The 115,343-nt window shown below is 31.6% G+C and carries 102 protein-coding genes and 2 pseudogenes (1 of these 104 running past the window's edge); 62 read left to right on the forward strand and 42 right to left on the reverse strand.

Annotated features, from left to right (window positions below; genetic code table 11):
* From IW20_RS20605 to IW20_RS20660, 12 genes are all read right to left on the reverse strand, one after another.
* Positions 1-597, reverse strand: a 597-nt coding sequence (locus IW20_RS20605; RefSeq protein ID WP_035626965.1) for a collagen-like triple helix repeat-containing protein, incomplete at its 3' end; no start/stop codon positions are given.
* Positions 598-1,228: 631 nt separating this feature from the next.
* Positions 1,229-2,221 (reverse strand): helix-turn-helix domain-containing protein, encoded by a 993-nt coding sequence (locus IW20_RS20610; RefSeq protein WP_035626968.1) that lies wholly within the window; start codon positions 2,219-2,221, stop codon positions 1,229-1,231.
* Between the two features lie 501 nt (positions 2,222-2,722).
* Positions 2,723-3,718: a helix-turn-helix domain-containing protein gene (locus IW20_RS20615; RefSeq protein WP_035626971.1), complete on the reverse strand. Its 996-nt coding sequence runs from the start codon at positions 3,716-3,718 to the stop codon at positions 2,723-2,725.
* The gene (locus IW20_RS20620; RefSeq protein ID WP_035626974.1) at positions 3,718-4,701 is read right to left on the reverse strand and encodes a helix-turn-helix transcriptional regulator; all 984 of its coding nucleotides are present in this window, start codon (positions 4,699-4,701) and stop codon (positions 3,718-3,720) included. The genes IW20_RS20615 and IW20_RS20620 overlap by 1 nt, the downstream gene beginning before the upstream one ends.
* Positions 4,702-4,930: 229 nt before the next feature.
* Complete coding sequence (locus IW20_RS20625; protein ID WP_035626976.1) at positions 4,931-5,815, reverse strand: EamA family transporter; 885 nt, start codon at positions 5,813-5,815, stop codon at positions 4,931-4,933.
* A gap of 11 nt (positions 5,816-5,826) precedes the next feature.
* A complete protein-coding gene (gene dapB / locus IW20_RS20630; protein WP_035626978.1) occupies positions 5,827-6,627 on the reverse strand; it encodes a 4-hydroxy-tetrahydrodipicolinate reductase in 801 nt (266 codons plus the stop codon).
* Positions 6,624-7,118 carry a MarR family winged helix-turn-helix transcriptional regulator gene (locus tag IW20_RS20635; protein WP_051886063.1) on the reverse strand — a complete coding sequence of 165 codons (495 nt, stop codon included), beginning with the start codon at positions 7,116-7,118 and terminating at the stop codon, positions 6,624-6,626. The genes dapB and IW20_RS20635 overlap by 4 nt, the downstream gene beginning before the upstream one ends.
* A gap of 553 nt (positions 7,119-7,671) precedes the next feature.
* Positions 7,672-8,814 (reverse strand): hypothetical protein, encoded by a 1,143-nt coding sequence (locus IW20_RS20640; protein ID WP_123869510.1) that lies wholly within the window; start codon positions 8,812-8,814, stop codon positions 7,672-7,674.
* A 222-nt stretch (positions 8,815-9,036) separates the two neighbouring features.
* The gene (locus IW20_RS20645; RefSeq protein WP_035626981.1) at positions 9,037-10,473 is read right to left on the reverse strand and encodes an FGGY-family carbohydrate kinase; all 1,437 of its coding nucleotides are present in this window, start codon (positions 10,471-10,473) and stop codon (positions 9,037-9,039) included.
* An 11-nt stretch (positions 10,474-10,484) separates the two neighbouring features.
* Complete coding sequence (locus IW20_RS20650; RefSeq protein ID WP_035626983.1) at positions 10,485-11,261, reverse strand: SDR family oxidoreductase; 777 nt, start codon at positions 11,259-11,261, stop codon at positions 10,485-10,487.
* A gap of 26 nt (positions 11,262-11,287) precedes the next feature.
* Positions 11,288-12,550 (reverse strand): MFS transporter, encoded by a 1,263-nt coding sequence (locus tag IW20_RS20655; RefSeq protein ID WP_035626986.1) that lies wholly within the window; start codon positions 12,548-12,550, stop codon positions 11,288-11,290.
* A 23-nt stretch (positions 12,551-12,573) separates the two neighbouring features.
* Positions 12,574-14,049, reverse strand: coding sequence for an FAD-binding oxidoreductase (locus IW20_RS20660; RefSeq protein ID WP_081912536.1), 1,476 nt, complete (start codon positions 14,047-14,049; stop codon positions 12,574-12,576).
* A 448-nt stretch (positions 14,050-14,497) separates the two neighbouring features.
* On the opposite strand from IW20_RS20660, the gene IW20_RS20665 reads away from it, so the two are divergent.
* A complete protein-coding gene (locus tag IW20_RS20665) occupies positions 14,498-15,238 on the forward strand; it encodes a MurR/RpiR family transcriptional regulator (RefSeq protein ID WP_035626991.1) in 741 nt (246 codons plus the stop codon).
* A 97-nt stretch (positions 15,239-15,335) separates the two neighbouring features.
* Here the strand turns inward: IW20_RS20665 and IW20_RS20670 are convergent, their stop codons facing one another.
* On the reverse strand, positions 15,336-16,451 hold the full coding sequence (locus IW20_RS20670) for a nuclear transport factor 2 family protein (RefSeq protein ID WP_051886066.1): 1,116 nt from the start codon (positions 16,449-16,451) through the stop codon (positions 15,336-15,338).
* 241 nt (positions 16,452-16,692) lie between these two features.
* On the reverse strand, positions 16,693-17,241 hold the full coding sequence (aroQ, locus tag IW20_RS20675) for a gamma subclass chorismate mutase AroQ (protein WP_035626996.1): 549 nt from the start codon (positions 17,239-17,241) through the stop codon (positions 16,693-16,695).
* A gap of 207 nt (positions 17,242-17,448) precedes the next feature.
* Here aroQ and IW20_RS20680 point away from each other — a divergent pair, with 207 nt between their 5' ends.
* On the forward strand, positions 17,449-18,519 hold the full coding sequence (locus tag IW20_RS20680; protein WP_035627200.1) for a hypothetical protein: 1,071 nt from the start codon (positions 17,449-17,451) through the stop codon (positions 18,517-18,519).
* Positions 18,520-18,761: 242 nt separating this feature from the next.
* Here the strand turns inward: IW20_RS20680 and IW20_RS20685 are convergent, their stop codons facing one another.
* The 4 genes from IW20_RS20685 to IW20_RS26425 all read right to left on the reverse strand — a co-directional run bounded on the left by IW20_RS20685 (position 18,762) and on the right by IW20_RS26425 (position 22,843).
* Positions 18,762-20,420, reverse strand: a complete 1,659-nt coding sequence (locus IW20_RS20685) for a hypothetical protein (RefSeq protein WP_035626998.1) — start codon at positions 20,418-20,420, stop codon at positions 18,762-18,764.
* A gap of 79 nt (positions 20,421-20,499) precedes the next feature.
* Complete coding sequence (locus IW20_RS20690; RefSeq protein ID WP_035627000.1) at positions 20,500-21,495, reverse strand: hypothetical protein; 996 nt, start codon at positions 21,493-21,495, stop codon at positions 20,500-20,502.
* Positions 21,496-21,656: 161 nt separating this feature from the next.
* Entirely contained in the window at positions 21,657-22,628 is a 972-nt protein-coding gene (gene gwsG / locus IW20_RS25600; RefSeq protein WP_051886070.1) for a grasp-with-spasm system ATP-grasp peptide maturase, read from the reverse strand.
* 71 nt (positions 22,629-22,699) lie between these two features.
* Positions 22,700-22,843 (reverse strand): hypothetical protein, encoded by a 144-nt coding sequence (locus IW20_RS26425; RefSeq protein WP_165571466.1) that lies wholly within the window; start codon positions 22,841-22,843, stop codon positions 22,700-22,702.
* 1,026 nt (positions 22,844-23,869) lie between these two features.
* Here IW20_RS26425 and IW20_RS20710 point away from each other — a divergent pair.
* From IW20_RS20710 to IW20_RS20725, 4 genes are all read left to right on the forward strand, one after another.
* Positions 23,870-24,976: an efflux RND transporter periplasmic adaptor subunit gene (locus IW20_RS20710; protein WP_035627007.1), complete on the forward strand. Its 1,107-nt coding sequence runs from the start codon at positions 23,870-23,872 to the stop codon at positions 24,974-24,976.
* Positions 24,977-25,009: 33 nt separating this feature from the next.
* Complete coding sequence (locus IW20_RS20715) at positions 25,010-28,123, forward strand: efflux RND transporter permease subunit (protein WP_035627010.1); 3,114 nt, start codon at positions 25,010-25,012, stop codon at positions 28,121-28,123.
* A gap of 9 nt (positions 28,124-28,132) precedes the next feature.
* Positions 28,133-29,641 carry a TolC family protein gene (locus IW20_RS20720; protein WP_081912533.1) on the forward strand — a complete coding sequence of 503 codons (1,509 nt, stop codon included), beginning with the start codon at positions 28,133-28,135 and terminating at the stop codon, positions 29,639-29,641.
* 162 nt (positions 29,642-29,803) lie between these two features.
* Positions 29,804-30,589 carry a hypothetical protein gene (locus IW20_RS20725; RefSeq protein ID WP_035627012.1) on the forward strand — a complete coding sequence of 262 codons (786 nt, stop codon included), beginning with the start codon at positions 29,804-29,806 and terminating at the stop codon, positions 30,587-30,589.
* A gap of 29 nt (positions 30,590-30,618) precedes the next feature.
* Here IW20_RS20725 and IW20_RS20730 read toward each other — a convergent pair whose 3' ends face one another.
* The 3 genes from IW20_RS20730 to IW20_RS20735 form a co-directional block, all read right to left on the reverse strand.
* Positions 30,619-31,281 (reverse strand): GNAT family N-acetyltransferase, encoded by a 663-nt coding sequence (locus IW20_RS20730; RefSeq protein WP_240478522.1) that lies wholly within the window; start codon positions 31,279-31,281, stop codon positions 30,619-30,621.
* A 2-nt stretch (positions 31,282-31,283) separates the two neighbouring features.
* The gene (locus IW20_RS26430) at positions 31,284-31,445 is read right to left on the reverse strand and encodes a hypothetical protein (protein ID WP_165571467.1); all 162 of its coding nucleotides are present in this window, start codon (positions 31,443-31,445) and stop codon (positions 31,284-31,286) included.
* A 155-nt stretch (positions 31,446-31,600) separates the two neighbouring features.
* Positions 31,601-33,577 (reverse strand): alpha-ketoacid dehydrogenase subunit alpha/beta, encoded by a 1,977-nt coding sequence (locus tag IW20_RS20735; RefSeq protein WP_035627014.1) that lies wholly within the window; start codon positions 33,575-33,577, stop codon positions 31,601-31,603.
* Positions 33,578-33,750: 173 nt separating this feature from the next.
* Here IW20_RS20735 and IW20_RS20740 point away from each other — a divergent pair, with 173 nt between their 5' ends.
* The 12 genes from IW20_RS20740 to IW20_RS20795 all read left to right on the forward strand — a co-directional run bounded on the left by IW20_RS20740 (position 33,751) and on the right by IW20_RS20795 (position 45,689).
* Positions 33,751-34,701, forward strand: a complete 951-nt coding sequence (locus tag IW20_RS20740) for an isopenicillin N synthase family dioxygenase (RefSeq protein ID WP_035627017.1) — start codon at positions 33,751-33,753, stop codon at positions 34,699-34,701.
* Between the two features lie 75 nt (positions 34,702-34,776).
* Positions 34,777-35,106 (forward strand): translation initiation factor, encoded by a 330-nt coding sequence (locus tag IW20_RS20745; protein ID WP_035627020.1) that lies wholly within the window; start codon positions 34,777-34,779, stop codon positions 35,104-35,106.
* A gap of 343 nt (positions 35,107-35,449) precedes the next feature.
* Positions 35,450-36,319 (forward strand): nucleoside phosphorylase, encoded by an 870-nt coding sequence (locus IW20_RS20750; RefSeq protein ID WP_035627021.1) that lies wholly within the window; start codon positions 35,450-35,452, stop codon positions 36,317-36,319.
* Position 36,320: 1 nt separating this feature from the next.
* Positions 36,321-36,761: a DinB family protein gene (locus IW20_RS20755; protein WP_035627023.1), complete on the forward strand. Its 441-nt coding sequence runs from the start codon at positions 36,321-36,323 to the stop codon at positions 36,759-36,761.
* Position 36,762: 1 nt separating this feature from the next.
* The gene (locus IW20_RS20760) at positions 36,763-37,146 is read left to right on the forward strand and encodes a VOC family protein (protein ID WP_035627025.1); all 384 of its coding nucleotides are present in this window, start codon (positions 36,763-36,765) and stop codon (positions 37,144-37,146) included.
* A gap of 27 nt (positions 37,147-37,173) precedes the next feature.
* Complete coding sequence (locus tag IW20_RS20765; protein ID WP_035627028.1) at positions 37,174-38,025, forward strand: substrate-binding domain-containing protein; 852 nt, start codon at positions 37,174-37,176, stop codon at positions 38,023-38,025.
* A gap of 19 nt (positions 38,026-38,044) precedes the next feature.
* The gene (locus IW20_RS20770) at positions 38,045-38,977 is read left to right on the forward strand and encodes a hypothetical protein (RefSeq protein WP_035627031.1); all 933 of its coding nucleotides are present in this window, start codon (positions 38,045-38,047) and stop codon (positions 38,975-38,977) included.
* A gap of 314 nt (positions 38,978-39,291) precedes the next feature.
* Positions 39,292-39,855 (forward strand): Crp/Fnr family transcriptional regulator, encoded by a 564-nt coding sequence (locus tag IW20_RS20775; RefSeq protein WP_051886072.1) that lies wholly within the window; start codon positions 39,292-39,294, stop codon positions 39,853-39,855.
* A 65-nt stretch (positions 39,856-39,920) separates the two neighbouring features.
* Entirely contained in the window at positions 39,921-40,694 is a 774-nt protein-coding gene (lpxA, locus tag IW20_RS20780; RefSeq protein ID WP_035627033.1) for an acyl-ACP--UDP-N-acetylglucosamine O-acyltransferase, read from the forward strand.
* Positions 40,695-40,869: 175 nt separating this feature from the next.
* On the forward strand, positions 40,870-42,837 hold the full coding sequence (locus IW20_RS20785; RefSeq protein WP_081912534.1) for a thiamine pyrophosphate-binding protein: 1,968 nt from the start codon (positions 40,870-40,872) through the stop codon (positions 42,835-42,837).
* Between the two features lie 40 nt (positions 42,838-42,877).
* On the forward strand, positions 42,878-44,524 hold the full coding sequence (locus IW20_RS20790) for a flavin monoamine oxidase family protein (RefSeq protein ID WP_035627035.1): 1,647 nt from the start codon (positions 42,878-42,880) through the stop codon (positions 44,522-44,524).
* A 799-nt stretch (positions 44,525-45,323) separates the two neighbouring features.
* A complete protein-coding gene (locus IW20_RS20795) occupies positions 45,324-45,689 on the forward strand; it encodes a hypothetical protein (protein WP_035627037.1) in 366 nt (121 codons plus the stop codon).
* 100 nt (positions 45,690-45,789) lie between these two features.
* On the opposite strand, the gene IW20_RS20800 is transcribed toward IW20_RS20795, so the two are convergent.
* Positions 45,790-46,467 (reverse strand): Crp/Fnr family transcriptional regulator, encoded by a 678-nt coding sequence (locus IW20_RS20800; RefSeq protein ID WP_035627039.1) that lies wholly within the window; start codon positions 46,465-46,467, stop codon positions 45,790-45,792.
* 267 nt (positions 46,468-46,734) lie between these two features.
* On the opposite strand from IW20_RS20800, the gene abc-f reads away from it, so the two are divergent.
* The 12 genes from abc-f (at position 46,735) to IW20_RS20860 (ending at position 57,789) form a co-directional block, all read left to right on the forward strand.
* Positions 46,735-48,321, forward strand: a complete 1,587-nt coding sequence (abc-f, locus tag IW20_RS20805; protein WP_035627041.1) for a ribosomal protection-like ABC-F family protein — start codon at positions 46,735-46,737, stop codon at positions 48,319-48,321.
* 128 nt (positions 48,322-48,449) lie between these two features.
* Positions 48,450-48,785 (forward strand): PadR family transcriptional regulator, encoded by a 336-nt coding sequence (locus IW20_RS20810; protein ID WP_035627043.1) that lies wholly within the window; start codon positions 48,450-48,452, stop codon positions 48,783-48,785.
* Positions 48,782-49,378 (forward strand): HAAS signaling domain-containing protein, encoded by a 597-nt coding sequence (locus tag IW20_RS20815; RefSeq protein WP_035627045.1) that lies wholly within the window; start codon positions 48,782-48,784, stop codon positions 49,376-49,378. The genes IW20_RS20810 and IW20_RS20815 overlap by 4 nt, the downstream gene beginning before the upstream one ends.
* Before the next feature lie 5 nt (positions 49,379-49,383).
* Positions 49,384-50,703: a serine hydrolase domain-containing protein gene (locus tag IW20_RS20820; RefSeq protein ID WP_035627048.1), complete on the forward strand. Its 1,320-nt coding sequence runs from the start codon at positions 49,384-49,386 to the stop codon at positions 50,701-50,703.
* 272 nt (positions 50,704-50,975) lie between these two features.
* On the forward strand, positions 50,976-51,779 hold the full coding sequence (locus tag IW20_RS20825) for a DUF2314 domain-containing protein (RefSeq protein WP_035627051.1): 804 nt from the start codon (positions 50,976-50,978) through the stop codon (positions 51,777-51,779).
* A 100-nt stretch (positions 51,780-51,879) separates the two neighbouring features.
* Positions 51,880-52,530: a hypothetical protein gene (locus IW20_RS20830; RefSeq protein WP_089052175.1), complete on the forward strand. Its 651-nt coding sequence runs from the start codon at positions 51,880-51,882 to the stop codon at positions 52,528-52,530.
* Positions 52,531-52,586: 56 nt separating this feature from the next.
* Positions 52,587-53,150, forward strand: coding sequence for a Crp/Fnr family transcriptional regulator (locus IW20_RS20835; RefSeq protein ID WP_035627056.1), 564 nt, complete (start codon positions 52,587-52,589; stop codon positions 53,148-53,150).
* 73 nt (positions 53,151-53,223) lie between these two features.
* A complete protein-coding gene (locus IW20_RS20840; protein WP_035627059.1) occupies positions 53,224-53,550 on the forward strand; it encodes a DMT family transporter in 327 nt (108 codons plus the stop codon).
* A 386-nt stretch (positions 53,551-53,936) separates the two neighbouring features.
* Complete coding sequence (locus IW20_RS20845; protein WP_035627063.1) at positions 53,937-54,737, forward strand: hypothetical protein; 801 nt, start codon at positions 53,937-53,939, stop codon at positions 54,735-54,737.
* Between the two features lie 30 nt (positions 54,738-54,767).
* Complete coding sequence (locus IW20_RS20850) at positions 54,768-55,496, forward strand: NADase-type glycan-binding domain-containing protein (RefSeq protein ID WP_035627066.1); 729 nt, start codon at positions 54,768-54,770, stop codon at positions 55,494-55,496.
* 10 nt (positions 55,497-55,506) lie between these two features.
* Complete coding sequence (locus tag IW20_RS20855; protein ID WP_035627069.1) at positions 55,507-56,457, forward strand: hypothetical protein; 951 nt, start codon at positions 55,507-55,509, stop codon at positions 56,455-56,457.
* A 219-nt stretch (positions 56,458-56,676) separates the two neighbouring features.
* Entirely contained in the window at positions 56,677-57,789 is a 1,113-nt protein-coding gene (locus IW20_RS20860; protein WP_035627072.1) for a serine hydrolase domain-containing protein, read from the forward strand.
* 26 nt (positions 57,790-57,815) lie between these two features.
* Here IW20_RS20860 and IW20_RS20865 read toward each other — a convergent pair.
* A pseudogene (locus tag IW20_RS20865) lies at positions 57,816-58,379 on the reverse strand (DUF6642 family protein).
* A gap of 629 nt (positions 58,380-59,008) precedes the next feature.
* A complete protein-coding gene (locus IW20_RS20870) occupies positions 59,009-59,395 on the reverse strand; it encodes a hypothetical protein (protein WP_123869508.1) in 387 nt (128 codons plus the stop codon).
* A 173-nt stretch (positions 59,396-59,568) separates the two neighbouring features.
* Between IW20_RS20870 and IW20_RS20875 the strand changes: the two genes are divergently transcribed.
* Positions 59,569-60,417: a tetratricopeptide repeat protein gene (locus IW20_RS20875; RefSeq protein ID WP_035627076.1), complete on the forward strand. Its 849-nt coding sequence runs from the start codon at positions 59,569-59,571 to the stop codon at positions 60,415-60,417.
* A gap of 124 nt (positions 60,418-60,541) precedes the next feature.
* Here the strand turns inward: IW20_RS20875 and IW20_RS20880 are convergent, their stop codons facing one another.
* The 10 genes and pseudogenes from IW20_RS20880 to IW20_RS20930 form a co-directional block, all read right to left on the reverse strand.
* Positions 60,542-61,036, reverse strand: a complete 495-nt coding sequence (locus IW20_RS20880) for an SEL1-like repeat protein (RefSeq protein ID WP_035627078.1) — start codon at positions 61,034-61,036, stop codon at positions 60,542-60,544.
* Between the two features lie 457 nt (positions 61,037-61,493).
* Positions 61,494-61,958 carry a hypothetical protein gene (locus tag IW20_RS20890; RefSeq protein WP_123869506.1) on the reverse strand — a complete coding sequence of 155 codons (465 nt, stop codon included), beginning with the start codon at positions 61,956-61,958 and terminating at the stop codon, positions 61,494-61,496.
* A gap of 128 nt (positions 61,959-62,086) precedes the next feature.
* Complete coding sequence (locus IW20_RS20895) at positions 62,087-62,593, reverse strand: hypothetical protein (RefSeq protein ID WP_035627085.1); 507 nt, start codon at positions 62,591-62,593, stop codon at positions 62,087-62,089.
* Positions 62,594-62,991: 398 nt separating this feature from the next.
* Positions 62,992-63,486 (reverse strand): hypothetical protein, encoded by a 495-nt coding sequence (locus tag IW20_RS20900; RefSeq protein ID WP_035627087.1) that lies wholly within the window; start codon positions 63,484-63,486, stop codon positions 62,992-62,994.
* On the reverse strand, positions 63,470-64,015 hold the full coding sequence (locus IW20_RS20905; RefSeq protein ID WP_123869504.1) for a hypothetical protein: 546 nt from the start codon (positions 64,013-64,015) through the stop codon (positions 63,470-63,472). The genes IW20_RS20900 and IW20_RS20905 overlap by 17 nt, the downstream gene beginning before the upstream one ends.
* Before the next feature lie 648 nt (positions 64,016-64,663).
* A pseudogene (locus IW20_RS26985) lies at positions 64,664-64,936 on the reverse strand (RHS repeat-associated core domain-containing protein); the annotation flags it as partial.
* Entirely contained in the window at positions 64,935-65,483 is a 549-nt protein-coding gene (locus tag IW20_RS20915) for a hypothetical protein (RefSeq protein WP_051886075.1), read from the reverse strand. The gene IW20_RS20915 and the pseudogene IW20_RS26985, both read right to left, overlap by 2 nt.
* 19 nt (positions 65,484-65,502) lie before the next feature.
* Positions 65,503-68,922 (reverse strand): DUF6443 domain-containing protein, encoded by a 3,420-nt coding sequence (locus IW20_RS20920; protein WP_165571468.1) that lies wholly within the window; start codon positions 68,920-68,922, stop codon positions 65,503-65,505.
* Between the two features lie 16 nt (positions 68,923-68,938).
* Positions 68,939-73,036, reverse strand: a complete 4,098-nt coding sequence (locus IW20_RS20925; RefSeq protein WP_123869502.1) for a DUF5977 domain-containing protein — start codon at positions 73,034-73,036, stop codon at positions 68,939-68,941.
* A gap of 13 nt (positions 73,037-73,049) precedes the next feature.
* Positions 73,050-74,711 carry a T9SS type A sorting domain-containing protein gene (locus tag IW20_RS20930; RefSeq protein ID WP_035627099.1) on the reverse strand — a complete coding sequence of 554 codons (1,662 nt, stop codon included), beginning with the start codon at positions 74,709-74,711 and terminating at the stop codon, positions 73,050-73,052.
* A gap of 428 nt (positions 74,712-75,139) precedes the next feature.
* Between IW20_RS20930 and IW20_RS20935 the strand changes: the two genes are divergently transcribed.
* From IW20_RS20935 to IW20_RS20955, 5 genes are all read left to right on the forward strand, one after another.
* Entirely contained in the window at positions 75,140-75,463 is a 324-nt protein-coding gene (locus tag IW20_RS20935) for an ArsR/SmtB family transcription factor (protein WP_035627102.1), read from the forward strand.
* 1 nt (position 75,464) lies between these two features.
* Complete coding sequence (locus IW20_RS20940; protein ID WP_035627104.1) at positions 75,465-75,932, forward strand: SRPBCC family protein; 468 nt, start codon at positions 75,465-75,467, stop codon at positions 75,930-75,932.
* Positions 75,933-75,938: 6 nt separating this feature from the next.
* Positions 75,939-76,316 carry a DoxX family protein gene (locus tag IW20_RS20945; protein WP_035627107.1) on the forward strand — a complete coding sequence of 126 codons (378 nt, stop codon included), beginning with the start codon at positions 75,939-75,941 and terminating at the stop codon, positions 76,314-76,316.
* A 19-nt stretch (positions 76,317-76,335) separates the two neighbouring features.
* On the forward strand, positions 76,336-76,893 hold the full coding sequence (locus IW20_RS20950) for a DUF4256 domain-containing protein (RefSeq protein ID WP_035627110.1): 558 nt from the start codon (positions 76,336-76,338) through the stop codon (positions 76,891-76,893).
* Between the two features lie 342 nt (positions 76,894-77,235).
* Positions 77,236-77,814: a YdeI/OmpD-associated family protein gene (locus IW20_RS20955; RefSeq protein ID WP_205625922.1), complete on the forward strand. Its 579-nt coding sequence runs from the start codon at positions 77,236-77,238 to the stop codon at positions 77,812-77,814.
* Positions 77,815-78,042: 228 nt separating this feature from the next.
* Here IW20_RS20955 and IW20_RS20960 read toward each other — a convergent pair whose 3' ends face one another.
* The 4 genes from IW20_RS20960 to IW20_RS20975 form a co-directional block, all read right to left on the reverse strand.
* Positions 78,043-79,437, reverse strand: coding sequence for a serine hydrolase domain-containing protein (locus IW20_RS20960; RefSeq protein WP_051886079.1), 1,395 nt, complete (start codon positions 79,435-79,437; stop codon positions 78,043-78,045).
* A 370-nt stretch (positions 79,438-79,807) separates the two neighbouring features.
* A complete protein-coding gene (locus tag IW20_RS20965; RefSeq protein ID WP_035627119.1) occupies positions 79,808-82,219 on the reverse strand; it encodes an ABC transporter permease in 2,412 nt (803 codons plus the stop codon).
* A 1-nt stretch (position 82,220) separates the two neighbouring features.
* Positions 82,221-84,644, reverse strand: a complete 2,424-nt coding sequence (locus IW20_RS20970; protein WP_035627121.1) for an ABC transporter permease — start codon at positions 84,642-84,644, stop codon at positions 82,221-82,223.
* 3 nt (positions 84,645-84,647) lie between these two features.
* A complete protein-coding gene (locus IW20_RS20975; RefSeq protein WP_035627124.1) occupies positions 84,648-85,361 on the reverse strand; it encodes an ABC transporter ATP-binding protein in 714 nt (237 codons plus the stop codon).
* Between the two features lie 279 nt (positions 85,362-85,640).
* Here IW20_RS20975 and IW20_RS20980 point away from each other — a divergent pair, with 279 nt between their 5' ends.
* The 22 genes from IW20_RS20980 to IW20_RS21090 all read left to right on the forward strand — a co-directional run bounded on the left by IW20_RS20980 (position 85,641) and on the right by IW20_RS21090 (position 107,287).
* Entirely contained in the window at positions 85,641-86,987 is a 1,347-nt protein-coding gene (locus IW20_RS20980) for a sigma-54-dependent transcriptional regulator (protein WP_035627127.1), read from the forward strand.
* 251 nt (positions 86,988-87,238) lie between these two features.
* On the forward strand, positions 87,239-88,573 hold the full coding sequence (locus IW20_RS20985; RefSeq protein WP_035627129.1) for a sensor histidine kinase: 1,335 nt from the start codon (positions 87,239-87,241) through the stop codon (positions 88,571-88,573).
* 622 nt (positions 88,574-89,195) lie between these two features.
* The gene (locus IW20_RS20990) at positions 89,196-89,636 is read left to right on the forward strand and encodes a MarR family winged helix-turn-helix transcriptional regulator (protein WP_051886081.1); all 441 of its coding nucleotides are present in this window, start codon (positions 89,196-89,198) and stop codon (positions 89,634-89,636) included.
* 2 nt (positions 89,637-89,638) lie between these two features.
* On the forward strand, positions 89,639-90,970 hold the full coding sequence (locus IW20_RS25605) for a S41 family peptidase (protein WP_051886082.1): 1,332 nt from the start codon (positions 89,639-89,641) through the stop codon (positions 90,968-90,970).
* A 182-nt stretch (positions 90,971-91,152) separates the two neighbouring features.
* Complete coding sequence (locus IW20_RS21000; RefSeq protein WP_035627137.1) at positions 91,153-91,797, forward strand: tetratricopeptide repeat protein; 645 nt, start codon at positions 91,153-91,155, stop codon at positions 91,795-91,797.
* Positions 91,798-91,826: 29 nt separating this feature from the next.
* On the forward strand, positions 91,827-92,276 hold the full coding sequence (locus IW20_RS21005; RefSeq protein ID WP_035627140.1) for a GNAT family N-acetyltransferase: 450 nt from the start codon (positions 91,827-91,829) through the stop codon (positions 92,274-92,276).
* Between the two features lie 38 nt (positions 92,277-92,314).
* Entirely contained in the window at positions 92,315-92,926 is a 612-nt protein-coding gene (locus IW20_RS21010; RefSeq protein ID WP_035627142.1) for a hypothetical protein, read from the forward strand.
* Complete coding sequence (locus IW20_RS21015; RefSeq protein WP_035627145.1) at positions 92,927-93,460, forward strand: hypothetical protein; 534 nt, start codon at positions 92,927-92,929, stop codon at positions 93,458-93,460.
* Between the two features lie 34 nt (positions 93,461-93,494).
* On the forward strand, positions 93,495-94,334 hold the full coding sequence (locus IW20_RS21020) for a helix-turn-helix domain-containing protein (RefSeq protein WP_035627147.1): 840 nt from the start codon (positions 93,495-93,497) through the stop codon (positions 94,332-94,334).
* 92 nt (positions 94,335-94,426) lie between these two features.
* Positions 94,427-94,984 carry a YbhB/YbcL family Raf kinase inhibitor-like protein gene (locus IW20_RS21025; protein ID WP_035627149.1) on the forward strand — a complete coding sequence of 186 codons (558 nt, stop codon included), beginning with the start codon at positions 94,427-94,429 and terminating at the stop codon, positions 94,982-94,984.
* Positions 94,985-95,307: 323 nt separating this feature from the next.
* Positions 95,308-95,814 carry a hypothetical protein gene (locus tag IW20_RS21030; protein ID WP_035627150.1) on the forward strand — a complete coding sequence of 169 codons (507 nt, stop codon included), beginning with the start codon at positions 95,308-95,310 and terminating at the stop codon, positions 95,812-95,814.
* A gap of 119 nt (positions 95,815-95,933) precedes the next feature.
* Positions 95,934-96,668, forward strand: a complete 735-nt coding sequence (locus tag IW20_RS21035; RefSeq protein ID WP_035627151.1) for a DUF1266 domain-containing protein — start codon at positions 95,934-95,936, stop codon at positions 96,666-96,668.
* Positions 96,669-97,011: 343 nt separating this feature from the next.
* Positions 97,012-98,088, forward strand: coding sequence for a calcium:proton antiporter (locus IW20_RS21040; RefSeq protein ID WP_035627155.1), 1,077 nt, complete (start codon positions 97,012-97,014; stop codon positions 98,086-98,088).
* Positions 98,089-98,363: 275 nt separating this feature from the next.
* Positions 98,364-99,734, forward strand: coding sequence for a hypothetical protein (locus IW20_RS21045; RefSeq protein ID WP_035627157.1), 1,371 nt, complete (start codon positions 98,364-98,366; stop codon positions 99,732-99,734).
* 22 nt (positions 99,735-99,756) lie between these two features.
* On the forward strand, positions 99,757-100,185 hold the full coding sequence (locus tag IW20_RS21050) for a hypothetical protein (protein ID WP_123869500.1): 429 nt from the start codon (positions 99,757-99,759) through the stop codon (positions 100,183-100,185).
* Between the two features lie 269 nt (positions 100,186-100,454).
* Complete coding sequence (locus IW20_RS21055) at positions 100,455-101,609, forward strand: serine hydrolase domain-containing protein (RefSeq protein ID WP_035627162.1); 1,155 nt, start codon at positions 100,455-100,457, stop codon at positions 101,607-101,609.
* A 42-nt stretch (positions 101,610-101,651) separates the two neighbouring features.
* A complete protein-coding gene (locus tag IW20_RS26435; protein ID WP_035627164.1) occupies positions 101,652-101,942 on the forward strand; it encodes a tetratricopeptide repeat protein in 291 nt (96 codons plus the stop codon).
* A gap of 56 nt (positions 101,943-101,998) precedes the next feature.
* On the forward strand, positions 101,999-103,495 hold the full coding sequence (locus IW20_RS21065) for a S41 family peptidase (RefSeq protein ID WP_035627167.1): 1,497 nt from the start codon (positions 101,999-102,001) through the stop codon (positions 103,493-103,495).
* A gap of 79 nt (positions 103,496-103,574) precedes the next feature.
* A complete protein-coding gene (locus IW20_RS21070) occupies positions 103,575-104,060 on the forward strand; it encodes a glycine-rich domain-containing protein (RefSeq protein ID WP_051886083.1) in 486 nt (161 codons plus the stop codon).
* The gene (locus IW20_RS21075) at positions 104,061-104,810 is read left to right on the forward strand and encodes a hypothetical protein (protein ID WP_035627169.1); all 750 of its coding nucleotides are present in this window, start codon (positions 104,061-104,063) and stop codon (positions 104,808-104,810) included.
* 22 nt (positions 104,811-104,832) lie between these two features.
* On the forward strand, positions 104,833-105,408 hold the full coding sequence (locus IW20_RS21080) for a hypothetical protein (RefSeq protein WP_035627225.1): 576 nt from the start codon (positions 104,833-104,835) through the stop codon (positions 105,406-105,408).
* Between the two features lie 421 nt (positions 105,409-105,829).
* The gene (locus tag IW20_RS21090; RefSeq protein WP_035627227.1) at positions 105,830-107,287 is read left to right on the forward strand and encodes an FAD-dependent oxidoreductase; all 1,458 of its coding nucleotides are present in this window, start codon (positions 105,830-105,832) and stop codon (positions 107,285-107,287) included.
* Positions 107,288-107,312: 25 nt separating this feature from the next.
* Here the strand turns inward: IW20_RS21090 and IW20_RS21095 are convergent, their stop codons facing one another.
* Positions 107,313-107,765 carry a hypothetical protein gene (locus tag IW20_RS21095; RefSeq protein ID WP_035627174.1) on the reverse strand — a complete coding sequence of 151 codons (453 nt, stop codon included), beginning with the start codon at positions 107,763-107,765 and terminating at the stop codon, positions 107,313-107,315.
* Between the two features lie 192 nt (positions 107,766-107,957).
* Between IW20_RS21095 and IW20_RS21100 the strand changes: the two genes are divergently transcribed.
* The 4 genes from IW20_RS21100 to IW20_RS21115 all read left to right on the forward strand — a co-directional run bounded on the left by IW20_RS21100 (position 107,958) and on the right by IW20_RS21115 (position 110,995).
* Entirely contained in the window at positions 107,958-109,190 is a 1,233-nt protein-coding gene (locus IW20_RS21100; RefSeq protein ID WP_035627177.1) for a serine hydrolase domain-containing protein, read from the forward strand.
* A gap of 69 nt (positions 109,191-109,259) precedes the next feature.
* Positions 109,260-109,604 carry a hypothetical protein gene (locus tag IW20_RS21105; protein ID WP_035627179.1) on the forward strand — a complete coding sequence of 115 codons (345 nt, stop codon included), beginning with the start codon at positions 109,260-109,262 and terminating at the stop codon, positions 109,602-109,604.
* Positions 109,605-109,815: 211 nt separating this feature from the next.
* On the forward strand, positions 109,816-110,394 hold the full coding sequence (locus IW20_RS21110) for a hypothetical protein (RefSeq protein WP_035627181.1): 579 nt from the start codon (positions 109,816-109,818) through the stop codon (positions 110,392-110,394).
* Positions 110,395-110,557: 163 nt separating this feature from the next.
* Positions 110,558-110,995 carry a hypothetical protein gene (locus IW20_RS21115; protein ID WP_035627183.1) on the forward strand — a complete coding sequence of 146 codons (438 nt, stop codon included), beginning with the start codon at positions 110,558-110,560 and terminating at the stop codon, positions 110,993-110,995.
* A gap of 90 nt (positions 110,996-111,085) precedes the next feature.
* Here the strand turns inward: IW20_RS21115 and IW20_RS21120 are convergent, their stop codons facing one another.
* The 3 genes from IW20_RS21120 to IW20_RS21130 all read right to left on the reverse strand — a co-directional run.
* On the reverse strand, positions 111,086-111,835 hold the full coding sequence (locus IW20_RS21120) for a hypothetical protein (RefSeq protein ID WP_035627189.1): 750 nt from the start codon (positions 111,833-111,835) through the stop codon (positions 111,086-111,088).
* Positions 111,836-112,054: 219 nt separating this feature from the next.
* Positions 112,055-112,918 (reverse strand): hypothetical protein, encoded by an 864-nt coding sequence (locus IW20_RS21125; protein WP_123869543.1) that lies wholly within the window; start codon positions 112,916-112,918, stop codon positions 112,055-112,057.
* A gap of 77 nt (positions 112,919-112,995) precedes the next feature.
* Positions 112,996-115,343: the 3' portion of a hypothetical protein gene (locus IW20_RS21130; protein WP_035627191.1), read on the reverse strand. Its footprint extends 523 nt past the window's final position; the window shows 2,348 of its 2,871 coding nt (coding positions 524-2,871); its start codon lies off the right edge, out of view; it ends in the stop codon at positions 112,996-112,998.

Below are 115,343 nucleotides of genomic sequence, written 5' to 3' on the forward strand. Positions count from 1 at the left end.
ACCTTGTGGTCCAACAGCTCCGTCAACTCCATCTTTTCCGTTTGCTCCGTCAGCACCAGGTAATCCTGGAGCACCTCTTAAACCTGTTAGAATAATTTCATGTAGTTTCTCATCTTCATCTTTATAGGTCAAAACTTTTGTTACTGAATTGTAATTTAAAGAGGTTAATGTTTCATGTGTTTTTACATTTCCCGCTATATCTATAGTAGTTGTTTTGCCATCTTCGTTTGAATATGTATAAGTGCCATTTCCATTGTTTATCAATGTTGTGATCGTTTCTTTAAAATTATCTATTTCATCTTTGCTAACAATTCTTACCCATTTTACACCATTCCAGTAGTAAAAACCTGGGGTAACATCATTAATCGTTTGTGTATTATAAACCAACAAACTTACAGCCGCTGTACCTAATACAGGTGCTTGTAATCCCGTTTGTGTCAGTTTAATACGAGGTACTAACATACCTTTATTTGTAGCAGTAACATCCAACTGAGAGGATTGCTCTGGGTTTAAGGTTCCGATTCCAACCTGACTATATGATGCTGTCGAGAACAGCAATAAACCGGCAAGTCCTAAAAAAGTTTCCTTTAGTTTCATAGCGTTAATTATTAAATTAGTAAAATGAATATTTAGTAAATTTTCAAAATCAATACATACCAGAATATTTTCTATCTTCTCTGTAATTCGCAACAGAAAAAAAATTCATGATCTATTTCGTTTTGGTATTTGATATGAATTATTTACAAGGCAAAGGAACATATTAGGACAGCCTAAAAACGTCAAATAAATACCACTTTAAGGTACAATTGGAGATTATCGTAACTATTCACTAATAAATAGAGGGTTTTTCATTCATTTTATAAGAATAATTCATAGTTTTGATTCTTTCAAAAAAGAATAACTGACTGAAAATATGTAGATAAGAAGTTGATAGAACAAAAATTATATCACACAATTTTTGCTTAAAATATAAAAGCCTAACACCTGAATTTGATCAGATTTCAAGAAAATCACATCCGATCGATAGCGAATAGTTGCTAAATTAAATTGTCTATACAGGAACGCAGATTAAACGGATTTGTCACTATTGTTTTTAAAATCCGTTTTAATCTGCGTTTTACTTTTGTAAATCTGTATCATCCGCGTTCCTTTCGCAAAGAATTAGATAGATATTTGGCTATTATTTATTTTTAAAAAAACATTTAAAGAACCTTTATTGTAACTAATTTTAATAATTACATCTAATAAAATCCACAGATGGCTTCTTCCCATATTCTTTAAAATACAAGGAATTAAACTTAGTTACCTTAGCATAACTCAACTCATAAGCTATATCCGAGATTTTATTAAAATTTTCGCTTTTAAGCAGTTTATTTGCCAAGATCATTTTTTCTCTTACAAAGAATTGATTTGGTGTAGTTACATACATTTTTTTAAATAAAGATTTAAATTTTGTAACCGACATACCAGCTATTTCTGCCAAGTGTACAACTCCAGGAAATACTCCTACTAGATTATTTAGCAAATACTCTTTGGCTTGGTTTAATGCTTTAGCTTCATTTTTAGATATATGATGCAGCATCGGGGTAAGATTCGAATATCTATTAATAAATTTAGCCAACAATCTTAAGCTTACTCCTTTTAAGTAAATCTCAAATGCAGGATCCAAAAATGATTTATTCTTTATGGCGTGCATAATTACCTTACTATTACTATCTATATGGTCATAAAAAAAGAGTGTGTTTTTATCACTTTTTATTTTACGTTTATTCACACCGTCTAATTCAGATTCAACAATAGATGAGCTTATTAATTCCTTGCTAACCAGTAAGCGCATGGCATAAACACGCTCTCCAATAACAGGCTGAAAAACATTTTCTATAGCATTATCAAAAACTCCTAATCCTAAATTGGCTTTATAACCTATTTTGTGTTTAATACCATCTATATGTATTAGGTTCATTTCATCACTAAAATCGTAATGTATTATAAACAGACCATTCTCAGATTTAAGACGTTTTAAAAAAATACCTCTATTAAATTTTATATCCAAAAGAACAACAGAAAGCCCTTTCGTTACTGTTGTAAAAAAAAATCCTCCATCGGCTACTTCTTTTGGGGCAATCAATAATTTTTCATCTATTAATTCAGTTCCAAATTCTTCTGCAAGTCCACGCAACCATTTCGGTGACAAGGAATAAGAGTGCTTAATTTCAATCATAATGCTAATTTTTTAATCACGTTCTTTTTGAAATATTTTCAAGAAAATATTCCACTCATTTAGGTTTATTATTTAAAAAGAATAGAAGTAAGATTTAAAGGGGTACTTTTTTAGGCATAGAATCTTTTCAATAAAAATTCCATCGTATAATTGAAGATAAATTCTCAGCAAGGTATTTTTAAACCTTGTTCTTAATAAATAATTAGAAGGCAAATAGACAAATTCTTTTAGCCTAAATACGTCATATAAACAGCACTATAAGGTATTTTTAAAGGATCAATACCTCTAAAAAAAAGGAGAATAATACCCTAGATTAAAATCATTTATTACAGAAATAATGATTCAATCAAAACGAAGTCAATTTTTAATAAATAAGGAGAATACAAGTAAAAGCACGGTTTGAAGAAACCCTGAAAGTAAGAGAAGGTAAAAATTTCTATATACTTAAATTAGTATATATAATGTGTAGGAAGATATCGTAAACTAAGCGTGTTTACGATTTTAAAATTCAGATTTAATAAAATCATCTGCTGGCTTTTTCCCGAATTGCTGATAATATGCCGAAGAAAACTTGCTTACTTTGGTGTAGTTTAATTTACGGGCAACATCAGATATGTCAACAAAATTTTCACTTTTAAGAAGCTCATTGGCCAAAATCATTTTTTGTCTTATAAAGAAATGATTTGGTGTCGTAACAAACATTTTTCTAAATAAAGATTTATATTTCGTAACCGACATTCCTGCCATTTCTGCCAACATATCGACCCCAGGAAAACCTATAAATAAATTGTCCAATAAATATTCTTTAGTCTCGTTTAGAGCGTTAACTTCTTTATCTGGTATATGGTGCAGCAACTGCGCAAGATTTGAGTATCTATTAATAAATTTTGCCAACAACCTAAGGCTTACACCTTGCAGATAAATTTGAAATGCAGGATCCAGAAAGGATTTATTCTTTATAGCATGCATGATAAGCTTGCTATTACTATCAATATGGTCGTAAAAGTAAAGCGTATTTTCGTCACTTTTTATTTTACGTTTATGAGCATCTTTTGCTTTTTGCTTAGCAATCGAAGTGCTTAATAATTTTTTGCTAACCAATAAGCGCATTGCAAATACACGCTCACCTACAACAGGTTCAAAAATATTTTCGATAGCATTATCAACAACACCTAATCCTAAATTAGCTTTATATCCTATTTTGTGTTTAGTACCATCTACATGAATCAGGTTTATTTCATCACTAAAATCGTAATGAATAATATATAAATCATTATCAGATGGAAGTCTTCTTATACGAATGGGATCATTAAACGTTAAATCTAAAAGTACAACCGAAAGCCCTGCTGAAACAGGAGTAAAAAAAAATCCCCCATCAGCCAGCTCAGGCATAAGAACCAGTTTATCATCTACAACTTCTGCGCCATTACCAAGTTGTTCTATACTATCATATAGCCATTCAGAGGTTAAAGAATATTTATGTCTAACCTCAATCATTATTCGAGTTGTTTAACATAATCTTTTGGAGTCATGCCAAAGAATTCTCTAAATCTTGCAGCAAAATAAGAGCTATTCGTAAAACTCAAACTATCAGAAACCTGAGCAATAGTCAGTTGTCTTTCCTGCAAAAGACGTTTAGCCTTTATGAGTTTATTGGTCAAAAAGAAAGCATTAGGAGTCATTCCAGTAACTTTTCGGAATAGTTTTTTATATTTAGATTCCGACATATTTGCCTGTTGAGACAAAAACTCGATACTAGGAAATAACTGATTCAGATTATCTATCAAGTACGATTGCGATTTTATAATATATCTTAAATCCTCCTCATTAATCTTATCAATTACAAGCTCCTCATAAGTCATTTTCTCAATATACTCCGCTAGTAAATTCTGAACAGTTCCTCTTAAGTAAAGGTCAAAAGCAGTTCCTCCTACTTCCTGTGCGCGCAAATTCATCAAAAGATTATAGCTATCATTACTCATCCTGGTAAACTTAACTATAGTATTTAAGTTTGGATCAAAAATTTCTTCAGCATGTTCTTTAAGAGAAGGATTATCCTGAAAATATTCTTTTATCAGCTCTTTTTTTATAAAAATACAAAGAGCAAAAGCTTTGCTTCCCGCTTTAACAATATAGTCCGAATATAAAGTGCTATCCAGTATTGCTAAATTCCAGTTCCATCTTCCGATAGGATTTTCAGCATCATCAGATAATAAAAGAGCTTCACCTTCAGTAAGGTTATAATAAAAACCTATAAAATCATCCGTTTTATTCTCTTGCCTTAAATGAATTTCTGAGTTATATACAACATCTACATATAAAACAGAAATGCCAATGCCAAAATTTAAAAAATATCGATTTCCGGTATGAATATGATCCGGAACTAAAATAAAATTGCCATCTACCTTACCCTCTAGTTCTGAGGCAAATGGTTCAACCCAATCCAATTCTACTCCGTAATGATGTGTGATTTTTTTCATCTATAATTGAAATATTTGGGGATAATACATTAACAAAAATAATATTTTTTTATCCACATTTATTATTTCAAATAAAGATTTAATCAGTCAAACTCCTAAAAAAATGATTTTATAAAATCTAATGCATTGACAAAAGACTACTTGTACTTTTTTAGGAGCTATTTCCAGCCATCCACTATATCTTTTCTTGCTTAAAGAAAGCAAGAAAAGGATGCCGTTTCTGTCTGGGCTAGGAATTATCCTGAGCAGGAAGTTTTTCTTTTTTAAGATTCATAGCAATAATCGCAGCAATCATAATTAAAATCCCGATAATCTGAACAAAAGTTATGTTTTCTCCCAACACCAAATTGGCAGTTAAAACAGCTACAGGCAGTTCAACAGTCATCAAAAGACCACTTGTAGTAACTCCTACTTTAGGAATCCCAACAGCAAACAAAGCCGGAGGCAATATCGTTCCGAAAACAGAAAGAAAAAGTCCCCATTTTAATAAATGAAAATCCAAATGATTAGAGAAAACAATGGGCTGAAAATTTACAATTAAAATACAAAGAGCCGAACCAGTCATAATCCATGCGCTCCTATTTTGCCAGTTTCCTTCCTTTCCAGTCTTGCTATTCAGTATAATATAAATAGAGTAAATAAGCGAGGCCAATAGTACAAAACCTACACCTTTTAGCGATAAAGAAGTACCCTCATTAAAATTTACCCCACTAGCCAGAATCGTCCCAAAAATTACAACACCTGTTACAATTAATTCCATTTTAAGCGGTTTCTTACCATACAAAAGCCATTCGAGCAAAATACCAATCCATGTAAATTGCATAAGTAACACAATAGCAATAGATGCAGGAATAAACTTTACCGACAAATAATAAAGAAAGGTTGTAATACCAATTGCTGCTCCAGTAATTAAAAGCCACCCAATTTCCTTAGGCTTTCGGCGTTCCTTATTCGTAAAAAAAACAATAGACCACAACACAATTGCCCCCAATAACGCCTGAATAAAAGAAATTTCGGGAGTTGTATACCCCTGCTTATATGCAAGTTTTACAAACGAAGAAAGAATACCAAAACTTGCGGCACCTACAAGTACCATCAAAACATATCTAAACATTATTTTATCACTTAAAATTCCATAACTGAATCTAAACCTCTTTTTAATCCCTTAAAGGATCCTACTTTTTTTATGGCAAGTATTGCTCCCTTAACATACGGTTCTGCACTAGAACCCGAGTCATGTCTAATAACCAATTTTTCGTCTTTAAGACCAAAAATGGTTTCTATAGCAATTACGTGTCCCGGTAAACGCACAGAATGTACAGGTACACCGTCTATACGAGCACCACGAGTAGCTTTCTCGCCAATTATTTTATCATCAGGTACGTGTATTTTTGGTTGCTGAACCTGAGATAATCTGTGTGCCAGCTCACGAGCAGTACCACTTGGACTATCAACTTTATCTTCATGAGCATAATCAATAATTTCGAAGTCAGGAATAAATTTTGCCGCCATTTCAGAAAATTTCTGTAATAACACAACAGTCAATGCAAAATTTCCAACAGCAAGAACAGAAGCATTATTCTCATTAGCTTCCGCTTCAATCTCAGCATAATCTTCAGCCGTTAAACCCGAAGTTCCTACAACAACATTTCTCCCCTTCTTTAATGTAGCAAGGATATTTTTTTTGCCCACTTCAGGTTTTGTATAATCAACAAGTACATCAAAATCTACTTTAGCAAGTGCTTCATTTATATCATCAAAAACAGGAATACTATTTCCTCCCAAATTCAAAATTTCAGCTAGATTTCCACCATTGTATTTTCTAGACAACGCACCTACTAATTCTATTTCCTGGCAATTAGATATGCCTTTACTTAGTTCAGAGCCAGCCCATCCTGTTGCCCCAGCAATAAATACTTTTATCATTTTTCAATTTTTTTTAAGTTATTTAAAGTTCTCTCTTTGTAGCTTTTCTTTCCAATTTTTTCCTCAATCAGTTCCAGATTTTTCAAGAAAAGTTCATTTCCTTCTAGTAATTCGTTCATGGTAAGAATACAAGCTTCCCAACATTTCTCTAATTGTGGCAAGGCTAACTTTGCTTTATCAGTAAGATAAAGCAGTTGTTTCCGCGAATCGTTAGTATCAGTTTTCGTTTCTATATACTCCTTTGCTTTCATGTTTCTTATAATCTTTACAATTGCAGGATGTGACATTTGCAAACGTTCTGATATTTCGGTTACTGTGAGTTCCTCATGTTTTTTTAAAAGCAAAAAAATAAGATGCCAGTTTGGCTCAATATCTACACCTACAGCTTTATAAAAGTCTTTAGTGCTATAAAGTATATTATCCGTAAGTCGTTTCAATCGGCTGGTAAGTCCCACCAATTGCAATTCTATCAAAAAATCGTTCTGTATCATAAATTACGTAACTAGTTACGCAAATGTACAAAAAAAAATACGTAACTAGTTACGTTGTTTGAAAAAAGAGAAATATTTAAATAAAGTAACGCCCGTCCCAAAAGTAATTTCTAAAACAGGCTTTTTGTTTTTTTTGAAAACATGATAGGTAATTGCTCCAGCGGAGCATCATGTTTATAGCAAATTTAAAGAGGTTTGGGTCAAAGCTACAGCGTAGCGATATATTGTTTTTCTTCACATTACTATATATGCCACCCCGATGGGGTTTTGTAAAATGGTTTGATAATTTTCTATAAATATATCGTCCCTCTGGGACTTACAATATTATAAACTCGAAAGACTCATTACTATTATTAGAATTTTTAGAAAACATGATTGGTAATTGCTCCAGCGGAGCATCATGTTTATAGCAAATTTAAATAGATTTGAGTTAAAGCTACAGCGTAGCGATATATTGTTTTTTTTTCAGATTGTTTGTATAAACAAAAAGGCTGTCTGAAAGTATTTTTCAGACAACCTCTTTTTATGATTAAAAGAATATTTAATTCCGGATTTAGAAATAGTACCCTATGTTGCATTGCAAACGGGCATGCCATTTATTATCAAATTCATTATATAAACTAGCTTGGCTACCACCTAAAAACGGATGATTATACCCCGCAACATATTCTACGTAAGTATATATCGAATCTATTACTTTTATCATTGCCCCGTTTGTAAGCATATGTGTTGCATTCAGATTAAACTTTTTATCTAAATATCCGTATTCACTATAAAATGCTATTTCATTTAAAGACTTACCTTTAAACGGAATGCTGTATTTAGCAGATAAAGTATAAACATCTGCTTTAGAAACCACTTGATAGGTATAATTAAAAGATCCCATGTCTACAAATTCCGAATTTCCTCCCTTAGGGTTAAACGCATATCTATAAACTTGCGCTTTTATTCCTAAGTTTTTATAATCCAAATTGTAGTGGAATGCAAAAGCATTTCGGTTCCCCATTTTGTTTTCTACAAAATTATATAGTTGCCCAAATTGTCCTGAAGCGCCTATTTTATGAGAGAAATCATTTGTTTTAATCTTGTATAAAAGTTGTCCCGAAAGCTGATTAATCTCTTTATTATCTCCCAACACACTTGCAGACCATTGATTATCTCTTAACTCTGGATCGTTTGTAAAGGATTCCATCGCATTCTTCATAAAAGCAACCTGCCAATCCCAAGTACTTCCTTTATGATGGTACTTTGCTCCCATACTATATTTCCCTTCAAACCCAATGCCATATCCTATTCCTAAAAACCAGCTATACGAGTTATAGTCTAAGTTACCAAAAGGATCTTGTATTAAACCTACCTGAATATCATCTCCGTTATCAAAGTCATATCCTATCCAGCCTTCTTTGGGCATTGTACCTCCAGATACTGCTGGCATGAATCTCATATCGGCAAATACTTTAAACTTTTTGTACGAACCGCTTACAACAAGACCAAACAAGTCGAAGCCAAACTCCCCTCCCTCTTTTCTTCTGGCTTCATTATAAAACTCATCCTTATAATGCACCCTAAAAGCACCGTTTATAGTTAGTTTTGGTTTGTCTGGATTTACAACAAGAGTGTCTGCTTTGACATCGATATCTGCTGCTTGAGAATAAATAAAATTACTTATAGAAAGCGTAAGTAAAATTAGAAGCAATTTAAAATGAGTATAGCGCATAATTTTTATATTAATTAAATTATAAAACCCAGACTAATTCAAGCCACAATCAAGCGCATACAAAGAGAGAGCATGATAGGTACAATTGTACTTCATGCCTTTTTTTTATTGCAAAAGTGATTGCTTACTTGAGGAAAAAAATAGCTTCCTAATCTGGTAATAGAAAGCTATTTTTAAATAATGAAAAGAAAACCGAATGATTTATTCTACTTCTAAACTTTGAATTTCTTTTAATGTATTCTCTAACAACTGTGGTAATTTGTGATAAACTTTATCATTGATCCGCTTATACTTTTTATGATTTTCCAAATCAGGAAGGAACTCATCTTTTTCTTTTACCATATTTTTTACTGCAGTTTCAAAATCAGGATAACAGCCTATTGCTACTGCTGTACAAATTGCAGCTCCCAAAGCAGCTGAACCACTCATTTCGTTTCGGACAACGGGAGTTCCGCTTATATCAGCAAAAATCTGCATGAACAAATCACTATTTGCGCCACCTCCAGATATGATAATTTTCTCAGGATTATGACCCAGTGTTTCATTCATTAATTGATAATGATTGTTCAATGTCAATGCAATTCCTTCCAGAATAGCACGGTAAATGTGTCCGCGCCCTTGATGACCGTTAAAACCAATCATTACTCCTTTTCTATACGCCTGATATGCTGGTGCCAACCAATCGGGAACAATCATCAAACCATCTGATCCAACAGAAACCTTTAAAGCTTCTTCTTCTAAAATTTGTTCCGGTGAAACGCCTTTTTCTTTTGCTTTGATGTTCAGTTCTTCACCAATTAAATCTCTAAACCAAGAAATCAACCACATTCCTCTTCTTACTCCGCCACTTTCGAATAAATAGCAATTTGGTATACAAGATAAGTTGGTGAAATAATTGTCATGAGCAGGTCTGTTTTCGGTACCTACAACCATAGATGTAATGTAAGTTCCCAATGAAAACAATCCTCTGGATGAATCTATCAATCCTGCCCCTAAAGCTTCTACCGCTTTATCATTTGCTGTAGCAACTACTGGCAATCCTTCTGGTAAACCAGTTAACTGAGCTGCTTCTTTGGTTACTCTTCCTAAAACAGTTCCCGGCATTTGCAGCTTCAATAATTTCTCATTTGGAATTTTAAAACTATCCAAAACTGCTTTATCCTCAGACCAATTCCAGGTTTCCATATCTACAGGAAATTGCCATTGAAAAGCATTTGCTGCCGTATCCTTCAATTCTCCTGTAAGACGATGCGTGATATATCCTGTTGTAGGACATGTGTATGCAATTTCTTCTGAATCCTGAAAAGTTTCATACGCTCTTACATCCATCCAGCTCATCACGGGAGCAGCCAGATTTCCGTCTTTTTTCATGAAAACCCTGCAACAACGAATGGTACAAAGTCCAACTCCTTTTATAAGGCTTACATCGTCTCTAAAGTTTTTCATTAACCTGATCAGCGCTATTTGTATGCTGTCCCATAAATCATCATCAGGATGTTCTACATATCCTGTTTTTCTGAACAGCATAGGCTTAAGAGGCTCAATTTCAGAATGTATAATCTCCCCTTTTGAGTTGATGATATACACTTTGGTACTTTGAGACCCATTATCGATTGAAATAAAATATTGTTCGTTCATAACAATTCGTTTTATCTCGTTAAGAATCCGCCATCAACGGCTAAGATATGTCCGTTTACAAAGTGAGAAGCCTGACTTGCCAAGAATACCGTGGTTCCCATTAAATCAGCAACATCTCCCCAACGTCCTTCTGGAGTATGATCTACAATCCATTTGTTACGTTCTGGATTATCTATAGATGCCTGAGCTACTTTAGTTTTAAAATAACCTGGAGCAATTCCGTTAACCTGTACATTATATTGTGCTAATTCGTCGCAATAAGCTTTGGTTAAACCTGCTAATCCGTGTTTGGTAGCTGCGTATGCAGGAGACCATTGTCCGCCTAAGAAAGAAAATAACGAACAAATATTAATGATTTTTCCGCTTTTTTGAGGAATGAAAAACTTGGTAACTTCTGCCGACATTTCAAAAGCAGCCGTTAAATTGATACTTACCATTGGATCCCATTCTTTTCTTCCAAAATTAAGCACATCAGCAATTAAGCAAATTCCTGCGCAGTTTACCAGGATATCTACTGATCCTAATTTTTCTACACATTCTTCTACGATTTTTTTTGGTATTCCGTCTTTCGTAATATCTGCTGACATGTACACCGCTTTACCGCCTTCATTCTCTATCAATCGATTGAAATCAGCATCATCCGGCATAATACTTGGCATAAATACATTAGCTCCAGCTTTTGCTAAAGCTAAAGAAAAAGCCTGTCCTAATCCTGTATTTCCTCCTGTTACAATTGCGTTTTTCCCTTTAAGAGAAAAATAGCCCATATTAAAATCTGTAATTTCCATTTTATATATTTTTTTATTGTTATAATTTATTTTTTTTGAGTTTGTTGTTTAAATATGGTAACAAAACAAATTGCTGCTATTCCCAAAACTGCGCTTATTATAAAGTAAGCATTGTATCCTCCTTCATCTCCAAATTTGTTAAAAACTATCGTACTGAAATACGGTATAAAAATGTCTGGTAAGTATCCTAAAAGAGAAATAAACCCTACCGCTGTACCCATTATTTTGTTATCTATCCTGCTGTCTCCCAGTAATGACCAATAGGTACCACGAATAGCATAAACAAATGTTCCTCCTAGTATTATTAAAATATAATACACATTAAAACTTGTTGTTTCTGAAGGAAGAAAAGCAATCGCAAATAAAGTAAGAGCTGCTCCGCATAAAGCGGTGACTAATGTTAGACTTTTTCCGAATTTATCGGCTAAAAAACCGCCTAAGATTCCGCCTATAGGTCTCATCCATAACACAATTACCATAATAGTATTTACTGTAACGGGAGTGATTTTTAGATTTTTTTCCATAAAACCACCATAATAATACACTACCCAGGTTACTGAATACGAACAAAAGATTATGGCTCCCATCAAATAAACAAACTTGTTTTTGATAACGGAATTGACATCTTTAAAATCAAAACCTTTCTCCTCTTCTTGCACGTCTTTTACAACTGTTAATTCATTTTTATCTGATTTAACTACTTCTTTTTCTACAAACAAGGCAATAAGAATCCCCACAACAAGTAACACAGACGAATACATATAAATAACATATTGTAGTGCTTCGGTTTTATTTTCCAGCGTTTCTCCTTTTTCTAAAACATGAGAAAAAATAAGCAACGCTACACTTGCTAATATTGCTTCTATAACACCTCTTCCTCCGTCAAGAAACCCAAAGAAACGCCCTTCCTCTTCGGGAGTAGACAGTAACTTAACCAACTTCATGTGTGCTCCCCAAAATGTAAATACGGAGAATACTCCCCACAAACAGAATATGCCTATGATCGAACCGTAGTCCGGAATCTGAGCAAACCAAAATCCGCCGAGCGCTGTACCTAACAATGAAAAAACAAGTAGGTATTTAGCCGAAAATTTATCACTTAATATACCACTTGGGAAATATCCTAATATGAATATAAAGCCCAAGACGGTATAAATTATATTAAGATCATCTAAACCAATTTTAAAAACTGCTAAAATGGTTTCCTGATAATTTGTCCTTAAATAAATCAGTGGATAAATTGCTCCGGCAGCCAGCACTATGAGGATAAACTGAATATATCTTTTCATACCCTTAGTTTTTTAAATGGCTATTATTTTTGATATTTTTCACCCTCAACCTGAGGAAAAATGGTTCCGAAATTCATGATTCCGTTAGGATCAAAAACTTCTTTTAATTTCTCAAGCATATAGTAAGCGCTTCCGTGCTCTTCTTTTGTCCATTCGTTTCTATACTTACCAATTCCGTGGTGGTGACACATAGATCCGCCAAGTTTTAAGGTTTCTTCTACGATAATAGTCTGAATTGGGTGGTGATAGAGACGCATTTCATCCTCTGGCTCGCAATTGATATTGTAATTGTATACAAAATACATATTGGTTCCGTTTATATAACTGTGAGATGAATGCCCGCCTAACATGGTAATATCTTTACTTCTAGGAAACTCATTTCTAATTCTTTCGATTACGTTATAATATATTTGTGTAACGTTTTCCCAATCTGCAGATATTTCTGTTGTAAAACCGTCATGAGAATTACGAGTAACCATATCTTTGATTTCTTCTTCTATTCTTTCCTGAGTCCAGTTAAGATGATTGAACCAATTTGCAATCAATGAAGGAGCTACTTTTTCTGTAACACCATCTTTAAACATTTCTACAGCATCTTCGATTCCTACACCTGTAGCAGCTACCATATTTTCATTTCCTTCTGCCATAAAAATCAAAATACATTGCCCTTTATGGAATAGACTGAAATGCTGCGCAGCATCTTCCTCAGAATATACTCTTGCTACAGAAGGTCTGTAACCATTTGCCATTACTTCTCTTAAAATTTTAACTCCTGTATCGACATCTTTAAGTAAATACCCAAAAAAGCGGTTGTTTTGAGGGAAATATCGATATAGTTTTACGGTAACTTCTGTGATGTAACACAAAGCTCCTTCGTTACCAATAGCAATATGTCTGATATCTGGCCCTCCTGCTCTTCTTGGTACATTTTTTATACGAGAAATATGTCCATCAGGAAAAACACATTCTAATCCTACAACCATATCCTCTATACCTCCGTATAAAGTAGAGAATTGTCCGATACTACGTGTAGATACTAAACCTCCCATTTGGGCAACTGGTTTAGATTGAGGCGAATGTCCTGTTGTTAGATTATGTTTTCTAACTTCATCTTCTAATTGTTGCAAAACAACTCCTGATTGTGCCGTTACCTGAAGATTGTAAGGATCAATTTTTATAATTTTATTTAAATTTTTTCCGTCAACAATTAAAGTTTGTTCTTTCCAGTTTTCTAAACCTCCCTCAGTTGCCGTTCTACCACTTCTAGGTATAACATTAATGCCGTAAGCATTACAATATCTCAGGATTTCAGAAACTTGCTCTGCTGAATCTGGATAAACTATAGCAATCGGGGCTGGAACATCCAAGACCTTTTTTGCCTTAGCATATTTTTTATATCGGTCTGCCGATGCTTCATATAAATCATCAGGATTAATGTTTATCTGATCTTGTTTTAGCATCTTAACTAAATCATTTAAAATCGTTTTATTTTCTTTCATAATATTTAAACTTTCGTGATTAAAATCCGCCTTCATTTTTATTTCTAATTTGTATTATTTAAATTTTTACAGCACAAATGATTTGTAATAAATTACTTATAACATAACAAACGTAAGAAATATATTTCAATACAAACAATTATTTTCCTTAAATTTTAATTTAACACATAAAAATGGAAAATAATACAAGTTAACACAGATGATTTAATGGTTGTAATGCTAAACAATCAAGAAAAAAGCAACTTATACGTGCTTAACCCTGTTGTATGGAGGCATTATAGTTATTAAAACAAAATATAAGTACATTTTTTAATGGAAAATAAAAATTGTTTTATATAGGAAATACACGTTATTTGCAGAATAAACTTTCAAATAAATAGACAAAAAGATAGAAATTGAGCCTATTTAAAAGGAAATGTAATACTTTTACTAAAAATTATCAAGGCAAATGTATATTGTAAATAAAGATCTACTTAACTCTCTGGAGAAGAATATTTATTCTATTTTAATAAAAGAAATAAAAGCAAACAATACATTATCTATTACTGATGCTGCCTCTATTTGTACTTGTTCCCCATCTAAAATTTCAAAATTTGTGCAGAAGTTGGGATTTAAAAACTACAAGGAATATTTAGGTTTTATAAGTGGTAATGCATTTACTGTAATCCCTGACGAAAGCGAACGTCTAAATAAATTCTTAGATAATTTTAATCCTGAGATTGTGGATCATTTTGTTAAATATCTCCAGAAATTCGAGAAAATTATTTTATTTGGTTATGGTCCTTCTTTTATAGTTGGTCAGTATTTTGAATACAAACTAAGGAACTTATTAGACATCCCGATATGGGCGGTTGCTCACGAAACATCCATAACCGACATGTTGAGTAATAATAGCTTGGTTATTATTTTTTCGGTTACTGGAAAATTCAAATCTTTTAAAGAGTTGTATGAAAATATTGTTTCAAGAAACGGCAAAGTAGCTTTTATATTAGAAGAAGGAAGTACTGAATTTTTAGAGACATACGACTACACAATCACTCTGAGTAATTATTTGCAAAAGCAAGATTTATTGCCTCACGAAAAAACAAGAACAACTCTTTTTGCGTTTATCGAAGCTGTAATTAAGCAGTTGGAAACATCATCTTCTGAAAATGTTGTTAAGCCAAGAAAAAATATTAAACTCTCATAAAACAAAAAAGCCTCCAAAATCAAATGACTTTAGAGGCTTCTAAATTTTAAACCTAGTATTTTAGGTCAAAAACTGGTGTAACTGCTGACAATTTATCCTAATTATTATTCTCAATCAATTCAATGATTTTTAAAGCAACTCCTTTTGATGATTGAAAATTTTGTCCGGTAACAATTCGACCGTCTTGTTCAACGTAAGATTCATTTCTCTTAGAAAATTCAAAAGTCCCTCCTCTTTCTTCAATCGTCTTCTGGATTAAGAATGGAAAATATTTAAAATATTCACCATCTTTTTTTTCAAAAGAATCAGGATATCCACTTACTTTTTTTCCTTCGACTAAGAATTTTCCATTTTTAGTTTTCAAGTTAACAATTCCTGCCGTTCCATGACATACCGACGAAATAATGCCGTTATTCTCTTCGTACACTTGCATGGCAATACGCTGAATATCTAAATTTTCTGGTACTTCATACATTGCGCTTCCACCTCCAATATAATGAACTGCTTTATAGATTTTATAATCAATTTCTTTAGGACTCACAGTATTTTTTATGGCATACATAAAGTCTTGATTATATAAATATTGCTTTTGCAAACTGTCAGAAGTATTGATATAAGCCAAAGGAATTTCGCCGCCCTTAGGACTTACAAAATCAACGGTATAACCTGAATTTACAAAAGTATCATAAGCATTTACGATTTCGGCAAAGCTATTTCCTGTAGAAATTGTAGATTTCCCGTAATAATGCGCATTAGAAACAATAAATAATATTCTTTTTCCGGATTTATTACTTGCTTTGCTACTTGCTGCTTTGCTAATTATTTTCCATTCGCCCTGGATTTTTTTGAGCAAGAACATATCCATAAATTCTTGTTTTCTTTCTGGAATGAGAATTTCAGCTTTTGCAATAGCAATATCATTATAAGATTCTATAGAGATGATTCTTCCTAAACGCCCATTAAATTCCCCTTTATTCCCTTTTTGAAACCAGCTGACATATTCTGAAGCAGGAACTATCCATAATGGCTTTTCTTTGTGGCTTAGGTAAAGGTTAGCTTCAGGGTAAAAAGCTTTACTAATACTGTCAGGCATATTATAAGATGTGCCTTCAATATAGTTTTGAATACAATTCTCTATTAGAGATTGTTCGGATTGTGAAAAAGATAAATGTGGTAATAGTACAAATAAGATTGCGAAAAAGATTCTTCTCATAAACATTGGTCTTTAATGATTTAAATATTAATCAAAACTATGTTGATTGAATTTTAAATCACTCCAAGTTTATAATAATGGAGTACTAATTTATATATTAGGAGTAAAAAATTACCCTTTTTGGTAACTTGAAAGCGTAGTACCTATGATTTTTTAAATGAACTATAATTTGATTTTCAATATTCATTTATTGGAAAAATAGACTTTTTGAAATTGTTCCTGTTTAGCTTAATTATAGCTGTTATTTGGCTAAAGAATAATTTTCTATTGGTTTTATTGCGGTTTCTACAACCTCATCATTAAAGTCTGAATTTATTATTTTTCGAGCATTCCTTTTCAATCTTTTTAATAATCGAACGTTGCCTGAATTTGGTTGTAACTTTTTAAGTTCTAGGAGTAATAAAGGGGTTAAACTATCTAATACTGGCCGAACTTGAGTTTTTAAATCAACAGTAGGTTTAAATGGTTCACGATTCTCTGCCTTCCATTTTCCATGTAGTTGTCTTTGTATCATCTTTCCTGCTACGAACTGTGCCTGAAAAAAATCTAGCGCTAAATTTTCATCAATCCCCATTTTCTTAGCTTTATTTTTTACACTATCCAAAATGATTTTCTCACGAACTGGGTCATCAATTGGAGATTTTGTATTCCATTTACTTTTTGCAACCAGAACAGCAACCTCAAGTCTTTTGTTCATTAATCGTAATAAAGTATCATTTTCATGCTTATTTGTAAAAGAAACACAGAATAAAAATATTGCTATCAGTATGGAGTTAAAGATTACTTTCATTATATATTTTCTATTTTGATTTTAAACGATAAATATTTCTCTCTTTTGGTACAACCCTTCTCACGATAAGAATATAAAACAAACTTATACAAAAAAAACGTTTAGATAGTTTCTAAACGGTCATTTTTCTTATCTTCCGTTTTGAATGAAAAACACTTAAAACCAGAAAAAAAATTAAAAAAGCGACTAACTTACAAGAGAAAACTAATGGAATCTATTGAGCTAAAAGAAAAAGAATTTAATGTTTTTACCTGTTCTAATTGTGGAGGCGAACTTAAATACAAACCTGGCACTACAACTTTAGTCTGCGACCACTGCAATACTAAAAATGAAATTCCTCAAGAAAAAACTATAATTGAGGAACTCGATTTTAATGATTATCTAGAAAAATCAGAATCAGAAAGTCTTGGATTAGAAAAAATGATTCAATGTAAAAGTTGCGGAGCTACATCTTCTGTCAATGAGAGCATAAAATCTTTTCATTGTCCTTATTGCAGTACTCCTCTGGTTGAGGAAGATATTAGAGAAGAACGAGTTATAAAACCTAGTTATTTACTGCCTTTTAATTTAGATACACCAAAAGTTTACAACTTACTTTCGAGTTGGGTAGATGGTCTTTGGTGGGCTCCAAATAATTTAAAAAAGGCGGCACTATCTCCAATAGGATTACGAGGTATTTATGTTCCTTATTGGACTTTTGATGTTAATACTCACACTATGTATACGGGAGAAAGAGGAGAAAATTATAAAGTTACAACTGGTAGTGGTGATAATGAAAGAACTCAAATTAAAACCCGTTGGTATGATACTGCAGGCAATGTTTCCATATTTTTTGATGATATCATGGTTCCAGCATCAGGAAGTATTGATCCAAGTTCATTGGCACAATTGGGTCCTTGGGATGTTAATGCTTTGGTGAAAATTAACGACCAATATTTGAGTGGTTTTGTAACTGAAAAATATAAGTTTAAATTAAAAGAAAGTTTCCAATCTATAAAAGGTCTCATTGATAACAACATTACAAAAAAAATATATAATGACATTGGTGGTGATGGTCAGCGTATAAACTCTGTTAATACACAATATAGCAATATACATTTTAAACATATTTTGCTACCCGTTTATGTTAGCTCTTATCATTATGATGGCAAAATTTACCATTTTTATGTAAATGGAAGGAATGGTAAAATGATAGGTAAAAGACCATATAGCACAACAAAAATTGCACTAGCTATTATTATTGTACTCTTAATTTTAATTATTGCAGCATTACTCTAAAATTTTAGGAGATTTGTCAAAAAAAACATGAAATAACAATTTTAAACATTTGCATATTTTTTGTCAATAAATGGCAGGTAATGATTATACTCCTTTTCTAATTTGAGGGCAAAATTAGTTTGGTTTTTAGAAAATACCTGTTTTTCATTGTTATGGCGTGATATAGCATAAAAAAACCAGAATTGATTTAGGAAATCAATTCTGGTTTTTTATTGTAATTTTCGAGGAAATACTCGTGATAGCTATTTAACTTCTATGTTATCAAATTCAAATCTATCATTATTCACTGTTTTTACTGTAATGTAGTACTTTCCAGTAGGTAAATTAATTTCAATTTTATTTCCATTCGGAATAATTAGGGTTGATTCTATTGGAATTAATAAATCTGCATTTTTAGTTTTGTTATATTCTTCTAATAGAAAAGTCTCAACAAGCACTTCTTCATTTTTAAAAGTATCAAGCTTTTTATCTTTTAAAATTACCTTCTTAAAAACTGCATTTGGATAAACCGATTTTAGGTTTGCTTCAAGATTATTGATTAAAAAATAATCGGCACTTGATTTCATTAAAGTATCATTTACAAATATAGATTTAGGAAGCAAAACTAATTTTTCTTTTGTGTTACTTATAACTGTTTCTTGGTTAATTGTTATCGGATCAATGTTTGAATATTCTTTTAAATAACTTGCCATAACACGGCTTTCCCCCTCTTCTTCTAAGTGGCCATGACCTACATAAATGAATATTTTTTCCTTTGGATTTTTCTCCAATATTTTCATGATATTCTTGGCTTGCCCTATTTCTCTGGGAACATTTCGATCTTGATTTTCATGTCCTAAAAGATTAAATCCCATTGCATTTGCTTCTCTTACAAAGTGACCAAAATAAGGATCTTTAATATAGAATCCGTTTTTAGAATTAGGAATCAAAGCTGTATTATTACCTTCGTTTGGCACAAATGTTTCCATAGAAATAGTTGTGAATCCTTTTTGTTTTAAAATATCTAATAACTCCATAGCAAATAATCGATGCTTAGGATAAAAATGATCTTCATTAAGTATGATAATCTGATTATCATTGGCTAAAGCTGCAATTGTAGTAAAAACATCATCATTAATTTTTACTTCTTTTTTTGATAACGAATTTAAAACTGTAGCATTAAAATCGTCTTTTTGATTTTCATGATCTTTAATGAGTAAATCATATTCTTTATTATTACTAATAAAAGAGTTAATGGTAAAATACAATGGCTCTTTGAGCATTATTTTTTTGGGATCTTTTATAGGAGCTTCTTTTATTTTTTCTCTTCCTTGCAAGAAATTCTTATGAGGCTCAACAGTATAATAATTATACAATTTCATAAAAGACAGTTTATCCAAATTGGTATCATCAAGATTAATTGCTTTTACGCTTTCTGATGTTCTTTTCAAGTTATTAGTATTGTTCAAAATTTGTGTAATGCAAATAATTTTTTTTGCTCCTTTTTGTTTTTCAAAAATGGTAATTCCATTGATGCTATCATTTTTTACAATTTTTTCATGAGTAATTGTATCAATTGGGTTTTCAACTTTTTCAAAGAAGTATAATGTTTCTAAATTCTGATCTGTTTTTAAACTAAGAATTAAATTATCTGCTGAAACATCTTTAAAGTTCTTAATTCTCTTTTTTAAATCGTTTTTCTTTACTTTCGAAAGATCTTCATACGTTGCATTTCCTAAGATATCTATCGAAACATCGAGTGAATCGTTGTAAAACAAATCTCCGTAGTTTCTTTCTCCAACTATATAATTATGTTTAATAACATCTTGATTAATTGTTTTACATCCAAACAGTAATAAGAAACAAGCTGCTGCAAAATAATATTTTATAAATTTAATTTGAATCGTTCTTTTTTTAAGCATAATTATTAAAAGGTGAAATGTATTAAAGCGCATGGTTTTAACTACTTGTATTGGATAAAATGACTAAACTACTTTACTCCTAGCTACCAAGCCATTTATTTGTATATGGATTGTAATTGCAGCTTTGAGAATAGGCATAATATTTATTTTCAGTCGTTTTTACAGGAATACTACCATCTGGGCAGATATATCGGAACTCGCAATCTTGGCAAACCTTTATTTTATCCTTATTAATCTCCCAAAAATCTGTTATTTCAGGATTAAGAACAATTTCATTTAGATCATCAATAGCAACATTGCCAAAAATTAATTCATCACTAATATATCTCTTTATATTTCCTAAAGAATCAATATATATTGTTCTATTGTAGGCTAAACTATATTTCAGTGCTTCATTGAAGTTAAAAAGATTCAATAAAAAATTATCTTGATTGTTAATTTTCATAGATAAAGTTTCTTCCAATGCTTTTGTCTCATAAATAAACTTGCTTTTTTGAACATCATTTTTTTTGACTTCGTAAAAAATAACTTCAGCAATTCTGGCAAATTTCTTTTGCAGTTTAATTAACTCCTTTTCGAACCCAACATCATGTTTAATATACAAAACGACGGAATAGATTCGGGATTTATTGATGTATTTAAGTATTTCTGTCAATTTTGGTAAATCAAAATCATTACAGATTAATTTTAGATTCGACACACCCAAATTATCAATTTGATTTTTTAAGAAATCCTGTAAAATTGTTGTAGATAAACTAGAATCTAAAGTTATTGTATCAAGGTTATAAGGACGCTCAAAACTACTACTTATTGCAGGATATCGTTTTATATCATTACTTACAATAACTAATTCATTGGAAAGGAAAAAACGAATATATTTTTTTAAAACATTCTTATCGTTCTCAAAATCTTTAAATAAGGAGTATATTTCTTTACCAGAATATTCATTTATTAAATCAATAACTTGATTAGGTATTGGATAATAATTTTTCCTTTGAACATCAATTATTAGCCCTCTATTAATACCTTTTACTGAAAAACAATTAGAAAACAGTTTGAATTTTTTATTTATCATTTGAATTTTTTAAATATACGGGCTTATCAAATTCGTTACAAATAATTTTGGAAGTTTGGTAAAACTTCGATTCAACATATTTATAATAAGTTTTGTAATTCATGGTTAGAATAAGAGATTCCTTAGCAGATTCGGCAATTACGGGCAAACTTATTTTTTGCTTATTCTTCATTATTGAGTAAAATTAAATTTTCGGCAACTATTTTATGAATGGGAAAATTACAAGGATATGCAGTCATCCCGAATTGTCCCGAAGGGTTAACCTCTAAAAAATAATAGTCTCCATTTTTCTGTGATTTAATTAAATCGATTGATCCTGTATTAAGTTCTAGATTTTTCATAAGCATATCAATTTTATTTTCGATAGACTCAGGAAGCTGATACGGAATAAATCTATTAGGATTCTCCCAATCGTAAGCACGAAAATCTATTTGAGTTTGTGGATTACTTTGCGAAAATATTGCCATTGAATAGCATTTTCCCATAATATAAAAAACTCTTAGTTCTATCTCTTTTTCTATATACTCCTGAAACAATGACGGACTAAAACTTTTATTTAAATTCTTTACCGTTTCAATCTTTTTTGTGCTTAACGCAACAGAACCTGTTGGTAGTTTAATATGAGTAGCTTCGGCAATAGGTTTTGTTATTATGAAGTTATTATTCTCTTTTAAAAATAATTTGAGGCTATCCCTTTCGGTTGTTATTATTGTCTTCGGAATACTTAGTCCAACCATTTTAGCTTCATTTAGAATCTCTAATTTAGACTTCCATAAACTTCTTTTAAAAAGCCATTTTTTATCCTCTAAAAGATGCAAAATTAGTTCTCGTAAAGCCTTAAATTCGTTATATAAAAAGTCTGTCAAGTCTCTTATAGCTCCTAACTTTTTTTCATAATCATGCAAAAAACCAAATTTTCGACACCATACTACTGAGATGTCTTTTAAATATACTTTTTGTATTGAATTTTCAAAATAAGAATCTTCGATAAAATTGATATTATATGAAAAAAATGATTTTCCCTGCATTAATTCTTCATCATCAATCCTGATAAGAGGAGTCTTAAAAAAATTCAGCCATTCGATGACATTGTCTGTATCTCTATCGCCAGGTTTGCTTAATATTAAAATCATAATTTATATTATAAAAATATATTTAGGCATAATTTATATGCCTAAATACATAAATTGAAATAAGAATGCTATTAAGTATTAGGATCCATTCCGTCAAAATCATTTAGCTCTTGACCTTTAACTTGACAAAATGTGTAAGCCTGCCCTTTTGGACCTCCTCCAACTACATTTTTTACTTCTACTTTTTCGCATTCGAAATCTTCTAATCTTTTCATAATTTTATGGTTTTATAATTAATTGTAAGCAAATATCTACGCTTTTTGATATTATTTTAAGTAATATATTATCATAAAATTATATTATATTACTCAAAAATTTCCTACACAAACTTGAATTTATAGTTTTGGTTTGGCAGACATAAAGAATATTCTTTGACAATGAAATCCTTATTATTAGTTCCTTTTATTTCTACCCAAAAACCATAAATCCCTATAAATAGTAAACTCAAAGTTTCACTATCGGGAAATAAGACTACAAAATATTTCTTATTATCTAAAGTAAAGGAATTCTAAAAATGCTATGAATTAGTTAATTAACTATTGATAACTTTTTGAATATGTTTTTTTAAAGAAAATTTAATAAACATTAAGTTCGCAAAGTATTATATTTGGCGGCTTATCACTTATAAGTTTATTTATTTAGATACTAAAAAGAAAAGTATCTGCCTGTTTACCTATGAAAAATATTAAGTTTATATCTGTTATTTTTTTATTCTTGCTTTCCCTTTCAGGTAGCACGGAATTCTATAAATACTCTTCTGAACTAAGTAATTTTAATGCACAAGAGCATATTTTAGACACTGTATCTTCTACACTATCAATGTCTAATGATCTTGACGTACATTTTATAATCAAAAAGATTAAAAATCGCGTTGCAAATTCTGAATCAAGTGCTTTAGCAAAAAATTACTACACCCAATTAGTCCACTTTAAGGTTTTAAAGGACAATGTCATATATAGTATTCTTAGTATATATGAAAATCAAAGCCATACTCACCTACACCTCTATCAACTTTTCTAGATTTTACATTTAGTGTATTTCTATTTCAACTATTCTTTTGTAATAATGTCTTTCATTATTATATAAGAGTTTATTGCGTATAAAATAGTTCTCTAAGAACGGTATTCCTCATTACAGGAATATACGATACACTTCCATTTTCAATATTTATCTTATTCACAACTCCCTGTAAATCATTATTTGGGAGGCAATATATTTATATAATACCTTAAAAATTAATCATGATTACTAGTAAAAAACAATTCCTATTGTACGGTTTATCGTTACTATTCTTAACCTCTTGCGGAGATAAAGAAAAAAAAGACTCTACCAATATAAAAACACTACCAGTTTACAAGATAACATTAAGAGACACTGTGGTTTCTAACCGATTTGTTGCAGATGTTCACGCCAAAAACAATGTCGAAATACACGTGCGTATACCAGGATTATTAGATAAAGTATATGTTAGCGAAGGACAAAAAGTAAAAAAAGGGCAAATCCTTTTTAAAATTAGCGATGCCGAATTACAAATACAACTTATAAAGGCAGATGCTGTTTACAAAAGCATGTTGGCAGATTTAAGGATGGCAAATGTGGAGCTGGAGCAAGCACAAACACTTTTTAATAAAAAGGTAATTGCAAATCAAGAATTAGAGTTATCTAAGGCAAAACATGATGCGGCTACAGCCAAAGTTGCTCATGCTGTTGCAGAAAAAAGATCTATCAATCAGCAAATAAGTTTTACCACATTAAGAGCTCCATTTGACGGGACAATAGATCGTATTCCGTTTAAGGAAGGTAGTCTTGTAGAAAATGGTTCGCTCCTAACAACACTTTCACAGTTAGATGATGTATATGCTTATTTCTCTATTCCTGAAAACATTTATTTCCAGATGATGGCAGACAAAAGCCTTAATACAAAAGGAGATATAAAACTTGTTTTACCAAACGGAATGGTATATGACCAACAAGGTGAACTTAAAACTGCCGATGGAGAAATCGACAGACAAACTGGTTCTATCCAATACAAAGCAAAATTTAATAATCCGCAAGGTTTTATAAAGCATGGAACATCAGGAAAATTGATTATCTCTGAGCCAAGAACCGATGTTATGCTAATTCCTCAAAAAGCAGTTTTCTCTATTCAGGATAAACAATTTGTGTTTGTTGTAAACAAAGATGGTATTGTAAAAATGACCAATATCACCATTGCAAGCACTCTTGATGATGTATATATCTTAAATAAAGGATTGAAAAAGAATGATCTTATCGTACAAGAAGGAACTCAATCACTAAGAGACGGAGATAAAATCAATGTTAAACAAACACAAAGCGCAAGCTTGTAATCAATCCCATACTTACAATTAAAAAGATATAAAATGATAGAGATGTTTATCAAAAGAAAAATATTATCATTAATCATTTCGGTTATGATAGTTTTACTCGGAATATTGGCATTATTCCAGCTACCAATAACACAATTTCCAGATATCGTTCCGCCATCGGTAACGGTAACTGCTAAATATACAGGTGCAAATGCCGAAGTTTCTGCCAATGCCGTAGCGCTACCTTTAGAACGAGCCATAAATGGTGTTCCGGGAATGACATATATGTCTACAGTTACATCAAACGATGGTTTAACACTGATTCAGGTATTTTTTGAAGTAGGAACAGATCCCGATCTGGCTGCGGTAAACGTACAAAACAGGGTTACTACAATACTAGATGAACTTCCCGAAGAGGTTATACGAGCCGGTGTAACTACCGAAAAGGAAGTCAATAGTATGCTGATGTACTTAAACGTTACTAGTACAGATAAGATTCAGGACGAACAGTTTATCTTCAACTTTACGGATATAAATATTCTGCAGGAATTAAAACGTATTGATGGTGTCGGACGTGCAGAAATTATGGGTCAGAAAGAATATTCGATGCGAGTATGGCTTGATCCACAAAAGATGCTATCCTATAATATTTCGGCAAACGAAGTTATAAATTCATTACAAAAGCAAAACATATCTGCAGCACCAGGAAAAGTTGGTGAAGGATCAGGACAATTGGATAGTCATGTGCAATATGTTATAAAATACGGAGGGAAATTCTATGAGCCTAAACAGTATGAAGAAATTCCGTTAAGAGCTAATTCTGATGGTACTATCTTAAAACTAAAAGATATCTCAAAAATAGAATTGGGATCGATGAGTTACGGAATGGTCTCTAAAACTGACGGAAAACCTTCGGCTTCGATTATGCTTAAGCAAAGACCGGGTTCTAATGCATCTGAGGTAATTGCCAGCGTAAAAGCAAAAATGGCAGAACTAAAAGGAAGTTCTTTTCCTCCGGGAATGAATTATAATATTGCTTACGATGTATCTCGTTTTCTTGATGCATCTATAGATGAAGTTTTGGTTACTCTTGTAGAAGCTTTCCTTCTTGTAGCCTTTGTAGTTTTTATATTCCTACAAGATTGGCGTTCTACACTTATACCAGTATTAGCAGTACCTGTAGCCCTAATTGGGTCATTTACTTTTATGTCGATGATGGGTTTCTCTATAAACCTTCTTACCCTTTTTGCACTAGTATTATCAATAGGAATTGTCGTCGATAATGCCATTGTCGTCGTCGAAGCCGTGCACGTTAAAATTACGGAGGAACACATGGATCCATTGCCTGCCACCATAAGCGCGATGAAAGAAATCACGGGAGCTATTATTGCGATTACTATTGTAATGGCTGCAGTATTTATACCAGTAGCATTCCTTAGTGGTCCAGTTGGAGTTTTCTATAGGCAATTCTCGCTTACAATGGCAATTAGTATTGTAATTTCGGGAGTAAATGCACTTACACTTACTCCTGCTCTATGTGCTATAATGCTTAGAGCGCATGATCCTAACAAAGAGAAAACATCATTGTTAGACCGTTTCTTTTATAGATTCAATAAATGGTTTGATAAAATCACTTCAAAATATATTAACGTACTTTCTAAACTTGCAGATCGTAGCACAATTACGATAGGACTTTTGGTTTTATTTTGCATCCTTACATGGGGAACATCAGCTCTTTTACCTTCAGGATTTATACCTTCGGAGGATCAGGGAATGGTATATGTGAGTGTAACTACACCACAAGGAGCAACTGTAGAACGTACAGATAAAGTACTAGATGAAGTAACCCGTATTGCAAAAGGAATAGAAGGTGTAGATAACGTAACCACACTTGCGGGTTATAGTATCGTTACCGAAATTGCTGGTGCATCTTACGGTATGGGAATGATTAACCTAAAAGATTGGAGTAATCGAGACATATCTGTAAACGACTTTATTGCAAAATTAACGGAAAAAACTAAAGGCATTTCGGATGCACAAATCGAAGTTTTTGCACCGCCTACAGTTCCAGGATTTGGTAATACAAGTGGTTTTGAAATGCGTTTACTTGATAAATCTGGAGGACCAATTAGTAATACCGATGAAGTTACTAAAAACTTCATCAAGGAATTAAACGCATCGCCCGAAATACAAAATTCATTTACGAGTTTTGATGCTACTTTCCCTCAATACATGATTCATATAGATTATGATCTTGCAGCGAAAAAAGGAATTTCGGTAGATAATGCCATGTCTACTTTACAAACCATGTTAGGTTCATTTTATGCAACAAACTTTATTCGTTTTTCTCAAATGTATAAAGTAATGGTACAAGCAAGTCCACAATTCCGAAAAAATCCTGAAAGCATACTCGATATGTATCTTAAGAATGACGCGGGCGAAATGGTCCCGTTTTCTACATTCATAAAATTAGAGCGTGTTTATGGTCCAGAAGTACTTACACGATATAATATGTATATGTCGGCGATGATTAACGGAGAACCTGCTCCAGGTTTTAGCTCTGGAGAAGCCATTGCAGCTGTAGAGAAAATTGCAGCCGAAAAACTTCCGGGTAAGTTTGAACTGGAATGGTCTGGAATGACGCGAGAAGAAATTCTTTCAGGAAACCAAACGATATACATTTTTGCCCTGTGTTTATTGTTTGTTTACTTATTACTTGCGGCACAATATGAGAGCTTACTACTACCCTTCCCAGTACTATTATCGCTTCCTGTAGGTGTTTTTGGTTCTTATCTAGCACTTCTTGCAGTGGGATTAGATAATAATATTTATGCCCAAGTAGCCTTGGTAATGCTTATAGGACTACTGGCCAAAAATGCCATCCTGATTGTAGAGTTTGCAATGGCTCAGAACAAAGTAGGACAAGGCATAACCGAAGCCGCTATAGAAGGGGCCAGACTACGTTTTAGACCAATCTTAATGACTTCATTTGCCTTTATTGCTGGGCTTATCCCTTTATGTATTGCTTCTGGAGCAGGTGCAATTGGTAACCGTTCTATTGGTACTGCGGCAGCTGGAGGAATGTTTATCGGGACAGTTTTTGGTCTTTTAATCATTCCAGGTCTTTACATATTATTCGCAAAGCTTGAAAAAGGTTTGAAAAAATAAATTTAAATAATGAAAAATTCACTTAATAAATTCTATAAAAATACAACTCCTTCGATAAATTTCGGAGAGAGAAAAGCAATGTATGCTTTACCAATTGTATTTACTATGCTATTATTTGCTTGTTCTGCCCCTAAAGTGGCAGAACAGCAAAAAGCTAAAACATTACCAGAGAACTTTGATGTTAATCGAAAAAAAACAACTGACAGCCTACAAGCTTTTATTCCTGTAAAAACAGAAACGTATTTTAAAGATCCAGAATTAGAAAAAATATTAGATATCGTTATTGCTCAAAATCCAGATTATCTGGCTATGCAAGAAAGAATTCTGATAGCAAATTCTCATCTAAAAGTTGCTAAACTAGCTTTACTCCCATCATTTGATTTAGGAGCTGATATTTCGGGTACACGTTATGGTAAATACACAATGGATGGCGTAGGAAACTTTGATACTAATTTTTCTCAGAATATATCCGAAAAACAAAGAATCAATACAGATCTTACTCCTAATTTGTTTTTAGGCGGAAGAGTATCTTGGGAAGCCGATATATGGGGAAAATTAAGTAATCGAAAAAAGGCTGCACGTCAGCGATTTTTTGCTTCACAAGAAGGAATGAGGTTATTGCAAACAAAACTTTTAAGTGATGTTGCTGAGTTATATTATAAACTGATAGCGCTAGACAAACAAGCTATTATTTATAACAAAAACCTTAAAACACAACAACGTGCACTTGATATTGTTTCTGCGCAAAGATCTGTTGGTAAAGCAACTGAATTAGCTGTACAGCAATTTAATGCTCAAAACAATAATATTTTGGCTGAAGCCGAAGAATTAAACCTTAGTATCGATCAAACCGAAAAGGCCTTATTGACCCTGTTGGGAGAATATGGCGGTAAGATTACCAGAAGTACTGAGTTTTTATCAGGACATCTTGAAGTATTGAATCAAAAAATAAGTGTTGATTCAATCATACACAACCGACCAGATGTATCACAAGCCTATTTTGAATTATTGGCATCCAAAGCCGATGCTAAATCTGCTCGTGCTGCATTCTTTCCGACAGTAAACTTGGGCGGATATGCAGGATTTAACTCATTCTCATTCTCCACATTTTTTGATAGTGGCTCGTTTGCCTGGCAATTACTTGGAGGAATTACTGCTCCTGTATTTAATAAAGGTCAAATTAAGCATGAATATTTTACAGCCAATAAAAGACAGCAAATTAGTTTTCTAGAATATCAAAAATCTATAACTGTAGCCTACAATGAGTTGAGTGCATTATTATATCGTACAAAAGCTTATGAAGATGTTCTAACCCATAAATCAAAAGAAATTGAACATCTAGAAATTGCAGTAAATGTTTCGAATGATTTGTATTTGAGCGGATATGCTAATTATCTTGAAATTATCAGTGCACAAAAAAACAGACTTCAGGCAGAACTTGATTTTGTGGATATGCAATTAAAGAATGTAAATTCTCAAATACTATTGTATAAAGCTTTAGGAGGAGGAATAAATTAATTCAATTGATTTATAAGTAAGCTTAATCATAATGAACCCGATCTTGTATCGGGTTTATTTTTTTAGACAAGTCCTAACTTATCTCTTTTTTATTATTTTTGATTGATTTAAAAAAACATCAAAAAGCCATTAAGGCTGGGAATATTCTCTAAAAATCTGAAAATGAAACAGAAATATATACTTTTTATTTTTTTAACGGCGCTTTTAATTTCTTGTAAGGATACTGTAAAACAAGAAAATAACGCTATAAAACCTGACAGTATAAAACAAGAAGAAAAAAATACACCATCAGTAACTACAGATTCATCAACTGCTGTTTATTTTATAAAAACCAAAATGATACCCGCTACGGATGAACTTAAAAAACGCATCACGGAAAAAATTGAAAGCGTGGAAAGTGTTGATTTTACAGGTGATAAAATTCCTGATTATATCTGTAAAACTGCGGTAGATTCGTTAGGAATTGGAAATGAATACTGGATTTCATCTGAATATAAAACCATAAAAAAAGCAAAACATTATACAGATGGTTTTAATTATCGTTGGTTTATAAATTTAGATGATGATCCTGAACCTGAAATATTTGAAACGAACGGTGACGAGGATGGTGCAGATTACACTATTAGGGATCAGGATTTAATAGCAGGAAAAGACAAAATATTGCTTTATATCAATCCGTTTATCATTGAAAATCAGAAAAAGTATTGGGGTTATTCTTGGGATGTAAAAAATATAATTGCCCGAAAAAACGGAACCAATATTGAACTGTTTTGCTCTTTAAACCATAAAGTAATCAGGGATGGGAATGAAGAAAATGACCCAAAATCTCAGAAAATAATGCCCGTAATCTTTTTTACAGGACATCACACACAAGAAAGCGGAAATCATTTTATAAAAAAGGAACAATGGTTGTCACTGAAAGAAATCATTAAACAAACCAAAAGATAAAACCCTGTAAAATAACATTTAATACCTGATTATATAATTTTGGATTTATTGTGTTTCGGATCGTAAAGCATTGCCGTACACAAACAGTTTTTCCTGTCTTTACTCATTAATATTGGGCAATTAACGCAGGATTTACAGCTTTCCCAAAACAAATCATCAGTAGTTAATTCAGAATATGTGACGGGCTCAAAACCGAGTTCATGATTCATTTTCATTACCGTCAGTCCTGTGGTTAGACTAAATACGCTTGCGTCAGGATATTTTTGGCGACTCAGCCACAAGATTTTTCTTTTAATTCTTTTAGCAAGACCAGTATGTCTGAATTGTGGTGCTACTATTAATCCCGAATTAGAAACAAATTTACCATTATCCCAAGCAGAGATAAAAGAGAAACCAGCCCATGTTCCGTCGGATGCAAAAGCAATAATAGCCTCTCCCTTTTTCATTTTTTCCTCAAGCGATTCTGGAGATCGCCCAGAGATTCCTGTTCCTCGCGCTATGGCAGATGATAAGGTCGTTTCGCAAATTTCTTTTATCCAAAAAGCATGATTGGCATTTGCGACTTCAATTGTAAAATCTAGTAATTCCTCAGTTGGTTCAATACATAATAATAAAGCAGTTTTATCTGGAAAAGGATCAGACAATAAAAAAGGTATGTCTGAAAAACTTATGGTACGTTGTCGGGTTTTCATATTTACTTTAGTGTATTTGATTTTATTAATAATCCTAATACAAAACGAAATATCCAAATTACATACCAATGTAGATTTATGGTTGTTGCATAAATGTTATATGCTGTTAATGCTTGGTTTACGCCAATAATATAATATTTGTCGACTAATTCTTTACCTATCATAATGATAAGATTGTATCATTATGATATTGCTATAAACAAAAAATGATGAGATTATAAGTCTCATCATTTTTATATAATTTTCTGCAAGAAAACCTCTGAACCTTTGCCCCTTAGTTACTTAGTCCCTCAGAACCTTAGAAACTCAGAACCTCCTCCTAATAAGCTAACAAATCTAAAAGTTCTTTCTCAAATCGGCCTTTCGGCAAATATTGATCTTCTAGTGCTTTTGTAAACGGAATAGGGGAATCTAAACTCGCCACACGTTTTACAGGAGCATCTAGATAACGGAAACAATTTTCCATGATTAATGCTGAGATATCACTTGCAACACCACCAAAAAGAGAATCTTCCTGATAAATTATTACACGTCCAGTTTTCTTAACCGATTCAAAAATTGCTTCAGTATCCAAAGGTTGTAACGTTCTTAAATCTAATAAATCAGCTGAAATTTCAGGATTTTTAGCCAGCGTTTCTAAAGCCCAATGTACAGGAGCTCCAAAAGCTATAATAGTAACGGCTGTACCTTCTTTTAATAAAGCAGCTTTTCCTAACGGAATAGTATAATAATCTGTTGGAACATCTTGGTAAACACTTCTATATAATTGTTTGTGCTCAAAGAACAAAACAGGATTCGGATCATTAATAGATTCATTTAATAAACCTTTGGCATCATAAGGGAAAGCTGGGTAAACAACTTTTAAACCAGGAGTTTTTGTAAACCAAGCTTCATTGGTTTGCGAATGAAAAGGTCCTGCTTGAGTTCCGCCACCACAAGGCATACGAACCACAACATCGGCTTTTTCTAACCAACGGTAATGTGATTTTGCTAATAAATTTACAATTGGGTTAAATCCTGTAGAGACAAAATCGGCAAATTGCATTTCGACAATCGCTTTATACCCATTTATAGAAAGTCCCATTGCGGCAGAAACCACAGCGCTTTCGCAAATTGGCGTATTCCGAACGCGATCTTTTCCGAATAAATCTACAAACCCATCCGTAATTTTAAATGCACCACCATATTCGGCAATGTCTTGTCCCATAATAACCGAATTAGGATGTAATTGCATCGATTGCCTTAAACCCGAAGAAATAGCATCAATAAAACGCATACTTTGTTCTGCCGGATCTGGCGTAATATCTTTATAACTATATGGAGCATAAACATCATTCAATTCTTCTTCATAAGAAGCCTCGATTTCAAACTCAACATTAGCAATAACTAAACTTTCTTCGATATCAGTTTTAATATCCGAATGTAATTTCTCATCGTATTCAGGCGTTAACACCCCTGTTTCAGTCAAATAAGTTTTATAATTATTTACAGGATCTTTTATAGCCCACATATCCATTAAGTCTTGCGGAACATATTTAGTACCACTCGCCTCTTCATGACCACGCATTCTAAATGTTTTAAATTCCAATAAAACAGGACGTGGATTCTCAATCATCGAAAGTTTTAATTCTGATAAAAGATTATAAACCTCCAAAATATTATTTCCATCTACAACATGGCTTTCTATACCATAACCAACACCTTTATCGGCAAGATTTTCACAACGATATTGTTCATTTGTAGGAGTCGAAAGTCCGTAACCATTATTCTCTATAATAAACATTACGGGTAATTCCCAGACTGCAGCAATATTTAGAGCTTCGTGGAAATCTCCTTCGCTTGTTGCACCTTCACCAGTAAAAACAGCGGTTACCTTATTATTCTTTTTTAATTTATTAGCTAGAGCGATTCCGTCGGCAACACCTAATTGTGGTCCTAAATGCGAAATCATTCCAATAATCTTATATTGTTGTGTCCCGAAGTGGAAACTTCTATCTCTACCTTTAGTAAAACCATTGGCTTTTCCTTGCCATTGCGAAAAAAGACGATATAACGGAATATCTCTTCCTGTAAAAACACCTAAATTACGGTGCATTGGCAAAATGTATTCATCAGAATCTAAAGCGGCAGTAACTCCTACCGAAATTGCTTCTTGTCCTATTCCTGAAAACCATTTGGAAACTTTCCCTTGGCGGATTAAGATGAGCATCTTCTCCTCTATCAATCGTGGTTTTAAAATTCTCTTGTATAAATCTAATAGTTGGTCGTTGGTCAGTTTTTTTCTGTCAAAAATCATTTTCTGGTTTATTATTTAGTCAATGGATGTTGTAAAAATATAACAATTAAGCTATATTTTGTTATATAATTATTAATTATTAGCATTTGTTGAAATAAAAATAACAAATTAGTTTTACATTTGCTCAAGATATGGTTTTTAAACCAAACAAGTTATCAATAAATATGTAAAGTATGCAAAACATTCCTAGTGTAGACTTACGTGATTTCCTTTCGGACAACCCGGAACGTAAACAAAAATTTGTAAATGAAATCGGAAATGCATTTGAAAACATTGGCTTCGTAGCCCTAAAAGGTCATTTTTTAGATGATCAGTTAGTTGACGAACTTTATGGCGAAATTAGAAAATTTTTCGCATTGCCAATAGAATCTAAACATAATTATGAAATTCCAGGTATTGGAGGTCAGAGAGGTTATGTTTCTTTTGGTACAGAACACGCCAAAGGAAGAAAAGAGGGTGACTTGAAAGAATTCTGGCATTTTGGTCAGTATGTGAGTGAAGACTCAAAATACGCCTCAGAATATCCAGAAAATGTTGAAGTAACAGAATTGCCTAAATTTAATGCAGTTGGTAAAGAAGCTTACCAGATGCTAGAAAAAACAGGAGTTTATGTTTTAAGAGCTTTAGCATTACACTTAGGATTAGATGAATTTTACTTTGACAAATATGCCAAAGACGGAAATTCTATCCTACGTCCTATTCACTACCCACCAATTACATCAGAACCTAAAGATGCAATTCGTGCTGCTGCTCACGGTGATATTAACCTTATTACCTTATTAATGGGAGCGCAAGGAAAAGGATTACAAGTTCAGAATCATGACGGAGAATGGATTGATGCCATTGCCGAAGATGATCAACTAGTAATTAATGTTGGAGACATGCTTTCACGTCATACCAACAACAGACTAAAATCGACTATTCACCAAGTAGTTAATCCACCAAGAGAATTATGGGGAACATCTCGTTACTCAGTTCCATTTTTTATGCACCCAGTTAGCGATATGCGTTTGGATTGTTTAGAGAATTGTATTGATGCCGAGAATCCTAAAAAATTCGAGGATATTACAGCTGGAGAATATTTATACGAACGTTTGGTAGATTTGGGTTTAATCAAAAAATAATCTTTAAATTTACCTAATAATAAAAAGACATTGAGTTTATACTTAATGTCTTTTTAATTTTAAAATAAATTACAAATGGACTTACAAGACCAACTAAAAAATCTTTTCCCAGATCACGAAGTATCTCCCGACGAAATTGTGGTTCCAGAAGATCATATTCTTTTTATCCAAAAAGAACCTATGATTTGCAAATACGAAAAACGAAAAGGGAAAGCTACAACCATAATCGAAGGTTACGAAGGAACCGATGAAGATTTTAAAATCCTAGCCAAAGAGATTAAAACCAAATTAAGCGTTGGTGGAACTTTTAAAGACGATTCTATTATTATACAAGGTGATTACCGGGATAAAATAATGGAAATACTAAAAGCAAAAGGATTTAAAGTAAAACGTGTAGGCGGCTAGTATTTAGTAGCAGTAATCAGTTTCCGTTTTCAGTTACATAACTTTGAGCGTAAAATTTTTCTTTGCGAACCTTGCGTTTACCAAGATCTAGTATGAAACCTTTGCGCCCTTTGCGATTAAATCATAAAAAAACAAAGAAAAAGACGCACTGCGGTGCGCCTCTACAGAGAACCCAAAAATAAAAAAAGACATCCAGTTATGCGCTTCTACAAAAAACCTTAGGACCTCAGAACCTTTGTCTCTCAGAACCTTAAAAAAAAAATAGACGTACAGCTATGCGCTTCTATTAAAAACCTTAGAACCTCAGAACCTTTGCCTCTTTGAACCTTAAAAAAAATAAACAATGATACAATCATCAGAATTAATACTAAACCCAGACGGAAGCGTTTACCATTTAAATCTTCGCCCAGAACATATTGCAAATGACATTATTTTTGTGGGTGATCAAAATCGTGTAGAGAAAATCACGCAGTTTTTTGACAGCATCGAATTTTCTACACAAAAAAGAGAATTTAAAACTCAAACCGGAGTTTATAAAGGAAAAAGAATTACAGTAATGTCTACAGGTATTGGTCCAGACAATATTGATATTGTGGTAAACGAATTAGATGCTTTAGTAAATATTGATTTAGAAACTCGTAAACCAAAAGAAAACCTAACTTCATTAAACATTATCAGAATTGGAACTTCGGGTTCATTACAAGCAGATATTCCAGTAGATAGCTTTGTAATGTCAACTTTTGGGTTAGGACTTGACAATATGCTACGTTCTTATTTAATCGACGAAGTATCGAATGTTGCTATGGAAGAAGCTTTTATAAACCATACCAATTGGGACATCCGTAAAGGAAAACCGTATGTAATTGCTTGTTCAGAGAAACTAGAAAAACTTATCGAGAGCGACAAAATACATAAAGGAATCACTGCAACAGCAGGAGGATTTTATGGCCCACAAGGACGTGTTTTACGTTTAAACATTCAGGATGAAGAATTAAATGCTAAAATGGATAATTTTACTTTTAATGAAAGCCGAATTACAAACTTAGAAATGGAAACTGCTGCTATTTACGGACTTTCGGCACTATTAGGACATAATGCTTTATCACTAAATGCAATTATTGCCAATCGTGCTTCGGGAACTTTTAGCGAAGATCCATACAAAGCAGTAGATGAATTAATTAAATATACTTTAAACAAATTAACGGCTAATTAATATGCAAAATGCAATCTACAAGTTTGAAAAATTACTCCATGAAAATTCAGAATATTTAAAATCTTTAGACAAAGAAACTTTAGAGAATAAACCTCCTGAAAAATGGTCGAAAAAAGAAATTTTAGGACATCTTGTAGATTCATCTATACATAATTTAGTTCGTTTTACAGAGATAAACTATCTGCCAAAGCCGTATCATCACAGACCATACAACCAGACAGATTTGGTTACCATTAACCAATATCAAACTATGGATATAGAAGAGTTAATACAGCTTTGGTACTCGATAAATAAGCAAATTATTAGACTGTTTAAATCTGTTGATGAAAAAGCATTAGATTATGAAATCCTATTAAGTGATGGGTCTATCATTAATCTGGATTTCTTAATGAAAGATTATGTTGAGCATTTAGAACATCATATCAATCAAATAAAAAATTAGCATGACATTAAGAGTAGCGCGCCATACGAATGATTTAGGAAAACTAGTAAATTTCTATATCAATGTTTTGGGATTTGAAAGACTAGGAGGTTTTGAAAATCATAATAATTATGATGGAGCATTTATTGGGAAACCTGATTTAGGCTGGCATTTTGAATTTACAAAGTCGAATGATAAAGCCAATCATACTTCAGATGAAGACGATGCTATAGTGCTATATCCTGAAACAATTTTAGAATATAATAGATTAGTAATTAATATTTTAAATAATGACATATCATTTATAACGGCAAAAAACCCATATTGGAATTTGGAAGAAAACGGAAAAATGTTTCTTGATCCAGATGGTTTCCGTATTATTATTTCACCATTAAAAGCAAAATAAATTTTCTAAAATCTAAGAAGTCTAAAAATGAAAACTATAAAAATAGCAGGCGTTCCCGAACATTTTAATTTACCATGGCATTTATGCATTGAAAATGGAGAATTCGAAAACGACGGAATCGATTTACAATGGACAGATGTTCCCGAAGGAACAGGTAAAATGTGCCAGATGCTTCGAGATGGAGAAACGGACATTGCTGTAATATTAACCGAAGGAATCGTAAAAGATATCGCTGCAGGAAACCCAAGCAAGATTGTGCAAGTATATGTACAATCACCATTAATTTGGGGAATACACGTTGCGGCAAAATCCGATTATAAAACCATCGCAGATTTAGAAAACAAAAAAGTAGCCATTTCCCGCCTCGGGTCAGGTTCACAATTAATGGCTTATGTAAATGCCAACAATCAAGGTTGGAAAACAGATAATCTACAATTCGAAATCGTAAATACTATCGATGGCGCAGTCGAAGCACTAACAAATAAAACTGCCGATTACTTTATGTGGGAGCGTTTTATGACAAAACCATTGGTCGATAAAGGTATTTTCAGACGCATAACCGACTGTCCTACTCCATGGCCATCATTTGTAATTGCAGTACGCGACGAAGTATTAAAAAATAATCCAGAGGCAATTGCTTCAATTCTAGAAGTTATAAACGCCACAACCGAAGACTTCAAGTCTATTCCTAGTATCGACAGAACATTGGCAGAATTATTTGAGCAAAAAGTCGAAGATATTCAAGAATGGTTAAAACTGACACAATGGTCGCAAAAACCATTAAATGAAAAAACATTTAATAAAATTCAAAATCAATTATTTGAACTGAGTATTATTGATAAAAAAGGTACTTTTGTAGAAACGGTAAAAGTTCTTTAAAAATTGCTTTTTGGGCATTATGATAAAAAATAGAAAAATTGACTTAACAAAACTTAAAAGTAGCCTTCAGGTAAAATCACCTTGGAACGAGGTTATTATTTTGCTATTGAGTTTTTTAATCACAATTCCTACTTTTATCATATTGCACCAAAACTTAATCGACCTCAACTGGCCTTTTAATTTCGATAGAGTTTTACTTTTTATATTTGTACTCGTTGGGCTCTATTTTCTCCTAATGCAATTAAAAACGATCATCATTATTTGTATCGTTTTATACCTCATCATCTTGTTTTACGGAACTGCTTTGGGCAATTATGGCTTTAGCGAAGTAGCCGAAGATTACAATTCGATAATCTACACCATGTCCGACAATCCTTATCCTCAGGATATTATTGTTGCCAAACTGCTTCCGTTTCCTAATAAATCCAAGATTATTAACGCCATAGAATACCAAAATCCCAAAGTGAGGAATTTTGCTATAATGGCAACATCCAAGCATTTTAAAAACATCAAAGGATATTCAGATTACAGAACCATAATACAATGTTTTGCTGTTTTTAAAGAAATAAATAGCCGCTGGAATTATGTAAATGATCCCAAAGAAGGCGATTATATTGCTACAGCAAGCGAATCCCTAATGTATTTTTCGGGCGATTGCGACGACCATTCTATCCTAATGGCAGCAGCCGTACGCTCCATTGGCGGAACCCCAAGACTTATACATACCAAAGGACATATTTACCCAGAAATATTAATTGGGTCAATGATAGACCTCGAAAAAGTAAATTACCTCGTTAAAAACGTCCTTTTTGTAAACGAAAGTTACAAGAAAACCCTGCATTATCATATCGATGAGCGCGGACAAGTATGGCTAAATCTAGACTACACCGCAAAATATCCCGGAGGACCATTCATGTCCGAGGAAATTCTAGGAGAACTTACCCTAAAATAAAATTCTATAAATCGTTTTCTCGCAAAGACGCAAAAGCGCAAAGATTTTAGACGTAAACTTGGCGGCTTGGCGACTTGGCGTGAGATTTATTCGGTACAGTATTACAGTTATTTTCTTAACTTAAAAACATTCGACTTCGGGAGAAGAATAAGGAGCTATTTCCAGCTATCCACTCTATCTTTTCTTTGTTAAAGAAACAAAGAAAAGGATGCCGTTTCTATCTGGGCTAGAGATTTTATGAAGGTATCTGTTTAAATAGTATTTTAGTATGCTAGAAATTACCCTGAACTTAATTTCTAAAATTTCATAAAAAAATGACAGAACTAATTGCATTTATAAATACGCTACAAGAATTAGATTTTGAAACTGAAGAAGCCATAAAAAAATACTTTACTAAAGAAACTTATAAAAAAAATGAGTTAATTATCGAAGAAGGTAAAATCTGTTCAAAAATCTGTTACATAAAATCAGGATTAGTACGTAGATTCTATCTTGATGATGGCGAAGAAATAACCAAATGGATTTATAGCAACAATCAATTCATTACCTCATTAAGCAGCTTTTTTGAACAAAAACCATCATTCGAAATCTTTCAAGCCTGTGAAGAAACTATACTTTACTCATTATCTTATACCGATGAGCAACTTTTATTAGAGTACCCATTATTTGCAAAATTTCATATAAAACTATTAAGACAATATCTTTCTAAACTAAATGAGTTCCATCATTCATATAAACTAATGAGTGCTCAGGAAAAATATATGTATTTACTGCATTCATTTCCTTCCATTATAAAAAAAGCAAAATTAAAACATATAGCTTCCCTTATCGATGTAAGTCCAGAAACATTAAGCCGAATAAGAGCTTCAATTAATTGATATTACATCAATAAAAACCATTTTGATTTTTTCAACATTTGTGATTCATTAAAACAAACACAAAAGTGAAAGATACAATAATTGGAAAATGTGCTATTATTGGAAAAAATGTGCATATTGGAAATTTTAATACCATCGAGAATGATGTCATTATTGGCGATAATACTTGGATTGGTAATAATGTAAATATTCTTGCTGGTACAAGAATTGGCGAAAATTGTCAAATCCATTCAGGTGCAGTGTTGGCAGGAATACCGCAAGATTTAAAATATAATGGCGAATATACAACACTCGAAATCGGTAATAATAATATTATAAGGGAATTTGTAACCATAAATAAAGGCACAGCATCCAAGCAAAAAACTATAATTGGAGATAATAATCTATTAATGTCCAATGCGCATATTGGGCATGATTGTATAATTAAAAATAATTGCATTATAGGATTTAGTGTAGGAATGGCAGGAGAAGTAATTGTAGACAATTGGGCTAATATTAGTGGATTAACAGCAATACATCAATTTTCAGTTATTGGCGAACATAGTATGATTAGTGGCATGAGTCGCATTGTAAAAGATATTCCTCCATACATAATGGCAGCTCGAGAACCACTCAGTTATGTGAGCATAAATACTGTAGGCTTAAAAAGAAGAGGATTTGAAACTGAAAAACTAAATGAACTCAAAGAAATATATCGCGTTATTTTTCAAGAAAAGAAAAATACAACCCTTGCTTTAGAATTAATCGAAAACCACTTTAAACAAACTACAGAACGCGATAAAATCATAAATTTTATAAAGCAATCAACAAGAGGAATCATAAAAGGTAATACTCAATAAAATTTTAAAATATAGCATTGCATAAATCATAAAACGCAATTTCACACTTTACAACACTTATTCTCCCATCCCAAAAATTCGAATAACTAACTACAAAACACGTATTTATACTCAATTTTCTCTAAAACCTTGTTTCTATCTTTGATTTAGTAACCTACACAAAAATCAAAAAGAAATGAAAAAAGATGCTATTGCCCCACCTACTCGATGGACCAGAGACTATTTATTTGATATTCTCAAAGATTTAGGAATCCATTACATATTTGGCGTTCCCGGTACCAACGAAATCCCATTAATAGACGGAACTTCTTACCCAGAAAATGGAGTAAAGTATATAGAATGCCTACACGAAAACATTGCTATAGGAGCTGCAATGGGTTCTGCCCGAATGACAGGAAAACCAGGAGTGCTTATTGTACACGTAACACCCGGAATTGCACACAGTATAGGTAATCTTTTTAATGCACATCGTTCGCAAATGCCATTAGTAGTGCTTTGTTGTCAGCAACAAAACGAATTGGTTACTCAAGAACCATTACTAGCATCAAACTTAGTAGACCTAGCCAAACAATACACAAAATGGTCACATGAAGTGCGCACTCCCGAAGAAATGCCGCTAGTACTACAAAGAGCCTTTAAAGAAGCGATGGCGCCACCAAACGGTCCTATATTTATATCTATACCATGGGAATTTACAATGGTAGCCATCGAAGAAAATAAAAAAATAAAAGGAGTTACCCGCATTTCTCCTCACTTTATAGGCGATGATGATGCTATTAAAGAAACAGCTGCTTTATTGGCAACAGCCAAAAATCCGCTTATAGTAGCTGGCGATGCAGTAGGATATGCTGATGCCTGGCAAGAAATTCAAGACCTAGCCGAATTAATTGGTGCGCCAGTAGTTCTTCAATCCTTTAGTAGTGTAGCAAACTTCCCAAACAATGATTATCACTGGCAAGGAGAAATACCAGGAAACCAAGCCGGAGTACAAGAAGTTTTTAAAGACCATGATGTAGCCTTTTTAATAGGTTTTGGAGCGCAGGCACAAGTTGCAGTATTCAAATACTCCGATGGACCACTTATACCCGAAAATGTAAAACTAGCCTATCTTACCAACAACACTTGGGATATCGCTAAGAACTTTTATGGAGAAACAGCCATTTTTGGAGATATTAAAGCCACATTACCCATCTTAAACAAATACATTACACCACAAAGACCAAAAGAAGCCGATGAAAGAAATAAAAAACTAGAAACTTTAAATCTTGTTCGTGCCCAAAAATGGGATCTATATCATGAAAAAGCTATGGGAGAACCAGATATCTGGGCAGTTGTTATAGCCAAAGCATTAAAAGAAGCCATAGAAGACCGCAACTTAACAGATAATTTTGTTTATGTACACGAAGCTGTATCCGATGGAGCACCGTTTCAGTATTATCTCCCTTTTGGCACCAACGGAGCAAAACCTATTAGTTACTATTGTGTAGCAGGAGGATCGCTTGGATGGTCAATGCCAGCATCATTAGGGATAAAACTAGAAGACAAAACATCCCAAGGAATTGGTACCAAACTAGTCATTAATGCTGTGGGTGATGGATCGTCATTGTTTTACCCACAAACATGGTGGACAGCAGCACACGAAAAACTACCAATCCTATATATCATTACCAACAATCACGAATACCATACCCTACAATTAGGATTACAACAAGTTGTTGCTGCTTATGGTAAAGCTCCCGGATACGGATGGAATCCAAAAACATTAGATCCTGACTATTTGCGATTAGAGAGACCAAAAATGGATTTTGTAAATCTGGCAAAAGCCTTTGGTGGAGAACATGGCGAAGTTGTACTTACTCCCGCAACAGTAAAAGAAGCTGTTGAAAGAGGAATAAACCATGTTTTAAACAACAATACCTCTTACATACTAGATATGCGTATTGCATCGGACACACCACCAATGCAAATAAAAACTAAAGATGCAACCTTCTTGGTCGATAAACGATATGCGTTGCAACCAACACTAAATATTTTTCAGGAAGATGCATTAAGAGGAAGTTCATTTAGTCTAAAAGCAGCTTCTAGTAGCAATGAACTTTTAGATAACGAAAGTACAATACTCAATTTACCATCACTTTTTTAAAGAAATAATCGTTGCAAAAGCAACATAAATACATAACAAAATGGAAGACAAAAAAATTGATATCGCCATCGTTGGTGGAGGTGTTTCGGGCGTATACAGCGCTTGGAAACTTAAAGCAAAATATCCAAACAAAAAGATAGTACTTTTTGAAGGAAGTGATCACATCGGAGGACGTTTACTATCTGTAATCCCACCAGGAATTCCAAACATGGTAGCCGAGTTAGGCGGAATGCGAATTCTTGAAAACACTCAAAAATTAATTGTAAAATTAATAGCCGATTTAAACCAATTATTACCCAAAGATGAACAAATCGAATTATATGATTTCCCAGTAGATCAGCCTCAAAATATAGCTTATTTGCGCGGAGAACACCTACGTTTATTCGATTTTACAAATGATCCAGACAAAGTTCCTTATAAATTATCTTTTTTAGAAAAAGCTAATACATCGGGTACAATAATCGTAAATGCAATCGAGCAATTAGTTCCGGGAATAACAAATACTGATTTATCTGAGCAAGACCGTTTAAAAATGTGTCAGAAAGCTACGTTTGAAGGAACTCCGCTATACAAATTAGGATTCTGGAACCTACTCTATCGTGTAATAAGCGGAGAAGCATACCAGTTTAGTATAGATTCTGGAGGTTACAACTCAACATTAGTAAACTGGAATGCTGCAGATGCAATCCCATGGTACCTTTCAGATTTTGGTATAAAACCTGTGTATAAAGGGTTTAAAAATGGGTTTCAGCAAGTTCCAATTTCGTTAGCAAACTTCTTTGAAGAAGCTGGAGGCATAATAAAACTAAACGCCAAACTAGAAGGATTTGAGTCTAAAAATAATTTATTTGAGCTTAATATAGATGGTCAAATTATCGAGGCAACACAGTTAATACTGGCAATGCCGCGTCGCTCACTAGATTTATTAACTAATACTTCGCCTAAACTGCAAGAGATACAATCACTTATTGGCAGTGTAACACCAAGACCATTATTTAAAGTTTTTACAACTTATTCTAGTCCATGGTGGAGAAATGCTGGATATACTGATGCTACAGAAGGATACATTCCGTTGCAATCAGGAAGAACCGTTACCGACTTACCAATAAGACAAACCTACTATTGGCCAAAGAATGACGGACAACCTTCGCAAAGCGGAGAATCAATGCTATTGGCAAGTTATGATGATGGCTCAAATATCGGGTTCTGGGACGGACTTAGACCTCAGCGTAAAAAAGCATGGAAAAAAGGCATCTCTCATGCGGAGCTTTTAGATGATCCTTTTATTGGGGAATATTCAGAAACAGAATCACTTTTAAGCACTGCTTTAAATCAAACTTGGCATCAATACAAAGCCCCTCGCAAGATGGTGGAAGAATTAAGCCGCCAGTTAAAACAAATTCACGATGTCGATTATACACCAGCTGTTAAGAATGCATCATTCCGTGATTGGGGAGAAGACCCGTTTGGAGGAGGTTGGAATAGCTGGAACATTGGAGTAAAAAGCTGGGAAGTAAAAGAAAAAATTGTTCACCCGATAGATAATTGTTCATTATACATTTGTGGCGAAGCTTACTCAGACGGACAAGGATGGGTAGAAGGAGCTTTGCAAACCGCAGATATAATGCTTACAAAATTCATTGCTATTGAAAGTCAAGCTTCAGTAAAACAAGAAGCTACACTTTAAAATAAACACCCTTTTGCCCCCCCTTTTACCCAAAAAAAGCTCGATTCAATTGAATTGGGCTTTTTTTTATTAAGGTTCTAAGGTTCTGAGGTACTAAGGAGCAAAGGCACAAAGGTTCTGAAAAGCTTTGCGAACTTTGCGGTTAATTTTATCCCAACACAACCACAATGCAACCACAAACTTGTCACCCTGACGTAGGAAGGGTCTTCGTTAGTAACTCGCCAATTTAAGGTTCTGAGGTACTATGGTTAAAAAATAGGCTTGTATGACACACAGAGTGAATATCCTATATAAAAATAGAGTAAACGCTCCATATTTTACTTAGATAAATACCTCAGAGCGCTTGTTTCTCTTTCAATCTGTTATAAACATAGCCAACGGTTTCAACCGTTGGAACGCATGCATTATGACAATCCGTACCGCACGGTTGAAACCGTGGGCTATGTCTGGGTCTTTATACCTTCTTCTTACCGTCGAGTTACTAGTGGAGACCCTTCCTACGTCAGGGTGACAAGATTGAGGATATTGTGGTAAAATTAACCGCAAAGAACACAAGGTTTTACGCAAAGTTCATAAATCTTTATTTTTTTACCTTAGTCCCTCAGAGCCATTTGAACCTTTGTGCCTTAGTACCTCAGAGCCTTTGTTCCTTTGAACCTTAGCATCTGAGAACCTTTACTGCTCAAAACAAGTAACTCCTTAACAAACAGACATTTTAACCTAAAAAAACTTTTTTAACTATTTGATTGAATATAATTTTTTTGTAACTTTTCCTGTTTAACTTTTAATCAAAAAAACCATGAAAAAATCTACCTTAATTACCTTTGCGTTTGCCTTATTATCAATATTAATGATTTCATGCCATAAGGGAAGAAATACATTAGTTAATTCCTGGAAAGTTACCAATGTAGAGGTCAAAAAACCACTTACAGATTCTATCAAAAATGTAATACTAGCCAAAGGAAATCTTACGTTTACAAAAGATGGAAAAGTAACTGGGTATTTGGATTCAGAATTAAATGGAACGTTTGCTTTATACAAAGCTGGGAAAAGTTTAGTCATTAAAGACGAAGTAGGTACGCCCTATCCTTTTGCAAGTATTATAGAAAAAGATAAATTAATATTAGATGGTGAAGAAATGAAACTTACATTAGATAAAAAATAAACCTAGAATTTATCTAATATTTCTAAACTACAAAGCATAATCTTTAAGCTCCTTATTCATTTTAAGGAGCTTTTTTATTTAATATCAGTTATGAAAGTAACTATAATTTGGTGATGTCCTGAATGAAAATTTCTTTTCGATTATAAACAAGAATCTGGTTTGTTTCTAATTCATTAATCAATTGTGTAGCAGTTTGCCTTGAAGTACAAATAATCTGAGCAATATCATTTTGGGTTAAATAATTCTCTATTCTAACCGAATTTCCCAACTTAACACCTTCCTTTTCTGCCCATTCTTTTAAAAACTGGATCATTCTGGTTCTGGCATCTTTAGAAATCAAATTAGAATAACTATTTTTGATACTTTTCATCTTTAGTCCAACAAATTTAGTGTAAGACAGCGCCAATGCAGGGTTTCGCAATAATAAGTTTTCAAAATCCGACATCAAAAAACTACATATTACAACATCATCCGAGAGTACTTTGGCATATTCATTTATCTGTTCATCGGCTTCAAGAGTTAATTCTCCAAATAAATCACCTTTCTGGATAATGTCTTTTATATTTTCATTCCCATCTTCATCTACAGAAACAATTTTGATATTCCCTTTTTTCAATAAAAAAATACGAGGCACATCAGAAGAAGAAAAATAAATAATTTCTCCTTTGTTTGCTTTCTTAAAACCGGTGATAATACATAATTCTTTTATTTGTCCAAGGCTCAATGTCTTAAACAATTTGTGATCACGCAAATACCAATACTTTAATTCCTCGTACATAACATAAAATCTATTGTCGTAAATATAACTAATTTTTATACTTTTTGTAGCCGAGATATTGAATTATATGGCTTTGTTGTCTTTTTTTAGGGTTTTAAAATCATCACTAAAACCACATTGTATACCCTATTTAACAAAAAAATGTATCTTTGTAAGCTCAAAACAAAAAGCAACACTAGTATGTGAAAAATAATTTCTTTCGGACAATCAAGAAGGTAGACTACAAATCGAGTCTGCTTAATTCATTCATCTCAAAAGAAAGAAATTATGCTTATTCTACAAAATATTTCATATACACATCCCAACAAGGAATTGTTATTTGACACTATTAGCTTTACTGTCAATACTAACGAAAAAATCGCCTTAATAGGCAACAATGGCATAGGAAAATCGACTTTGCTTAAAATCATTGCAGGCAAATTACATCCCTCAAACGGACAGGTAAGATGCAGCTCTGAACCTTATTATATACCACAACTATTTGGTCAGTATAATCATCTTACAATTGCACAAGCGTTACAAATAGAGGATAAACTAAATGCTTTAAAAGAAATTCTGGAAGGAAACGTATCCGAGAATAATCTTAACGTGCTAAATGACGATTGGACTATCGAGGAACGTTGCAACAATGCCTTAAAATACTGGCGATTAACTGACTTAGATTTATCTCAAAAAATAGAATCTTTAAGCGGCGGACAAAAAACAAAGGTTTTCCTTGCAGGTATTTCTATTCATCAGCCCGAATTAGTCCTGTTAGACGAGCCCAGTAATCATCTTGATGTAGCTGCCAGACAATTATTATATGATTTTATAGCCTCTACATCGAGCGCTTTAATTGTAGTAAGTCACGACAGAAAATTGCTAAATCTTTTAAACACAGTTTTCGAGCTAAACAAACAAGGCATTAATGTTTATGGTGGTAATTATGATTTTTATGCTGAGCAAAAACAAATAGAACAAAATGCATTAAATCAGGATTTACATAATAAAGAAAAAGCCTTACGAAAAGCCAAAGAGAAAGAACGTGAAACTCTGGAACGCCAACAAAAACTAGATGCGCGTGGCAAAAAGAAACAGGAAAAAGCTGGTGTTGCCCGAATAATGATAAATACCTTAAGGAACAATGCTGAGAATAGTACCTCGAAAATAAAAGGCATGCACGCCGAAAAAATTGATGGTATCTCACAAGAACTACAAGAATTACGTTCGGCATTACCAGAAATAGACAAAATGAAATTTGGTTTTGATAATTCGTCATTACACAAAGGCAAAATACTATTTGATGCCAAAAACATTAATTACGGTTATGATAATGAGTTACTCTGGAAACAAAATCTAAATATTCAGATTACTAGTGGCGAACGCATTGCATTAAAAGGCTCGAATGGATCAGGAAAAACCACTTTGATAAAATTAATCCTTGGGAAATTAGAACCGAAAGTAGGTACATTATACCGAGCAGAAAGTACATCGGTTTATATAGATCAGGATTATTCGCTTATAGATAATCAGCTTAAAGTGTATCAGCAAGCACAACAATTTAATACAACAGCGTTACAAGAACACGAAATCAAGATGAGGCTCAACCGCTTTTTGTTTACCAAAGAAGATTGGGATAAGCATTGTAAAGTATTAAGTGGTGGAGAAAAAATGCGTTTGATGCTTTGTTGTCTAACAACAAGTAACCAATCGCCAGATAGTATAATCCTGGACGAACCAACTAATAATCTTGATATTCAAAACATCGAAATACTAACTGCTGCGATTAATGAGTTTAAAGGAACGCTAATCGTTATATCTCACGACGAATACTTTTTGGAACAAATAAATATAGAGCGAACAATTTTATTGTAACACCTCACAAAAAACAACATAAACAATTAAAAATGAATACATTGAAAAATATATTCATTTTTTTAGCCATATACATTGTATAACTATGTATTTTGCTATACATTTGTTTTAACCAATAAAACTTTGTCATGAATGAAACTTTTGTTACAAACTGGAAATCGCAGGTAAAAAAAGGTACACTTACTTTTATTATCCTCAACGTACTCAAAGAAAACGAATACTACGGTTATGAGCTTATAGAACAAATAAAGCAACATACCGAAATAGAAATTGCCGAAGGCACATTATATCCTTTAATGAACAGACTTAAGACCGAAAATTTAGTCGACTCAAAATGGGTAGAACAAGAAACCGGAATTCCCAGAAAATATTACGCTCTGACTCCTACAGGAATAAAAACACTTGTTCACATGAATGAATATTGGAAAAATTTAGAAAATGCTATTCAAAAGATAATCAAATGAAAACAGAAGAAATAAAATTCAGTCAAGAAGCTTCAAAAAGAGTTTATAACGATTATATGAAGCGCATTTTAAAAGTTACAAATTCCTTACCTAAAGAAGACAGACAAGATATTTATATGGAATTTAACAGCCATATATTTGAAGCGCTTCAGCATAAAAACGGAGCTAATGAAATAGATGTGTTATTAGACATAATTGAAAAATTAGGCGTTCCTGAAGAAGTTTTAAAACCTCTTATTGCAGACAAAAAACTAGAACAAGCAACCAAAACATTCAACCCTGTTCATGTTTTTAAAGCATTATTATTAAATATAACCAATGGCTTCTCGTATATAATCTTCTTTATATTATACCTTCTTTTATTTGGGTTTGTGTTTGTTATAATTGCCAAAATTATATCACCAAATGAAGTTGGATTGTGGTATAAAGATGGTTCAACATTCTTTTTAGGAACCACCAGTGAGGCAAATAAAAACGGGATAAACGAAATATTAGGTAATATGTTCATACCAGTTATGATAGTTGCAATAATCCTGTTTTACGTATTAATTACATTGCTATTAAAGTTTAAAAAATCAATCAATCAAAAATAATCACTATGAAAAAAATCCTAATTACCGGTCTGCTTATTTTTAGCACAACAATCAGTTTTTCGCAAACATTCAACAAACAAAGAATGGATAGTTTGTTTCAAACTTTAGAAAAAAACAACAAGTTTATGGGAAGCATAGCTGTTTCTGAAAATGGAAAATTGCTATATACCAAATCGATAGGATATTCGGATCTCGAAAATTCAAAAAAAGCCGATGCAGCAACTAAATATCGAATTGGTTCTATTTCTAAAATGTTTACTGCTACGCTAGTTTTAAAAGCAATCGAAGAAAATAAATTAACGTTAAACCAAACTCTAGACACCTATTTTCCGCAAATAGAAAACTCAAAAAAAATAACCATATCTAATTTACTAAATCACCGAAGTGGTATTCATAATTTTACCGACGAAGAATATTACAGAACCGATGAGTTTAACACCGCCCCAAAATCGGAAAAAGAAATGGTTGACGTAATTGCTAAACTAAAAAGTGATTTTGAACCTAATAGTGAAGCTGAATATAGTAATTCTAACTATGTGTTGCTGAGTTATATTCTCGAAAAAGTGTACAAAAAACCATATTCGACTATTTTAGAAACTAAAATTATAAAACCATTAGGGTTAAAAAACACCTATTTTGGAGGTAAAACACAAATTAAAAATAATGAAGCTTACTCCTATCGTTATAAAAATGAATGGGAAAAAGGAACAGAAACAGATCCATCAATCCCAATGGGAGCTGGAGCAATTGTATCAAACCCTACAGATTTAACAATCTTTATTGAGCAACTTTTTAAAGGAAAACTAATATCTGCAAAATCATTATCGTTAATGCAAACTATAAACCAGAAATACGGAATGGGTATGTTTGAGTTTCCTTATTATGAAAATAAAAGTTACGGACATACTGGTGGCATAGATGAATTTCAGTCTGTTGTAACCTATTTTCCTAATGAAAAACTTGCTGTAGCAATTACATCAAACGCAAGGGTTTATCCTAATAACTCTGTATTAACTTGCGCTTTAAGCTCTTATTTTAATAAACCGTTTGAAATGCCAACGTTTAATTACCTTAAACTAAAACCAGAAGTGCTAGATTTATATGCAGGGCAATATTCGAGTTTACAAATTCCTATAAAAATAGACGTTACACAAAATGACAACAAATTATTTGCTCAGGCAACAGGACAATCGGCTTTTCCGCTAGAAGCAACTCAAACTAATGTTTTTAAATTTGACCAAGCAGGAATCGTTCTTGAGTTTAATGCCGACAAAAAAGAAATGATATTAAAACAAGGTGGGAAAGAGTTTTTATTTACTAAATAAATTACCATTATAAGTGAATAAAAAAGTCTTCACTCCTACTTACTAATAGGAAAAACACAAAAAAATTAATTCTCATTAATTACAATTATAAAACTAAGCTCCTTAAGAAATTAAGGAGTTTTTTTATACCCAACGCCCTGTTTTAATCAAAAATTCGCTTGTTATTACTGATAAAATAATCATATATTAGCAATACAAAAATTACATTTTAATGTAAACTCAAACTAAACTGAGTTTATTTAACCTACTAATAACTTAAAATAATTAAACAAATGTCAAATCAAGAAATATTCTTTGCCAAAGGAGATAGCCCAAAAATGATCGAAGCTTTTAAAAATGCTCAAGAAACATTTAAATATTTTTGGAGAGAATTATCTTGGGAATACCGAAGAATTGTTCCTGCATTAACTGTAGCGTGCGTAAAAGTAGCCTTCTCTCAAGACGTAGACGGAAGCGAACATCCTATTGTAGAACATATGTGGATTAACGATATATCCTTTGATGGAGAACATATAAAAGGTGTTTTAATAAATGATCCAAACGAGTTAACAAACATCGAAAACGGAGATGAAGTTGTGATTCCTTTAAGCCAAATTAGCGATTGGTTATTTGCAATTCAGGGTAGTTCACCAAAAGGACTTTCTAAACTTTTCTCATCGCCTCAGCCAAGAGCTTATGGAGGATTTACCATTCAGGCAATACGCTCAGAAATGACAAGTCAGGAAAGAAAAGATCATGATAAAGCATGGGGATTAGATTTTGGCGATTACAATGAAGTTCTCCTTGTTAACGAACAAAAAGAAAAGCCAGAAAACCTTGTAGAACATCCTATGAGCAAAAACATGAAAGAAAAGCTCCAGGATTTCTTAAAGCAAAACCCAGACGAAATTACTTATCAGGATGAAGAAGGATTCTCGTTGTTACATACAGAAACCGTTGCTGGGAATTTAACTTCGATAACACTTTTATTAGAATCTGGTGTAGATAAAAACATGAAAACAAACCAAGGCAAAACTGCATTGGATATTGCAAAACAATTAAACTGGGAACATATTATTCCTGTGCTTAGTAATTAATTCTAAGCACATCAAATACATTTTAAGTCCTCTTAACCAACTAGTTTATTAATATTAAATCTGAAGCAAAAGTTTACGTCAAAGTTTAAATTTTTATCAAATGAGGTATTTACTTATAATCTGTTTGTTACTAATTTCTTGTAATAAAGAGTCGCAAAAAACTTTTACAAAAGATGAAATAATAGAAAATATTACCATTTTAAGAAAAAGTGGTTTCTTTAAAGATTATGAAAAACTAAGTGCCGCAGAGCTGTTCGACAAATTACATTCCATTAGAAAAATTGAATATTCAAAATTATTCGGAAAAGAATATAATCCAGGAATGGAATTAGATGAATTAGATTTAGCTAGCCTTGATGAAACTAAAGTTATATACATTGACTTAGAAGCAGATGTTTGCAAAGAAAATAAAGTTTACGAAGATGTCATACACATGCATTCGAGATTAACAAACAATGTTTTTAATCCGAAAAATATAAAAGAGATTTGGCATGGTGAAACAGGACCCATTGAAGTAGAATTTGAGCTTGATAATGAAAAAATAAAATTTAAGCCTAAATATCTTGATGATTGGTTGGATGGAATTGTCTTTGAAATTTGTAAAGAAAAAATAAAAGAAAAAAATATTCGTATAGTTACTTGTTTAGGAACTGAAGGTTTGGGATTTGGGCAATCAATTGCAATAATGAGACTAACAAAGGAAGAGCAAACAAACTTAGAGAAACATTTTAAGTGGAAATTTTCAGAATAAAAATTTTCATCAACAATTACTAAACAACCATAAAATTCTAGAACATATATCCCTAAATGAACAGCAACATCATTTTTGACAAAATATCTAAACTACCCGAAAGCTCCAGAAAAACTCTGGAGGAAAACATTACTTTGGTTAGTTTCCCAAAAGGGCATATTTTATTAAAAGCAGGCAAAATTGAATCTAATATCTATTTCATAAAAAAGGGAATTGTAAGAGCTTATGTAAACCAGAATGACAGCGATGTTACTTTTTGGTTTGGAAAAGAAGGTGAAACAATCCTCTCGATGAAAAGCTACGTCGAAAACCAAAAGGGATATGAAGACATCGAACTTCTGGAAGACTGTGATCTCTACGAATTAAAAACAACCAATTTGCAAAGATTGTTTGAAGAAGATATACATATTGCAAACTGGGGAAGAAAATTTGCCGAAAAAGAACTCATAAAAACTGAAGAAAGATTAATATCAAGACAGTTTAAAACAGCGTCTGAAAGATATAACGAACTAATAACCAACAACCCCGATTTAATTAAGAGAGTACAACTCGGTCATATTGCCTCTTATCTCGGGATAACACAAGTAAGTTTAAGCCGAATACGAGCAGAAATAAAATAAATTCATTTTTTATCATTTGTTAAATTTTAATTGAATCCGCTGAAGGATCTTTGCCCTATTAAAATTTAAAAACATGAATTGGATTCTTTTGATTATTGCAGGATTATTTGAGGTGGCGTTTGCTTCGTGCTTGGGGAAAGCTAAAGAAGCAACAGGAAATGATGTTTATTTATGGTACGGAGGATTCTTGGCATCGCTTATTATAAGTATGTTGCTACTTATCAAGAGTACACAAACATTACCTATTGGGACTGCTTATGCAGTATGGACAGGAATTGGGGCTGTAGGAACAGTTTTGGTCGGTATTTTTGTGTTTAAAGATCCAACAAACTTCTGGAGATTATTCTTTATTGCAACATTGGTTGGTTCAATCATCGGATTAAAATCGGTTTCGCATTAATGAAACTTGTAGTTAAAAAAATGCAACTTAATTTAAGTAAAATTAAGTTGCATTTAAAATATGTCCCATTCCTGATTCCTTTCTTTTTATTCCTAAAAACATTTCTTGCATTTATAATCTTCCTATTTATTTTTGTTCTTTGTCAGTCTATACGATATTGCATTCGTATTCCTAAATCTTTAAGATACTAGACTCCACTCCTACACTTTATAATAATTACTTCTTAATTTATCATAATTCAGTATATTATTTGTAATAAAAATAGTGCTATATTAGCCTACAAAAAACTTATTTATGGTACAAAGTCTGCCAAAACCAGACTTTGTAAACCATTCTTAGAACTTGTATTAAGAGCCAATTTAAAACTACAACAAACACTGATATTTATGTCTGAACTTCTTGGATTCAATGATAAAAAAAAGGATATTGTTTTTGAAAAACTAAAAAAACAACTGGAACAAAATGGTTTAAAAATTGATTCCATTGACAACGAAAATCTTATTCACATTAATATTGAAGGAAATAATTTAGAAATAAGTTTAGAAAACGTAAGGCGTAATTATGAAAGAGACGCTGATGAAAGTCATATTTCGGATTTGGTTCAAACTATATTATCATATTCAGCTGACGTTTCAAATTGGGAAAATTCCAAGGATAATGTCTATATCCAGCTATTTCCAAATGATTTCGATTACAAAGACTTAATTTATGAAAAAGTCTCAGATGAATTTAGTAAAATTTATATGGTAAGCGAAAATGAAAAATTGACTGGCATTACTCAAGATATCTTAATAAAGTGGAACATCTCGGAGTTAGATTTAATTAAACAAGCTGATTTAAATGCTAATAAACTACTAACCAATACCAAGGTTGAAGTTGAAATAATAGAAAACAGAAAGCTTGGTATGATTGAAGTTCAGAAAACATTTCTGAAAAGTTCACTTCTATTTGCTTCAAAAATGAAAGAGAAACTGAAATCCGATTTTGGATTTCCATTTTACGCAGTAATTCCAGTAAGAGATTTTTGTTATATTTTCTCGGAAAAAGACTTTGAATTTTTCGCAAATAGAATTGGAAAAACTGTAGTTCAAGAATATCAAAATTCGGGTTATCCAATTACAACAGAAATATTGTTTTTTTCGGAGAACGGAATAACTGCAGTTGGAAAATACCCTACCGAAAAGTAAAAAATAGCAGCAATTACTAGCAATACCTATATGAAAAATCGCTTAGCACTATTTTTATTTACCATAATTGTAAGTTTTACTTATGCTCAAAATTCAGATAAGAACTTTTATCCCAAAGAAACCCGAAAAGTCGATTTAAGTACAAAAACCGACAACGAAATAAAGCGACAAAACGAACTTTTACAAAAAACTAAACTCACAGGTACAGAACAAAAAGAACTCGATATTTTATTACAAAAATATGGCGAAGTTGTAGAAAGTATGTGGGATGTTGTAGATGGTGGCTGTAGCTGGTATTGTTCGGGAGGAAATTATAAAGTAAAAGCATCCTCGACTCTAAACACCGAAAAAGATACTAAATACCAAGCCAAGAATGCAAATGATCTAAGCTATCAAACTGCTTGGGTCGAAGGTAAAACAGACGAAGGAGTTGGAGAATATTTAGAATATTCTTTTTTCAACAAAAGCCCAAGAATTACCCAAATCATAATTTCTAACGGATATGTAAAGTCCGACGCTGCCTGGAAAAACAATAATCGAGTAAAGAAACTACGATTAAGCATAAACGGAAAAGTATTTGGAATCCTAAATTTAGAAGATACCAAAAACGACCAGATATTCGAACTCGGAACTTTTGGACATAACAAAAACGGAACTGACTTAGTTTTAAGATTCGAAATTGCCGAAATCTACAAAGGAGATAAATTTAATGACACCGCTATAACCAAAATATATTTTAACGGAATTGATGTACACTAAGAAATAAAAAATGAAAAAAATTCTTATCCTATTCGCTATTATGCTCACAAATTATAATGCAAAAGCACAAACTCCAAATGATGTAGTGGGTTATTACAAATTAAGAGGCGGAAGCCATTACCTAAAACCCGATGGTACATTTATAATAATAGGTTACGCAACATTAATAACCGGAAAATGGACATTAAAAGAACATGGCGAAGTAAACTTTGTTCCCGATGCTCCTAAAGAATCATTTCAGGTTTATGGAAGACATACTCCAGAGCTAAAAGACAGTACAAAGTTTATGCTCTCAAACGGATTACATGACGAAGAAACATTTATGCATCTTGGAAAACTTAATGCTGTAAACCCAAAACTACAACGCGTTTATGTAAAAGGGCATCGATGTATTAAATTTCCAGAAGTATATACTACAATTAAAAAAGCAGATACAATCTCATTTTCTTCCATACCTTATTCATATTCAGAAAACAAAAATTACAAGCCTACTGTTTATACCTTTTATAATACCCAAAAATTCAATGACTTTATAATAAATCACTTTGAAGATAAAGAAAACCTTTATCCGTTTTCTTATCTCTATAAAGATGGAGGTTTATATTATTCTAAACATTTTGGAGAAAAACAAGACTTAAATGATGCCTTAACTGAATCTGAATTTGCACGAATCTCAGGCATCAATTTTGAACCAAATCTTATATTGTATACACCAAAATATAAAAGCTATGATGAGGATATCGAAAACGAACTGTTTAAACTAAACTATACTTTAGATGAAAAAAGAAACGCTTACATAAACCATCTAAACTATGTAGCAGGCGAAGAAAAAACCGAAAATTATGATTACAATAATACCAACTTACTATATATCTATAAAAAAATAGATACATTTATTAAGTTCCAAAGTACATTTTTAATCGAACAAAAATCAATTTTTAAGGATCATTGCAAAGAATAAGATTTTAATACGTCTTGAAAAAAATTGCAAAACAAACATTACCCCCCCCTATAAACAACTAATTAACAGGTTTTTGTAATTACTCGTACGCCGTCTTATAATAAGTCGAACTCATTTTAATCTAAAAAATGCGTTCGACTTTTTTTTGTCGTACGTATTTCATGATTATCCAACGCACATTTGTATCAAATAACAATAACCAATAAAAATTTAGAAATCATGAAAAAATTAATCCTTATCGTTTTATTAGTATTACCTCTAATAAGTATTGCGCAAAAAGCAACCATTAAAACTATAGTTGACAGTGCTGCAACCAAAATGATAGAAAAACCTTTAATAAATTCTACTTCAATCGGAATAGTATATCAAGGACAAGAATACATAGGACATTATGGCGAATTAGAAAAAGGAAAATCAAATGCACCAACAGATAAAACAATTTATGAAATTGGTTCATTAGGCAAAACTCATACAGGTACATTAATAGCCAAAGCAGTTTTAGATAAAAAAATTAATCTAGATGATCCCGTTCAAAAATATTTAAGCGAAGATTATCCTAATCTAACATTTGATAACCACCCAATTCGTATAAAAGATTTAGTTACCCATACAAGTGGCTTGCCAAATATGATCCCATTAAGCGTAAACGAAATGCTGAAAAACTTCACTAAAAAAGAAACACCAGCAGACCTTAACAATGCATTAAAAAATTATACTCAAAAAGATTTTTTTAGAGACTTACATCAAATAAAAATTGATACCATTCCTGGATACAACTTCTCTTATTCAAGTGCAGGAATAGAACTTTTGGCATCAGTTTTAGAAAAAGTCTATAACAAAAAATTTGAAGTTATACTAAAAGACTATTTTGCCAAAAATGCCCAGATGAATCGTACAATGATAAATTTATCTCCAGAGGATCAAAAAAATCTTGCAGTAGGCTATCATTGTGCTTTTAACGAAATCACTTCCCAAATGACAACATTGCCTTGGGGTGCAGGCGGAAACATAAAATCTACCGTTCCCGATATGGTAAAATACATAAAATACCAACTAAAAAATGATGCCGTAATAGCCGAATCTCACAGACCATTAGTAAAAGTTAATGATCGTTTTAGTTCAGGATATTGCTGGCGAGTAACAAAAGATGAAAAACTAGGAACGTTATATATGCATCACGGAGGAGTTCCTCGCTCACAATGTTTTATATATATAATTCCAGAATATAATTTGGGTGTATTTATTATAACAAACCAAAGTGGCGAAAACACACCAAAAGATATGAAAGAAACTCTAAACGAAATATTCGAAAAGATTCAAAAAATCAAATAATCGTTTAACAACAATCGGGATAAAATTTAATAATACAACCTAAAATCGAGGTGTTTGCAAAGGTCATAATATTTTTGGTGTAGTTCTTCAACAATCTCAATTACATCATCTTCCTCCTGACACAAACTAAAGAAAGCTTTATCAAGCGTACTACTACTTGTTATTTTTTTAAGCGCAGTACCATAACCCTAAATGGCACGTGCGCCGGTAATATCAAGAAAGTATTGCGCTTCTTCCTCGCTTAAATCTAATATTTTTGCATTGGCAAAATGTAAAATTTTACCTTTCATTTTGCCTTCAAAAATTTCGGCTATTTCCTCCAGACTATAGTAATAATCATTAAGACACACATTATTTCCTTCGCCAGGCATTACCAAATATATTATTTCATAATCCTTAAAGTTGTGGTCATCATAAAGCAACGCATTCAAACTATCCTCTAAACCCTCAATCGTATCACAAGTCTTATGAATACTCGAAATACCCTGTTCAAAAGCCAGTTGTTCTAAGTTTTTAACAACTTCGGTAGTTAAGTCAATCTCTACATCGGGAACAGCCTCGAGGCAGAAAATAAATTTATCATAATCCATACAATTATGTTTTTGTAGATAATCAATTTACCACAAAGGTATATTTTATTGAGGAAAACAGGCATTAAATTAAAAAGACATTTTAGCCAAATTTGGAGCTTTTTCCAGCTATCCGCTATATCTTTTCATCTCGAAAAAAACGAGATAAAAAGGATGCCGCTTCTATCTGGGCTAGGAATTGATACCTATTTTAATAGTCTTCATAAACACTTATTCTATGCTTAACAATATCGTAAATATATAATTCTCCAAAGTAACATCCGAGAAGATAAAACTTACTTTGTCTGTTATGAAACACAACAATAAAATCTTCTTTCTGTTTAAATTCTTTAAATAATATTTCAGAACCATTTAATATAAAACCTTCGTTATAAGAAATCGGGTCTCCAAAACTATAACCACTCTCATACCTCTATAATATTTTTACTCTCTCGGGCATCCAAGTATATCTATCAATTATAAAAAGTATAAAAAATGTAATAATTGCTACTTTTATGTTTCTACTTTTCATGATTTTTTTAACCTCTTTGATATGCAAATCTAATTAAAATTACATTTCTACAAGCTTCTATATTCATAGCGATAATACTCATTTGTAATCGATACTACTAATAAAAAATTAGTGTTAGTTAAGGAGTTGTAGCATCAATATAATATAAACCTATTAAATTTTTAGTAGTATATAAATCAACAATTGAATCTCTTTCTAACTCGATTGTTTCACCATAAAACTCAACTCCACCGATATTGATGGGAAGTCTTTCATCATCAGAAAATAAAGAGACTAATTCTAATTTATAACAATTTCCTTTCTTAATTCTTTTAAATCTTTTGATAATTGAATCATTTTTGAGTGATACAATTTTATATAAAGATTTATCTTTTTTTGCATAAATCTTATAAACATTATTTAAAGAATCTATTCTTATAATTTCATAATTTTCCTTCTTAGTCCCTTCCCGAAAGTCCGCGTCCCAAAATAAACCCATAAAAAAGAATATAACTAAATACTTCATTTTCTTTAAAATTTATAAATTCCTATTTTACTTTCTTTTAGTTTGTAGTAATAAATCTATACATTACTTTCTAGTAAAAATAACTTTATATTAGCTAAATAAAAACAAATATACATCTAACCCAAATTAGTCTAGTATATAAATCATATGCAAACCATTATAAAATATTTTACATGAAACCACGTATTTTAATCTTAGCATTATTTTTAGCGTCACAATTTATTATTGCACAAAACTCTTTAACTTTTGATAAAAAATTTGTGCAAAGCGAAGATAAGTGGGTAGTCTTTCCAATGACAAAAGATAGTACGTATATGTTTGGTTTTATATACATCGATCCAGTCGCTGGTCTTACATTTGACTTAGAAGGTGATTTTAAAATTAACTCAAATGGAAGATTTATTACTTCTGGAAATAAGAAAGAAAGCTCCATTAAAACAAGATTACAACCTAATAATACGTTGATTGCCTTTATACCTGAATCTAAATTTTCGGAACTTAACATTCCAAAAACTCCCGAATGGCTTCAAGCATACAAAACAAATGAAAATTCGATTGAAAGGTTATACAACTGGGGTTATATGTATAATGGATGGAATGAGTGCGAAAAAGCGCTAGTTTATCTCGAAAAAGCAAAAAACATTAATCAAAATTATAAAGGTTTAAACGTAGAATTAGCCTTCTCCTATAATTGTTTAAAAAGATACCAAGATGCGATTCTTGTTTTACAAAAAGCAATAGAAAGCAATCCAACTGATTCTTATACCAATAAAGAATTGATATACGCTGAAGTAAAATCTGGTCAAATAGATCTAGCTATTAAATCTTTTAAAAGAGCTTTAGAAATCTGTAAAGACGAGACCTATAATGCTGAAAATTCATTTCAAATTCTTCAAGCTTATTTTTTACAAAAAGATGTTATAAATTTTGAAAAATGGTTAAGCGAAAACCATAACCTTTTATACAAAAACCAAACGCTCCCTCCTATCATTGAACAGATGATAACTCTAATCAAAAAATAGTAAAATAAATTACAATCATAAAAACTTCTTAAGAAATTAAGGAGTTTTTTTATGCTTAAAATTTATTAAAGTTAAATCCATTTATAATAACTCTCTGATTTAAGTCTTTTTATTGTGATTAGCTTTATGGCTCTGAAACATCTTCACTTTCCTTTATAAGTTTTAACCCCTTAATTGTATCTTTTACAATGTATTTACCTTTTAAATAATGATATCCAAGGATTCTCTTGCATTCTTCATTACCTCTTTCAGCTCCTTTTCTCAAATATTCTAAAGCCATTTTCCTTGTTTCTATGTCTAAATTTTCTAGCTCCGAAGTACCCAACTTATGATCTTGACTTGTTAATGCTTCATAAACATTTAGATAGGCCAAATGATATTGATATTTATTAGCCATAATTAAAGCCGGATAAAGAATACCTTCAATAGGATAATCCATATAGTAATTATTTAAATTATAATATGCACAAGTATCTCCTTTAGTTAAAGCCTCTTTTATATAATAATCTCTATCGCTTAAAGTCATATTATTCATTGGAGTACTTTTCTTTTTATCATTGCAACCAACTATAAATATTACAAGAAATACACTTCCTAAAATTTTTTGTTTTGTGTTCATCCCTCCAAATTTAAGGCATTATACCTCCTCGTGTTTTACTCCAACCGGATAATAATTGTTTTCTTCTAGAAATTCAATATCTTTTTTCTTCTTATTTTGGGTTAGCCATGACGATATTTAAAATTTAGTATAAAAAGCTGTTTTATTTAAATTACTATCATATAAAAATAATACCTTAAAGTAACATCCTATCAAGTAAATTTCTTTTTCTAAAACAGGATTGTCTTCGGTTTTGTTACGCGTAAATTTTATTTTTATTAAAAATGAAGTCCTGGTTATAAGCTATGGGGTCACCAAAATAACTACCTCCATCATACTCCCAAACACCTTGAAGTCTATGCTCCATAAAAAATAGTCTATCAATTAATAGAATAGAAAGTAAAACGCTAAAAAAAATTAAAAACTTCTTTTTCATAATTATTTCTTTGTTTCTCTTTGATGTGAATATTCTGTTAGTTTACCATTTTGATATATTGCTATTGGATAGCTTGAACTTATCTACAACTAACTTTTTTTCTGCTTTTAATATTATAAAATACAGGGCAACGTAAGCAATTAATACAGTAATTAACCCCATCAAAACATTCTCTGGATAAAATAAAATTTTCTTTATAATATTATCAACTACTATAAAAGTCATAATACCTACCAGAGAGGATAAAAAGATAATTAACTTATTTATTTTCGAATCAACTTTAATTATTAGAATAATACTGAAAATAATCATTAAAATAAGAGGTATATTAAACGTAAATAAAAGATACTCTTCGATTTTGACTTTAAACCCTTCTGGTTTAAAATCCATCTTATGGAAATAATCATCAGATATTACCAAATACATCAACAATAATAAGCTCACCAACCCTCCAAATAAGTAAATTTGAATGTAGTTTAAAACAAACTTTAATACTTTTTCTTTCATAAATTATTGTTTGATTAATCTGATTCACTTTGTACATATTCTCTTCTCCAAGAGTTATGTGAACAGAACTATCAATATGATCTGAAGCACTATTGGGTATATCCTTCCTACTACGTTATACCTTGCTACTATTTCTTGTCTTTTTCCTCTATTACAACAACCTTTTTAGTAACTCTAAATTCATGGGTAATAATCCTATCCATGGGTTCTCCGTTTTTGACTTTAGCTCCATTCTCAATCATAACTTCATCGATTATCAAACCATCTATATAATTTAAACCTAACTTATCAAATCGAATATCATATAAAGGAATCAATCTGTTATTTCTTGCTCCAAATGTATCTGTTACTATTTTTTTTAAAGATTCATCCCCATAATTTATGTCTTGATTTTTTAAATATGTAAAATAAACGTATCTGATATTTTTAATATCATCAAAACTAGTCGTAATAGTATCCAAATCATCTTTATAATTTATTTTTCCATCATAAAGCTCATTTACATATACTGTATCAGGAAAAATAATACTTATTTCTGCATTTATATTTTGCTCATTTTTCACTGTCTTTTTCTCATCCTTACATGAAATTAGCAGTAAAAAGCTTATCATTAAAAAAAATTGTAGCTTATTCATGGTTTATAGTAATCTAATCTTTGTTGAAGTTCTCTATTGTTTGAATTTCTTTCTTCTGCTGCTCTTAAATATTTTTTACGATTAATACCGATTAAACCTGTCTGAGAAGGATTAATTTATCTACCATAAATTTAATTTATTTGATATATAAATAATCCCTAATAGTATAAAAGCAATACCTCCTGCATAACCTTAAAGTTTATACTCACTAATGGATATGAAGGTGGTCTTTTTGACATAAAAACAATAATCACTATTCCAAAAATTATCATTAAAACTCCTATTCCTATATTTTCTATCACTTCCATAATTTATTGTTTTTTTGATTCCATTTACCGTAACCGATAAAACCAGTGCTGTAATTGCACATATTCGAACGATCGAGTACATTACCTCTTTTAATCAACTACATACACCTCTTTCGAGAATAAACAATCACTTGTTCTTAATATCATTTTATCTGGTGGTATATTTTTTTGGTTTTTCAAAAATTTATTATCTCGTATGACTATATTTAGTATTTGCTTACCTTTTTTTTCAAAAACAGCTTTAAACTCAAATTTACCCGTATTTAATGTATCAACATAAGACAATAAACGATTATTATTTACTTCATTATAATTGGCAAGTTCTTTGTTTATACTAGTTGATAATACAAGTACTAAAAACCTGCTACTAGTTATAGTAGAATCAATATTACTCACATCATATTGAAGTTTACCATCAATAACTTTATTTACTTTTACAGTATCAGGAAAACTACTAAACAAAATTTTACTTTTACTTAAATTATTTTTTAATGCTTCTTTTAAATTTTCATCATTTTTCTTATTACACGAAATAATAATCAATGCAATAAATACATATCTATTTATTTTAAAAATTTGTTCCATGTTTTTTGTTGTCTGCCCGATTGTTTCTTTCAATAACATAAACCCCCCTAGTTAACCTAAATTTATCAGTAATAATTCTTGTCATAGATTCACCTTTATCATTTTTAGCACCATTTTCTATCATCACTTCATCTGTTATAAATCCATCAAAATAATTCAATCCTAACTTATCAAACTTAATATTATATAATGGAATCATTCGATTCGATTCTGCTACAAATGTATCTTTCGCAACCTTATTCAAATAATCATCTCCATAACTTTTATCTTTAGTTATTAAAAAAGCATATTCTAAAAATCTTGCCTTTTCTACATCCTCAAGACTTGTTGTAATAGTATCTAAATAATTTTCATAATCTATTCTTCCATTATAACTCTCATTTACATATACTGTATCAGGAAAAACTAGTGTTATTTTATATTTATTTTTAGCTGCCTCTGTTTCTTCCGTTTTTCTTATTTCCTTTATTTCTTTTTTACAAGCTATTAATAACGAAAATACAATTATTGAAAACATGATTTTTCTCATAATTACTGATTATTTATAATAGTCTATTTTTTTTTGAAGTTCTTCGTTATTCGAATCTTTTTCTTGCTCTGCTCTTCTAGCATTCATTTTATTCATTCTTGTTATAACTTCCTTTTGAGAAGGACTCACGGATGTATCTTTTGTTTGTTTACGAACTTCAGACTTATTCCAGCTTTCTGTACTTGTAGCACTGGATTTTTCTAATTTCATAGTTATCATTTCACCCTCAGGAGTTGCAGCAGTACTCATTGTTGATGAGTTACCTTCTCCACCACCTTTTATATCAGGATTACTAGTATCTAAAACGGCAGCAATATTAGGAATATTAGTATCCGGCCCCCAGACATCTGTTAATCCTACTACAACGGTCATATCAACTTGTGGTGTATCTCTTTCTCCTTCAGGGGTAACCAATGCACCTTTTTTTCCTCCATCAGCAGTAAAACTTACTCCAAATCCTGAGCCTTTTACTGCCTTTTCTGGTTTTCCTATTTTAATGTCAGGAGTTATTTTATCTAATATGTCTCTAGCTTTTTGAGCAACCATATTTCTGGTATTAGAAACAACAGTACTTACTTTATTTGAGACATAATTTTTAACTGCTGATGTAGCTTTGCTAATTAAACTTGTAATTGGATTACCAACCCACATCCCATCAGGGTCAACAAAATACACAGAATTATCCATTGCGTAATTATATGGTGACCATCTACGCCCTTGTTCTGCTAGCGGGTCAATATTCATCCAACGACCAATTGCAGGATCATAATTCCTTGCGCCGTAGTCGTAAAACCCAAGCCCCAGCTTGTCTTGCAGCTCTTTTCCATTGTACTTATATTTATAACCAGCTTCTAAATTTAGGGTATTATACCCCTGATGCTTCAACCCAAATGGGTAGTAATTATTTTCTTCAAGAATTTCAACTTTTTTTGTTGTTGGATTCTGGGCTATTAATAACAACAACCTTGTGTATTACCCTCTCTTCATTTTCTATTAATCTTACAAGCTCATTACCTTTTAGATCTTTTTTATTCTCATTAATGATAACAAAATCATTTATAATACCATCAATATAATAGATGCCCGTTTTTGTAAATTTAATATCATAAATAGAAATTTCTTTATTGTTATCAGCTCCAAATTTACTAGCAACTTTTTTTAAATGTTTATAATCAGGATCTGGCTTATCTACAATTGTTAGATAAAAAATAACGTATCGATTCTTTTTTTTATCATCAAAACTTGTAGTAATTGTATCTAACATACTTTTGTATTTAACCATCCCGTCATATAATTGATCTATATAAACTGTATCAGGAAACTCTATTTTACAATCTATCCGTTTTCGAATATCTTTTTCAAATTTCTGTTGTTGGTTCGGAATTTCTTCTTTTCTTTTGCAGGAAACAACTATAAATTGTAGTACATATACAGTTACTATTATTATTGAAAATCTTTTGTTTAACATATCTATTTTACTTAATTATTTAGTAACCTAATTTTTTTTTATGTTCAATATTTTTAGCTCTAGATTCTTTAGCTGCTCGTAATGAATCCTTTGTATTTAAAAGATTAACTACTGATTCATTCCCTTTTATTACAGATGTATCTCTAGGTTTTCCAGCAAAAGGAATAGATTGACTAACTCCACTTGGGTCAGGTGATGTATAATCATATCTTTGAGCTGTTATTGTTTCAGGTTCACTTGTATTCATCGTACTGACGTTAGTATCTGTTTTTTGTTTTCTACTACTTCCATCATTACCTTTGAGCCAATTTACAAATTTTCCAAATAACTCTCCAACATCAAATAAAGTATTAAAATCATGCCCTGGATGACCTATAGCCCCTGAGCCCCTGTCATTTCCTAGATCACCACTTCCTGTAACGGCATCTCCTCCAACTCCAAATATTCTTATACCATCACTAGAGGGGCTACTATAATTATCCGATGACGAAATGCTTCCATCAGCATTATAAAATAAATCATAGGTGCCTGCATCGTTAGAAACTGTTTGAGTATCTGTTGGTCCTACATAACTTTCTCCTTCTTTCAATTGTGAAGACGGACTATCTTTAGTAAGATTGGGATCATAAGTCATATTTCCATTCGCATCTTTTTTCCAATCATCTGCCATCATCCCGTCAGGATCAATAAAATAAACTGGATTATTAAGAGCGTATGTGTAAGGGCTAAATCTTCGAGATTTTTCTGCCAACGGGTCAATATTCATCCATCTACCAAGAGCAGGATCATAATTTCTAGCTCCATAATCATAGACATTAAGGTCTAACTCGTCTTGCAACTCTTTTCCGTTGTACTTATACTTATACCCAGCCTGTAAATTATCAGTATTATACCCCTGATGTTTGAGACCAAAAGGATAATAATTGTTTTCTTCAAGAATTTCAAGACCATTTTTTTTAGCATTCTGAGCATAGCCTAATCTTACATTCCCTAAATGATCCGTATAATTAAATACGTAACCTAAAGTATAAATAGCTGGATTAGTACTTGTATTTCTTACATATCCTTCTGCTGTCGGGAAAAACTGTAAAACATCATTCTTGTATTGAAAACCATTTAAATATTTAGTATTAGTTACTACTCCATTTTCAGTTACAATTTTCTCTACTTTTTGCCCTGTTGCGTTGTAAATATAAACAATCGTATTTCCTGTTCCAAATGTTATTTTGGTAGGTAAGTTAAGATGGTTGTATTGTATTTTGGTAATGTTTTTATTTTGATCTTTTATCAGGTTCCCGTTATCATCATATGCATAATCATCTTCGGTATCGTTATACCCATCGCTATCATCTTTAAATCCTTGTGGGTTATTAGATGTATCGGTTACTTTCATAAGCTGGTTAGAGTTATCAGCATAGAAATACCCTAAATTATCCATATTATCTACATAAGGATTACTGGATGTTCCAGCCATAAACTTACGCTGTAATCGGGTTATGTTTCCGTTTTTATCATAATCCATATTCTCTCCAAAATAATTTTTATTGTCTGCGAGTTTTGGAGTCTGATAGGTTGCATTCTTAAGGCGATTTAATTGGTCGTATTGGTAACCATACCCACGAATAACTCCTATACCATCTGAACCTGCCGCCCAGAACGTTTCGGCTATATTACCATTATAAAGCGCTTTTGCTACCGTTACATTTCCCTCCACTTTATTGTAATTTATCTTAAAAGCAAATAAATCTTTAGGATCGCCGCCCTTTTGTAAATTCTCAATGTCATTTATTCCTGTAAGCCAGCCTCGTACATTATACTTATAGTCTATTTTCTGGAAAGGGTTTACTTTACTAATGCCTATATTTTTACTCATAAGCTGTCCTAATGCATCATAGGTATTATCGGCAAAAAATTGTATTTCGCCAGCATTTACCTTATGATTATTAATAAGTAATCTATCTTGTGGTGAATAAGTATAAACTTCGTGTAAAGAAATCCCTTTATTGCTCGAAGAAACTTTATGAGCAGTTGACATATAAGTTGTTTTTCCATTAAAATCAAGTCCTTTTTCGATAACATTATAACCTCCCAAATGATTAGTTACATCGTTTCGAAACGGTCTATTATAAGTATCATAATACATAATATTGGTTTCAAACAAAGCCGCCGAGATCGTTGTGATTACTCTTTCTCTCTGGGATGTTAAGAGGTGCTTGTTATAATTATTTAATGTAAGTAGTTTATAATTGGTTGGGGCAACAGTATTACTATAGCTAACTCCAACACCATCAATGATACTTGATACTTTTGTTTCAAATAACTTTGTAGCTTTATTTTGTGTGTCCTGCAAAATATATCGCCCCCCACTATTAGAAGTTGTATTCTGCCAACCTGTATATACTGGCATCCCAAAGGCATCGTATTTGGTTATTAACCACCCCACAGCGGTATCATCCTGAAAAGGAGAATTCGCTGGTCCAGTAGCCACAACTCTATTAAGCTTATTGTAAACAATAAACTCCCATTGTTTTCCTGGTAGCTTTTTCTCGACTAATCGATTAAGGTTATCATATTTATACTGGTAACATAAGCTATTAAGAATTTCATCAGTAATAACTCCATCGGCTTTTGGAGGAATCACATAGGTTAAATTACCATACTCATCATATACATAATAGGTATCGTGTTTTTTGTCTAACTCATAAGTTCTCTTTAAAATAAGCCTTCCTTCTTTATCAGTGAATTCTACTGTGCTTCCGCTTATTTCAGAGAGATTTGCTGAGGAATTTTCGTCATAAGTAATGGTTTTGTACAACTCATTTTTGTCATAATACTTATTATCCCAAAAAGCTATATCATACAATCCTGAAGAAGCATTCCAGATTGTAGCAGCCTCTAATAACCGCACCTCATTTGTAGTATTTGTTTGATAATCCAACTTTATCTCATGACCACTACCCATTGCCCAATCGTTTCCGGGTGCGGCTTGTTTTAAAACACGATTAAGTGGTGAATTTTCGAACTTTTTCTCTGTAAAAGGATTGGTAGTATAGTCATATTTTTCGGTCGCATACAACGTTTTTGTAATATTAATTGCTGTTTCCGCTTCTATCTTTGGATATTTATTGTTAGAATTAGGTAGTGAAAAAGGCAAATACTCTTTCTCTTGCCTACCAAACCCGTCATATTCTATTGGGGTTATTATATCCTCTCCATTACCTCCTTGCCCAATTACAATAGTTTGTACAGGACGCCCTAAACCATCAAAATAGGTTACACTCTGATTCATTTCATCTTTCTTCAACGTTTTGAAATACTCTGCTGTAACTCCTTTTTTGGGTGTAGCTGTATAAATAAAATTATCATCGCTAAAAGCCTGTGCTACTATAGTAATGTTCGAAAATAATAGCAAAATAATTAATGATAAGTACTTTTTCATATTATTTATTTTATGATTAGTTTGTTTCATAAGAAGGTTGCATAATTGTAAATACTACATTCTTACAGTCGTATCCCACGTATTCTGGTAGTTTGATTGGTGGAATATTTGGTGCAAACTCTTGATATTGTTCAGCTTTACAACTAAACTCTTGCCAACATTGAGACAAACCTTCTTGAGCTTGATTATCGGCATCATCCTGCGAAATAGCAGAACTAAATTCACCCGCTGGGACGAGATAGGCTACTTTTACCATACCGAGGTACTCCGAAAACATATTTAAATAACCACTTAGTTCATTGCTTTTATAAATACAACTACCGTTAGCATTTGCATATGCTTGCCCATTCTTGTCTATATCTGCTTGCGCTAATTTATCTGCCTCTGCCTGTGATATTTGAGAACTATATTTTCTGGCTGGAACGGTATAACGTGTAGGGTCTGCCATTATTCCTATCTTACAATTGTTTTTAGTGAAAAAAGCACTTTTTTCGGCATTTTTATAATTACAATTTATTGCATAATCAACATACTTTTGCCCTTCATAATCTAAGAATGCCAAGGCTTTAGCATCTGCATCAGCCTGAGAAATAACAGAGGTAAACATTCCTGCCGAAACAGGATATTCATAAGTCCCTATTTGTCCTAAAGGACAAATAGCTTTATAAAAAGTTTTACTCATAGCGATATTATAATATATTGGAGCAGCTTCTAGCGAAATATCCATAAACTGTCCTTTATAATTATAGAAATAGGCTTGTAAAACATTCAAGTCCTTATCTTTAATAAACTTTAAACGATTAAATTCATCATAGTCATAATAAGTATTTAATTCTTGTGCGTCTGTGATACGAGTTACACCTATTAAAGGTTTATACATATAACTTGTAATCTTGGTATTACTTAATCCTGAATAATTATAAGTAAACTTATTTATCGCTGTAAGCATGCTCGCATCAGTTCCTATATATGAAGAAGCGTTTTGTACTTCGGTAATCAAACTTATAGGTATACTCTTATAAGCGATATTATCTAACTTGGCAATAGGCAATGTCTTATCATATCCCCATACTATAGATGTGGGAGTTCCTCCATCTTGAGTATATTGCAAGAGATTCCCTTTATCATCATAAAAATCATAGGATATTTTTTTGTCAGTAACAGGATTTAAAGCTGCCGTTCCTTTGTTTTCTAATATATAACTTGGTAATAATAGATTACTAGTAATAATACTTTTATCATAAACCGTTTTTTGTTCAGATAGTTTAATCCCTCTTCTAAATGTTTGTACATCTAGTGCTGTTTCTATCCTGTTTTGAACAATTAATTCTTTTACAAATGGCTCGTTTGCCATTTGAGAATCTTGCGGATAGAAATATTTGGTTTCGAGTATTTCTGCTTTGGAGTTAGTTGTAGATTGAGAAGTCAACTGAAGATGTATAGGATTGCTATATTCGTACTTTATTGTTGTTTCTATTGGATTTAATCCATTAATATCAAATTTTTTAGATATAGATGATTCCAAATAAAACCAGTGCGACTTTGTTGCATATTCTACAATACTCAAATAATCGACTGATCCTACAATTGAGAAAAGATCATTGAAATATTTTCGAACATTATACCCCTTTACCTCATTTTTATAAGAAAGGTCAAGCTTATATTTATTTTCAGTCTCGGCCACAACTACAAATGGAACTCCAGCATTTTTTTTCTGAAGTACTTCTGATCTTCTCTCGAGCCCATTGTCCCATCCAAAATTAGTAAGTGGTGCACTTTTAATATCTACTGTTCCTAAAATTTTACTACGGCCATTGATTTCATTATCAACAATTATTGGTTGTCCCTTACTATCTAAATTGTCAACCCAATTGTCTCTATGCACAATAAATTCTTTCATTTCTCCGCCATTCTCAAAATCATCTCCACCTTCACTAATTGTTACATATTTATAAAAACAATTACTACTACCAGTGTCAAACAAAGAAATTATACTACTAGAACTAACCACAAGATTACTATTATCGACAAAACTAGTCCCCAATGATAAGCCTCCTCCATCATTTCCGCACAAAGTTCTTAGTAGTTCTATATCAACATAAAGTGGTGTTTTACCTTTATCTCCTGAAGACTTATTAAGATTGTCCTTATTGCCATAATAATACCTTTTGTAGTTGGCTTTGGCTGAAGCCTCTGCGAAATCTGCGGTTGACTTAATCCGTACTCCGCCTGTTTCTATATTTGTACTTATCGCATCTGGGGTGGTTGCGTAATACGTATAATCTACCATTGCCGAAACACGGTTTCCGTTTTTATAAAAAGAAAGCGTATAGGTTTTGCCTGCCTTAGCATCAAAATAAAATTCATTGTCTACAATCTGTTCTGGCATACTATTTATAAAAATAAAACCACCACTATCATGATAGTAAGGAGTGCCAAACTGAGTCTCTTGATAAAATCTAGGACAATTTTCTTGAGGGTCAGCACAGCTTATTGCTATTGAAGCAGTAAAGTGCCCTGTATTGCCAGGATCTGGTATTAGATTACCATACGGATCATAACGAGGTGCTTGTGGACTTACGTATTTTACACTACCTATAAAACTAATTTTTTGATCAATTGGTGAGGTAATTGTATAGGTTTTATCTTCTTTATCTGTATCTGTATAAGATCTTACTTTACGTACATTTGTTTTTACAGGGTAAGTCGTTTTCTCTCCCCAATAGGTATTGCTCTCGTAATCGAATTCGGTATATCCTTTGGTGGGATAAAATATTTTTTTTAATAATCCTATTTTAGCAAAATCTGCATTTGGTTCTTTATCGGCTCCATTGTACTCCATATTGTTTAAACCTATATCATAATCATTTATATTTTTAGGTACTAAATTGGTATTATAATCCTTACCATTATAATACCCCCAGTGATCTTGACTTGTTGCAAGCCTTTTAGGAAAACTAGTCTGATTTATATACTCAAAAACATAATTTTTACTTGGATTATTAAACGTGATATTTTGTAAAAAAACGCGTGCATTAGTTGTCTTTAAATAATTGAATTTTATTTTTTCAATCAATGTACCACTACCATTGTATTGGGTGATAGTTTCTATTTTGCCGTTTCCGTCTACTTCTTCATTAATCCCCGAAGCTGTATAAACAAAAGTTACATACCCATCAATTATGTTATTGCTGCTTATTTTGTTTATTCGTTTGCCAATAACTTTCATATTATAAGCTACAATGCCACTAAGCGCTAGACCGCTAGTGTATGGAGTAGTAGCATTACAACTATTTTGCATCGCAGGATATGACATTTTAAGTGTTTGAGAATTAGAAGCAGTATAATCCATATTCATTTTCTCATAACTAAGATAAATCTCAGCCCCGTTTGGGTGCACTATCTTAGTTAAATACCATGCCGTTACACTGGCATTTACTACTGAATGTCCCTCACCTTGACTCCTAAAAGCTGTTGTTTCCTTTTCGGTAAAATAATATTTAACACCATTGGTTGTTGTTAATAAAAAATCGGTGTTATTGGTAATTCTCTCTATTTTAATCTTTTGATGGTTTGTTAAAATAGGGACATTATTTTTATCATATATAAATTTCCCTGAGTTACCATTAAAATTAAAAGAATACAAATCTTTCTCTGTATCGGCATTATCCTGCCCTGCTGCTTTATAAAAAGCTACTTTTTCAGCATTAGATGCATTATAAAAATTATCGGGTGGATAAACCATTGTTTGTAGATCATCGGATTTATCTCTTACTGTTCGGGTAATAACACCTCCAAAATTAAGATTCCAGCCCAATCCTACATTCGAAGCAACTTCATCGACCTTGATTCCGTTAGAGCCATAATAAAGTGACATAGGAGATTCTAAATCTTTTGTTTTAAAATTTATTAATGGAACGGAGATATTTGCTGCTCCTGTAAATAATCCAACTGGAACGTTACCGTACTTCCCTAATTCTCCTGCGGTAGGTGATGGAGGTGTTATATTAGGCAAGAATTTGCTATCGTCTGATTGTGCAACACCATGTATTGTAAAAATAAATAACAAGTAAAATACCTGTTTAATCCTGTTGCATGTATGTATCCTATTCATAATATTATTCTTTTTAATTCTTCCCTCTTCTTATTACTTTCACGCCATCACTTTGTACATTGGTTTTTATGTTTACTACATAAATTCCTTCGGGGTAACGGCTTAAATCAATAGGAACGGTTCGGTCTGTAATTGCGAACTGCAGGAGGATGCGTCCCGCCATATCTACAACCGTAGCCGTTCCTTTTTCATACTCATATCCTATAATAATATTGGTAAATGTTACTACTGGATTAGGAATAGCTTCTATCCCTTTAGATTTAACTTTTTCAGGTTTAGATTTATCTTTTAGCTTGACTACCCAAAAATCATTACCACCTATAGTCGACCTTTTCTCTTTGGATGTGCCAGAGTTTGATGTTCCTGCCATTAAGTATCCTCCATCACGGGTCTCGAATAATTTTTGTAGCACATCATCACCATTACTACCTACATTTTTCTTCCAGATTTCTTCGCCTTTGTCATCAATTTTTAAAGCATTGTATCCTGCTTCTTTGTTTTTATTGACAAGTCCTGCTGCTTTACCTGCAATTCCGCCACTATTGTATTCATTTTCGTTTTGAGAATAACCTCCAATTAAATAGGTCTGATCTGGGTTTTCGACTAGTGAAGTCAAAATATCTGTTTTGCCAAAATCGTAGGTTTTACTCCACTCCACATCGCCTTTTTCATCTAGTTTTAATACCCAATAATCGGTACCATTACCTACCATACCACCTAAAGAAGTTAGCGGACTGGTACTATTTGAGTTTCCTCCTGCTATATAGCTGCCATCTTGAGTTTGGTGAATTACATATAACTGATTGTCTCCATTACCTCCGTATGTTTTTTGCCATTGAATTTTACCTACATTATCAATCTTTATAATCCAATAATCACCTATACCGTTATTGTGTTCCGATTTATCTCCAGATTGTGGCGAATTCGAATATCCTCCCAGTATATATCCTCCGTCTTGAGTTTGTTCCATGCTTCTTAATATATCAGCATATTCTCCTCCGTATGTCTTTTGCCATTCAACGACTCCTGCTTTATCAAGTTTTACAATCCAGTAATCCATATTACCACGACTACTTTCTGACTTAGTATATAAATCAGGTTTAAAATTCGATGATTGAGTGTTTGTTTTCGTCTCATCGCTTATTTCTGGGCTCGAACTCGATGATCCTCCTAGCATATATCCTCCATCTTTTGTATGGAAAGCACATAACAACTCATCCTGACCACTACCACCAATAGTTCGCTGCCATTGTTCCTCTCCTTTAGCATCTAACTTAATTACCCAAAAATCGGTACCGCCTTTGCAAGCATCTTTTTTCTGAAAATCATTAGGAGAATTAGACGTTCCTGCCAGAATAAAACCACCGTCTCTTGTGTTTTTTATACTTTGTAACAAATCAAAACCACTTCCTCCAAAGCTTTTTTGCCAAACTAGTTCTCCATTTTCATCCATTTTCCAAATCCAGTAATCCAAATCGCCATTATTATTGTCTGCTTTATTACCCGTTTTATTAGATAAAGAGCTACCAGCTAGTATAAAACCATAATCAGCTGTCGATTGCGCATCAAAAAGATAATCGGCATGAATACCACCATACGATTTTTCCCAAAGGATGTCTTGGGATTGCATCAATAGTGGATAAATAAATAGAAGTAATAAGTAATATTTTCTCATGTTTCAAATTGCTTAGTTGTACAATATTTTTGTAAGTAAAAACTTCAAAAAAGACAATATTAGGTATAGTTTATTTAAAAAGCAAGGTTTATGTAATTATTTTGTAATAAACAAGTTACAAAAAATTACAACGATTGAAATAAAAGTAAGAATAATCAATATTTAAATAAGAATTTACGACAAAGAGTATATAATTTGTGGAAAAAAAATAACTGCAAAACGTGCAAGAGTTTTACTCAAAGAGTACAAAGTTTAAATTAGTGCCAATTCGTGTAATCTGTGGCAGAAAATTAACCACAAAGAGAACGTAAGGGCTTTACACAAACACCTCATAATTATTAGTAATCAAACAATTAAATAAAAAAATATCAGAAAAAATTTTGCGCAGTCAAATAACTGCACTATATTAGCAGTCAAATAACTGCAAAATGGAAATTCGTAGAGATGTATTTCAGGCAATTGCCGACCCTACTCGCAGGGCAATATTAAGTCTAGTTGCTATTCAGGCAATGACTCCTGGTGCAATAGCATCAAATTTTGACTCATCGAGACAAACTATTTCTAAACACATACAAATACTCACAGAGTGTGAGTTACTGAAACAAGAACAAAATGGAAGAGAAATTTATTATCACCTTAATCCCAAGAAGATGAAAGACGTATCCGACTTTATCGAGCCATTCCGCCAAATGTGGGAAGATCGATTTAATAAATTAGAAACAATAATGAAAAACTATAAAGACATTATCTAACATGGAGAAAAAAACAAAAATCGATGCCGAAAATGGCAAACAGGAAATCGTAATTACACGAGAATTTGATTTGCCTCTGGAATTACTTTTTAAAGCCTATACCGAACCCGAAATTGTAGCGCAATGGATGGGAACGAAAGTACTGAAACTTGAAAACAAAAAACACGGCAGTTGGCAATATCAAACAAGCGATGCAAACGGAAATGTTGTTTTTCAGGCCAATGGTACCATTCATGAGTTTGTTCCGAACCAGAAAATTATACGAACGTTTGAAATGGAAAATACTCCATTTGCTGTGCAGCTTGAATTCTTAGAATTTGAAAAGCTTACAGACAATACCAGTAAACTCAACATACATATCATATACAAATCGGTAGAGCTTCGAGACCAAATGCTGAAACTACCTTTTGCTCAAGGCATGAATATGGCTCACAACAGATTACAAGACATTGCTAACAAACTAAAATAACATATTATGACAAAGACAAATAAAATTATCTATTGGATTGCTACACTATGGCAAGCATTAGGAATGCTATCGACTGGAATTGTACAAATATTAAAATTAAAGGAAGAGGCTGATATGATGGCACACTTAGGTTATCCTCTCTATTTTTTGACCATACTTGGTGTTTGGAAAATACTTGGTGTTATAGCAATTCTTATCCCTAAATTTCCGTTATTAAAAGAATGGGCTTATGCAGGTTTCTTTTTTGCAATGTCGGGTGCTATATTCTCTCATTTTGCAAGCGGTGATGGCGCCAAAGAATATTTTGGACCTACATTATTACTCGTTCTAACTATTATATCCTGGTATTACAGACCTGCTGACAGAAAAACCATTTTAGTTTAATATTTAATCCAGAAATAAAATGAAAAAAGAAATATCTCCAAAACAACAAGAAGAATTATTAGCCAAATTAAAAACTCGTTTTGAAAAAAACAAGAATAGACATGAAGATCTTGATTGGGCTAAAATACAAGCAAAAATAGAAGCTAATCCGCAAAAATTATGGTCGCTTAATGAAATGGAAGAAACTGGCGGTGAACCAGATGTTGTAGGTCATGATAAAAAGACCGACGAATACATTTTTTATGATTGCTCTGCAGAAAGTCCGAAAGGACGTAGAAGTTTTTGTTATGATGATGATGCACTTAACTCAAGAAAAGAGCATAAACCCAAAAATAGTGCTCTAAATATGGCCGAATATATGGGGATATCTATTTTAACAGAAGAAGAATCCCGACAACTACAGAAACTCGGAAATTTTGATACAAAATCATCAAGCTGGATAAAAACACCTACAGAAATAAGAGAACTTGGCGGTGCAATCTTTTCCGATTTTCGTTACAATACTGTATTTGTATATCATAATGGTGCAGAATCATATTATGCTGTAAGAGGATTCCGTGGCTCTCTTAGGGTGTAAACCTCATCTTAAAAAAATGGGACGCGGATGACGCGGATTTACTTCGTAAAGACGCAGATAAAAACGGGTTTTTTAAAATAACAATAAGAAAAAAATCAGTTTTTATCCGCGTTTTCGCCTTAGGCGAATCCGTATCATCCGCGTACTAAATTATGCGCAATCGAAAACCTGTATAGCTCTTAGACCCGACTCAGTGTGACAAGATTGTGATAAAACTAATTGAGTATATACGCTATTTTTAAGGAATTTTAATTAGAGTATAAACTCATCTAAAAATCATTCTGATTTCTTTAATCAACGACAAAAAATATTAGAAGATATCTAATTTAATAAATGAACAACATGAATCCTAAAGTCGATTTTTATTTTGATCAAGCCACTAAATGGCAGGAAGAACAAGAGCAATTACGGACTATAGTTCTCGATTGTCAACTAACTGAAGAATTAAAATGGGATAGTCCTTGTTATACATTTCAGCAAAAAAATATCGTTTTAATTCATGCTTTCAAAGAGTATTGTGCGCTGTTATTTTTTAAAGGAGCATTGTTACAAGATACAAATGGCATTCTGGTTCAACAATCAGAGAGAGTTCAAGCAGCACGCCAAATTCGGTTTAAGAGCATTCAGGAAATCATCGAGCAGAAAACCATCTTGAAAGCACATATTTATGAAGCTATTGAAGTTGAAAAAGCAGGTTTGGAAATAAAATTTAAAAAGACCTCAGATTTCCCAATAGCTGAAGAATTCCAGAAGAAACTAACGGAAATTCCTGCCTTAAAAGTAGCTTTTGAAACACTGACACCTGGGAGACAAAGAGCATACCTACTCCACTTTTCGGCACCAAAACAATCTAAAACTCGAGAATTGAAAGTAGAAAAATGTATTCCAAAAATTCTAGACGGAAAAGGACTCAATGATTAAACAGAGGGATTCCGGGGCTCGCTTAGAGTATAAAAAATAGAACGCGGATGACACGGATTCGCTTTTAGCGAAAACGCAGATAAAAACTGATTTTTCTTATTACAATTTAAAAAAAATCCGTTTTTATCCGCGTCTTTACGAAGTAAATCTGTATCATCCGCGTTCTTAATTATGCGCAATCAAAACTCAGTATCTTTGTCCCTAAAAAAATTGAACCTTAAAAAAAACTTATTCTTTCCCTTTTAACTCTTTTGATTTCTTATAATTTAATGAAGCCTTTTCAAATTCCTTATTTGCTTCATAAGCTTCTGCTAAACTATCAAAAGCATTAGAGGATTTAGGAAATTCTTCGGCATTTAAACTAAATACAATAATGGCATCACTAGTTTTTTTATCCTGATTTAAAAGAATATATCCTATAGCGTTTATGTACTCTTCTAAATTTACGTTTAAATAATTAGGGTTTTTCTTTAAAGTTGTAAAAGTTTTTTTAATATCAGCTATATTGTTTTGTGCAATTTTGAGCAAAGATTCATAAGCCAAAACATTATAATCTATAATATCATTATCTACCAAATAAGCAATCTGATTTACTACAGCATCCACATTAAAATCACCTCCTAAGCCATTTGCCAAAAAGATAATACTTAAGTTGTCTTTGGGGAAATTTCTGTAAGCAGTTATTCGTCCGCCTGAAAAACCATATGATGGATGTCCGTTAAGTATTTGTTCCTCCCATCCAAAAGTAAATTTTGTATTAGATTGTGTATATGAAAATGTTTCCCACATTTTCTTTTTTGAGGCATCATTAATAAGTTTATTACTGCTGAATTTTTTATCCCAAGCAATAAATACGTCCATTGTAATATTGATACCGTTGCAACTATTAAGATAACTTCCGTTATTAGGAAGGTCAAGCTGCATTTTGCCTGTAGCATAATAAAAATACGGTGTCACTCTATTAAGGATAATATCTCTTGAGTCTGTAGAGAAAAAAACACTTTTTCCGGATTCCTTATCATTAAACTGGTTTTCTTTTATAAATGTTTCAATATCTTGTTTAGTAACTTTCTCAATAACTTTTTGAAGAAGCCAAAAATTAGTTTGATTATACTCAAATTTTTCTCCTTTCTTAAAATGTATAGAATCGGCAAAAACTTTTTCTTTGGCTACACTTTCTTTTTGTTTTTCATATGCAACAATATCTGGAAGCCCAGAAGATTGTGTTAGCAAATTTTTAATTTGTACAGAATTCCAAGAACTTGGAAGATCATGAATGTATGCTGAAACTGAATCTTCTAGAGATAATCGTCCTTGCTCAATAAGCTGAAAAACTCCAGTTGCAATAATTGGTTTCGTTAAAGAATAGAGTCTAAAAATAGATTTATCAGATACGGAAACATTGTTTTCAATATTTGCTTTTCCGTAATTATTTCTATGAATTATTTTACCTCCTTTAATCACTGCGACAGAAATACCTGGAATTGAAGATTTTTCTTGTACTTGCGATATGTATTTGTCTAATTGAATATTTACTATTGGTTTCGAGTTTTTTTGAGCCGTACATATTGTAAATGATAAAATTGTTGTAACCGAAACAAATAGTTTAATTAGTTGTAGCATTAGTATTTTTTTAAAATTATTCTTTTTTTAAAATCAGAAATGAACCTATGAAATGCGATTAGAACGCGGATGATACAGATTTACTACGTAAAGACGCGGATAAAAACAGATTTTTAAAATAACAATAAGAAAAAATCCGCTCTTATCTGCGTTTTCGCCTTAGGCGAATCTGTATCATCCGCGTTCTTAATTATGCGCAATAGAAAATCAGTATCGCTCTTCGACTCCGTTCAGAGTAACAAAATTGCGATAAAAGAAATTGAGAATATATACTATCACATAGATTATATACTCAAAATCAAAGCCTTTGCATCTTTGAACCTTAAAAAGCCTTAGAACCTTAGTCTCTTTGCAACTCTGAACCTCAAAACTACTCATATTTCAAATACCTCAAAACATCAATTTTGGTAACTTGATATGCTTTTGCCAAAACAATCGTTAGTGTTAAAAACAATAAAGACACAAAAGCAATAATAAATGGTAGTACCTGAATATTTATTCTAAAAGCAAAAAAATCAAGCCATTGTTGCAATAAGAGATACGCTGGAATAATGCCAATTATAAATCCTATTACACAGAAGACTACATACTGCTTAGATAATTCTTTAAGTAAAACATTAGTCTCTGCTCCTAGCGTTTTTCTGATGGCAATTTCGCGTAATCTGCGTTCCATAGAGAAAGAAGCCAATGCAAATAACCCAAACACGGCAATAAGAATAACAATCACGTTTAAGAGCGAAAATAATCTACTTTGGTTTTGATAATCTTTATAGGTTCTAGCAAAGCTTTTATCTACAAAATTGAATTCAAAAGGATATTCAGCGTCTACTTTTACTTTCCAGAATTTTTCGATAGCGTCAATCGTTTTAGGCATATCTTCTGGTGCAATTTTAACCGAAATATTAAGTAAATCTTTTTGCATCCAATCAAATGTTGTAATGTGCATAAAAATCATTGGAGAAATTTCATTTTGAAGTCCAAAATAATGGAAATCATTAACAACTCCAACTACTTTTAATTTTCTGCTTTCCCAAATAATTTCTTTATTAATCGGGTCTTTTTCCAGTAATGTTTTAGCAGCAGCTTCATTCAGTAAAACGTTACTAATACTATCCGACGCAATTTTATTTGTTAAATCCCTTCCTTTAATTATTCGAACACCCAAAACATCCAGCATTCCAAAATCTATTGCCATTTGCTGTGTAATAACCTCTTTATTATCTTTATAATGCATTCCCGACCACGAATTAACATTGTTTCCTATAGAAAATACTCCTGCCGAAACTGCCTGAACGCCTTTTATCTTTAAGAGTTCTTGCTTTATTGTTTTGTATCTCTCATATTGATTTTTTTCTTTTTTAGGTTTAAAAGAAATATCCATTACCTGTGCTCCTTTAAAACCTAAATCTTTATTGGCCATATAATTTACCTGCTGATATACTATAAATGAACCAATAATGAAAAATGTTGCTATAGCAAATTGCAAAACCAGCATACCATTTCGCAACCAAATTCCGCTTTTGCTACGAGAAAAATTCCCTTTTAAAACCTTCAAAGGTTCAAAATTAGAAACATATATTGCAGGTAAAACTCCGGCAACTAAAATTACTAGTACAAAAATGAATATTAATTGTACATAAAATTGAGCTCCTTCCAGAATCAGTTTTTTTGCCAAAATCGAATTATAAAAAGGCAATGAAAGCTCTACAATTACCAATGCCAATAAGAGAGAAAAAAGCGTAATCAAGGCGGTTTCAAACACAAACTGAGCAATAATCTGTTGTTTTGTTGCACCTACTATTTTCCTCACCCCAACTTCTTTAGCCCGTTTTACAGCGTTTGCCGTAGCAAGATTAATATAATTTACGATAGATAACAGCAAAATAAGTATAGATAACCCCATTAAAATTTTCAGAAAATGAAGATTTGCATTTCCTTCCGGAAAAGGACAATTTCCTAAAAGAAGTCTCGAGCTAGAAAACTGAAGTAATTTGGCTTTTACTGGTACACCATACTGTTTTAAAAAAGTTTCATAAGTTATTCCCTCTTCCCTAGCCTGCTTTTTAAAATTATTTTCAACATAAATATTATTTAAATCTTTGAGTATGGCAGTCGTATCACTCTGATTTTTTAGCTTTAGCATTAATCCGAAATTTAATCCCCAGCTATCCCTCTTTTTATCCAGATCCTCTTGGATTATAGTTGTAACTGCAGCAGGCATTACAGATGATTTTTTGGATAATCGATATACACCTCGAATAACGAAAAAATTACCAGCATATTTAACCTGTTTTCCCATCGGATTTTCATTCTTAAATATACGAGAAGCCAGCTCATCAGAAATAGCCATACTATTACGATCATGAAGTGCACTTTTTCTGTTACCCTGAATAAATTCGTAAGGAAAAAAAGAAAAGAAACTACTTTGTGCTGAAAAAATCTTATCTACTAGTTCTATTTTACCATTATATTGTATGGTTTCTTTCTCATAATTACTTGTAAAATAGCAATAATCTTGTAAAGCCGAAGAAGTCTTTTTTAAGATTGGGGCTGATACGGCCGAATTTACAGCCCAAATATTACCGCCTCCAATATCATTAAGAACAGCATAAATTTTATCCTTCTCAGGATTCCACTGATCATAAGAGTGTTCGTCATTCCAGTACAAAGTGGCAAAAATTAATCCTGCAATACCAATGCTTAAACCTAAAACATTTAAAGCCGTAAAAAACTTATTGTTTTTTATTTGGTAAAAAAATATGTTAATCCAGTTCTTAAGCATCTTATTCGTATTTAAGGTATTTTAAAATATCTATTTTGGTTGCCTGATATGCCCTTGTAAGTACAACTAATAATGTTAATATCAGTAAGGCAGTAAACCCAATTAGAAAAGGAAAAACAGAAATATTAATTCTATAAGCAAAATTATCTAACCATTTATTCAGAAAATAATACACAGGAAATAACGCGATTAAAAAACCTATTATACTGAAAATAACATATTGTTTACAAAGTTCTTTTAGTAAAATATTTGTATCAGCACCAAGTGTTTTTCTAATGGCAATTTCCTTCATGCGACGCTCGATAGAGTACGAAGCAAGAGCAAATAATCCAAAAAGTGCAATTACAATAACAATGACATTAAGCAACGAGAAAAGATTCTTTTGCTTCACATAATTGCTATAAGATCTTTTATATTCTTTATCTACAAAATCGTATGAAAACGGATATTCTATATCTACTTTTTTTGTCCAAAATTTTTCGATATCAGCTATAGTTTGCTGCATAGTTTTAGGATCGGCCGTAATATAAATATTATTTAAAAGTCCTGGAAACCACGGAACGGTTTTAAAATGAAAAAAAGTCATCGGAGGTATCGGATCTCCCGGATTTCCTATATTAAAATCTTTTACAACCCCAACAATAATGACATCATTTCCGTTCCAGTTTAGTTTTTTACCTATCGGATTTTTTTCGTTTAATAATTTTAAGGCACTTTCATTAATTAACATCGAAGTTATGGTATCCTGAGCAAATTTTGGACTCAAATACCGTCCTTTTACAATTTTTATTTTCATCATTTCCAGCAGTCCAAAATCTATTGGTACATTACTACCATCAATATTTTTATCTTTATAATGATATGATATTACAGATTTTGCCCCACTCCCGAATACAAAACCTCCTCCCGCAACTTGTTGTACTCCTTTTATGTGTTGCAATTGGTTTCTGATACTATTGTAACGGGCAAATTGGTCTTTTTCGGTTATTGATTCACCGTAAATATTTCTGTAGGAAATATTAAGAATTTGCTTTCCGCTAAACCCCAGATCTTTTGCATTCATAAGCTCTATCTGCTCATACACAATATAAGATCCAACAATAAAGAAAGAAGCTACAGCAAATTGAAAAATAAGCATTCCGTTTCTAAGCCAAATACCGTTTTTACTTCGACCAAAATTCCCTTTCAAAACTTTTAGTGGTTCAAAATTAGCAACATAAATTGCTGGTAATATTCCTGCCAATACAACAGTTATAAAAAATATAGCAACAAGTTGTAAGTAAAACTGACTACTTTGCAAAACAAGCGATTTCTCTAAAAAGGCATTATAATACGGCAAAGAGATTTCGACAATAACAAGTGATATTAAAATTGAAAACAACGAAATGATTGCAGTTTCAAAAATAAATTGTTTGATTATAGAAAATTTCGAAGCTCCAATAATTTTACGAACTCCAACTTCTTTAGCTCTTTTTATAGCATTTGCCGTTGCAGAATTAATATAATTTACAATAGATAACAGTAGGATTAAAACTGATAATCCAACCATAATAAGTAAAAATTGAAGATTGCCTTTTGCTTCTATCAAACTACCCGTTTTTGAATGTAAGCGAATGGATGATAAGGGCTCTAAAGATGGTTTTACTTCGCCAAATTTCTTAATAAACTCCTCAATTTTAATACCTTGATCTTTTGCATAACGAGCTGTCATGTTCTCAAAATATATTTTTTGAAGATTTTGAGTCACTAGCTTTTGGTCAGCAGGATTTTTTAATTTTAATAACAGAACAAATTGAAAGTTTCCCCATTGCTGAATGGTTTCTTTTACTCTTTCGTCCATAAAATTGACCACACAAGAAGGATTGTAAACTGATTTTTTGTCCAATTTATAAACACCTCTTACAATCAAAACTCTTTTTTGCAAAACTACTTTTTTTCCCAAAGCCGTTTCGTTACCAAAGAGGTTAATTGCCAGATCTTGCGATAAACAAATACTGTTTACATCTGGTAATGCAGCTTTTTGATTACCTTCTATAAACTCATAAGGGAAATAATCAAAGAAGTTTTTTTGTGCTATAACAATCTTGTCTGATTGTACTTTTTTATTATTAAAATACAGTATCTCATTATCATAACTTCCGCTTAAATAGCAATATGATTCTACTTCAGGACTTATAGCCTGTATCGCAGATCCTATTGGCGCAGAACTCGAAGACCAATAGGTCGTTGCATCCATTTGATTAGCGACTAAAAAGACGTTGTCTTTATTAGGATTCCATTGGTCATAACTCTGTTCGTCATTCCAATACAAAATCGCAAAAATTAATCCTGCAATTCCAATACTCAAACCCAAAACATTCAAAGCCGTAAAAAGCTTATTGTTTTTTATTTGATAAAAAAATATGTTTATCCAGTTCTTTAGCATGATTTAGTTTATTGAATTATTAACTAAAACATCCACATTTCTATCATTCTTTTTTTCCGAAATTATAATACCATCTTTCATTATAATAGTTTTCTGAGAAAAAGACGCATCATAATCTGAGTGAGTTACCATTAATATTGTCGCGCCACTAGCATGAAGATCTGTTAATAATTCCATTACCTCGTTTCCGTTTTTACTATCCAAATTTCCTGTAGGTTCATCGGCAAGAATTATCTTAGGATCATTTATCAAAGCTCTTGCAACGGCTACACGCTGTTGTTGTCCTCCCGAAAGTTGTTGTGGATAATGTTTTAAGCGATGCGAAATACCCAATATGCTTGCAATATTCTCTACTTTCTTCTTTCTTTCGGATGAAGCAACATTATTGTAAATTAATGGCAATTCGATATTATCATAAACCGATAATTCATCTATTAAATTAAAATTCTGAAATATAAAACCAATGTTTTCTTTTCTGGCTTTCGATTTAAACTTCTCATTTAATCCAACCATTTCCTGCTCAAGCAGTTCATAACTTCCACCAGAAGCACTGTCTAATAATCCGATGATATTTAATAAAGTCGATTTTCCACTTCCAGATGGTCCCATAATCGAGACAAAATCGCCTTCGTTTACAGTTAATGAAATTTCGCTTAATGCATTTGTTTCTACTTCTTCAGTTCTAAAAATTTTAGAAAGCTTCTTGATCTTGATCATAATAATTTGTTTTTTGATGTTTGTTTTCTTGCTGAAAATTCTATTGCTGAAGTAAAAAACAGATCCTAAATTAAGATAATTGATAAGATAATCTATAAATATCTATTTTTGTTACATTTACCAGCAATAATGATTCTCATACTTGATGATTTACTAGCCATAATGTGAAATTCATGCCAAAAATTAAAGATCTGTAACTGTCTTATTTATAGATTTTTATTTTAAACCAAATTTAAAAGTGTCCACTATTGGACATCTTTCGTCCAAAACCGAACAAGAATGAAAAAGACAAATGCCTCGATATTGATTATAGATGACCAAGAAGACATCCTTTTTGCATCAAAAGTGTACCTAAAAAAGTACTTTGAGAACATTTATACACTTAATAATCCCAAAAATATTGTCGAATTATTGTCAAAAAATAGCATCGATGTCGTTTTACTTGATATGAATTATCGAATAGGTTTTGAAGACGGAAGAGAAGGTTTGTATCTATTAAAAGAAATAAAAACGCTTTCGCCAAAAACCGTTGTGATTTTAATGACTGCTTTTGGTAAAGTCGAAACAGCTGTAGAAGGTTTAAAAAATGGCGCTTTTGATTATATCTTAAAACCATGGGAAAACAAAAAGCTATTAGAATCTGTAAAACAAGCGGTAGACAAATCTCGCAAAGACCAAAAGAAATTTAAAGACCACGAACCCGCAGATGATTTCTTTATTGGGAATTCGGAGATAATAAAAAAAGCATATTCACTGGCAGATAAAGTGGCAAAAACCGATGCTAATGTTTTGATTCTGGGCGAGAACGGAACAGGTAAATTTGTTCTGGCACATCATATTTACACCCAATCCGAAAGGAAGAATAATCCATTTATAGCTGTCGATTTAGGTTCGCTGAATTCTAATATATTCGAAAGTGAATTATTTGGCTATGCCAAAGGTGCATTTACCGATGCTAAAAATGATACTCCCGGACGTTTTGAAATGGCTCAAAACGGAACTATTTTCCTGGACGAAATAGGAAATGTTCCGCTGCATTTACAATCAAAACTATTGCAGGTTATACAAACTAAAACTGTAACCCGATTAGGGGAAACAAAACCAAGACCGCTTAATGTACGTATCATCACGGCAACCAACTTAAATCTTAAGTTAGAAGCTGAGGATAAGAACTTTAGAGAAGATTTATACTATCGTATTAATACGATGGAGATAGTCCTGCCGCCGTTGCGAGAAAGAAACGAAGACAAAATTCCTCTGGCTGAATATCTTTTAGAAAAAATGATTGTTAAATACGGAAGAGACGAAATTACTTTTGACAAAAAAGTATTTGAACAAATAGAAAAACACGCTTGGAAAGGTAATATCCGTGAAATGGAAAACAAAATAGAACGTGCTGTTATTCTTTGCGAAAACAATCGTATTACAGTCTCTGATTTGGATTTAAACGAAATAACAACTTATGAAGATAATCCAGATGATATTCAGCTTTCATCAGTCGAAAAAGCAACAGTCGAAAAAGCATTACTCAGAAACAATAATAACATTAGCAAAACAGCCGAAGAATTAGGTTTATCAAGAGGTTCTTTATACCGACGTTTAGAGAAATATAACATTACCCTGTAACGCATTGACCATCAGAAGTGGTGAAAAATTTTACCGCAAAGGTAGCAAAGACTTACGCAGAGGTTCGCAAAGTTTTTCTCCGATATTGTCATTCTGAGCGGAGTCGAAGAATCAAGAGAACCTCCATAATCTTTGGCGAGCTACTTGCGGAAACCCTTCCTGTGTCAGGGTGACAAGATTGTGGTTTATAATAGAAAATTAATGCAATTTGTAACAAAAACCAGTTTAACCAATAATGACAATACTATAATATGTTTAAATCATTAAAAATATACAATCTCCTTTTCCTGAGGCTAATATTTATTCTTTCGGGTATAGAAATCGCTATTTACTTTTATAAAAAGGATTTGATTTTTACAGCTATATTTAGCTTATTCATTGTTTTTTTCCTTATTCGCGAAATGTATTTTTATGTTCGAAACTTCGTCTTACTCTACAATAAAACTATTGCTTCGATATTACAAAATGACTTCTCTTCTGATTTCTCTAAGCACAAATTCAATCAAAATTATAATGATTTATTTAATCTGTACGATACGTTAAAAAACAAGCAGAAAGAGCAAGTTTCAAGAGATATTATATATCGTTCTATATTAAACAATATCGAAACCGGAATTTTCATTCTGCAAAAAGAAGGTGATGAATGGAACATTTTTTTGATGAATGATTATTTCTCTAAGTATTTTGATGTGCCTAAAATTTCGAAATGGAAATACTTAAAAAACCATTTGCCCACTTTATGCGAAGTTATCGAAGAACAAGATTTTCAGGAAATTAAAACATCATTAGAAATTCGTGTAAATCAGGAAAACATGCAAACCTTTGTCATGCAAACTTCCAGAACAGAAATATGCGAGTTAGATTATTTTATTGTCCTGCTAGACTCAATCCAGAATGTAGTCGAGAAAAAAGAGAAAGAAGCTTGGAGCAATTTAATGAAAGTGATCTCGCATGAGCTTTTAAACTCCATTACTCCTATTCGTTCTATTTGCCAAAACCTACAGGATTTGGTTGAACAAGATACAATGTCGACCGAAGACTTGGAGGACATAAAAAACAGTGTTGGAACGATGTTAAGACGAAGCGACCATTTACAAAAATTTGTCGAAGGATATCGTAAATTGGCTATGCTGCCATCTCCAAAAAAAGAAAAAATAGAGTTACAACATTTAGTAGAAAATGGACTGCAGATAATGAGTCCACTATTCCGAAAAAATCAAATAGAGATTATAAATACAATCGCTTTAAATCGTTGGGTAAATGTAGATTCTCAGCAAATGGAACAAGTACTCATAAATCTCTTAACAAACTCTATTTATGCATTAGAAAATACGGCTGATAAACAAATTATAATTTCGGCTGAAGCCAAAGAAAACCGCACTTTTATAAGGATTACTGATAACGGAAAAGGCATTGAGAAAGAAATAGAAAGCAAAATATTTTTGCCATTTTTTACCACTCGACAAGAAGGCGCCGGAATAGGACTAACATTATCCAAAAGTATAATTGAAGCTCACGGTGGTTACCTCGCTCATAAAAATGAAGATGGAAAAACTACTTTCGAACTTTGTTTGGTTGAAGTTTGACGTAATTAAGACACAGAAAAAATAGGAATCTTAATAATTTACGTGTAACCCTTTGTCAAAGTTTTTTAACTTTGACAAAGGTGCAGAATACTAAAAAGATTACCAATGACTTAAATGGTTCAAAATCAACACACTACAACAATACATACCACACGGTTGAAACCGTGGGCTATGATTATCGGAATGACAAGATTGTGTAAAAACCTGCTTTAATTTATTTAATCCACGTACTATTTACCCCAAACTTGTCTTCCTGACGAAGGAAGACACAAACGATAGCGAACTGGCGAAGCAATCTCCGCTAAAAATTCCATAATATTTATCGATTTAACATCATGATTTATTTGGTCTGATTGATATTACAAATATTTACACACAAACCAATCAACCTTTGATCCTTTGCAACTTAGAACCTTCGCATCTTTAAAATTCGATAATTGTAATTCTTTTTTGTGCATTAATCGATACTACAAAACCCAATAATAATACGAAAAAAAGCTTTTTACTTTTCGTAATTCATTCATTTACAAAATCATAACTTATTTAATAAAAATAATAACCAATATTAAAATAAATAATTATATTTGATATATCAAATACTTTTAAATCTAAATCATTAATAATGAAGCAGAAAACGCCAACTGGAACTGTACTTTATACAATAGAACAGACAATAAAAGAATACAGAAAAATTTGCCAGAAAAACATCCAGAAGATTGTAGATGATATTACTGTAGATCAATGCTTGGTATTAATTATCTTAAATGATAACGCAAGTATCTCTCAGATAGAAATGGCCAAATTAATCTTTAAGGATAATGCTTCGGTTACCAGAATAATAGAATTGATGGTGAAAAAGGATTATCTCACAAGGGAAACAAATGAACTAGATAAAAGAAAATCTAAACTTGTGATAACCGAAAAAGGACAAAAAACAATTGTTCTGTTAACACCCGTTTTTAAGCTAAATCGTAATACTGCTTTACACGGTTTATCTGGTGACGAAATTGAATTACTTGACAAAATTCTACATAAAATAATAACTAATTGTAAAACCAACTAAAAATGAAACACATTGTAACTTTAGCATTACTACTATTCTCAGTTTGCACGTTTTCTCAAAAAAATCCGACTGTAAAAGAAGAAATTAATCTTACGGAATTAAACAAAAAACAAATCATCGATTCGTTAACCAAACAACTCGAAGAATTCTATATAAGAGCAAACGCTATTGGTGAGATAAAGAAAAAGCTGAATGAAAATTATAAGCAAGGAATGTATAAAAACATCTCAGACCCGAATGAATTTGCCTCTAAACTCTCTACTAATCTTATAGATATTAGTAAAGATTTGCATTTTAGAGTAATGTATGATCCTGAATGGGCAGAGAATAAGCTAAAAGACACTGATAAAGAAACATTCAAAAAAATTAAAGCGGAAGAACTAACAGAAGCTAAAAAGAAGAATTTTGGGTTTCAACAAGCACGAATTCTAGAAGGAAATGTGGGCTATTTAGAATTTAATTATTTTGAAGATCCTGCAATAGGAAGCGAAACTGCAGCTGCGATGATGCATATTTTAGGCAATACAGATGCACTAATTATAGATTTGCGTAAAAATAATGGCGGAGCAATGGAGATGGGACAATTTATTAGTAGTTATCTCTACGCTAATAAAGAATTACCTCTTTATAAATACTATTATTACGAGAAAGGCAGAAAGAAATTGGAACGAGAAATGTGGTTATTGCCATCTGTTCCTGGTAAACGTATGGATGATATTGATGTTTATATTTTAACAAGTGGAGCTACTTTTTCTGCAGCGGAATGGATGAGTTATTCTCTCCAAAATTTAAAACGTGTTACAATTATAGGCGAAAAAACAGCTGGTGGTGCCCACCCTATTGATCGAAAAGTTTTGGCTCATGGTTTTTCTGTAAATATCCCTTTTGGAGAAGTGAAAGATCCTGTTACAAACACGGATTTTGAGGGTAAAGGTGTTATGCCTGATGTTTTATGCAAAAGTGAAGAGGCTCTGAATACATCGCATTTATTGGCCATACAAAAACTATCAGCCAAAAATAAAGATTCATTAAACAATCTAGATTGGTTTATTCCTATTATTAAGAACAGACAAAAACCAGTACATGTTGATAGTGCTATTTTAAAATCATACCAAGGTAAATACGGGAAAGCCGAACTAGCATTTGAAGATAATAGTTTATATTACAAATGGAATAATATAGTTACTTTGTTACTTACTCCTCTGGAACAAGATTTATTTTTAATTGATGGTATAGATGAATTTCGTATCAAAATTATTACCGAAAATAAATCCGTAACAGGAATAAAAAGAATTTATCAAGATGGACAAGAAAAAGTTTATAAAAAAGATTAAATTATAAATTAATCGAAATAAAAGCCTCCAAGATCAGTGATTTTGGAGGCTTTTACATTACATCGCGTTAGTACTAAATAACATATTAACCTTAATAAAATTAGTTCTATATTAGCATTTATTAACAGCATTGAGTTAGATACCAAATGCTCTATTAGGTTTTAAAAATCAATATATATATAATGAAAAAAATACTATTTCTAATAATTTTAGCCCAATTTAGTTGCCAATCGCAAACCGACTGTCCGCAAGGGATAAACTTATTACCTATGTATGGGGAAGTAAAAAAATGTGAGCAACAAATACAATCAGATAAAGAGTTTCTTTTGCAGACCGAAAAGCAATTTAAGAGCAGAGAAAAAGCAGCCGAATTATATGTTTCGAAAGCATGGGAATATTTCTATAAAGATGATAATGATACCGCTATGAAACGGTTTAATCAGGCTTGGTTATTAGACAATACAAACCCGCAAATATATTGGGGATTTGGGAACATATTGGGCAAAAAAAAGGAATTTGAAGAATCTATCAAATATCTAAAAAGATCAATAGAAATAGACTCTAATAATGCTTCTGTTTACGAATGTATTGCAACAAGTTACAATCAAATGTTTCTTAAAACAAAAGATATAAAATATCTTAACCTAGGCATTGAAAGCTTAAAAAAAGCGGTGAAAATTGACCCAAAAAATGGTAGAGCTTATGCACAATTAGCAAGTTCTTATGCATACATAACACAAAAAGATAGTTTAAGAAAATACATTAAGATAACAGACAAAATAGACCCGAATCTTATTAATCCTGAAGTTCGAAAAATAGCAAAATAACTCCTCAATACTCAAATAGAAAACCAAAAATGAAAATAATTGAACACTCTTTTGGAGATTTTTATATTACAACTGATAAATCTAAATTAGACATTGTTGCCATTCATGATTTTTTATCAAAACATTCTGGTTGGAGCGACAATATTCCATTTGATAATGTAAAAAACTCTATTGAAAATTCGCTAAATTTTGGACTATTTTACAAGGACAAACAAATAGGTTTTGCAAGAGTAATTTCAGATTTCTCTACTATTGCTTATTTAGGTGATATTTATGTTTTAGACAATTATCGCGGACAAGGACTTTCTAAAAAATTAATGGAAGTTGTAATGGGACATCCTAATTTACAAGGATTAAGACGCTGGATTTTGTTAACCTCAACTGCTGATTGGCTTTATGAAAAATATGGTTTTACTAAATTACCAAAACCTGAAATATACATGGAACTTTTTAATCCGAATGTGTATAAAAAAGAGTGAGAAATAAATACTTAGTATTATCCAATTGTATTTAAAGTATGCAGAAACGCAATAGCAAAATTTATTATTCGGCAGGTTTAATTAGTATCATTTTACTTCCTATTTTGTGCATTCTATATTTAAAAAAGAATGATGCTTTTACAAGTTATAATTCTATAAAATTAAAAACTTGGAATAGAGAAAATTATAAAGAAGAAATTATTCCTATTATAAATTCAAAAACATTTACGGTTGTTAACCTAACAGGAAATTCAAATTCTGATAAAGCAAAACTAAATGCAGCTGAGAAAAGAATTAAAGAACTAATTGCTACTAAGGATTCTATAAATGGAATAAGATTTCATTTTGAAGATAAATCTGAATATTGGAGCTTTATTAAGGTTCTTGAAATTCTAGAAACCCAAAATGCTAAATTTTATGTTCCATATAACAATGATATTTGGTTTGCTTATTCAAGCGGAGAAAAAAAGAAAACTATTTTTCCTGTTTGTGGGGATTTCCGTAGGATAATCCCAATTGATGAGATGAAATTCAAAATAGAATGGCAAGAAATTATAGAAATCACTAAGAAGTTTTATTTACCAATAATAGCCTATGGCTTGATGCTGTTTTTTACATTCAAACAAATAAGAAATACGATAAAAAACTAAATGCAATTATTAATTTTACTTATTACTGTTCTCATTTTCTTAATTGGAATCCCAATTACTATTTCCTATTTCATCTATAAATGGATTAAGAATAAAGGACTTGACAAAAGATATAGGCTATTAGCACTTATCCCGATAATTATTACAGGATATTTTATATACGATGCGTTTTATCCAGATTCAGATTTCTACAAAGAAGATTTTAAAGAAGTTACAGAAATGGAGTTTCCTGAAAAAGGTGAAATACTATATAAAACCGCTTCATATCCTGATCTATTTGGAGATTATACTTCTTCGTTTTTGGCTGAATTTGACAAAACTGATATAAATAACCTTGAAGCAAATCTGAAAAGTAAAAGCTTCATTAAAAAGGAAAGTAAAATGTCTACAAAAGAACTTGATTACATAGAAAAAAGAAAAGGTGACAGAAAATATTCAGCTGAATATATTAAAGAAATATATACAGGAAAATATTATTCAGTTGGCTTTTTAAATGATAATAAATCTGTAATAATTACACGAGTAAGTTGGTAATTATAATATATCTTCGTTAATCGTATACAATACAATGAACATTCATAATCTCCCTAACGACTTCAATATAGATTCCAAAAGTGATATACAACTTTTTGATTATAGTGTGACCAGTTCTTCTATCAAGAATAAGGTAATGCTCAATAGAAATGTTTTAAGCTTTTTACTTGAAGGAACTAAAGAATTCATTACAAAAGATAAGGCAACCATTATTAATAATGATTCATTCTTGCTAATTAAATCAGGGAATTGCTTAATGACCGAAAATCTTTCGGATACCAATGTATATCGTAGTATATTACTTTTTTTTAATGATGATGTTCTTCTAAAACTATTACAAAAAAACAATATTCCAAAAACTGTAGATTCAAGTTCAAAACCATATGAGATATTCCAATACGATGACTATATTCATCATTTTGTAAAAAGTTTAATCCAAATAAAAACATACGATCATATACTTCGAGATAGCTTATTGCAAACGAAACTTGAGGAAATAGTAACCTATTTATTGCACAAAAACGACACTAAATTTCTAAATAACATACTGAATTACCAAGACAGCCAAAGCAGGCATTTTACTGATGTGATTGAGAGTAATAAACTTAATAATTTAACCATTCAGGAACTTGCTTTTTTATGCAATATGAGCATTTCTACCTTCAAAAGAAATTTTGAACAACATTATCAAACAAGCCCAAGAAAATGGTTCCAAGAAAAAAGATTAGAATATTCAGCATACTTATTGAGCATTAAAAAGAAACGCCCTGTGGATATTTATTTAGAAATTGGTTTTGAAAGTTTATCCAGTTTTACACAAGCATTTAAGACCAAATACAATATTACTCCAAAACAATTTCAGTTAGAAAAATGAACTTCTGGAAACACTTTTAGAACTTTTTAGAATACCCTGGAACCTTCCTTGCAAAATATCTTTGTCGTCTACAATTTTAAATAACAACAAAGATGAAAAAAATTAATCTAGCCTTACTTAGTTTACTATTTACAACAGGCTCTATTTTTGCACAGAAGACATTTACTTTAAGTAGCAAAGATTTAGGCGGACAAGCTACAAAAACAGAAGAATTTGGAGGATTTGGTTGTACTGGAAAAAACCAATCGCCACAATTATCTTGGGTGAATATACCAGAAGGCACCAAAAGTTTTGCCGTTACAATGTATGATCCAGACGCGCCAACTGGCAGTGGATGGTGGCATTGGGTAGGTTTTGATATTCCGGCGAACATTACCGAATTAGTTACAAATACAGGGAACTTAGCCTTAAATCTTGCCCCAAAAGGAATGATTCAGAGTATTACAAATTATGGGGTTGCTGGATATGGCGGACCTTGCCCTCCAGAAAATCACGGTTTACATCAATATATAATAACAGTTTATGCCTTAAAAATAGATAAATTAGGTTTGGACTCTAATACAAATCCTGCAATTGTAGGTTATAATTTATGGGCAAATACTATTGCCAAAGCTAGTATTGTAACTTATTATCAAAGAGAAAAAAAATAGCTTTCTCCTACTCTTCTAATAATTTTAAAAAAGCTTCGTAAATGTTCTTGACTTTGCGAAGCTTTTTATATTCAATAATTTTTTAATACAAGTTTGAAGTTTTTCATATCACAAAAAAGATTTAGAACTTGATTCAACTTATCTAAACAAAATTGATATTGATTTATCCCTAGTTACGAGAAATCCTTAATGAAATGTAGAATGTTTTTAATAACACGAAAAATCCTGTTTTTATATTTGTCTTTTATTATATTTGTCAGCGATAAAACGAAGATTTTTCTTAAAATCAGGTTGCATATTATTTTATACAAACAAATACAAATATGAAATTTACTCTTTTAATTTTTCTGTTATTTTGTTTTGGATGCGAAACAAAAAAAGGCAATACAACAAAGGATAGTAAAACCAAAATTAAGAAGTTTCTTATTGGTGATATTGATAATGATAAAATACAAGATACTGCTTTTGTAAGCCTCAGAGATGATGAACCTATTGATCTGGTTTCTATTACATTTTCTAAAACAATTCCTGGTTTTAATTTTGAAAGTTTAGGAGTGCATATTCAAAAAGTACAGGATTTTAATAGGGATAACAGTAATGAAATTATGATATTTTCCAGAACACATGAGGGTTGGTGGAATGAAATTTCTATTTGGAGTTTTTATAATAAAAAATGGAAAGAAATTGCGAAGACAAGAGCCTTTATTTCTGAAGATAAAGATTTTGAAAACCGAATAATTAAAGAAAATGACAACTATTATTTAATTGGGGATGATATGTGGAATGAGGATGATAAAGGAGCTTTTTTAAAAACCAGAGTAAAAATATAAAAAGACATACAATACTACAATAGATGATAATTAGTCTTAAACTCTAATTAACCCTGTTTACAACTATAATATAACCCTAGAATTTATTAACCTCAAAATAATTAATACTAAACATTTTTATGACTACAAACACTTACTTTATTATTGGCGGTATTGCCGTTGTATTTATTGCTTACCTGATTTTTTTAAAAACAATCATGAAAAAACGCAATAATAAACTTTTAGAAGACTTTAATAACAATCACTCCAACACACCATTAACTGATGAACAAAAAAGACTACTATCATTTGGAGGAATTTTGTTTTATTATAGAGGAGAGAAAATACTTGGAATTAAACCTGAAAATAGTTTAAATGAATATATTGGAGGTTTAAAGCAACAATGGGAAATAACAAACGAAACGGAAGCCAAAGAAACTTTGGATGGTTTATTATCATTACAGAGAAGTAATGAATTCGAACCTGTTATCTTGCAATCAACAAAGGAATTAAGCAACATTCAAAAAGAAATTTCAAAAGGTTTAGGATTAGATATAGATAACGTTACAAAAATAAAATCTGCTTATGCATGGGATATTTGCAGAGCAGTATCATTAGCAAAATGGTGCTATTGGGTAGGTTATTTAACCGAAAATGAAACTTGGGAAGTTATGAGAAAAGCTTCTGAAATAGCAATTAAAAAGGGTGAAAATTGGACAGATTATACAATTTCATTTTTATTAGGAAGAACAATACAAGGATATGATTTAGATGAATTGATAGTAGAAAGCAAACAAATACTTACTAGTAAAGGACCATCATTAAGAAAAATTGAAGATGTGGATATATATACAAAATATCCATTTATGAAATAACAACTACTTAAAGTTGAGAAAATGTAGCTTTTTCATCTAGTCCCACTTTATGAAAAGTTTAGATCCAAAAATGCGCAAATGTCACTGACTTTGCGCATTTTTTATGTTCATGCAAAACCTAAATGTAAATTTATTTCTGAGGGTCATTTTACTGATGATTTTAAAGAGATTAGCTGCAAAAAAGCGATTTTTAAGCTTACACTTTTTAGTGCAAAATCAAAGAAAATGTGAGTTTTTTACCGTTTTTAGCTAAAAAAGTTCTATATTACGGAAAATCAGAGCCAATTTGTGATTAAAAGCTATTGGCGAGAATATTAATTTACCCGTATTTATATTAAAAAAAATGAAACAATTACTACAGTGGACAATCATCATTCCAGCACTTTCCTGGATTCTATTTTTTAGCGGACTTGTTGACAACAGCAGTATTTTTCAAGTCATTGCAAGTATACTACTTATCCTGAGCGTTATGTCGGCAGTACATCATTCTGAAGTAATCGCAGAAAGAGTTGGAGAACCTTACGGAACCATTATTTTAGCCATATCCATAACCGTTATTGAAGTTTCGATTATTGTGTCCTTAATGATGTCCGAAGGCTCAGAAGCAGCTTCATTAGCCAGAGATACCGTATTTGCTGCCACAATGCTTATTCTTAATGGAATCATTGGTCTTTGTCTTTTAATTGGTGGTTTAAAACATTATGAGCAGAATTTTTCAGTCTCTTCTGTTACTATTGGTTTGGTTTCGCTAGTTTCGATTATCGTATTTACATTGGTCTTCCCTACTTTCACAGAAAGTGTTAAGGGATCTTATTACTCCGTACCTCAACTTGTTTTTGCATCTGGTGCCTGTATTGTTATTTATTCCTCTTTTCTTTTTGCGCAAACAACAAGATACCGTCAATATTTCCTGACTATTGGAGCCGATGAAAACGAAGAAGCAGCAGAACCGATACTAATCGATAATAAAACCTTTTATACAAGTCTGGTTTTCCTTATCGTAAGCCTAGGTATTGTTGTATTATTAGCAAAAACCCTTTCGCCAACTATCGAAAGCATTATTGTAAGCTATCATCTTCCTAAAACTTTAGTGGGAGTTGTAATTGCAGCAATAATCCTGTTACCCGAAGCAATTGCTGCAATTACAGCAGCAAGAAAAAACAGGCTACAAACGAGTTTAAACTTAGCCTTAGGTTCAGCATTGGCAAGTATCGGATTAACCATTCCTAGCGTTGCAGCAGTTTGTATCATGATGGATATGCCTATTATCCTTGGGCTCGACATAAAATCGATAGTCTTATTAGCATTATCCGTATTTACCGTGATGTTGTCATTAAGCAAAGGAAAATCGAATATCGTTTACGGAGTTGTACTTCTGGTAAACTTATTTGCTTTTGTATTCCTTATGATATATCCTTAATGAAATAAGAAACCTATAAACTTAATCACCTAAAAAAACCTTCATTAGAAATAATGGAGGTTTTTATGCTTTTTCACAAAGCTTCTTTAACAATATTTTGAATAAAGCAGAGTTTAATTATATTTATTATCAAATAGACTATTAAATTACTAATACTCGATAATATACTATATTCGCTTAAACAGAATCCAATTTATACCTCAAAACCATCTAAAAACATAAAGTTCAGAGCTATTCACAACTTAATATATTAACCAAAAACCTCAACCGAAAGAATGAAAAACAGACTTTTACTAGCATTTTTACTTTTGACATCTTTAGCATTTGGACAAAAAGCAACATTTAATATTAAATATTCTGAACAGTTGGCTGTTTTTATTTTTTTACAAAACCTTTCTGAAAATTATCCTGAAAATGTTTTCAAGACCGAGTTTCAAAAATCAAAATATAACGTTGAGAAATATAAAACCATAATCTCAAAATTTGACCAATTAAACATTTACTATAGTTTCCCATTTGATGATTATCCTTATGGCTCAAAAAAGATGATGCAAACGGAAGATCTTTTGAAGAAAAATCTAATAGAAACTGACAATTTAAAAGATTTTAAAATTCGTTCTATTGGTTTTATTCCAAATAAAACACTGAGTGATTTAGCCGAAAGTATTTCGGAATTTACACCAATATATAATGAGTTAATATATAATCCTAACAAAGAAAAATTCGAAAACCAAATTAAGGAACTCACAAAGTATTCTAACGAAAATCATACAGAAAACTATTTCCAAACGGGATTAATATTTTATAATTCTAGTTGGGACAATACGATTCCTTTCAACGTTGCTTTTTATCCGCTACCTAATTCTAAAGGATTTACTGCACAAGCATTTTGTAACAATTTTATTAGTGCCATACAAACCGATTTAACATCATACAAAGATTTATTTAGTGTTATGCTACATGAAACTTATCATATAATTTATGACGAACAATCGCTTGAAGTAAAAACAGCAATTAATACTTACTTTAAAGAAAATAAATCAAAATGTAGTAATTATGCCTATCAGCTTATGAACGAAGTTCTGGCAACGGCATTAGGAAATGGATATGTATATGAAAAATTAGACGGCAAAATTGACACAGGAGATTGGTATAATAAAAAGTATATTAACCTTATGGCAAAGCAAGTTTATCCGTTGGTTACAGAATATATCAACCAAAAGAAACCAATAGATAAAAACTTCATTGATACTTACATCAGCCTATACGAAACAAACTTCCCAGATTGGATAAATGAACTTAATAACATAATGTCTTACAGATATGTACTTACAGAAAACGAGAAAGATATTAAAACCATAAACCAAATGTTCCGCTATCGCTCCAGAACCGAAAGCGAAGACCAAATTACAGAAAGTAGCATCGAAAAAATGCAAAAAACATCATTAACGAAAGTGGTAATTATTTCCAAAAACAATTCTGAAAAGATAAAACTATTAAAAACTAAGTTTAAGGAATTAAAAAATTGGAAAGTTGACGCAGACAAAGAGTTTGCTTACAAGATTCTATTAGACGATAAAAGCCAACTGATAATAATGAACCAAAAAAAATCGACAATTGAAACTCTTATCAAATCTATAAAATAAGACATCGCCAACTTATTATAAAATGAAAATCACCATACAAATAATCATGTTGTTTGTTTTATCGTCGGTTTATGGTATACATAAATTACCGCCTATAGATAGTATAAATGATATTGAAAACAAATGTTCTGTTACTACTGTAACATTAAAAACCGAAAGAATTGAGAAGAAACGAAAATTCCTTTTTTGGAAATTGCCACACAAAAAAATAATACATATTGATAAAGTATTTGATAGCAATGGAAAGAGAATTTTAAAGAAAACTTCAATTGCTATTTGTTCCTCCGATGCTTGTGATAATATAAAATATCGACGAGTAAAAATTGTAAATAATGAAATATGGATTTTTCATTACAATAGAAATCTTGAAAAAGCAATAATAAAACACTACGACTTTTGCGGAAAATTTTTAGGACAAAAAGCTTGGGTTAATGAATCTTTTATTGATTAATAATCTAACAAATTAATACACTTCAAAATCTTGAGCTGTACGAAGTCTCCTGACTTCGTACACTTTTCAACTAGATAAACGCAATAATTCTAAAATAATAAAAATATAGGCGTAACAATCCTGTTAATTATTAGTCTATTATAAAAAACATCTATCTGTAAAAATAATTGCAAGGATCTTAATTCTAGTAATATTTGAGGGATTTGTTTTATACAAATTATGATGTTTTTTTGAAAAAAGTAATAGCAAACAGTAAAAATTAAAATAGAATGAAAAAAATATTTTTTATTATCTTTCTCTCTAATTTCTTGATAAGCGCCGTTTCGGCACAAGAATTAGATAATTTCTTTTCAACACTTTCAGAAAAAAATCTTTTTAATGGTAGTACTGTAATTTCTAAATCAGGAAAAACCATTTTTTCTAATACTTATGGATTTTCTAATATCGAAAAGAAAGAAAAATTTAATGATAATTCTCTATTTCCTATTGCTTCTGTAACAAAAACCTTTACTGCAACAGCTATATTACAGCTTAAGCAAAAAGGCAAACTTAAAATTGATGATCCCGTACAGAAATTCCTTCCCGATTTTCCTTATCCTAATATCAGCATCAAACAACTGCTTAATAACACATCTGGATTGGCACAATACTATAATTTGTTTGATAGCGTAATAAAAGAGCAACCAGAAAAAATAATTACAAATCAGGATATTATCCCAACATTCATTCGTTTTAAAACGCCACTCACATTTTTACCCGGAAGCAAATGGGAATACAATAATGTGAATTTTTGCATCGCTGCACTAATTATCGAAAAAATATCAGGGATAAGTTATGCTAGTTATTTAGAACAAAATATTTTTGGTCCTGCAAAAATGAAAGATTCATTTGTTCCGATTAACAGAAAGATAAAAAACCCAAATCAGGTCGAATTACATATCTATCCCAATTCATATTCAACCGATTATGTAAATTCAAATACCTTAAAAGAGCCTTTCTTTATATTCGAAAAAAGTAATTTTTATGGAAATGGAGGAATCGTAAGCACAGCTTTGGACTTGCAAAAATATCAAAATGCGTTATTTACCCATCAGATTTTAGGCAAAACAGAACTAGAAGAAGCTCTTACAGCTACAATACTCAATGACGGAAAAAAAGTAACTTATACTATAGATGGAAAAGAAGCTAGTTACGGCTTAGGATGGGAAATGTACACTGATGAAAGCCAAGGAAAAATAGTTTTCCACGACGGATCTATTACAGGTCTTACCAGTATTCTGGCATATAATATTACTAAGAATCAAACAGTAATACTTTTATCTAATACAGGAAACTGCCCTGTATTTGCTATTGCTAATGCTGCCTTGCAATTAATCAATAATAAACCTTATACGATTCCTACACAAAATCTTTCGAGAACCTAGGGCAATTTACTAGAAAATGGAAATAAAGAAAAAGCAAATCAATTGATTGATGAATATTTAAAAAATCCTAAAAGTTTTGAAGCAAACGAAAGAGATTTTAATCGATTAGGGTATGAGTTTCTTAGACAACAGAAAAAAGAAAATGCATTACAAACATTTAAAACTGCATCATTACTATTCCCAGAGAGCTGGAATATTCATGATAGTTATGGAGAAGCATTACTACAATGTGGCAAAAAGGTAGAAGCCATCAAGATGTATCAAAAATCTGTTGAATTAAATCCTAATAACGAAAACGGAAAAAAGGTTCTGAATGATTTACTAAAAGCATAAATAGATTGTAAAATCACTTTAGAATTAGAAAGGTTGTAGAATATCAAAATAAAAAAATGACTAAAAAGCTAATACTTATTATCCTGATTAATTGTCAATTTGCATTTTCGCAAATTGAAATACTTACACCCGAAAAATTAACCGAGGATTTAACAACTTTTAGAAACATACGCGAATCTGCAAATTCTGGGCTCTATAAATACAGAACAAAAGCTCAAATAGATAGCATTTATACATGGGAAAATAATGAAATTAAAAAACCATTAAATACCATTGAATTTTATAGAATCATTTGTCTACTAACCGATTTTGAAGGAAGCGTGCATAATGAAACCAATTTACCTGCCGATGCAAAAAAAGACTTTATTTCATCCGATGGGTATTTTCCTATTCCACTTAAATTAATTCAGAATAACTTAGTTGTAAATACCAGTCATTTTGAAATTCCATTAGCATCAAAAATTCATAAAATAAATGATGTTGCTATCGAAACTATTTTAAAAAAATTAAAGAGATATTATACAACCGATGGATACAATATTTCGGGTAAAACTATAGGTATTAATGCTGCATTCTCTAGATATTATAAATATGAATTTGGTCCTGCAGCAGATTTTAAAGTAGATTATTCTGAACCTTATAAAACAGAAATTAAAACCATAACGATTAAAAGTGTTTCGGATAAAATTAAATCCGAAGCATTTCTTAATCGCCATTCAAAATCTATAGATAGCCTTTATTATACCAGTATTAAAAAGGATAAATACAAATTTGAATTAATAAACAACAAAACTGCCCTCCTAACGGTAAACACTTTTGCAATAGGACGAAATAGCAAAGATCCTGAACATATCGTTTATAAAAATTATTTGGATAGCTGCTTTAGCAAATTAAATAAAGATAAAATAGATCATTTAATCATTGATGTTAGGACTAATGGTGGCGGAACTGATCCTAATGATATATTACTGTTCTCTTATCTTGCTAATAAAAAATTTAGAGAAAATAAATCCGCTTATGTAAGTTTTAATAAAATTCCGTACCCTAAATATTTAGTTCCTGAAGAAGAAGACCCGAAAGAAGAAGAGAAAGCAAGACAAGAATTTGAAAAAGAAATGATTGAGGAATTTCCTGTTTTAGTAAATGGAAAGTATTATCAAACCGAAAGTTTCAATAAACCTATAGAACCTAACCAAAATGCTTTTAAAGGAAAAATATACCTCCTGATTAGCGAGCGAATCGCTTCTGCGGGTTCCCTTTTTGCAGCCTTAGTTGCCGGTAATACTACTGCAACAATTATTGGGCAGGAAACAATGGGAGGTTATTTTGGACATAACGGACACATTCCTATGGAATATCAATTACCAAACTCAAAAATCACAACTACGTTTTCTATTGTAAATCTAGAACAAGATGTGATTAAGAAAAAGAATCAAAAATTTGGAAGAGGAATTATACCTGATATTTACAAATCGCAAACTTTAGACGAGTTCATAAATAATGAAGATGACACCATAAAATTTACTTTGAGATTAATCGGGAAAAAGAAGTAATAATACTACTTTTGATTCTCTATAAACAAATTAACTGTCGTTTTATAGTAACCAAAAATTAGTATATTTAAATAAAAATATGAATACCGAACAAGTAAGATTGTGGAATGAAATTAAAAATTTTGAGCTCGATGATCCTGACATTTCTTTTAGTTTTACAGATAGACTTGCCAGAGAAAATGGCTGGACAATCGAATATTCTATCCGAGCGATTTTAGAATACAAAAAATTCATTTTTCTCTTAACCATTGCAAACCATCCATTAACTCCATCGGATCAAGTTGACCAGGTTTGGCACTTACACCTACTCTACACGCAATCCTATTGGGAAGATTTTTGCGAAAACACCATCAAAAGAAGAATTCATCACGGGCCTACAAAAGGCGGTGATACCGAGAAAAGCAAATACACCAATTATTACGAAAAAACCAAAGAATTATATCTTGAAATTTTCAAAGTCGAATTGCCAAGAGATATTTGGCCGTCAAGCGAAATAAGATTTACCGAAATTAACTTTGAAAGAATAAATCGAGATAGAAACTGGATTATAAAAAAACCATTTTAAATGAAATATTTATCTGAACTAACCCCTGCAGAGATATTAATATTAACTAAAGAAAATGTAACTCAGCAAGAACTTTTAAAAATAACTTTCATAGATTTATTATTTAAGCAAGTTTTAAAAACCTTTGAAGTAGAAAGACAGTTTCATGTTAGAGAAAAAGTGAGAGTCTATAAATATGTTGGCATAGGACAAAACTATAGACACTATGATTCTAAAAATCACGAAAGACTATTTCTATCTACTTTTGGAACAGATAATACCGTTGAAATATTGTTTACAAATTTGGTTAAAATTGCTTATCAAAAATCGATAACAATACAGGATTTAAAAAATGATATAATACAAACTCCAACACTGAAAAAATGCTTTACTCAAAACATCTTTCAACAATTTTTTTATGGGTACAGTTTTACAGAATATGGGAAGGAATTAAAACAAAAGGTTAAAAAAGAAATTCAAGACGCAGGAAATCAGCTTTCGGACATCGAAAACATCGAAAATCAGAAAGCAATTGAACTAATAAAAATAATTGGAGCAAATATATTTCTGTTAGTAAATCTTAATTACGAACTATTAAATCAAATTGATAAAGATTTAGCAATCCAAATTAATCAAACTAATACAAATGACGGAGCAAGTGGTTGCAGTACTTCCTGGAGTTTTGATGATTACTCTTCTAGTTTTGACAGTGGTTGTAGTAGCGGTTGCAGTGGTTGCGGAAGTGGTTGTAGCGGATGCGGAGGAGATTAAAAAAAAATTAAAAACAGTACTTATGAAATATTTTAAACCCTATTCTGCTTTATTCATCTTATTCTTTTTAACGGGTTGCATCGGAAATATGAGTCCTACAGGCGGAAATTCTTCGCCACATTATCCTTATTTTATTACGACAAAACCATTGGTCGTTAAGAAAATAGTAGTTCCAGTAGGAACAAAACTAGTTTATGAAGAACAGTACTTTAAAGAAGATAAACAAGATAAAATAATGAACGAGGAAAATCTTATAACGATAGAATTTCCAACTGGGAAACCATTAAATTGGGGTGGAGTTCCTGTAACTTCAATTGACAAATTTTTTAATTCAGAAATGAAAGGTTTTACCGTTAATGCTGACTTTGATAAATTAAGTAATGATAAAAAAACTAAATTCTCTGAACTGTGGCAAAGTTGTAGTAATGATTTAGGAATAACAGTCAAAAACACAGATGATTGGTCTTTCAATACAAAAAACATCTCCGATGTAGAGAGTTGTAGTGTAAACTACCAACGCTATTTTAAGGAAGATGCTAGTCAGCAAAAGTTTTTAAATGATATCTATAGCGAACTATTAAAAATCGGTTCAAAGTAAAACAGCAAACGGATAGAATAAAACGAAATTATTAAACATTAAATAATAAACATTATATGAAGAACTTTATGTACATAATTTTTATGCTGGTTTTAGGAAAAGGAATTTATAACGAGTTTAATTTTGAAACCCTAAGATTTGAAAAACTTGGATTATCTATTTTATATCTGATAGTATTTTTTGTATTTGCTTTTCTTTTGATAAAGAATAATATAAATAAAAAAAGTAACGGATAAAAAACGTTCTTAATAATTAAGGAGTACTTCTGAAAGCACAAAAAAGATGTAGTAAATAAACTCAAAAATATGCAAGAAGCCCAGATAGATTTGACTCAATCAAGAGAAATAAATGGTTAGACATAGATTTATAACTCTTATTTTTGCATACAGAACAAAGTCATCATTAATTGAAAAAAGAGGAAGTGGAAAAAGGAGAAAATGAAGAGGTAAGCTGGACTATTTGCCAGGAATGCCAAGGACGTGGCAAAAAAAGCAGAAGAATCAGCAAGAAAGCCCGACTCCAATACCAAATGGCACTCGATCAATTTGAAAAAAACAAAGGCGAAGGAACTGCTCCAATTCAACCTAAAGGAAATTTATACTCCTGCCCTATCTGTCACGGATCTGGATTGGTACATGCTGCTAGTCCTCCTACTGTAGATAAAGAAAATTATCCACACGTTGCCATTATTGGTGCTGGTATAGGCGGAGTTGCTCTGGCTGTAGCTTGCTTACACCGCGGAATCCCTTTTACTCTTTACGAACGCGATAAAGACTTCTCCGCAAGATCTCAGGGCTACGGACTCACTTTACAACAAGCTAGTAAAGCCATCGAAGGATTGGGTATTTTCAAACTAAAAGATGGCGTAGTTTCAACAAGGCATCTCGTTCATACTACTGAAGGAAAAGTAATTGGCGAATGGGGAGTTAGAAAATGGATACAATCTGATGTAAAAACATCTCCCAAACGATCAAATATACATATTGCACGCCAATCTTTGCGCTTAGAGCTACTTGAGCAACTAGGTAAGCAGGATGTGGTACAATGGGGACACCAATTAATAGATTTTAAAGAATCTGAAGACGGAACTGTTGATTTAAGCTTTCAGGTAAACGAGAAGATAAAAACCGCAAAGGCAGATCTTGTAGTTGGAGCCGATGGAATTCGTAGTTTAGTACGTAAATCGCTAATTGGCGATGATACTACTCCTCTGCGCTATTTAGATTGTATTGTAATATTAGGTATTTGCCCATTAAGCGCTCTCGAAGGCCTTGATAGTACGTTATTAGACTCTGCTACAGTATTTCAAACTGCCAATGGCAATGAGCGAATTTATATCATGCCTTATACATCAGATTCGGTTATGTGGCAACTTAGCTTCCCAATGCCCGAAGAAGAAGCCAAAGCATTAAGTGCCCTAGGTACTCAAGCCCTCAAAGAAGAAGCCTGCCGCAGAACACAGTGGCACGCCCCTATCCCTCAGATAGTAGCCGCAACTCAAGAAGCTCAAATTTCAGGTTATCCTGTTTATGACAGAGAATTACTCAAAGCCGAAATGCTACAAAAAGGACAGCAAGTAACTCTTATAGGAGATGCTGCTCACCCAATGAGTCCGTTTAAAGGACAAGGGGCAAATCAGGCGCTACTAGATGCATTATCACTCGCCAGAGGAATCACAAAAGAATGCAGACCTTTATCTCAATGGAGAAAAGCCGGAATTAGAAAAAGTGCCTTAAATGATTATGAGGCCGAAATGCTAGAACGCAGTGCTATCAAGGTAAAAGATTCAGCTGAAGCCGCACAGTTCCTACATTCCGAAGTTGTACTCCATGAAGGTGACCAGCCGAGAGGAAGATGTTTGAAGAAAAAAGACATGTAAATAAAACTTAAATAGTTGGTTGGATTTATACACCATCTTTTTTTGAGATTTCCAAATTTGGAGGAGGTAGATTATACAATTTATTTCTGTCATTTTTATCAATTAACAATATGATATCCATAGGTGGGTCGCAATTATCATTAGTATTACCATCAATATTTATAATTTTTGATGATTCTTTTGTGGCTATAATAAAATTGGAGTAATCCGCAGATGAATAAAAATAAATTTTACTGTTTTTTATAGTAGTTAAACCTAAAAAAGAGCTTGCAAAAACAGGTTCTGAATTACTTATAATAATTTTATTTTTAAAAATTTCAATTATTATATTATTAGAATTACAAGGAGGATTATTGTCGACTTTTTTAATAAAAGATTCTACTTCTAGCATTAAATCTTGATTAATAATTTTTACATCTTCATCATTCTTACAAGATATAATCAGAAAACATATGATAGTGAGAAACAAATATTTCATGTGAATTAAGTTTTTTCTAAAGTAAAACTGAAGTCTCCTGACTTTATGCTTGTACCAATATACTTTTTATTTTTTTTGAACTCTTAACTTTTAATCTATTTTTCTATCTTAGTCAATACGAAATTTCAAGTCTTTACAGAGCGAGAAACGTAAAACAATTGAACCGTTATCTTTATAATAATATAACAAACAATGAAAAAAACATTCTTAATCCTTTTACTTTCAATACTAATCTTTTCATTTAAACAAAAAAATGAAACTGATCGAATAACCGAAAAAAATAATATTTCAAAAAATGATACACTAACCAAAAACTTAAATTTAGCTTATAAAAAAGGGGCCATAATTGGGTTTTCAGTTTCCGTAGTAAATGAAAAGGGATTAATTTATGATAAAGGTTTTGGATTTACAGATATAGAGCAAAAAAAGGCATACACATCAAATACAATTCAAAACATAGCTTCAATATCAAAAACACTAATAGGAATATCTTTATTTAAAGCACAAGAATTAGGAAAGTTAAATATAAACGACCCGATTAATAAATACTTGCCATTCAAGATTGTCAATCCAAATCATCCTGAAATTCCAATCTTAATAAAACATTTGGCTTATCATACATCTTCAATTACTGATCTTGATGAAGTCTATGCAAAATCGTATGTTTTGACAAAAAGTAAACATGATGAAAATGAAGGTGTTTACGACTACTTCAATAAACCCGAAAGCTATATTCCATTATTAGATTTCATGCAAAATAGTCTTACTGAAAATGGAAAATGGTATTCAAAAAACACATTTTTAAATAGTGAACCGGGAGAAAAGCGAGAATATTCGAATATAGCTGCTGCTCTTTGCGCTTTAGTAATAGAATCTGCAACGGGACAAGATTATGCTTCATTTACAAAAGAAAATATCTTAAAACCTTTAAAAATGAATTCCTCTGGTTGGTCATCAAAAGATATCGATGTTAGTAAACGTTCGAGATTATTTGCCAACAAAGATAAAATGATTGCCGAGTATTCGCTTATAACATATCCTGACGGTGGATTTCTAACATCGAGCAAGGACTTAGGGTTATTTTTAACAGAACTCATAAAAGGATATGAAGGAAAAGGAAAACTTTTAAAGAAAGGAAGTTACAAGAAACTCTTCGAGAAACAAACATTTTCCAGCGATGGAAAAAAAGAAGAATATGGCGTTTTTATTGAATTTCGTGATTCTTTTCTAAACATCAAAAATGATCTGATTGGTCATAACGGTTCTGATCCAGGAGTATTTACAGCCATGTACTTTAATCCTATAACAAAAACAGGTACAATCGTTCTAGTAAATACTGATACAGATTTTACCGCTAATGTTTGGCCAGAAATAGAGCTAATATGGAAATCCTTATCAGATTATCAAAATACAATTAAAAAATAAAAACCTGCTGCAGTCATAAACGACCTAACAGTAAATTTAGCAACTACCAATATAACTAAAACCAACAAAATGATTGACTTTAATTTTAATAATAAAAAGTTTGCACTTATTCAAAATTCCGATAACGGCCAAGTAAATACAGAAACTATTTTTAATTACAAACAAAACGACAATCTTGTTACTGCCGATTATTTTGGAGGAACTATAAGGTACGGAAAAGTTATTGCTGAATTAAAAGGTGATGAATTAAATATGCTTTATCAATGCTTAACAACAGATAATCAATTGAAAGCAGGAAAAGCAATAGCAAAAATCGAGTTGACGGAAAATAACAAAATCAAATTATCTTTAAATTGGGAATGGCTCACAAACGGAAACGACAAAGGCAAATCCGAGTATATAGAAATTGGATAAGACAACTACATTATGAATCGAGTTTTCAACGTATTTTATTAAAGGAGAAATCTACCTAAACCTATTATAATAGATTGACAAGTAAGTTTGTATATTTTGAACCTATCATAAAAAACAATAAATTGAGAAGATGTACATTACTTTCGAGAAACAAAAACCATAATAATAATAATAATAATAATAATAATATTTCCAAAGCAGAATATAAATTATGAAATTCAAAATAAAAAATATTCTATTTCCTTCATTCCTTGTATTATGTTCTTTTGTAAAACTTCAAGACCAAGATATTGAAACAGGATTTTCAGAAACTTGTTTAAAAATTAGTAGCGAATATGAAATGGAAGATGAACACGGAAATGTGTTTAATAACAAAACCCATAAGTTTTTAAGTTTACCCGAGTTTAGCAAAATATTAAAAACTGTTTCAAAATATGATTTGGACAAAAATACTAAATATGAGTTTGAAGAAAGTAATATTGGGAAAATTGAAAAAAAAGTTTGGAAAAATATCACAAAAGAGAATAAACTCATAAGTTTAAAAAAGTTAACTTTCAAAACTGTCATTGAACAAGAATTTAGTGGAGGAAAATTTAAAAATGAATTTGAAATTATTGATTATACAATAACCCGAAATGAAAAACCAAAGAAAATATATTTAAGAATTATAGAAAATGAATTTGAAAGAATTACAATTGATAATGTAGAATATACAGGAGTTTTTGAAAGTAGATTATTAGGAATTGACGAAGCAGAAGAAGAATTTGATAATCTATTAAATAAAAAATAAGAATCAATCGAATTAACAAATTATAGAATGGTTAGGTAAAAGGTTATGCATAAAACAAATACGCAATTTTGACAAAACAAATTTTATAATTAAGATAGACTTTTAAAAAAGTATAGTTTACCAAAAACCGACTTAAATCAAAAATAGAAACTAAAATAAAAAAATGGTAGGAAATTGGAAAGGTTATTATAAGTTTGAAAATGAAAGAATACAAAAAGCAATTGGTTTTGAAAAAACTGATTTTGAAATTATAATTGAAAATTTTGATGGAATTAATTTTGATGGAATTGTAAATGATGATATCAAAACTGGAGGAATGGAAGAAACTGGAGAAATTACGGGAAAAATTGTAAATAATAAAATTTCATTCAAAAAAATGATGCCTGTACATAATCAGATAGATGCTAAAGGAGAAAGAAAAAACATTAAAGGAAAACATCCAGTATTATATTATTATGGAACCTTATCCGAAAATGAAACTGAAATTATTGGAACTTGGAAATTCAAAAAAACATTAGGTTTTTTATTTGGTGTTATTCCCGTTTTTTATCGTCCCGGAAATGGAACTTGGAAAATGAATTTATATAACGAAAGTAAATAAAGAAACAACCGTTTCTAGTAATTTGCAGGCTTAGTTACACAAGATATGATAAGCGCAGAGAGCATTTCTGCACTATATTTTTTTATTAGCTCAATCATCAATTTTTAAATACCCCTTTTCGGCTAAATAATTATTAGCAACAAAGGCAATGTTAAAAAACATTGCATATGCTATTTTAGCTTTATCAGTGAAGACATCGTTACTAACGTCTTGTGCTGAAAAATAAAAAAACATATTGAATAGTATAAAAAAGGCACATATACAAAATGCAACAATTCCAGAGTTAATATAAACTTTGAATTTTAACAAATATAGTTCAGCAGATTTTTTGGGATTAAAAAGTATATATCCGATGTTCAAAAATAAAAAACTATAAACACCATAATATAATTCAGATTCATTTAAATTTCTTGCAAATCTAAATGGAAATTTTAAAACTTCTAAAACTGGTATTCCTATAAGGCTAATAGTTAAGATTAATAAAATAATTATAAATGTGTTGAATAAGGTAAAAAGGAAAGTAATTAAAAAAGGAGTTAATTTGTTGCTTAATGATATAATATTATACCCCTTTATATCAAAATATTCCTTCTTTTGCTTTATTCGATTTTCTATTCCTTTTTTTGTTTGGATAAATAGATTTAAAGGATTCAATATCGCAAAAAATATAAGTAATATTATTGATGATACTTGAAAAAATAATAAATTCATAATATCAGCTCCTTCTTTTTCATAAAAATCTTTAGAGTAAAACTTAAACAAATAAAGAATAGAATAACTCAAATTAAAAATGAAAATTGTGATAAAAAAGAAGCTGTGTTTTTTTGTTATTGAATTCATTTTATATTCTTTAGGCTAAATTTTTCTATTTTATTATTGTTTTTTGCGAACAACTTATATTTGTTATTGGTACTAATGTAAAAAACGATATTTTTTATTAAAATCATAACCTCATTTTAAAAGCTTTCAATTTCTATGACTGTGCTATTAAATTAATCAAATTGGAATTATCTTCTGTTTCCCTTTTATATTTTCAATTGACAATATTATTTAAACTCTTTATCTGATTACTTCTAATGATCCTCCTGCACGTGGACGGTGCAATATAAGCCCATAACAGGTGTAATTTCCATTAGCATCTTCTCTCATCAATGAGGAAAAATTCAAGTAATATTTATCTGTTTTGACAAGAGCTACCATTTTTCCATTACCATAAAACTTCATCTTATATTGATCAAATATAAAAGGTCTTGTATCATTCAAATCTTTTATCCACTCATCTATTATTATCTGAGTATCATCAGGCTTGTTTTCAAAACCTGCTTGCTGAAGTTCTAGAGTTCTATTATAATAATTTCCAGCTAGAGTATTAATGTCTTTTCCTTCATAGGTTTTGATCATTTCTTTATAAAATTTTTCAACTTCTAATTTCAGATCTTTACTATCTTCCTTACTTAAATCTACGCTGTTTTCCCACCCTTTCAATTGATAAGGGAGCTTAGCTTCAAATTCCAAGTTTATCTCATAGTATGGTAATGCTTCTTTGAGTTTAGACATGGTATATTTAAAAACTTCAACATGTTGTGCAGCTTTGTCTCTCTTATAATCTCCTTTAGTTATTCTAAATTCAAGTTCGGAATAATCAGGATCTATTAGCTTCCCCATGTCAAAATTTTTATCTACCGGGGGAGTCATTCGTATGGTCACTTTTTGCATTCCTGATTTTAATAATGCAGGATTAATAGGGAAAGAACCAGTTCTTGTACCTGATTCATATTTTTTATCAACAGGATAATCGTTAATTAAAAATTCATAGCTAAAACCACCTGCCTTATTTATGTGCAGCGTGTAACTAGGATTGTAATCGTATAATTTTACTTCTTTATAAATAGTTGCAATTTTTTGAATGTTCTCTTTGCTCATAATATTTTCTTTTTTTACTTCTTTTTGAGCGCAGCTCAATAAACTTATACTTAAACAGAATAAAGTAATTATTTTTTTCATGATAATATTTTATTAAAATATATTTTAGGTGTTTCAAACTTATGGTTTAAAAAAGTGATTTCCCCTTCTATTTCTCCACCAACATCAATGACTGGAGCTTTTCTGTTTCCACTTTCTTTAACAATTTTAAATACTCCAGTAGCACTAAAGGATAACGTAATACCTTCGAACTCTAGTATTTTTTGAACATAAATTCCTTCATTATCTACTCCAAATAAATCTGTAATACCAAGTCCGGCTTTTACACCACCTCCAAATCCTCGTTTAACAATCACTTCATAAGAAAATGCTTTCCAGGTATTACTAATCAATAATTCTAATTTGATTTCTGCCTCTATGGCGCTTTTCCCTTTTACATTAAAATCCTTAAAACCAGCTAAACAATTAAGTTGCAAATCAACAGTGGTATCTATTTGGCCACTAACTGTAAAATCACATTTTATTGCACTTTCATCATCTGCGAGTATATATAATAATGCATCTATTGCTTTTAATATTGCATAGGCTATAGGATGTCTGCGACATAATAGTTCTAAAATATCCCATTTTATTGATACACCTATAAGAGGTGCGGCATCTAATACCAAATCAATACCTAATCCTTGCCTACCTGCTAATGCAGGATATTCGTTAGCATCTAATTGTTCATAATACCATGAACCTGCAAACGAAAATTTAGGATATAGTATTTCATATTCAACGGTTTTTCTTTTGAGTTTCTCCATCAAACCATCGATACTTTTTTCCTGCGATGGACTATAGCTCTTTTCATCAAAATCACCTTCTATAATCCCTACTGCTTTTCTTACTAATGAGGTTACAGATCTAAATTGTTCATAAAGTTGTTTTACAAAATCTTCCGTTAATTCATTCTTAACATCACCGCCATAATGTTCCTCTTCTAAAGACACCGTTATTCTTTGTAATATCTCTAAAAGTTTTTTCAAACTTGTTCCTTTTTCTACTGGAGCAACTTCTTTTTTCTTTGGTTTTAGCTTGTACTTATCGGTAAAGTATTTTCCGGCTCTGTCCAAGGTTTCTTTTCGCCTTAGGTTCTCTTCATTGACTTTTTCCGTATTGTTTTTATTTGATTCAAAGTCAGCTTTATCCTTCTCTTCAGCCCTATCTTCATACGTTTTTAATGGTGCAAATGTTCCTCCTTTTCTGTTTAGTTTTTCTATATCTTCTTTTTCGACATTAAACCCAAATTTTAATGTCCATTTAATGTCAGGATATATGGCAATATTTACATTTTGTTGGAAAGCACAGGTATTGGCAATTGCTGTGATTTTATGAATTTTATCTGCGCTTAAATTCGGCAGCCAAAAATATTTCATTGCTTTATAAAAAGTTGTAGCAGCATTAGCATCTTGTGGAATATCGTAGTTGTAAAACGCATCAAACTCTATTTGTTTTTGTCTAACAGTAACAATGCCTTTTTCTGTAGCGACAGTTTCTTTTTTTGTCGTTTTCATTCCCATAACTGAGGAATTGCTACTTGATTCTGATTTTACTAATTCTTTTTCTTCCTTTTTAACCTTATGTTCGGCTTTAGAGCTTGGGTCAATTTTCAACTCATATTCCTTTGGAATCGTAAGTATTGTTATTTCCTGAGTAGTATGCTTGGGTTTCTTATCGCACTCTAATGTTTGAAAATCGAAGTCTAACAAGTAAGTTTCTTTCTTTCCTGTTACTATTTCTACTGCTAAAGTTTTTATTGCTCTTTGCTCATTTATTGATGAATCAAAAAGAATAGTATTCCCTTCTTTGTCTTGTTTTTTTAATTCAATTTTATCATATCGGCAGGGTCTAAAACTTGCTATATTAGTTTCTACTTTTCCTACAAAAGCAGGATTATTGGTTGATTCTATTACTGTCTCATGTTTTTCACCATCTATAGCTACTTCTAAAAAACAATCTTTGGGTATTTTAAAAAATTCTCCCGTTTCCTTAGATTTTACTGTAGGATAAATTTTTAGCTTACTTCCTGCCGAAAGCATCCATCTTACATCAACTAAAACAGGAATTCTTATTTTTTGAACATGTGATTCTTCTTTTCCATTTATCTTTATACCACCCGAAATTCCAGTTTTATTTACTTCATTAGGAAGTAGTTTATGGATTAATACTTCACTATCAAAATTGTTTTTATTAGAGATTGGTAACAAATCATCTGGATCTGCTGTATCCTTATCCCATAATCCAATTTCTACGTCTTGTCCGTAAAGATGAGTTGTATAAATATTTAAAAGAACTTTAGATCCAAATTTTACTTTGTTTGTAATTGGGTTACAATCAAGATCCGTCCAAGCTATTCTAACGATTTGAGGGACTCCAGTAGCGC

Source organism: Flavobacterium hydatis, assembly GCF_000737695.1.
Lineage (GTDB): Bacteria > Bacteroidota > Bacteroidia > Flavobacteriales > Flavobacteriaceae > Flavobacterium > Flavobacterium hydatis.

Excerpts from the sequence above, each read along its gene's own strand:
- IW20_RS20610 (WP_035626968.1), bottom strand. The coding sequence starts at position 2,221 with ATGATTGAAATTAAGCACTCTTATTCCTTGTCACCGAAATGGTTGCGT.
- IW20_RS20615 (WP_035626971.1), bottom strand. The coding sequence starts at position 3,718 with ATGATTGAGGTTAGACATAAATATTCTTTAACCTCTGAATGGCTATAT.
- IW20_RS20620 (WP_035626974.1), bottom strand. The coding sequence starts at position 4,701 with ATGAAAAAAATCACACATCATTACGGAGTAGAATTGGATTGGGTTGAA.
- IW20_RS20625 (WP_035626976.1), bottom strand. The coding sequence starts at position 5,815 with ATGTTTAGATATGTTTTGATGGTACTTGTAGGTGCCGCAAGTTTTGGT.
- dapB (WP_035626978.1), bottom strand. The coding sequence starts at position 6,627 with ATGATAAAAGTATTTATTGCTGGGGCAACAGGATGGGCTGGCTCTGAA.
- IW20_RS20635 (WP_051886063.1), bottom strand. The coding sequence starts at position 7,118 with ATGATACAGAACGATTTTTTGATAGAATTGCAATTGGTGGGACTTACC.
- IW20_RS20645 (WP_035626981.1), bottom strand. The coding sequence starts at position 10,473 with ATGAACGAACAATATTTTATTTCAATCGATAATGGGTCTCAAAGTACC.
- IW20_RS20650 (WP_035626983.1), bottom strand. The coding sequence starts at position 11,261 with ATGGAAATTACAGATTTTAATATGGGCTATTTTTCTCTTAAAGGGAAA.
- IW20_RS20655 (WP_035626986.1), bottom strand. The coding sequence starts at position 12,550 with ATGAAAAGATATATTCAGTTTATCCTCATAGTGCTGGCTGCCGGAGCA.
- IW20_RS20660 (WP_081912536.1), bottom strand. The coding sequence starts at position 14,049 with ATGAAAGAAAATAAAACGATTTTAAATGATTTAGTTAAGATGCTAAAA.
- IW20_RS20665 (WP_035626991.1), top strand. The coding sequence starts at position 14,498 with ATGTATATTGTAAATAAAGATCTACTTAACTCTCTGGAGAAGAATATT.
- IW20_RS20670 (WP_051886066.1), bottom strand. The coding sequence starts at position 16,451 with ATGAGAAGAATCTTTTTCGCAATCTTATTTGTACTATTACCACATTTA.
- aroQ (WP_035626996.1), bottom strand. The coding sequence starts at position 17,241 with ATGAAAGTAATCTTTAACTCCATACTGATAGCAATATTTTTATTCTGT.
- IW20_RS20680 (WP_035627200.1), top strand. The coding sequence starts at position 17,449 with ATGGAATCTATTGAGCTAAAAGAAAAAGAATTTAATGTTTTTACCTGT.
- IW20_RS20685 (WP_035626998.1), bottom strand. The coding sequence starts at position 20,420 with ATGCTTAAAAAAAGAACGATTCAAATTAAATTTATAAAATATTATTTT.
- IW20_RS20690 (WP_035627000.1), bottom strand. The coding sequence starts at position 21,495 with ATGATAAATAAAAAATTCAAACTGTTTTCTAATTGTTTTTCAGTAAAA.
- gwsG (WP_051886070.1), bottom strand. The coding sequence starts at position 22,628 with ATGATTTTAATATTAAGCAAACCTGGCGATAGAGATACAGACAATGTC.
- IW20_RS26425 (WP_165571466.1), bottom strand. The coding sequence starts at position 22,843 with ATGAAAAGATTAGAAGATTTCGAATGCGAAAAAGTAGAAGTAAAAAAT.
- IW20_RS20710 (WP_035627007.1), top strand. The coding sequence starts at position 23,870 with ATGATTACTAGTAAAAAACAATTCCTATTGTACGGTTTATCGTTACTA.
- IW20_RS20715 (WP_035627010.1), top strand. The coding sequence starts at position 25,010 with ATGATAGAGATGTTTATCAAAAGAAAAATATTATCATTAATCATTTCG.
- IW20_RS20720 (WP_081912533.1), top strand. The coding sequence starts at position 28,133 with ATGAAAAATTCACTTAATAAATTCTATAAAAATACAACTCCTTCGATA.
- IW20_RS20725 (WP_035627012.1), top strand. The coding sequence starts at position 29,804 with ATGAAACAGAAATATATACTTTTTATTTTTTTAACGGCGCTTTTAATT.
- IW20_RS20730 (WP_240478522.1), bottom strand. The coding sequence starts at position 31,281 with ATGAAAACCCGACAACGTACCATAAGTTTTTCAGACATACCTTTTTTA.
- IW20_RS26430 (WP_165571467.1), bottom strand. The coding sequence starts at position 31,445 with ATGATAGGTAAAGAATTAGTCGACAAATATTATATTATTGGCGTAAAC.
- IW20_RS20735 (WP_035627014.1), bottom strand. The coding sequence starts at position 33,577 with ATGATTTTTGACAGAAAAAAACTGACCAACGACCAACTATTAGATTTA.
- IW20_RS20740 (WP_035627017.1), top strand. The coding sequence starts at position 33,751 with ATGCAAAACATTCCTAGTGTAGACTTACGTGATTTCCTTTCGGACAAC.
- IW20_RS20745 (WP_035627020.1), top strand. The coding sequence starts at position 34,777 with ATGGACTTACAAGACCAACTAAAAAATCTTTTCCCAGATCACGAAGTA.
- IW20_RS20750 (WP_035627021.1), top strand. The coding sequence starts at position 35,450 with ATGATACAATCATCAGAATTAATACTAAACCCAGACGGAAGCGTTTAC.
- IW20_RS20755 (WP_035627023.1), top strand. The coding sequence starts at position 36,321 with ATGCAAAATGCAATCTACAAGTTTGAAAAATTACTCCATGAAAATTCA.
- IW20_RS20760 (WP_035627025.1), top strand. The coding sequence starts at position 36,763 with ATGACATTAAGAGTAGCGCGCCATACGAATGATTTAGGAAAACTAGTA.
- IW20_RS20765 (WP_035627028.1), top strand. The coding sequence starts at position 37,174 with ATGAAAACTATAAAAATAGCAGGCGTTCCCGAACATTTTAATTTACCA.
- IW20_RS20770 (WP_035627031.1), top strand. The coding sequence starts at position 38,045 with ATGATAAAAAATAGAAAAATTGACTTAACAAAACTTAAAAGTAGCCTT.
- IW20_RS20775 (WP_051886072.1), top strand. The coding sequence starts at position 39,292 with ATGACAGAACTAATTGCATTTATAAATACGCTACAAGAATTAGATTTT.
- IW20_RS20785 (WP_081912534.1), top strand. The coding sequence starts at position 40,870 with ATGAAAAAAGATGCTATTGCCCCACCTACTCGATGGACCAGAGACTAT.
- IW20_RS20790 (WP_035627035.1), top strand. The coding sequence starts at position 42,878 with ATGGAAGACAAAAAAATTGATATCGCCATCGTTGGTGGAGGTGTTTCG.
- IW20_RS20795 (WP_035627037.1), top strand. The coding sequence starts at position 45,324 with ATGAAAAAATCTACCTTAATTACCTTTGCGTTTGCCTTATTATCAATA.
- IW20_RS20800 (WP_035627039.1), bottom strand. The coding sequence starts at position 46,467 with ATGTACGAGGAATTAAAGTATTGGTATTTGCGTGATCACAAATTGTTT.
- abc-f (WP_035627041.1), top strand. The coding sequence starts at position 46,735 with ATGCTTATTCTACAAAATATTTCATATACACATCCCAACAAGGAATTG.
- IW20_RS20810 (WP_035627043.1), top strand. The coding sequence starts at position 48,450 with ATGAATGAAACTTTTGTTACAAACTGGAAATCGCAGGTAAAAAAAGGT.
- IW20_RS20815 (WP_035627045.1), top strand. The coding sequence starts at position 48,782 with ATGAAAACAGAAGAAATAAAATTCAGTCAAGAAGCTTCAAAAAGAGTT.
- IW20_RS20820 (WP_035627048.1), top strand. The coding sequence starts at position 49,384 with ATGAAAAAAATCCTAATTACCGGTCTGCTTATTTTTAGCACAACAATC.
- IW20_RS20825 (WP_035627051.1), top strand. The coding sequence starts at position 50,976 with ATGTCAAATCAAGAAATATTCTTTGCCAAAGGAGATAGCCCAAAAATG.
- IW20_RS20830 (WP_089052175.1), top strand. The coding sequence starts at position 51,880 with ATGAGGTATTTACTTATAATCTGTTTGTTACTAATTTCTTGTAATAAA.
- IW20_RS20835 (WP_035627056.1), top strand. The coding sequence starts at position 52,587 with ATGAACAGCAACATCATTTTTGACAAAATATCTAAACTACCCGAAAGC.
- IW20_RS20840 (WP_035627059.1), top strand. The coding sequence starts at position 53,224 with ATGAATTGGATTCTTTTGATTATTGCAGGATTATTTGAGGTGGCGTTT.
- IW20_RS20845 (WP_035627063.1), top strand. The coding sequence starts at position 53,937 with ATGTCTGAACTTCTTGGATTCAATGATAAAAAAAAGGATATTGTTTTT.
- IW20_RS20850 (WP_035627066.1), top strand. The coding sequence starts at position 54,768 with ATGAAAAATCGCTTAGCACTATTTTTATTTACCATAATTGTAAGTTTT.
- IW20_RS20855 (WP_035627069.1), top strand. The coding sequence starts at position 55,507 with ATGAAAAAAATTCTTATCCTATTCGCTATTATGCTCACAAATTATAAT.
- IW20_RS20860 (WP_035627072.1), top strand. The coding sequence starts at position 56,677 with ATGAAAAAATTAATCCTTATCGTTTTATTAGTATTACCTCTAATAAGT.
- IW20_RS20870 (WP_123869508.1), bottom strand. The coding sequence starts at position 59,395 with ATGAAGTATTTAGTTATATTCTTTTTTATGGGTTTATTTTGGGACGCG.
- IW20_RS20875 (WP_035627076.1), top strand. The coding sequence starts at position 59,569 with ATGAAACCACGTATTTTAATCTTAGCATTATTTTTAGCGTCACAATTT.
- IW20_RS20880 (WP_035627078.1), bottom strand. The coding sequence starts at position 61,036 with ATGAACACAAAACAAAAAATTTTAGGAAGTGTATTTCTTGTAATATTT.
- IW20_RS20890 (WP_123869506.1), bottom strand. The coding sequence starts at position 61,958 with ATGAAAGAAAAAGTATTAAAGTTTGTTTTAAACTACATTCAAATTTAC.
- IW20_RS20895 (WP_035627085.1), bottom strand. The coding sequence starts at position 62,593 with ATGAATAAGCTACAATTTTTTTTAATGATAAGCTTTTTACTGCTAATT.
- IW20_RS20900 (WP_035627087.1), bottom strand. The coding sequence starts at position 63,486 with ATGGAACAAATTTTTAAAATAAATAGATATGTATTTATTGCATTGATT.
- IW20_RS20905 (WP_123869504.1), bottom strand. The coding sequence starts at position 64,015 with ATGAGAAAAATCATGTTTTCAATAATTGTATTTTCGTTATTAATAGCT.
- IW20_RS20915 (WP_051886075.1), bottom strand. The coding sequence starts at position 65,483 with ATGTTAAACAAAAGATTTTCAATAATAATAGTAACTGTATATGTACTA.
- IW20_RS20920 (WP_165571468.1), bottom strand. The coding sequence starts at position 68,922 with ATGAAAAAGTACTTATCATTAATTATTTTGCTATTATTTTCGAACATT.
- IW20_RS20925 (WP_123869502.1), bottom strand. The coding sequence starts at position 73,036 with ATGAATAGGATACATACATGCAACAGGATTAAACAGGTATTTTACTTG.
- IW20_RS20930 (WP_035627099.1), bottom strand. The coding sequence starts at position 74,711 with ATGAGAAAATATTACTTATTACTTCTATTTATTTATCCACTATTGATG.
- IW20_RS20935 (WP_035627102.1), top strand. The coding sequence starts at position 75,140 with ATGGAAATTCGTAGAGATGTATTTCAGGCAATTGCCGACCCTACTCGC.
- IW20_RS20940 (WP_035627104.1), top strand. The coding sequence starts at position 75,465 with ATGGAGAAAAAAACAAAAATCGATGCCGAAAATGGCAAACAGGAAATC.
- IW20_RS20945 (WP_035627107.1), top strand. The coding sequence starts at position 75,939 with ATGACAAAGACAAATAAAATTATCTATTGGATTGCTACACTATGGCAA.
- IW20_RS20950 (WP_035627110.1), top strand. The coding sequence starts at position 76,336 with ATGAAAAAAGAAATATCTCCAAAACAACAAGAAGAATTATTAGCCAAA.
- IW20_RS20955 (WP_205625922.1), top strand. The coding sequence starts at position 77,236 with ATGAATCCTAAAGTCGATTTTTATTTTGATCAAGCCACTAAATGGCAG.
- IW20_RS20960 (WP_051886079.1), bottom strand. The coding sequence starts at position 79,437 with ATGCTACAACTAATTAAACTATTTGTTTCGGTTACAACAATTTTATCA.
- IW20_RS20965 (WP_035627119.1), bottom strand. The coding sequence starts at position 82,219 with ATGCTTAAGAACTGGATTAACATATTTTTTTACCAAATAAAAAACAAT.
- IW20_RS20970 (WP_035627121.1), bottom strand. The coding sequence starts at position 84,644 with ATGCTAAAGAACTGGATAAACATATTTTTTTATCAAATAAAAAACAAT.
- IW20_RS20975 (WP_035627124.1), bottom strand. The coding sequence starts at position 85,361 with ATGATCAAGATCAAGAAGCTTTCTAAAATTTTTAGAACTGAAGAAGTA.
- IW20_RS20980 (WP_035627127.1), top strand. The coding sequence starts at position 85,641 with ATGAAAAAGACAAATGCCTCGATATTGATTATAGATGACCAAGAAGAC.
- IW20_RS20985 (WP_035627129.1), top strand. The coding sequence starts at position 87,239 with ATGTTTAAATCATTAAAAATATACAATCTCCTTTTCCTGAGGCTAATA.
- IW20_RS20990 (WP_051886081.1), top strand. The coding sequence starts at position 89,196 with ATGAAGCAGAAAACGCCAACTGGAACTGTACTTTATACAATAGAACAG.
- IW20_RS25605 (WP_051886082.1), top strand. The coding sequence starts at position 89,639 with ATGAAACACATTGTAACTTTAGCATTACTACTATTCTCAGTTTGCACG.
- IW20_RS21000 (WP_035627137.1), top strand. The coding sequence starts at position 91,153 with ATGAAAAAAATACTATTTCTAATAATTTTAGCCCAATTTAGTTGCCAA.
- IW20_RS21005 (WP_035627140.1), top strand. The coding sequence starts at position 91,827 with ATGAAAATAATTGAACACTCTTTTGGAGATTTTTATATTACAACTGAT.
- IW20_RS21010 (WP_035627142.1), top strand. The coding sequence starts at position 92,315 with ATGCAGAAACGCAATAGCAAAATTTATTATTCGGCAGGTTTAATTAGT.
- IW20_RS21015 (WP_035627145.1), top strand. The coding sequence starts at position 92,927 with ATGCAATTATTAATTTTACTTATTACTGTTCTCATTTTCTTAATTGGA.
- IW20_RS21020 (WP_035627147.1), top strand. The coding sequence starts at position 93,495 with ATGAACATTCATAATCTCCCTAACGACTTCAATATAGATTCCAAAAGT.
- IW20_RS21025 (WP_035627149.1), top strand. The coding sequence starts at position 94,427 with ATGAAAAAAATTAATCTAGCCTTACTTAGTTTACTATTTACAACAGGC.
- IW20_RS21030 (WP_035627150.1), top strand. The coding sequence starts at position 95,308 with ATGAAATTTACTCTTTTAATTTTTCTGTTATTTTGTTTTGGATGCGAA.
- IW20_RS21035 (WP_035627151.1), top strand. The coding sequence starts at position 95,934 with ATGACTACAAACACTTACTTTATTATTGGCGGTATTGCCGTTGTATTT.
- IW20_RS21040 (WP_035627155.1), top strand. The coding sequence starts at position 97,012 with ATGAAACAATTACTACAGTGGACAATCATCATTCCAGCACTTTCCTGG.
- IW20_RS21045 (WP_035627157.1), top strand. The coding sequence starts at position 98,364 with ATGAAAAACAGACTTTTACTAGCATTTTTACTTTTGACATCTTTAGCA.
- IW20_RS21050 (WP_123869500.1), top strand. The coding sequence starts at position 99,757 with ATGAAAATCACCATACAAATAATCATGTTGTTTGTTTTATCGTCGGTT.
- IW20_RS21055 (WP_035627162.1), top strand. The coding sequence starts at position 100,455 with ATGAAAAAAATATTTTTTATTATCTTTCTCTCTAATTTCTTGATAAGC.
- IW20_RS21065 (WP_035627167.1), top strand. The coding sequence starts at position 101,999 with ATGACTAAAAAGCTAATACTTATTATCCTGATTAATTGTCAATTTGCA.
- IW20_RS21070 (WP_051886083.1), top strand. The coding sequence starts at position 103,575 with ATGAATACCGAACAAGTAAGATTGTGGAATGAAATTAAAAATTTTGAG.
- IW20_RS21075 (WP_035627169.1), top strand. The coding sequence starts at position 104,061 with ATGAAATATTTATCTGAACTAACCCCTGCAGAGATATTAATATTAACT.
- IW20_RS21080 (WP_035627225.1), top strand. The coding sequence starts at position 104,833 with ATGAAATATTTTAAACCCTATTCTGCTTTATTCATCTTATTCTTTTTA.
- IW20_RS21095 (WP_035627174.1), bottom strand. The coding sequence starts at position 107,765 with ATGAAATATTTGTTTCTCACTATCATATGTTTTCTGATTATATCTTGT.
- IW20_RS21100 (WP_035627177.1), top strand. The coding sequence starts at position 107,958 with ATGAAAAAAACATTCTTAATCCTTTTACTTTCAATACTAATCTTTTCA.
- IW20_RS21105 (WP_035627179.1), top strand. The coding sequence starts at position 109,260 with ATGATTGACTTTAATTTTAATAATAAAAAGTTTGCACTTATTCAAAAT.
- IW20_RS21110 (WP_035627181.1), top strand. The coding sequence starts at position 109,816 with ATGAAATTCAAAATAAAAAATATTCTATTTCCTTCATTCCTTGTATTA.
- IW20_RS21115 (WP_035627183.1), top strand. The coding sequence starts at position 110,558 with ATGGTAGGAAATTGGAAAGGTTATTATAAGTTTGAAAATGAAAGAATA.
- IW20_RS21120 (WP_035627189.1), bottom strand. The coding sequence starts at position 111,835 with ATGAATTCAATAACAAAAAAACACAGCTTCTTTTTTATCACAATTTTC.
- IW20_RS21125 (WP_123869543.1), bottom strand. The coding sequence starts at position 112,918 with ATGAGCAAAGAGAACATTCAAAAAATTGCAACTATTTATAAAGAAGTA.